We start from the raw sequence: 115,343 nt of genomic DNA on the forward strand, positions 1-115,343 counted from the left end.
CATGTATATAATCCTGACGCAAGTTTACGAATCATCCCTGCTCGAAGCATGAGCTGATGTGAAATAATTTCAGCATCGCTCGGGTTCTCTCTGAGTGTTGCAAACAAAAAGCGACTCGCGCGCATTTGAAGTTGTCCTAATACCAAAAATAAAATACAAACTTTACTTTACATCATTAAAAGTAAGGCGACCGTTAAACCATCAAAGTCTAATCGTGCAGTTTGGTAGAAAATGACGAAGAAGTAAATAACTTCTGGCTAGCGTTCTTCCAATTTTTTTAATCTATTAATGATCTTGTCGTATTGCTGTTCAGTTTGTTCATATTGAGTTTGTAAATCGTTCATTTTCTTTTGTGAGTCACGAATACGATTTGTGGTTTGCTCAATATTATTTTTCAATGATTTCGGTACAATTTTATTTCGATATAGGAGCTCAAACTCATCATGACGAAGGTCTCTTAAATATCCTTGTAAAGAATCATACTGTTTGCGTTGTAAAGCAATTTTATCTTGAATTCCCCGTAATAAATTATTTTTACGTTTAGTTGCAATATTACTATGCGTATAAATTTGTCGAACTTTTTCATTTAAAACATCTTGTTCGGCTTCTTGTTCCCGTTTTTGTCTAGATATTTCAGTATTTTGTAATGCAGGTACTTTTTGTATAAGTTCCATATTCCCATTGAGTACATCATATCCATTACGTATATGTTCTGGAGAAACAGATGTACTAATTAATGGTACCCCTTGACGATCATAATATCTGTACCAAGTTGTTGCAAAACTGGTTTGATTAAAAATAAAGAAAAAAAATGACACAAAGAAAGAAGACAAAATTGTTTTGCTTAAATGACGACGACTTTTTGGTGAAAAAACGTGTTTTAAGTACATTAGAGTCTCAAAAAAGTAATAAATAGAGTAATAAGTACGCTATTATCAACTGAATACTTTTTAATGCTCAAGTGTTATTTTGAAATTAGTTGAAATAGTTTGAGTTGTAAAAGAATATTAATTTATAAATGATATGGTTAGTGAGTTTGTATTAATTTATTTATTGAAAATTCCACTAAATGAATGTTTAATAGTAAGTAATAAGCTCGAAAAGTTGTTGACTAAATAAATTAACTGATTAGATGAGCATTTAACGCATCATTCTAATGCAAGGGGATAAAATGAGCAGTCTAAAGGTAATGGTCATTGACGATTCTAAAACTATTCGTCGCACAGCAGAAACGCTATTACAGCGCGAAGGGTTTGAAGTGATCACTGCTGTTGATGGTTTTGAAGCATTGTCAAAAATTACAGAGACCAGTCCAGATATCATCTTTATTGATATCATGATGCCACGTCTAGATGGCTATCAAACATGTGCTTTGATTAAAAATTCACAGCAGTATAAAGACACACCAATTATCATGCTATCAAGTAAAGATGGCTTGTTCGATCGTGCCAAAGGGCAAATTGTTGGGTCAGATGAGTACCTAACCAAACCGTTTAGTAAAGATGAGTTAGTAAATGCTATTCGCACTTATGTGAAGTAGCTGATTTTTTTTGTAATTTTGGGGGAACAAAATGAAAGCAAAGCGTATTTTAATTATTGACGATTCACCGACTGAAGTATTTCGTTTTAGAGAAATATTGACAAAACATGGCTTTGAAGTAATTGAAGCGAACAATGGTGCAGATGGTGTAACTGTGGCAGCAGCAGAAAAACCAGACCTTATCCTTATGGATGTAGTGATGCCAGGTGTTAATGGTTTCCAAGCAACGCGTCAAATTTCTCGCTCTGAACATACAAAAGATATTCCAGTCATTATTGTTAGTACGAAAGATCAAGAGACAGATCGCGTATGGGGTAAACGTCAGGGCGCCAAAGATTACCTAACTAAACCAGTAGATGAGCAAGCATTAATTGATGCAGTTCAGTTAAATCTTTTATAAAAGAATTTAGTTAGGTCCTATTATGGCGGCAAATGGCTTTCTTGAGTTACTACGCCTTGCGAGACAGGGCGACAAACATCAGCAAGCGATTGCTGATAGTGTAAATAGATGGTCTGGGATTGCTTTTGAATTACAAGAGCAATCTTTTGTTGTGCCTTTAGGTGAGGTGGCCGAGGTCATGTACTGTCCTAGTCTGACACCTGTCCCTAAAGGAGAGTCTTGGTTAAAAGGTTTATCAAATATACGTGGACAGCTATTAACTGTCGTTGATCTCACGGAATATTTATTGAATAAGCCGACAAAAAGAACGCGACAGCAAAAAATCTTATGTTTGCAACATCAGGATCACTATATTGGTCTGATGGTCGATGAAGTAACGGGGCTTCAGCATTTTAATAAACAAAGCTTTTTTTCGCGTAATTCTAAGCTAAATACAAGTGTAGAAAAATATTGTTCTGGGTATTTTGACTATGATCAAAAAACTTGGAATGTTTTCTTGTTTAGCAAATTAATTAAAGACTTTAGACAAATTACGACTGCACTAAACTAATTGTTTATAGATTATCTTGTTACATACTGTTGATTTTTAGGGGGAGAAGCCACATGGGCTTTAAAGATACGGGAAGTAGTAACGGCATTTTTAGGAAACTAGATGCTTATTTAAATGAAGTAGGTAGTGGTTTTGGTAAGAAAAAAGCGGTAAGACCATTAATCCTAGTCGCATTTTTTAGTATTATTTTTACATTCTTTATTTTGCTTGCTATTTTCTATAGTACTTCAAAGCATAATGAGGTAACTCAAAGTTTATCTAACTTAAAACTTTTATCACAGATTGCTTCTCGTCAAGTGGTCGATGCAACATCGACAACAGGTTCTGATGAGTCTTTTGCGAGATTAAGAGAGAGTAGAGATCTTTTTAAAGAAAACTTAAAGATTGTTGAGGGTTCTTTCGAAGTTAAAGGTGATGTTGGTAAAATTGATAAAGAGTGGGCTGAAATCTCCGAAAAAATTGATGTTGTAACAAGCAATAAAACAATTTTGAGCGATTTAAGAGCAACAACGATTAAGATGGACCAAATTATTCCTGGGATACAATCTCAGTATAACTTGATCGTTGATGAAATGGTGAAACGTCGTTTACCTACAGGTCAAATTGCAAATGCGAAAGACCAAGTTGTTCTAGCAGAACGTATGCTTAGATCGATGCATGATATTACAAGTGTAACGAAAGCTGAGAATACAGATGCAGCAAACGAGTTTAAAGATACCACAGAAACATTTGGTACTTATTTGAATGCACAGATTGAAGGTGACTTAGATCTAGGTGTTGAAAAAGTTGCAGATGCAGATCTTCGTAATAAACTTATTGATATGAAAAAGCAGTACGATGAAGTTGTAAAAACGGATGCTGCGATTGTATTTAATAACTCAAATAAAGTAACTGCAGTACAAAAAGCATCTGCATTTATTATTCAAGAATCAGATATCCTGTTAAAAAATCTTGATGAAATTTCAGTTTCTTCATTAGTAAGTGTATACATTCCACGAGTACTACTTTTACTTGGCTTTGTTTCATTCATGTATTCTCTTTATAAATTATTTGGTTTACGTGCCGAAGCCGATAAAGAGCGTATTCAAGAATTAAAAGAAGAGTATGACCGTAACCAAGAAGCAATTTTACGATTACTTGATGAAATTGCCGACTTGGCCGATGGTGACTTACGTAGTTATGCAACAGTATCTGAAGACTTTACGGGGGCAATTGCCGACTCGATTAACTTCGCAATTGACCAATTACGTGACTTGGTATCGCGTATTTATCAGACATCACAAGAAGTTTCTGTCTATACACAAAATACGCAACAAGTAACAAGCAGCTTGACACAAGCATCGCAACAACAATCAGATCAAATTTCTGGTGCATCTAAGGCAATTAACGCAATTGTATTGTCTATTGGTGAAGTATCAAACAACGCGAATGAGTCTACAGAAGTTGCGAAACGTTCGGTTGAAATTGCATCGAATGGTGCAGATGTCGTAAACCGCTCTATGCATGGTATGGATAATATTCGTGAACAGATTCAAGAAACATCTAAGCGTATTAAGCGTCTTGGTGAATCTTCACAAGAAATTGGTAACATCGTATCGTTAATTAATGATATTGCAGACCAAACAAACATCTTGGCATTAAATGCAGCAATTCAGGCATCTATGGCGGGTGAAGCAGGTCGAGGCTTCGCGGTTGTAGCCGATGAAGTACAGCGTCTAGCTGAACGTTCTGCATCTGCAACAAAACAGATTGATGGATTAGTACGTACGATTCAGGCCGATACAAACGAAGCCGTAATTTCAATGGAACAAACAACATCTGAGGTTGTACGTGGTGCAAACTTAGCGAAGGATGCCGGTCTCGCACTTGATGAGATTCAAACGGTATCTACCTCGCTTGCGCAGTTGATTGGTAACATTTCTAGCGCAGCACAGTTACAGTCAGCTTCAGCAAGTCAAATTGCAGATACGATGAATGTTGTACAAGAAATTACCGCTCAAACAACTTCTGCGACCTTCGATACAGCACAATCTGTTTCTGAGCTTGCAAACATGGCGGAGTCATTAAGAGAGTCTGTATCTGACTTTAAGCTACCAGAATAAATGTAGCCCTCTTATATTCTCTAATTATCTTAGATATTTTAGCCATTACGTTGACCTATAAGCCTATAGGTCAACTGTAATTACTCAGGCTAAACAGATAAAGTTTGAGCAAGCGATGAATGAATTAGTGCAAAAGCTAATAGCAGACGTTCCTTTGCCGGAAGATAGCTATTTAGATCAAGATGCAGAAATTATCGATATTTTTATCGAAGAAGCTGCAGAAATCATTGTAGAGCTTAAAGACCTGTTTGTAGTTTGGCAGGAAAATCTACATGATATTGAGTGTGTAAAGACAATACGCCGCCATTTCCATACATTGAAAGGTTCTGGACGAATGGTGGGTGCAAATCAAGCAGGTGAGCTTGCTTGGTGTGTTGAAGATCTATTAAATAGTATTCTTCATGATAACGATAAAATTACATCGGATATTCAACTGTATTGCTTAAAGGCATTCGAGTTTTATAGCTCGGAGGTCTATCCTTTTATTGAGCGTCATGAAGCATTAGATACAGATATTCGACCTTTCGTATATCTTGGTAAAGCATTGAAAGATCAGCAAGAAGTTGATCCATCACTAAAAGCAATGCTACTCCATGGCCAAGCTGTCGAGGAAGAAATTCCACAAGAAGAGCCAGAATCAACCCAAGTAGCTCCATCTATAAATGAAAAAGAGCTAGATCGTGTTGATGAGGCATTACCAGAAACCGAAGAAATTGATACGTCAGCACCTGTAATTAATGGGGTAGTTATTTCTCAGGAAACGCTGGCAATTTACTTTGATGAGGCTTATGAGCACTTAGATACGATTCGTCAGTATTTAGATGAAGCTCAACCTACATCTAAACAAACAGCTTCACTTGTTCGTAGCATACATACGCTAAAAGGCAGTTCAGGTATGGCTCATATAGAGCCGATTTGTGTTGCAAGTGCAAATGTTGAATTGTCACTAAATAGTGAACTACAAGAAAGAAATGAGCTACATTTAAGTTTAGATCTTTTACCACAGTTTGCAGACTTTTTATCTCACTATTTACAGGGTCTCAAAGAGGGTAATGCGTCTTTGAGAGACGAAGCGACAGAAAAATTCCAAAGTGTATGGGACAATTATTCGCAATACATTAAAGTGGTGGATACAGATAAACCACTTATTAATGAAATTGTCGAGCTAGGTGTTGATGACTTACTAGATATTAGCGAAGAGTTTCCTACACTTGTTTGGGACGCTGCTGAGGATTATTTAACAACATTAATTGACCAAAGTGAAAACTTGGTAGATTGGGCAAAAGAAAAACATTTATTTGATTTAGAAGATTATATTTCTAAATTAAGAGAAGGTTATATTCTTTTACTTACAATTGCATTTACAGATTATGATCTTCTGAAGAAGGCAGCACCACTTCTGAATGAATCACATGATAATCTAATTATTTATTTTGATTACATTGCTTCGGGGCAAATTAATCAGATATTACTAAGTCATAAAGATGATCTTAGTGAAGCTATTGGTCAAATCAGTCACTTATTCTCTGAATCTGAATATTTTGAAGAGAAGGAATTGAGTGACACAAATATTACCCAAAAAGCGAAACAGACATCAGAGAATTCGATTCAACAAATTATTCAAAAGTTGAGCTTGGATAAACAAACAGTTTCGAATTATACGTCTAATATCTTAGATGATGCCGAACTCATTGAAATTTTCCTCGATGAAGCTGAAGAGATTATGGGACAGATAGACATCGATTTATCTGCATTCCAAGATAACTTTAGCGACACTGATGCACTTAAAAATCTGATGAGATATTTACATACCCTTAAAGGGAGTGCAAATATGATTCAGGCTGAGAATTTTGGTTTAATTGCCCACCATTTAGAAACAATTTATGAGTCTTTGATTTATCAAAAAATAGATCCAAGTCAATCACTCATAGATATTGTTCGACTTATTCAAGATCAATTGGCAGACCGCATTGACACGATCCGTCATTCTGGTATTGACTATTCGAATGAACATACACTCAGTATATTGGATCATCTAAAAGGTGGTGTTTATCAGTATGATACGTCATTCGATCAGACGAATCCTACTAAAGTAGAGCCAGTCAATACTCAGCCATCTGTTACAGAAAGTGAAGTTTCGAATTTTGCGGCAATTACACCTGAATTTAGAGATCATGCCTCTGGCCAGTTAAACAATTTGGTTAAAGCATTTACAGCATGGACGGATGATCGTCGAAATCGTAGCTTACTACTTTCTGTTCAGCGTACAGCACACGTACTCTTTGATGATGCAAAAGCGATTGAAAAAGGGATTGTCTTTGAGTTTGCAAACCTACTGGTTGATGCATTTGAAAAATTTGCAGTTTATCAAGTCAGTACAGATGTTCATGATAGTCTAATCTTTAGTATCTTTAATAAAATACGTCGTATTTTAGATGGTGAAGATGCGAGTAAAGTCGATTTAGCTGAAACTAAGAAAGCATTACAGAAAATGCAACTTTCTGATGAAAGTATTGATGTAAATGCAATTGCTGGTGGCCCTCAGTATGTTACAGGAGATGGTGCTGAACCACCATCGATGATGGGTGAATGGGAAAATGATAGTGAGGCTTCTCAGACATCTGAGATGATTCGAATATCATCTAATCTCGTTGATAAAGTCTCTAACCTGACTGCAGAAAGTTCAATTAACCGATCTCGTGTAGAGATGGGAATGAACCAATTCAGCGCAACATTGTCTGAGATGGAGCTTGCAGTTAAGCGTCTATCTGACCAGTTGCGTCGAATGGAAGGTGAGCTTGAAACGCAAATCTTAGCAAAACATACCGTCGATGATGGGCAGTATGAAGACTTTGACCCATTAGAAATGGACCAATATTCGTCTTTAAACCAATTGTCTAAGTCACTTGCCGAGTCTGCATCGGATTTACTTGATTTTAAAGCGACACTTGCGGAGAAAATTCGCGACTCTGAATCTCTTTTATTAGAGCAAGCGCGTATTCAAACAGATATCTATGATCATTTGACTAGTGTAAGGCTTGTGAGCTTTTCATTAATTGAATCTCGATTACAAAGACTCGTAAGGCAAACCTCGGGTACTGTAAATCGTGCAGTAGATTTTGAAGTGAATAATTCACGTCTAGAAGTCGATAGAAGTATCTTAGATAAGCTTGTCGCACCTTTAGAACATATGATTCGTAATGCCATCGACCATGGTATTGAGGATTCGCGTGAAAGACTTAAAGCAGATAAACCTAAAGCAGGTAAACTGAAAATTTCTCTAAATCGTCAAGGTACAGATATTATTATTGATATCGAAGATGATGGTCGAGGAATTAATGTTGCGAAGGTTCGTCGTAAAGCAGAGTCAAAAGGGTTAATTTCGAGTAATGATCATCTGTCTGATGAAGATATCTTACAGTATATTTTCCACTCAGGATTCTCAACAGCAAGTGAAGTGACGCAATTATCTGGTCGTGGTGTAGGGCTTGATGTTGTAAGAAGTCATATCCGTGCACTTGGTGGAATTATTTCAGTGAACTCTGTACCAAATAAAGGGACAAAGTTTACAATTCAAATTCCAACAATTGTTGCAGTGACTGATGCCCTTATGATTAAGGCAGTGAATCAGCAGTTTGCATTACCGTTGTCTCAAATTGAGCGTATTGTACGCTTACAACCAACAGTTGTAGAAGAGTATTTTGCAAGCTCCTCAGAATATTGTGAAATTGAAGGTAAGCAATATCGCTTACGTTATATTTCAGAATTCTTGGGTTATGCAAAGCAACCTACTTTTAATACAAATGAATCTTTACCTGTTATTTTACTAAAAGGTTATAACAACCAAACAATTGCATTGCTTGTGGATCAGTTGGTTGGGTCGCGTGTAGAGATTGTGGTGAAACCACTTGATAATCAATTGAAAGATATTGAAGTACTCAGTGGAGCAACAATTCTTGGTGATGGTAAAGTGTGTCTCATCTTAGATGGACAAAACATTGCCCGAGTTGCGCAAAACAGTCAACGTAGTGTCAACTTGGCAAGTGAGCTTGATCATCAACGTCAAAAAGCAGATGTTAGACATCTAGTGATGATTGTCGATGACTCTGTGACAGTACGTAAAGTGACATCAAGACTCCTTGAACGTAATGGTTATGAGATTGTGACTGCAAAAGATGGTGTCGATGCCATTGAAAAGTTAGAAACAATACGTCCAGATGTTATGTTGTTGGATATTGAGATGCCTCGAATGGATGGTTTCGAAGTTGCGAACCAAGTACGTCACCATGAGATTCATCATCATCTTCCAATCATTATGATTACATCAAGAACAGGTGAAAAGCATCGCGAGCGTGCCTTAAGTCTTGGTGTAAATGATTATATGGGTAAACCATTCCAAGAAGATACTTTACTTGAGCAAATTGAAAATGCGTTAAAGGCATCTAAAGGTGAGCAAGATGGTGAATAAATCGATGGTGCAAACTGATTTAAATATTGCATCTGCACAAGGGTTAAGTGATCTGATTGCAGTTTCAACAGGTTTTGTTGATATTTTTAAGATTGAATGTCATCAACAACCACCAATGATACTGCCTCAGAACCTTATTTTATCTGTACAGAGTCACCGTACAGGTGTAAAAACGATTAATTGGCATGATCTAGAGCTTCCAGTGTATGCAATACATCAACCTGATTTAGATGAAGGTACTGCATTAATTGTAGAAGGTGAGATGCCAAGTCGTCGATTTGTGATTTTATGTAATGAAATGCCTGAACCACTACGGTTACGTATTTCGGAAGTTGTCGATATTGATGAGAATGTAGAAGCTAAGGCTGAAGTATTTCAGTATGTAAGCATTCGAAATGAGATGTGCCAAATTCCTAAATTAGACCCAATTTACGAAAGTATCATCAAATAAAAAAAGGGCTTAAAGCCCTTTTTTTATGCAAGTAAATTGACCAATATTTCCTCATAAATTTGAGCAAGAGGCTCTAAATCAGCTACATTCACGTGTTCATTCACCTGATGAATTGTTGCATTCAATACGCCAAGTTCAATCACTTGAGCGCCTGTAGGGGCAATAAATCGGCCATCAGATGTACCACCACTGGTAGAAAGTTGTGTGCATGAGCCAGTCGTTTTTTCAATGGCTTGCTGTGTAGCTTTAACAAGATCGCCAACAGGCGTAATAAATGGAAGTCCAGAAAGATTCCATGTAATATCATAATCTAAATCGTTTTTATCTAAAATAGCAGTCACACGTGCTTTTAATTCTTCAGCAGTGACTTCTGTAGAGAATCTAAAATTACATGTAATTTCTAATGTATCGGGAATAACATTCGTTGCACCTGTGCCCGCATGTATATTAGAAATTTGAAATGAAGTCGCAGGAAAGTATTCATTACCTTCATCCCAAACTGTCTTACATAATTCATCAATGGCTGCTGTTGCAAGATGAATCGGGTTTTTCGCGAGGTGTGGGTAAGCAACATGACCTTGTTTACCCTGAACAATAATTTTAGCGTTTAGCGAACCTCTACGACCATTTTTTACAATATCACCAAGTGTATTTGTACTTGACGGCTCACCAACAAGACACCATTTAATTTTTTCCTGACGATTTTCTAACGTTTCAATAACCTTCACTGTTCCATTTTTTGCAGGCCCCTCTTCATCAGATGTAATGAGGTACGCTATAGAACCTTTATGTTGAGGATGCTTTTCTATGAAACGCTCTGTCGCGACGACCATTGCAGCTAGGGCAGTCTTCATATCTGCACTACCTCGACCATAAAGTTTTCCATCACGAATTTCAGGTGCGAAAGGGGCAGAGTCCCATGCTTCTAGGCTACCTGTTGGAACGACATCTGTATGGCCGGCAAAACAGAAAACGGGTTCAGTAGTACCTTTACGTGCCCATAAGTTATCTACATCTTCAAACCGCATTGACTCAATATTGAAGCCAATCTTTGAAAGACGTGCTGCAATAATATCTTGGCATGTATGATCGTTTGGTGTAACAGAGGGTTGTTGTAAAAGTTCTAAGCTAAGATCGAGTGTTTCTGAAGACTGCATAAATAAATTTTAACATCATTGAAAGTTAACCCATTATCATAAAGCAGAATTTAAAATAATCAAAAATAAAAAAAGCCCCACTCAAAAGAGTAGGGCTTTATATTCTTACTAAATTATTTCATTTGAGACTGTGCTTTTGTTGCTGTACTTGATACTGCATGCCCAGCGCTAGATACATCTTGTCCAACCCCACGGAATGTATTACAGCCAGTTAAAGTAACAGCAGCAATTGCAATTGAAGCAAAAATAACTTTTTTCATGATTTTCTCCTAGGTATGTCATTTATTGTAGTTAATTTCTGACTTTAGAATAACCAAATTAAAATAAAAGAAGTATTAAATTTTATGGTTGGATTGTAATCAAATTGTTATTTTATTTTAATAAATATAAAGTGGTGATGCTGCGCGATACATATAAAATAATTCATCATTTACATGATGATATAACCCATTAATCCACCATTGAGCTATAGGTGACGTGGGCTTTAAGTTTGGGGTTATCCATTCCTGACGGCTTAATCGATAAAAATTTGGTAAAATAGTGTTTCCCCAGTAGCCAAGCCGTCTCTCAGGATTAATCCAGTGGGGTAAATTATTTTGCTCCTTTAGAGAAATATAAAGTTGTCCTTTAAACACAGCAATTTTTTGATCGATTGAATAACCAAGAGCATGATCAAATTGAAATTGCCTATAGGTTGCATGAGAAAGTTTTTTTTCTAATTTATCATCTCTATTTAACCCAAACCAGTCATTAAATTGCATATTTTTCTCGGCCAAATAGTATTTTAGAGCCACTTCCCAGTGTTCAATGCGGTCGTTTTTTTTATTTAAGACTACAAAGTCTAATTCACCTAGTGTTTTAGATCCTAAGATTTGTTGTACGCTATGCCCCAAAACTTTAAAGTGATGATAGTCTTCATCTAATAGCCAAAACCATAAGAACATTTCAAATCTTAAACCAAGTCGCGTGCTTTTAAGCTGAGATAAAAAATCAAGTAAAGGGGTTGGGTTTTGGTCAAGTTCATTTAAGCGTGTTTTATATTGATCATAATATTCATACCAATCTTCATTCGTGTGAAATGAAAAGGCATGATGAATTGTGAGATCGTTAGGTATCGCTTGTATAATATTTGGGCTTGCAATACAAAAGGCAAGTTGTCGAACTACAGGATGAGAGTATGACAACCAAGGTTCGAAAAAATATTGATGTTTCATCTTATAATTCGGCATAAAATAATTTGGGGTAGCTGTAAGCATGATTTAAAAAACTAAATTATGGAAGATATAAGGAATGAATCGTGTGATGAAAACACTATTTTGGCGAATATTGGTAATATTATTTATTGTGCTTGGTGGAATTGGTGCAATCTTACCTGGGATGCCTACGACGGTATTTCTCATTTTAGCTGCGTGGGCTGCATCTAAAGGATGGCCTCAAGTCGATGAATGGTTACTAAATCATCCCAAATATGGTGAGTCACTCAGAAATTGGCGTAAAAATGGTAGTGTTACACGTAAGGTAAAGTGGATTGCTTGTTTGATGATGTTAGGTAGTGGCATCTTAATGATATTCACATCGGCACCAATATGGGTAAAAATTTTTACCGACACAACAATGTTAATTGTCGCGATTTGGCTATGTCTCAGACCTGAACCAAAAGATATAAAGGATAATATGATTAAGCAGGAAAAATTTGACATTAAAGATGTAGATGTCTTGGTTGATATTGCAAAACAAACATTAGTTCTGCCAAAGCTCAAACTAAAATTCAAAATTTCTACAGCTTTAAATGGAGCAGGGGAACAAGAAAATTCAGGAAAAACACCCAGAGGCTGGCACACGATTGAGCAAAAAATAGGAAAGAATGCACCTCAAAATACGGTTTTTGTTGGTCGCCAACCGACAGGTGAAATTTATTCTTCAGTATATGCTGACCAATATCCTGAAAGAGACTGGATATTAACGCGAATTTTATGGCTTAAAGGGTTAGAGTTAGGCAAAAACTTAGGTGAAGGGGTAGATACATACCAACGTTATATTTATATACATGGTACACCAGACATAAATCCGATGGGAATTCCTTTATCTCATGGTTGTATCCGTATGCATAATGCAGATCTGATTCATTTATTTAATGCGATGGAAGAAGGTGCATTGGTTTATATTGCAGAAGATTGTGAAAAAATGAGCGAAATATGATGTTTTGACTTATTTTTTAATCATTTAATCGCAAAAAAATACAAAGAGTGATAAAAGCGTTTGACACACCGAATAGATTCTCTATAATGCACCTCACAAACGATAAACACGTTAGAGGGCGCTTAGCTCAGTTGGTAGAGCGTCTGCCTTACAAGCAGAATGTCGGCGGTTCGATCCCGTCAGCGCCCACCACTCTTACGTTGAAGTCTTAAGTGCAGCGGTAGTTCAGTTGGTTAGAATATCGGCCTGTCACGCCGAGGGTCGCGGGTTCGAGTCCCGTCCGCTGCGCCATTTAAGATTTTGTTTGTGCAAGTTATACCTGTAAGTGCAGCGGTAGTTCAGTTGGTTAGAATATCGGCCTGTCACGCCGAGGGTCGCGGGTTCGAGTCCCGTCCGCTGCGCCATTTACAGATAGAGCTTGGGCGCTTAGCTCAGTTGGTAGAGCGTCTGCCTTACAAGCAGAATGTCGGCGGTTCGATCCCGTCAGCGCCCACCATAACTTATAAAAGAATAAGTCCTTTTATAAAGATTATGCAGCGGTAGTTCAGTTGGTTAGAATATCGGCCTGTCACGCCGAGGGTCGCGGGTTCGAGTCCCGTCCGCTGCGCCATTTAAGACTTATACCCTTGTCTTTTTAGACGAAAAGGGCGCTTAGCTCAGTTGGTAGAGCGTCTGCCTTACAAGCAGAATGTCGGCGGTTCGATCCCGTCAGCGCCCACCATAACTTATAAAAGAATAAGTCCTTTTATAAAGATTATGCAGCGGTAGTTCAGTTGGTTAGAATATCGGCCTGTCACGCCGAGGGTCGCGGGTTCGAGTCCCGTCCGCTGCGCCATTTAAGACTTATATCCTTTAGTCTATTCAGACGAAAAGGGCGCTTAGCTCAGTTGGTAGAGCGTCTGCCTTACAAGCAGAATGTCGGCGGTTCGATCCCGTCAGCGCCCACCATATCCAAACTTTAAAATTTCCAAAAATATACTAATCCTTGTATTAATCTTATTTTGCTTTTTATAATATAAAAAAGCCGAGTATGTACTCGGCTATATTCGTTTTAATAGACATCTCGTTTATAGCGATCTGTCTCTCTTAATTCATCTACGAGTTCTTCGCCTAAAATATGAATAAGCATTTCATCTACTTCACGTGCCATCGTATTAATACTTCCACACACATAAATAATGGCACCTTCTGAGACCCATTTTTTAAGCTCTAAAGCCTGATGTTTGAGTTTATGTTGTACATAATATCCATTATCTGCATCTCTAGAGAATGCGAGATCTAAGTGTACTAAGTAATCCATACTCTGTAGATTTTCTAATTCAGCTTGATAGGTGAAGTCTTTGCCTTTTTGACGCTCACCAAAAATTAACCAATTATTTTTATAGTTAAGCTGTTTTCTTTGCTGTAATAAACTCATAAGACCAGCAATTCCAGTGCCATTCCCAATAAGTATAATTGGTCTATTATCTGCGATTAAATGGAAATTCTCATTTGTTCGAATACGTAGCGCAACCTTAGAGCCAATATCTGTATATTTACATAACCAACCAGAGCCTAAACCATATTCGAAAGGCTTTTCGGTAGATGAATGTAACCTTACAACCAATTGCAAATAACCTTGCTCAGGAATACTCGCAATTGAATATTCTCTAGTAGGTAACGTTGGTAGGTCTTCTAGTTGTTTATCAGTGGAGAAGTGTTTAAGATCTTTGTCTGCTAGAAGAGAGTAAAATTTCTCATTGTTTATATCTAAATTATTTTCAGAAAGAAATGCTTGAATGTGCACTCTGGTATTCATTGGTTGTGTTTCAGCAATATCACCAGCTTTCCAAGTCATGTCTGTTGGTATATCAAAATTAAGTAGATAAATTGGAGCACCTTGGCTTTCAGGATTACTATGCTTCTTACTGAGTAATGTACAGTTTTCAAAATGAATGTCTTCTTCAACTATATTTAGATCAAGCTGTGTGCTTTGAGCTAAAGAGGTATACCATAACTCGATCGCATTAGGATCTAAATTATCAACTTCTATAGGTTGAAAGAATGGTAGGGCATTTTGTTGTTTCAACCACTCATTAACCATATGTCCGAATTGACAATAGCTATCAACATATTCTTTAGAACCCAATGCAAGTACTGCATAATTTAGATGTGATAAGTCTAATTTTTGGGTCATTATTTTTTTAACAAAACCACTAGCAAGATCAGGAGCATCTCCTGTACCGTACGTACTTATAATGAATAATATACGTGAGTGGTTGCTAAGATCTGTGGCATCTATCTTATGAATTGCTTTGACCGTTACGAACTGTTGTTTTTCTTGTAAACTGGCAGACGTATGCCAAGCAATTTGTTCTGCAGTACCTGTTTGTGAAGCATACACGATGAGCCAAGCATCTTTATTGGTACTAGAGTTAGGCAATACGATATGGCTTTGTTTGGCCTGTGCTGTAAGTTTCTTTTGTTTACGCCTTTTTAGATATAGCAAAATGCCTGTCACAAAAAATAGGGGCATAGCAAGAGATGCAAGCATTGCAATAAATTGCCAAATTGGTCCAAAGAAACTTCCTCTATGTACAGGAAGCATGCTAGTCATTATTTTTTCATTGAGTTTTTTATCTTCGTATTTCTTCAATGCATCAATTTTATTTGTCGCATAGTCATAAGTTGCGGTATTACGTGCACGTTCATGTTGTGGTGAAGGGTCTACAAATGTCAGGTCGACCTGATTATTATTTTTTTTAGGAATAGTTAAGGTTAAACTAGAAAATCCGTTTGGATAGCTCTGACTAAATCCATTCCATGTTTTATATAGCGCTTGAGTGACGTCATCGTTAGAAATTTTATGTTGATGTTCTCCATCACGGCTACCTTTACCTTGCATCATTTGCATAGGCTGTGGGCGGTCGACACCCATAACTTTAAACATACCATCGCGCCACCAATCATAAGACCAATATAATCCTGTGACAGCAAAAAGAAGGTAGAACACAATAACCCATGTACCTACAACAGCATGTAGATCCCAAATAAAATTTCTACCTTTAAGTTTAGGTTTTATAAAGACCCATTGTTTTAAAGTATGTTTTTTGGGCCAACGTAGATAGATACCGCTTAGGACAAAGTAAATGAGCATGAGTGCACATGCACCTGTAATTTGCGTACCTACAGGGCCTAAAGTAAGATTTCGGTGCAGTCTGAGAATGAACTGAAAGACTTCTTTTCCTTGAACTTGAGGAAGTGTATCACCGGTGTAAGGGTTAATCATAAGATCTAGACCTTTACGCTCTCCCTCTTTTTTTATATTTACAATAGAGGAAGCATCTGGTGCTTGCATCATCGTAATACTATTAATTTGTAGCTCAGGATCTTTAGTGAGTAGTTTTTGATAAATTTGATCTGGTGTAAGCTTAGGGGAATCTGCAACTTGAACAACATAACTATCTTGGTTAAACCATTTTAAAATTTGTTGATCGTAAGAATAGAGCGCACCTGTAACACCAATAATGGACAAGATGAGACCTGCTGTAATCCCGAAGAACCAATGGAGTTGGAAGAGGGTCTTTTTTAGCATAAGTAAATACTGACAATAAAGAAGAGATAGCGTATAAATATTTGGCGATTATAACGAATTATTGAGTCTAAATGTTATTATTTTACATATGGCATTAATTATCATTTATTTTTTTAGATGAAAAAAAACTCCTTTTAAAAAAGGAGTTTTTTTAAATTTAAATATTTTTAGGCTGTCCAACAGATTCTTTTAAATGCTTACGAATTGTTGAAAAGGCAAAGTTTTTGCTATCCATACGTTTTGGTAAAATGTATGCACCTTGTTGATCTTTTAGCTTAAAGTTAATGAGTAAAAAATCTGGTGTATCGTACCATTCGTACATATCTTTCCAGCCAACAGATCCGACACCTTCTTGTAGTCCTACTTTCTGGCGCATTACAATGCCTGAGGGTTGTACACCTAGTCGTATGCCTTTAATGTCTTGAGTAGGGAACTCATTCATTTTTCTTTTTACATACCACTCTAATCCGTATTTTCGTATAAGTAGATAGATTGCCACACAGGCAAGAGCAACCCAGCAAAAAATAGTAGAATAATTTTTTATTAAAACAATACCTAAAATTGAAAGTAAAACGACAACGCCCATAATTGCCCAAGCTTTCATACCAATTTTATTTGTACTGCGCCAAATGGTGAGTTGGGCATTTCGTTGTTCTGCTTCAGACACTTCATAACTTACTGGTTGTAAAGTGTATGCATATAAATTTTTAGCTGTCATAGTGAATCTTTACAGATATTAAACTTTAAAAAGTGTACCATTTAATCAGGTTTAGGCGTGAGCATCTTTTAAAGAGATGCAAACGCACTAGAGTCGTCTTGTTCATAACTTAAACTTTGTTTAAGCGTTCTTAACTGTCCTAGAATACCAAACATTAACGACAATTGCTGTAAAATGACAATCGCAAGTTGATCATTCGCATCGTCTTGGGACAAGCGCTCTCGAATGTTTTGTAAAACATTACTTACTGTTAAGTCTGGCATTTCATCATGTAGTAGCACACCTGTAATATCACTGAGTGCTTGATCAAGCAATTTTAAAATGTCAGGATCTTCAATTTTTTCTCGGTGGGCACCGAGTGCTGCAATATAGCTTAATAAGGTATGGTTTAAGCAGAGTAAGTCAAAAGACTGTGTCTTTTTCGAAGCATTATAAAAAGGTTCAGTGGCTAATGTTGAAATAACAGATGCCAATTCTGCATCACTATTATGTGCTGCGCGACGTGTAAAACGATAGTCTAGACTATTACTTTTTCCATGATGGTATTGCTTTACAACCTCATTTAAATAGTCGCACTGTGCTTGGAATGCTTTTTTAATATTTCTAGGCAATCGTCTAAATTTCCAATCTGGAAAAATGAAAGTAACACCCAGCCAAGCAAAGAAACAACCAATCATTGTATCTAATAGCCTTGGTAAGGCTGCACTATAGCCAAAGCCACCATCTAAATTGAAATTGATTAATGCTAGAATTGTAATAAATGCAGTGGCTTGAGCATATTGTTTACTACGAAGCTCGAAGAATAAGATACCACTAATCACCAGTAATGTGAGCTGCCCTTCAGTTGAAGGAATAAAATATAAAATCCCAAAACCTACAATCACACCCATTAGCGTGCCAATAATGCGTAGTCTTAAACGTCGTTTCGTTGCATTAAAATTGGGTTGGCTAACAAATAATGCAGTGAGTAATATCCAAAAACCATAAGTAATATGCGTTGTTTGAATAAAAATATATGCAAAAAATAAGACGATACCAATGCGAATCGCATGTCTAAATAAAACAGACTCAGGTGTGAAATTCTGTTTAATGCGTAGCACGATATCTGAAAAACCTTTTAAATCATCATCTTTAAGAAGTAGACTCTCTTGCTGACTTGTTCCGATATTTATCGCTTGTTCAGTTTCGAGATTAATTAACTGACTATCTATAGACTTTAGGTTTTTATACAGGGAGTGTAAGGCATTAACCCACATTGGATCGTTGGGATAATCTTGTCTTAATTGCTTTAATGACAGGTTAAGGTTTTCAAAGGCCTGTTTAAATCGAATGTTATGTTCATACTTTGTGCGGTGTCGAATGCTGTCGCTGAGATCTTTGCAAGCTTTGCCCTGTAGAGATAAAATCCTCTGGAAGCGAAAAATAATATCGCTATGTTTAAAGTATTCCACTAAAACTTGATAGTCGATATGCGATGAATCTGCTCTTTCGTGAATATCTTGTGCAACAAAATAATATTGTAAGCTACGCCGTGTACTTTTTCTTCCTCGATCTCCTTTAAGGCGCGTGAGCAGTGAAATTTTCATTTCATTAAATAGCTGAATAAGCTTACTGTTTTCTAACGATAGATCGATCCAGCTTTGTTTATAACTTTCATCTGTCATGTCGACATCGAATAAGTTTGCTTTGGCAAATAGAAAATTGCCTAGAGAGGAGTAACTGAGTGCAAGTTTTTCTTGTACGGGTTGAATAGGAAAGATTAAGTAACTGATGGTCGATAAAATACCATACCAAATTGCGCCAATAACCAATAAAGAAGGTTGTATATACCAAGTGTCAAATAAGTGTACACCAAGCATACTATATACAGAGACAACAAGGCAGCCATAAGAAATCGTAGCGTAACGTCGACCTAGAGAGCCAAGTAAAACCCAGCATATGCAAGCAAATAGTAAGCTGATAGCGAAGATGATTGGGTAGGGAAAGAGAAGTTGAATCGCACTCGCCGCAATGAAAAAGCCTAAATAGGTATAAGCAAGATTCATAATTCGAACGGTAAAACGATCGTCAATATCACTGAGACCTGCTGCAACAACCCCTAAAGTGAGCGGAATAGTCGCAATCTGAAAATTTAAGAAGTATGGAATAAATGCTGTGCCCAAAAAGGCGATTGCCATTCGGAGGTTATAAAGTAAAGAGGCACGATATTTAATCTGACGAACACGCTTAAGCCCAATATTCAATGACCTGATTCCTCATAAAAACTTCTCATGAAATTTAAGTTTCTAATCCCATCTTATTATAACTGAAAAGATGATAGAGAGATGGGCTAAAAAATATGAATATTCATACCAAAATATCCCTTATTTTGCCTTAAAAAACATGAGAAGCTGTAGAAAAATCTTGGTCTTCGATGACTATTCTAAGAAAGTTGTAAAGTTTTCGACTGGTTCACGTGGCGTATGAAAGGTATTTACGGGTGCATTCTTATCTGCATATCCTAGCGCGATGGTACATACCAGTTCTTCATCATCAGGCGCGTTTAAACTATCTAAAACAATTTGATGAAAATGGTTCCATGCAGCTTGAGGACAAGTGTCTAGACCTCTTGCTTTGGCACTGAGCATAATATTTTGTAGCATCATGGCAATATCCATTTTTGCGCCAATACCCATTGCTTTGTTCACAGTTACAAATATACCTACAGGCGCATCGAACAATTTATAGTTACGCAATTGTTGTGCAGCCATTTTCTCTTTTTCGCCACGTTGAATATTAAGTAATCCGTATAGTCCCCAGCCATTTTCACGTCGTCTGTCGATATAAGGAGAAATCCATTTTTCAGGATAATAGGAAAAAGTTTCCGTATATTGCTCCTTTAATGAAGGATCTGCATTTACTTGAAGTTGTGCGTTACAAACTTTTTCAACAATCTCATCTCTTTTTTTTCCACTAACGACGTAGACTTTCCAAGGTTGTGTATTTGTGCCAGATGGAGCGCGTGAGGAGACTGCAAGAATACTTTCAATGATTGATTTGGAAACAGGTTGATCGGGTAAGAATGCTCTTACAGAGTGACGTGATCCAATAACTTCATCAACAATATATTGTATATTATCCATCCGTGTACCTTAGGTTAGTTTCATTGTTTTGTGATATATATAACACTTATAGAACAATAGCGTATTAATAAATCGCGATATATGAATTTCTTTACTAAAAATTGTTTCAATATTTGTCATTTATAGGTTTTTAAGAAAAGCTGTTTGATATTTGTATATTATTGTTCTAAATGTATGTTTTTAAGAATTAAATTTAAAAAATATCTTTTTGAAAACGACATTAAAATCCTGAGTAAATGTTCAAAAAAGACTAATCTAACCTATAAATGTTCTCTTCAATTTAAGAAAAAAATTTGGTTTAAAGGCTGGTATGCGTATAATTGCGTGTTTTTTACGTTTAAGGTGTTCTTAGATTTCGTAATAATTGTTATATATTTATATATATCAATAAGGTTTTTTGACCATTGATATTATAGGCAGAGAAACGAAATCTAAGAACAGGCTTTTAAGTTCTGGCGAAATGTTTGAAGGGTACTTTCTAAATAGTAAGTAGACCGACATCTATTGCATCGAGTACAGTTCTACGTTTGTTTTTTTGTTTATTGCATCCCAAATAGGTCATCGCATAAGACAAGAAATAGTACCAAATATCATCATTATAATTAATGTGCGAATAACTTGGTGCTTTTATAACGTTTGGATACTTTCGAGAGCCATATTTATATAAGGACGGATGTCTGAATGAATCAGGAATTAAATGATTTACTCATGGGTTGGATCAACCACCTTAATGATCCACTTTGGGACTTCTTAATTATTTTCCTACTGTCTGTGGGTGTTATTTATACAATCGCAACAGGTGGTGTACAAATCCGAATGTTCTTAGAAAGTATTCGGGTTATGAAAAGCAGTCGTAGTGAGAATGAAGATAATAAACGACATGGTTTAACTCCCTTTCAAGCTTTTGTAACAGGTTTAGCAAGCCGTGTAGGTGTAGGTAACATCGGTGGCGTAGCAATTGCAATTGCGATTGGGGGGCCGGGTGCAATTTTCTGGATGTGGGTTACTGCATTGGTAGGTATGAGTTCAGCATTCGTTGAGTCTACACTTGCACAATTATTTAAAATACGTGATCCAAAAAATCAACGTTTCCGTGGTGGACCAGCTTATTATATTACCAATGGTTTAAAAAGTAAGTCATTCGGTATTCTCTTTGCATTGGCTATGATTTTGGCATACGGATTTGTATTTAATTCTGTACAAGCCAATGCCATGATTGATGCATCTTCTCATGCATGGGGATGGAATAAGTATAATATTTCTATTCCAATGGGTAGCTTTAACTTCCCTGTATCTTGGGTTGGAATTGTACTCGTATTCCTTATTGGTATTGCTATTTTTGGTGGTATTAATCGTATTGCACGCTTTTCAGAGTTGTTTGTACCGTTAAAGGCAGGTCTATATTTAGGCGTTGCTTTTTATATTGCAATTATTAACTATGAACAATTACCACATTTATTTGGTTTAATTTTCACAAAAGCATTTCAGTTTGATGCTGCTGCTGGCGGTTTCTTTGGAAGCATGGTCTCAATGGCATTAATGCAGGGTGTAAAGCGTGGCTTGTTCTCCAATGAAGCAGGTATGGGTTCTGCACCTAATGCTGCTGCTGCATCTGATGTTCCGCATCCAGTAAACCAAGGTCTTGTTCAAATGTTGGGTGTATTTGTAGATACTTTTATTGTATGTACAAGTACAGCGATGATTATTTTGATTTCTGGTGCTTATACAGAAAAAGGCTTTGTTGGTGTTCAATTAACACAACGTGCTTTAGAGAGTCAGTTGGGGCCTTGGGGCGGTGACTTACTCGCGTTCTTATTATTCTTATTCTGTTATTCTGCAATCTTAGGTAACTATGCATATGCAGAAGGAAATATGCAGTTTATTAAAAATAACCGTAAGGTAATGTTTATCTTCCGTATATTAGTCTTATGCATGGTATATTTTGGTGCAATTACAAGTGTACCTCTTGTATGGGCAATGGCCGATTTATCTATGGGTATTATGGCAACATTGAACCTCGCAGCTATTTTACTTCTTATGCCTTTTGTTATGGTTCTTTTGAAAGATTACCGTAAACAACAAAAAGCAGGTATTAAGGACCCTATCTTTAAACTGGATGATCATCCTGAATTAAAGAAAAAAGTAAAAAGCGATATTTGGTAATAAAGAGCTCCCTGATGGGAGCTTTTTTTTGATGAATCATTAAGCAATCCTTTTATAAAATAGCGATAGTACTAGAAAACCAATTTGTTATTGATTATTATTCTCAATTGTAAATATTTTACATAAAGTTACTCAAAGCATTCTATTCATCTCTCGGATAGTTTTTTTAAGATCATTTTGTAAATGATTATCAATCAATAATAGAGTATTGCATGTGTGATTCGTCTGAAAACAAACTAAAACCTAAATACTTAAACTGTTGTGTTACAGCTATAATGATAAGTATTTCTTTATCAACATATGCACAAAGTACAGAGCAATCTTTATCTCTTCCTGTTATTACAGTATATGCAGCACAAGAACAAAAGGTTCCAGAATCAATTACAACCATTGATCATGATAACTTAATACGAATGGGTATCACTGATATGGCAAGTATAGTGAAGTATCAACCTTTAGTGAGTGCACCTAAAGCCGTGAATGGCTCTGGAAATGCATGGGATGGGGCGGGTACAAGTGGCTATAATATTCGTGGTGTAGAGGGTAATCGGGTTGGTTTAGATGTGGATGGCGTAGAGTTAGCAAGTGCAACGCCTGAGCCAGATAGTTTAAAAGGAAATAGTTTTAGTTCGGGTCGAGACTTTATTGATCCAGAGTTATTTAATCAGGTTGTTATTCGATCTGGAACCGTAGACTCAAAAAGTGAGGGGATTGGTGGACGAGTCGAATTTAAAACAAAAACTCCAGAAGATTATTTAAAGAAGGGGCAACATCTGGCAGGAGAGGTGAAAGGTGGATATAGCTCTGCTGATGATGCGTGGTTCAGTTCCATTACTACAGCCGTAGGAAGTGATCGATTTAAAGGGCTGGTAGTATATTCTCATAGAGATGGCCATGCAACTCAAAGCGAAGGTAAGCTCCGTCCAAATCCTGTAGATTGGTCTTCTGATGCAATTTTAGCGAAGTTGTTATGGAATATAAATGAGAGACATTCATTAGGTACAACGTTCGATTTTTATAAAAAGGATACACATAGGTATATTAGTACAGACTTACTTAGTAGTTTATACCCAAGGGGTGCATCACAAGAGGTTGATGGCCAACGTATTCGTTATAGTTTAGATGATCTATATACGCCAGAAAATTTGAGTCTATTCGATCAATTAAAATCTACAATCTATTATCAAGCAACTAAAAATAATAATAAAACTTATATGTTCTATGCTGGGAAAACAGGGCAAGGCTATCGAACAATTTTAAATGATTATACAGAAGATAATTTAGGGTTAAATTTAAATGCTCAAAAAGCTTTAAACATTCATCGGTTAGAGTACGGACTCACCTTAAATCAGATAAACAGTAATCGCCCATGGCAACAATATAATCCCGATGGTAGTGTGACCACCCAAAACCGCATGGTAAAGTCTACAACCAATAAATACGCTTTTTATATTTCCGATGCGATGACATGGAGTGTATTTGGTAAACCTTTCGGGGTTACGCCAGGATTAAGGTATCAATTTGAAGCATTTAAACCAGAAAATACGAGTGAAGTTTTAACCTCTACAGCGAAACAAATGCAAGTTTCGTCCAAAGATAATCATTATTTGGCACCGAGTATAGCCATTAGCTATCAGCTTTCACCCAACTATTATAGTTATTTAAAATACAATAGAGGAAATCGCATTCCTACAGCTGCAGAAATGTCAGGAAGCTTTGATCCCGGTCGTGGTTATTCAATTATAGGGAATAGCCAGTTAAAAAAAGAAGAAAGTGATGCATTTGAAGTAGGATTAAAAACGACACCTCTTGAAGGAATAAAACTAGATCTCACTGGGTTTTATACTCAGTATCATAATTTTATTGACTACAAACAGCTTAGTACTGCTATTTCTGGCGATACAATGATGACGTATCAACTTCAGAATATTGCTAGTGCAAATATTTGGGGTGGAGAAGTTTCTGCACATATCGATTTATCTAAATTTATTTCTTCTTCAGAAGGATTTAGTCTTTCACTTGTTGCAGGGACGACGAAAGGTTCAGCTAAAAATAGTAATGGTCAAAAAACGGGCATTAATTCTATTCAACCGAAGAAAGCTAGTCTGACGCTTGGATATGATGATCCAAAACAACAATATGGTTTAGGCTTTACAAGTACAGCAGTAGCTTCAAAAAGAGCTTCTCAGGATGCAAGTATCGTTAGCTCTGGTACGACTTATCCACGTGTTGCAGGTTATGTTGTACATGATCTATCAGCATATTGGAAACCTACATCTTTTATAACAGTAAATCTTTCTTTAAATAATATCTTCGATAAAAAGTATTGGGATTATGCAACGGTAGGTACTTTGACCAGTGCAAATTTAATTGATAGAGCAACACTACCAGGAAGAAATGTTGTTGCAAGTTTGGCATTTAAATTTTAATTAAATATATGAGCTCTATTATGAAGAAATATTTTTTTCTTACTCTATTGTGTGCAAGTTCAGTACAAGTATTTGCAGTACAGCCTTCCAATATAATTCCAGAAGTTTTTACAGCAGGTATTCAAGAGCCTTCAGAAGTAACGGCGAATCGCTGGGTAAAAATGTTTGCAGAAAATAATACAAATACTGTTTCTAAGAAACAATTTGTTCGTAAGTTTACAGACCAATATCTAAACTTATTCAAAGAAAACAAATCTATAAATAAGCAACAATTTATAGATTATGAATTGTTTAAGCTGGATGAAATGATGCAAAAATATCGTGAGATGTCTATAAAACAAGCTCATGTTCGCTTCCATGTTCTAGATCAGAATAAAGATGAAATACTAACGCTAAAAGAATTTCAGGAGATTGGTTTAAAAACTTTTGAGGGATTTGATAAAAATCATGATGGTATAGTGAATCAGAAAGACATAGCATTGGACGAAAATAAAAATAGACTCCATGGAGGTGCTAATTTTAAAACTCCAGTGTCTATGCCTATGGCTACAGACGTATCAGGTTTTATCCAACAATATGGAGAGGGTAAAGAATACGTTACATTGGCTATGTATTTATCTGAAAGAGAAGACCAGTATAGACATGTAAACCAAAAGCATGATTGGCAGGTTTCTGAAGATGAATATGTAAATGAATTTATACAGCGATATGATGAAAATGCTAACCACGCACGCGATCGTATGAAAAAATTCTACGAATTAAGATTTGAAGCTATTGCGAATGGTCACGCTAAGATACGTATTCAAGATATTGAGCATTTCTCTCAAACCCTATTTACCTATTGGGATAGTGAGAAAATGGGTGAAATACAAACAAAACCTTAAGCTTGTGCCATTTAATTTCTATCTTTGTTTGTTTGGTGAACATTTGGTGCAATAGGGTGTTGACGTAAAACGAATAAATATAGATAATGCACACACAAAATATGGCTATGTAGCTCAGTTGGTTAGAGCACAGCACTCATAATGCTGGGGTCACAGGTTCAAGTCCAGTCATAGCCACCATATACTAAAAAATATATATCCATATTCCTCCAGAGATATATATTTAAAAAATCCCCAATATAATATTGGGGATTTTTTTTATGTAATTTTTACTCGTATCTTAAAATAAGTGTAGTGACTTCATGGACATAGTATTCAATAGTATTAATTAAAATTTTATCGTTTTTTTTTGCATTTTCAAAAATAGAATACATTGCCGAGTCTAATATCGTTGAATCTTTAGAATTGATCCAAAGATTATGGATATACCTTTCTTGATTAATCATAATGACATCTTTTACTTGTTCTAAATATAAAGTATGAAAATCTATTTTAGACTTTAAAGTAAGTAGTAGTAACGTTGTCATTAGCATCCTGAACGAAAGAATGGTTGAGTGTATAGTAGCGTGTATAGCTAAGATATTCATTTTCTATATTATTAATTTTGTTAGTAAAAAAAAATATTTGTAAGCTATAGCGTACAAAGATAAAATGTTTGTGTGAAAATAAAACAATATTTAAAAAAGTAGAATTAAACTAACAGGAAAGTTTAGTTTTAAACTAAATAATGGAAGTACTTGCTAAGAAAATTTATCTATAGTGGTGCAGAAGTTACTTATTTATATTGATAAGACGAGGTGACATAGGGTAGTTACGAAGAAAAAAGCCTAACAGAGAGTTAGGCTTTTATGTGTACTAGATACCAGCTTTCCAACCGTTGACGATTGGATAACGTCTTTCTCGGCCAAATGCTTTTGAGCTAATACGTGGCCCAATGACACCTTGACGGCGTTTGTACTCATTGTTGTCTACAAGCTTGATGACTTTTTCAACAATAGTTTTATCAAAACCACGTGCAATAATGTCGGTTTGGCTTTGATCTTCTTCGATATAGGCATATAAAATACTGTCTAATACATCGTAACTTGGTAATGAATCTTGATCTTTTTGATCTGCGCGTAATTCTGCAGAAGGTGGACGAGTAATCACACGTTCAGGAATAACGGGTTTCTCTGATATACTGTTACGATATTTTGCAAGCTCAAAAACAATAGTTTTATAAACGTCTTTAAGTACTGCAAAACCACCAACCATGTCGCCATAGAGTGTGCAATAACCAACCGCAAGTTCAGATTTATTACCTGTAGACAAAACAAGATTACCAAATTTGTTTGATAGTCCCATGAGTAACGTACCACGTGCACGTGCTTGTAAATTTTCTTCGGTTGCATCTGCTTTTGCATTGCCAAAAAATGGGAAAAGTGTTTGCTGGTAGCTATTCACGATTTGATTAATTTCTGCAATTCCAAAAGCAACGCCTAGATTCTGTGCTTGAGCGGCAGCGTCTTCCACGCTTATTTTTGCAGTGTATGTATAAGGCATCATTACAGCTTGTACTTTATCTGCACCGATGGCATCTACAGCAATTGCCAATGTAAGTGCGGAATCAATACCACCCGAAAGGCCTAATATAACCCCGGGAAATCCTGAGCGCTGTACATAATCACGTGTTGCTAAAACTAAACCTTGATAAATCTCTGCCATTGTTTCAAGAGGTGCATGTTGTTCTGAACTCTCGAAAATTGCACTTTGTGCATTATAGACAGTGTAATACAGTTTTTCTTGATAGATTTCTGCTTGTAATGCAACATCTCCATTTTTATTAATCACAAATCCTGAGCCATCAAAGATGAGATCATCTTGTCCGCCCACTTGATTGTTATAAATAATATTGATGTTTAATTGTTTCGCAACTTCTTGTAGTGTTTTTACACGATGTTGTGGCTTGCCTACTTCATAAGGTGAAGCATTTAATACAAAAACACTATCTACATTCAATTTTGAGAGTTGCTGAACCGTATTTAAATTCCAAATATCTTCACAGATAAGTACACCAAAACGATGTTCACAGTATTCAAATACAAGGTGTTGATTTCCTGCATTAAAATAGCGCTGTTCGTCAAATACACCATAATTAGGTAAGTTTTGTTTATTATATACACCTAAAACTTGACCATCTTTCATCACAGCAGCAGAGTTAAATCTTTGACCATCTTCTGTTTGATGAGCAAAGCCAAAAACGACGATGATGTCTTTGATTTGACTTAATTTTTCAAATGCTTGTTGGGTTCTTTTTTTTAGGCTAGGACGTAGTAATAAGTCTTCTGCTGAATAACCAATCAGACTAAGCTCTGGAAAAATAATGAGGTCAGCATGCTCTTGTTTTGCTTTGCTTATTTGCTCAATCATTTTTTGGGTATTACTTTCAAGATTGCCGACATGTGGAGAAAACTGAGCAAGCGCAATTTTAAAATTTTTCATTTAAACAAAATCCTATTCCTATAGGGGTAACAATGGACTGATTTTTTGGATTTAATTATTCAGCTCATTGTCAGTTACACATTGATATAAGGGAATAATTCGGTAGATGCTACTATATACGAAACTACACGAATATTAAGCTTTAAAAATTAAAAAAATCTGTATTTCTTCAAAAAAAGTTACAGATAACCAATAAGTTTGCACAATTTTTATCTATAGGTGCTTCACCATGTTTACGTCTATTTGGCAAAGGCTAAATCAAATTTTTATTGTACAGCAACGCTCATTAACTTATGGTGAAAAACAATTAATCCAATCTGTTTTTAAGCACCATATTGTTTTAGAGAATGTAGAGATTATTGCACATAAAGCCATTATGAAAAACTATGCAATGAGTCCAAATGGTAAAGTTTATTTTAATCCTGTAAATTGGGTTGACGATTTTTCAACATTAGATATTTACAGGCAGTCTTGGTTTATTCATGAAATGGTTCATGTTTGGCAGTTACAGCAAGGAATAAATGTTGTACTGGGAGCAATGTTTAACAGGCGTTATCATTATCAATTGAAGTGTGATAAGACATTTTGTGAATATGGTATAGAACAACAAGCACAAATGGTGCAAGACTATTTCTTAAAAAAGAAACTTGCCTTGCCATGTACCGACTTAGAAACATGTATCCCATTTTGTGCTTAATGGCGTGAATGTTGATGTGCTATTACATCTGCTAGAACTTGTTTAGCATGGGTTTCTGTATTTACGCTTTGGTAGTGGTAAACAATATTTCCTTGAGGATCAATTAAAAAGGTTTCTCGTTTTGCAACTTTTGTAATACCTAGGTTACGTACAATACCCAATGCGGATGTCAATTTATTCTGATGATCTGCGAGAATAGGAAAGGGTAATCCAAGTTTGTTTGAGAATTTTTCATGTGATGCTAATGAGTCCAAGCTGACACCAAGAACAATTGCATTATTTTTTAAAAATTCTGGATAAAGCTCTTTAAACTGATTTGCTTCCTCTGTACATCCTGGTGAATTATCTTTAGGGTAAAAATATAACACCAGCCATTTACCCGTATATTGCTCGAGTGTATGCCATTTTCCGTATTGGTCTTGTAGTTGGAATCTTGGAGCAGATTTTCCAACCCACTCTTTTGTATCTTCTTTTGAGAAAAGTACGTTATTTGCATAACTTAGATTTATACTAAATACAATAATAATAAAAAGGTAAAAATACTTTAAAAAGGGTGGAGGTTTGAAAAACATTGGCATAGCCTTTTTTTAATAAATATAGAGGCTATTATGAGGTGTTTTTATACAAATTTTAAATATAAGGTTGTAAATTTTATTACAACCTTGAGGCTACTATTTCAAGTAATCTAAACCAATATCTAAATATCGGGCACTATGTGTGAGGTAGCCTAACGCCATAAAATCGACCCCTGTTTCTGCAACATCTTTAGCAGTTTGGGGCGTAATACCACCAGATGCTTCTGTTGCGGCTTTCCCCTTACACATTAAAACTGCTTTTTTAAGTCTATCAGGTGCCATATTATCTAATAATACTAAAGACACACCTTCTTTTAATACTAATTCAAGTTGTTCTAGTGTATCTACTTCAACTTCTACAGGGATGAGGTGTCCTGCATATGCTTTTGCTTTTTGAATTGTCGAAATAATATCCCCATCAGAAAGCGCAATATGATTATCTTTAATTAAAATTGCATCATCTAATCCCATACGATGATTGCGTCCCCCTCCTGTGCGTACAGCATATTTTTGGACGTCTCTTAAACCTGGAATTGTTTTACGTGTACAGGTGAGGCGAGTTGAAGTATGTGCAATAGAGCTTTGAATTTCGTGGGTAGTCGTTGCAATACCACTAAGGTGTGTAAGAAAGTTAAGCGCTGTACGTTCAGCACTTAATATTGCATGTGCATTACCTTCAATAGATGCAATTATTGTATTAGGGGTAAGGGGTGCTCCATCTTCGATGTGTGCAGTGAATCGAATATTAGAATCCATTGTTTTGAAAGTGAGTCTGGCTAAGTCTATGCCACATAAAACACCTGACTCGCGCGCTACAATGTGTAATTGAGCTTCTTTTTGAGCAGAAATTACTGCTGCAGAGGTTACATCGCCACGTCTTCCTAAATCTTCTGTTAAAGCTTTTTCTATCAGTGGTTGCAAAATAACGTCTGGCAATGCGTAATGCATAGTAAATCTCCAATATATGCTCATATAGAGTATATGTTGGAAATTTACAAGGATGCAATCTTTTTAATTATTTGCGATAGGAAGTTTATATCCAGAAAGTAAACTTTCTTGAAGTACATTCTTTTTAAATCGATAAAGCTGTGCAGGACGACCTCGTTCTACGATTGCTTCTTTACCTGTGGCTTCAATTAAGTTTTGATTGTGTATGAAGCGTCGAAAATTTTGTTTATGAAGTTCAACACCAGTGAAAGCTTCTAAACTTTTCTGTAACTGTAACAATGTAAATTCTGATGGCATTAAATCAAAAATAACAGGGCGATATTTCAGCTTTGCACGTAGCCTTGTCATGGCTGTAGCCAGTACACGACGATGATGATTCTGCATGGGTTGACCTGTAATTTCTTTACTTAACTGGTGGTTGAAATAAGGAGATTCAGCAATGAGTCCTGCTTCATACATCAGCTCATAGCGTAAAAGAACATGTTCTTCTTGCCACTCATGTTCATCTAATCCCCAGCATAAATTCAGTCGTTGTGTACGTTGTCTATGTATTTCAGTATTTGAAGATGAATCTATCCAATTTTGTATATTATTGATAATACAATCAATATTATTCGTATGATTTTTCCTCCTTGTATCTTCCCAAGGGAAATAATCATACCAGTCATGCCATTTTGCATCTAATGCGAGCTTTTCTTCATCGGCTTCTTTTACTAGCCCCAAGTAACTGACATATACGACTGGATAGCCAGTAATTTGTGAGCGTTTAACATCTACGAAAGTGTACAATTGTTCCATATAGCCAAGAGGTTGTCTTGTTTGCTGTTGCACCCATGTGCGAGCACCTGCTTGTAACGAGTGGTGAATAGGTGTGAGAGGTCCAAAGGGGAGTAAGTCACCTTCATGAATAGTTAGAACACGTGCTGAAAAATTTGTTACCGCAATTAGTACAGCAACAAGCTCGGTGGTTGTTTCTTGAACCATATATATTTTATGTTCTCTTATATCGCATTATTGGATTTCATTGGGTTTATTGTATTGGAAACACATGACTTCTTAAATACTTCTTAAAAAATTAGAAGAATCTCTAATAATTAAATAAATATATTTATATATTAGTAGTTTAGCTTAATTATACTCGAATTGAGTAAAAAAAGTTTGAATTTATATACTCATTATGAGCATAATTGGTGAAGAAGTAATTTGGATGAATGTAATGAAAAACGCTATTGAGCATTATCCCTATGAAAAGCCATCGTTGGATTTCATGCAAACGTATTTAACTGATGCAAAAGAACAACAAATACAAAATAGTTGTACATTGCAACATGCGTGGGCGAAAGTTCAACAACCGCTCGAACAAGAAAAACAAAGACTTTATATTGAAGAAATTAAACAACTTTTAAAAGAACGCAATGCGGTAATGGTTGCACATTATTACGTCGAACCTGAACTTCAAGATTTGGCCTTAGAAACAGGCGGAATGGTTGGAGATTCGTTAGAGATGGCAAAATTCTGTAAATCTCATCCTGCTGAAACATTACTTGTTGCAGGGGTTCGGTTTATGGGAGAAACCGCTAAAATTTTAAGTCCTCATAAAACCGTCCTCATGCCCGACTTAGACGCGACATGTTCGCTTGATTTAGGCTGTCCTATCAATGAGTTTTCAAAATTCTGTGATGATCACCCTGAGCGTACGGTTGTTGTATATGCAAATACAAGTGCAGAAGTAAAGGCACGTGCAGATTGGATAGTAACCTCTTCTATTGCAATTGAAATCGTAGAATATTTACATGCACAAGGGCAAAAAATTATTTGGGGACCTGATCGTCATTTGGGAAGTTATATCCAAGCACAAACAGGCGCAGATATGTTGTTATGGCAAGGTTCTTGTATTGTTCATAATGAGTTTAAGAGTATTGAGCTTGAACATTTAAAGCAAAAGCATTCAGATGCGCTGGTCTTAGTACATCCTGAATCACCTGCTGAAGTTGTAGCACATGCAGATGTCATTGGTTCGACCAGTAAGTTACTAAAAGCAGTAACGCAATATGACAATCAAACATTTATTGTTGCTACAGATTTGGGCATTTTGCACGAAATGCAGAAACAAGCCCCTCATAAACAGTTTATTGCAGCACCTACGGCAGGTAATGGTGCTACATGTAAATCATGTGCATTTTGTCCATGGATGGCGATGAATGGTTTAGAAGGTTGTTTGAATGCTCTGAAATATCAGCATAACTGTATAGAGCTAGATTCAGATTTAATTATAGAGGCTGAAAAACCAATTTTAAAAATGTTGGATTTTTCTGAAAAATATCAAAAATTTAACCAAGAAAATAAGCACGCTTTAAATCTAGGAGCGCAGTCTTTTACAGTATGGTTAACGGAGCAACAGCATGGTGCAAAGTTTTGAGTATGATGTCGTTATTGTTGGTGCAGGGTTAGCAGGTTTAACAGTCGCGTTGTCTTTGCCGCAAAATATGCGTGTAGCATTATTTTTAAAAGACGATATTCATGTTTGTTCAAGCTATATGGCACAAGGTGGGATTGCTGCCGTTCTTGCTGAAACGGATACGATAGAAAATCATGTAAAAAATACGCTTACAGCAGGTGCAGGGTTATGTCATGTTGAAAATACACAACAGATTTTAGCTCAAGCACCCGAGGCAATTACTTGGTTACAACAGCAAGGCGTTATATTTGACACTGAGCCATCTCATCGCACTAAACAGTTACATTTAACTCAAGAAGGTGGACATGATCATCGTCGCATTGTACATGTAGCAGACTATACAGGAAAATCGATTATTCAAGCATTAATTGAACGATTGAATGCTCAACAACATATTGACTGCTTATTTGGATACGATGTTGAATCTCTGCTGACGCATGGAAAGCATTGTCATGGTCTACGATGTAAATGTGAAGGTGAGCAACGTAATTTCATTGCAAAATATACCGTACTTGCAACTGGAGGAGTGGGACAGCTCTTTGAAAGAACGACAAATCCGGTAACAGCAACAGGAGATGGTCTAGCATTGGCTTGGAATGCTGGATGTCGTGTTGCAAATTTAGAATTTATTCAGTTTCATCCAACTGGACTCGCTTTAGAAAAAGCAGGTGGCTTTCTCATTTCTGAAGCGCTACGCGGAGAAGGTGGAGTCTTACGTAATATAGATGGTCATCGCTTTATGCCAGATTATGATGATCGTGCAGAGCTAGCACCAAGAGATATTGTTGCCCGTTCAATTTTTAAAGAAATGAGTCGTCAAAATCATCAGCCTGTATTTCTAGATATGACTCACTTAGATGCAAAGTTTGTTCAAACACATTTCCCTGCAATTTATGCAAAATGTAATTCTTTAGGATTAGATATTTGTCATGAAATGATTCCAGTGGCACCAACGGTTCATTATAGTTGCGGGGGAGTGTTAACTGATGCTTTTGGACATACTGATATTGAGCACTTATATGCAGTTGGCGAGGTTGCATGTACTGGATTGCATGGAGCGAACCGTTTAGCCAGTAACTCTTTGTTGGAGTGTGTAGTGGTTGGTCGTAATATTGCACAAGATATGGTCGAAAAAATTCAATGGCAATATCCGAAAATAGCACAGTCAAAAATACTAAATCGCTCATATACTGAAGAAAAAACGACACCTGAAAATATTGTATTTTCAAAACAGACATTGCAAGCATGGATGAGTCAATATTTTGGTATTGTGCGTGATCATGCAGGGTTACTTAAGCTACGCATACAACTCAATACTTGGAAGGCGCAATACCCTAATGAGAAATTGATTACCGTTGCTTTGCTGATGGTAGACGGTGCTTTAGAACGTTTAGAAAGCCGAGGTGCACACTTTAATGAGACCTATCCAGTAAGTTTGAATGAAGCCATGTATTCCGTGATTTAATACGAATATAAGTGTTTTATTTTCATCAAACTTTTGTCATTTTTTTGTCAAAAACATCACGTATTGTGTGTTCGACAAAATAGCGACTTTAAGAAAAGAACGTATGAAAACTAAAACACTTCTTTGTAGTATTATGGCATGTATGAGCTTCTCAACTTTTGCTCTTGCAGACACATCTTCCAGCTCTTTTTTACAACCAGATCAAGCACCAGATAGCTTAGCAATTATTCCACCGCCACCTTCATACAATAGTGTCGATTTTTTACGTGACAAAGCTGCTTATGACCAAGCACGAAGTATGATAGGCACTGAACGTTGGAAGCAAGCTGCTGATGATGCAGATTTATCCGATGCGAATATTGGTAAACCGTTTTCTGAAGCCTTTGGCGTAGAAATTTCACCAACCAATACGCCAATTACCTATGACATCTTAAAAAAATTACGTACCGACAGTGGTAGCTATGCAACAAAAGCAGCAAAAGAGCACTACATGCGTTTACGCCCGTTTGTATTCTTTGGTTCACATTCATGTACACCAAATGATGAAGCAGTATTAAGTAAAAATGGATCTTATCCATCGGGTCACACAACTATTGGTTGGTCTAGTGCGTTAATTTTGGCTGAAATTCGTCCTGACCGTCAGAATGAAATTTTAAAACGTGGCTATGAGTTTGGGCAAAGTCGTGTAATCTGTGGTGTACATTGGCAAAGTGATGTAGATGCCGGACGTATTACAGGATCGGCAGAGGTTGCGCGTTTACATGCAGATAAAAACTTTATGAAAACATTAGAAGAAGCAAAACGTGAAATCCAAAAGAAAGTAAAGTAACTAGCGTTTTTATAGAAGAGCCCTTAAAGAATCTATTCTTAGGGGCTTTTTTTTATTTTTGATCGGATTAAACTAGCGATGATCAGGTTTAAAGTGTAATCATTCTGAATGAAAACAGCATTAATCATTAGTGGTTGGGGAGTAACTAAGAATTTACTTAGTCCGTTGGCTAAGCAGTTGGAAACGATAGGATATCAGGCCAGTATAGTCGATATATTCGATCCATTCGACGTAAGTACAATTCAAAGCATTTATGATTTAGCATGTAAATCAGAGGTTTTGATTGGATGGTCGTTGGGAGGGCAACTGGCAACATGGCTTGCATTAGAAATATTGGAAAAAGAGAATATCTGTAAGCCTGTTATTTGTCTTGCTTCTAACCCAAGTTTTGTACGCCGTGAGAACTGGGAACATGCAATGCCAATGAATGATTTTGACTCATTTAGAAATGGCTATAATGCAAATGAGAAAGCCACATTAAAACAATTTTATTTGAATATTTGCCGTGGTGAAGAACAATTAAAACAACATTGGCAGTTTATATTAAAACATGTAGATTCACTATCCACTGATCATTTGAAAATGGGCTTGCAACTACTTGCATCTTTAAATTTAGTCCATAATTTAAAAGATTCTCCGCTTGATATCCATTATATATTTGGTCAGGAAGATACGTTAGTTCCCTACCAAGTTATAGCAGATATTGAAAAAATATCTACTGAATCTGTGATAACGACAATACTACCGAACGTGAGTCATGCATTTCCTATCTTTCATGTAAAAGAAACTTTGCATGCTATTCAAAAATTCTTATCTTCTCTAGCATAATTGTGAAAATTTGAAGTATCTAGCAATAGTTTTTCAAATTAAAAGAAATTAGTATGCCATGATCTTGTAAAAAAAAGGTGCTCGGATGACAGACCAATTTGATAAAACACATTTATGGCATCCATATACATCTATGCTTAACCCTTTACCCACTTTTAAGGTGAAATGTGCTTATGGCTCTACAATAGAGTTAGAAGATGGTCGCACCATGATTGATGGGATGTCTTCTTGGTGGTGTACCATTCATGGTTATAATCATCCAGCATTAAATCAAGCAGTTAAAGACCAATTAGATAAAATGTCGCATGTGATGTTTGGTGGTTTAACACATGAACCTGCGATCGAACTTGGTAAGTTATTACTGCAAATTACACCCCCCACGCTTGATAAAATTTTCTATGCAGATTCTGGCTCTGTATCTGTTGAAGTCGCACTTAAAATGGCTGTTCAATATTGGACAGCGCAAGGGAAGCACCAAAAAACCAATTTTGTCACCACTCGCTCAGGCTATCATGGCGATACATGGAATGCGATGTCGGTATGTGACCCTGTGACAGGGATGCATCAAGTCTTTGGTAGTTGTTTGCCGATTCGATATTTCGTACCTGCACCACAAAGTCCATATGGTGGGGCTTGGATTAAAGAAGATACTCAGGCATTGGCAGATACTTTGGCAACACATCATGAAAATATTGCCGCCATGATTATTGAGCCGATTGTACAAGGTGCTGGAGGTATGCGTTTTTACCACCCTGAATATTTGCGTCAAGCCAAAGCATTATGCGAAAAATATAATGTACTTATGATTTTTGATGAAATTGCTACAGGTTTTGGACGAACAGGAAAAATGTTTGCTTGGGAGCATGCCAGTATCGAGCCTGATATTATGTGTATTGGTAAAGGGCTGACAGGTGGGTATATGACATTTGCTGCAACACTTACAAATACACATGTTGCAGAGATTATCTCCTCAGGTGAGGCAGGTGTATTTATGCATGGGCCTACATTTATGGCAAACCCTTTGGCATGTGCGGTTGCGTTAAAGAGTACTCAACTCCTTGTAAATCAAGATTGGCAAAGTAATATTCAACGTATCGAATCTACTTTACTTCAGCATCTACAGCCGTTAAGTGATCTAGATACTGTTGAAAATGTACGTGTTTTGGGTGCAATTGGCGTTGTTGAAATGAAAAATGCAGTGAACATGGCTGTTTTACAAGATGAGTTTGTCCGCCGTGGTATCTGGGTTCGTCCATTTGGTCGCTTGGTGTATGTGATGCCACCTTACATTATTACGGATGATGAATTGGCATTTTTATTAACGCAACTTGGTGAAGTCATACAGAGTCGGATGAGTATCTAATGTCTATTTTAAAACATTACGAAGAAAAATTAGATATATTAAAATTATCAGGAAATTTTAGACAGTTTACTGCTAATCAGCAAAATGACCATTGGATTACTATTCAAAATAAGACCATGCTGAATCTGTCTTCAAATGATTATTTAGGGCTTGCTTCAAAGAAGCATTTGGCTGAACAGTTTCTAGATGAAAAATCTTACTATTTTAGTTCCTCCTCCTCACGATTACTTACAGGTAATTTTGAAGAATATACATTATGTGAAAAAACACTTTCTGATGCATTTTTAGGAAGATCTGCGCTATTGTTTAATAGTGGCTACCACATGAATATTGGCATTTTACCTGCACTTGCAGACAATCGAACGCTGATTTTGGCAGATAAGTTGGTTCATGCAAGTATTATTGATGGTATACGTTTAAGTCAAAGTAAATACCTCAGGTATAGACATAATGATCTCGAGCATTTATCACAACTGATTGCAAAACATCATGATGATTTAGAGATTGATCGGATTATTGTCGTCACTGAAAGTATTTTTAGTATGGATGGCGATGAAGCAGATTTAATACAGCTTGTAAAACTGAAAAAACAATTTCCAAAAGTAATGTTATATGTAGATGAAGCACATGCCATTGGTGTGCGTGGTCATTCAGGTTTAGGCTGTGCACAGCAGTATCAAGTCATTCCAGAAATAGATTTTTTGGTTGGAACTTTTGGTAAGGCAGTAGCGTCTGTGGGTGGATACTTAATTTGTGAACCAGTTATTCGTAATTATTTAATTAATACAATGCGACCACTTATTTTTAGCACAGCATTACCCCCAATTAATATTGCTTGGACAACTTTCATGTTTAAGCAAATACAAACATTGCAAAAAGAACGCCGTACACTTGCCGAATTAAGCAGCTATTTACAATCAGAGATCATTCAAAAAGGTTATAGTAGTCCATCTACAAGCCATTTGATCCCCATTATTATTGGTGAGAGTGAGGCGGCAGTTACTCAAGCTAAAGTTATGCAAGAACATGGTTTTTATATTATGCCTGTAAGACCGCCGACCGTGCCAAAAAATAGTGCGAGATTGAGAGTATCGTTAACTGCCTCAATACCACAATTTGAAATTGAGCGATTGGTAGACATATTGTGAGTATTTCTAAGCAGCAAGTACAGCAACGATTTTCACGTGCCAAAGACAGTTATACGCAACATGCGACAGCTCAGGATGAGATTTGTGCGCATTTGGCACATTTAATTCAAGCCCATGTCTCTAAAGAAATACCACAAATTTTTGAAGTGGGTTGCGGTTCGGGAATGCTGACACACAGATTGCTTCATAGTTTAAGTGTTGATCGTTATGTGGTAAATGATATTTATCCCGAGATACAAAGCTTCTTTCAAACATTTTCAAATATAGAGTTTTGTGTTGGTGATGCAGAAACAATTGAATTTCCAAAACAAAATCATCTTGTTGTATCTAGTTCAGCATTACAGTGGATGCATGATTTACCTAAAGTATTCCAAAAAATCTATGATGCTTTATTACCTCAAAGTTGGTTTATTTTTTCAATTTTTGGTCCAGATAATTTAAAAGAAATTAAAGCATTAACAGGGCAGGGTTTAGCGTATTTATCTGCGAATCATTTAAAACAACAGTTAAGAAATACTGGTTTTGATGTTTTGCATATGGAAGAAGCCAAAATAATGTTGGATTTTCCAAAGCCTTTATCTGTATTAAAGCATCTTAAGGCCACAGGCGTAACAGCCAATACCACTGGTTTTATTTGGACAAAAAACACTTTAAAACAATTCGATGCCGACTATACCGAGCAATTTAGCTATATTGGCTTAGATCATACAAAATATTATCCATTGACATATCATCCTATTTATATCGTTGCTCGGAGAGTCTAATGCACCATACAGTTTATTTTATTAGTGGTATAGATACCGAAGTTGGGAAAACATATGCAACAGGTTATTTGGCAAAAAAGTATTTAGAAAATGGCCAATGTGTTATTACACAAAAATTAATTCAAACAGGAAATAAAGAATACTCTGAAGATATTTTAAAACATCGAGAAATTATGGGACTTCCCCTTTTTGAAGAAGATCATCAAAAAATCACCATGCCTGAAATTTTTAGTTATCCTGCATCGCCACACTTGTCTGCGAAATTAGATGGTCGTTCGATTGATTTTAAAAAAATAGAAAATGCGACACATGAGTTGGTAAAAAAGTTTGATGTTGTACTTTTAGAAGGAGCAGGTGGTTTAATGGTTCCGCTTACAGATGAATTATTAACCATTGATTATATTAAGAAAAACGAATTTCCAGTCATATTGGTGACTTCTGGTCGTTTGGGCAGTATCAATCATACTTTACTAAGTTTAGAAGCACTACAGCAAAGAAATATAAAGCTACATGCTATTGCATACAACCTAAATGATGAATCTGAAGATCAGACCATTTCGATAGAAACACAACGCTATTTAAAACAATATGTTCAAAAAAACTTTCCAGCTGCATTATGGTTTGATATACCAAAAATTTAAATCATAAAAAAGCCTCATTTCTGAGGCTTTTTATATAAACTAACGTTGTGAATCACGTTTTTTGAAAGAAGGTTTTTTGGTTACATTGAATGGTTTCTTTGGGCGCTCTGATGAGCTTGCCGGTTTGCCATTTGTTGTAGGTGTTTCACCTTCATCTCTACGTTGTTGACGTAAATAGCCACCACGACGTGCAGCCATTGGTTTTTCTGTCATACGGTCGGCACGACGCTTTGCAAGGCCAAATAATCCAGTACCTTGACGTGGTTTCAACTCTACCAATTTTGTTAAAGTGTCGATATCGTGTTTATCGAGTTCCGTCCAACGCCCTGTACGTAGTTCTCTTGGTAAAATGACTGAGCCATAGCGAGTACGTAGTAAACGACTTACTTTTAATTCTTGAGATTCAAAGAGGCGACGTACTTCACGATTACGTCCTTCTTTTACAACTACTTGATACCAACGGTTGATTCCTTCACCACCTAAATCAGAGATAGACTCGAATTTTGCAGGCCCATCCTCAAGCTCTACACCTTTAATTAAGGTCTGGCGCATTTGTGGTGTTAAGTCACCCATAACACGCACAGCATATTCACGCTCAACCTCATTTGAAGGATGCATAAGTCGGTTTGCAAGTTCACCATCATTTGTAAACAACAGTAAACCAGTACTGTTAATGTCTAGACGACCCACCATAACCCAACGGTCATTTGCAATTTGAGGAAGATTATCAAATACAGTAGGTCTTTGTTCTGGATCATTGCGAGAGCAAATTTCACCTTCTGGCTTGTAGTATACGAGCACACGACGACGGATTTCTTCTTCAAGTTGAAATTGTACCTTACGGCCATCAATACGAAGTTCATCACCAAACTCGATACGCTCGCCAACTTGAGCGACCTTACCATTTACACTTACACGGCCAGCAGCAATAACTTCTTCCATGTAACGGCGAGACCCTAAACCAACACGGGCAAGAACTTTTTGTAACTTTTCACTCATAACAGTAAACCTTAGAATTAATCAAGCAACAGTCCACCTATTCACGACTTTGGGGCATTGGCATCCAGTGTCATGAAAGCTTCCTTGGTATCCTGTAGGGGAGGCAGTTGATCTAAAGCAGATAGACCAAAAGCATTTAAAAATTGTGGGGTGGTGACTAACAAAGCTGGTCTTCCTGGAAGTTCACGAAAACCAGATTCTTTAATCCAACCCAAATCAAATAAGTTTCTTAATATTTGACTATTATTTGTTACACCACGTATTTGTTCGATATCTGCACGTGTAACGGGTTGATGGTATGCAACCACAGCAATGGTTTCAAGAAGTGATGAAGACAGCTTTACAGGACGTTCAGGCCAGACCTGTGAAATAATACTACTATATTTTGCGCGAACCTGAAAACGAAATCCTTGTGCTGTTTCAATTAATTCTATGGAACGACCATGCTGCAAAAGTGCCAATTGTTTTAATAAATCTTTGAGTTGCGCTGAAGTGTATTTCTGCTGAAAAGCCTCTTTTAAGCGTGCGATTGATACAGGGGAATCACTTGCAAAGATGATTGCTTCTAATTGCATGAGTGCTTCATGACGTTGTTCATCTTCGCTGATGATATGAGTATGAAGGGTCATGCACGAACTCCCTGAATAGTAAGAGGGCTATCTTCTCCACTTGATACAATATTCAGTTTATTTTGGCGTGTTAATTCTAAGATCGCCATAAATGTAACTACCATGCCTATTTTACCTTGGCGTGGTTCAATGAGTGTATTAAATGTAAAAGATTTTCCTGTACTTAAACAATCTTCAATATAGGCAATACGCTCTTCAAGTTGAACGGGTTCCTTTTCAATTTGATGTGTGACAGGTTCAGGCCGATTAAAAATACACATGAGAGCATGTTTTAATAATTCTGCTTCATAACCTTCATAAGTATGCTCGGAACGCTGTACAGATACATAAGTAGAAAAAGTATCACGATCTAAAATATTCAATTGATTCAGTTGTTCAGCACTATTCTTAATGCGTAAATAGGTTTCTAGTTTTTGAATTAATTGCTGTTTAGGATCTTTTTCTATACTTAATGTTTTAGGTTTAGGTAATAAAAGACGGGATTTTAAGTCTGCTAATAAGGCAGCCATAACCATATAGTCTGCTGTCAATTCTATGTTCATTGACTTCATTGTATGCATGTACGATAAGTATTGTGTTGCAATTGGCGCGATATCAAGTTGCAATAAGTCAAAGCCATTTTTTTGAATGAGATAAATCAGAAAATCGAGCGGGCCTTCGAAATGGTCTAAAAGAATTTCAAAGGCTGAAGGTGGAATATATAGATCTTCAGGAATCGCTTCTTGCCATTCATCCATAACACGGATGTTTTTAGAAGTGTCCATTGAAGTAAAAATGGAAGAGTTCATTCAGTATTAGGCCACGCGAATTTTCAAAGGCATGATAGTATCTAACGAAAGCATCGTTAGATAGTTAGAATGCTATTCTAGCTGAATTCACTACGTTAATAAATTAAAAAAATGAAAAATATTAATTTGTTGGCATAGAAGCTATTTCGTTACATCAATTTCAATATGAGCTTTACTCAAATACACTTACATCTGCAAACCCATGACGAATAACACTTGGTTGGTCTCCAGAGAGGTCTACAATACTCGTTACATGAAGAGTACCAAATCCACTATCAATAAAAACATCTACTCTTTTTTCTAGTTGTACTTCAATTTCATATGGATCATCTAGAGGGTGTTCATGGTTTGGTAAAATTAGTGTACTGGTCAGTAGAGGTTCACCTAATTCTTTGAGTAGCATCTGACAAATGGTATTTTCAGGCACACGTAAACCAATTGTTTTCTTTTTTGGATGCATGAGTCTTCTAGGGACTTCACTAGTTGCAGGTAAAATAAATGTGATCGTCGATGGGGTATGCGACTTTAATAGACGGTAGGTTGCATTGTTTACCTTTGCAAAATTTGCTAAATGAGATAAATCACTACATAAAATGGTGTACTGATGCTTATCATCGTGTTGACGAATTTGAGCAATTCTTTCCATTGCGGATTTATTACCAATTTGGCAACCAATTGCATACGCAGTGTCAGTTGGATAGATAATTACTTCGCCGTTACGAATTCTTTCCACGGCTTGTTGAATGAGTCTTGGCTGTGGATTGTCGGGATGAACTCTTAAGTGAAGCATTGAGCGACTCCAAATTTTTTCTTGTATTGAATGGCGGTATTATGGCGTCTATATATAGACTTTACCAATAAATTTTTTATTGTCTTACAATATATATTTTTGATAAATAAATCACAATTAATAATTAATTTGTTAAATTTGTATTTAAATTGTCTAAAATATAGATGAATTTCATATTATGTATTAATATAATGTTTTTCAAAAGTTATCGTTGTGGAATTAAGTAAGACGTTTATTGCTATTGGTGGTTTGATTGTTGCGGGTTTAGTTTGGGGGAATAATCTTTATTTTCATTACTCTATGGAAAGTGGATATAGAGACTCATTAAAAGCGATCCCATCCACAAAAATAAATAAAACATTTCATGATAATCTGGTAGGACAGGTTGAGCGCAAAATGGGCTATCCAGAAATTTTTTTTAATATTGGTTTGGATCATTTAAACGATGACTTTTTTCCTAAAACATTGCATGATGAATTGGAAAAGATGTTATGCGATTTTACCCAATTACCTCTAGGTTTAAATATAGAAAATAAGCGTGTGATGAAGTCTCGATTAACTGTGATTGAGAAAGATAAAGTAACGGTTCATTTGAATGTTTATAACCAATATAAAGAGGTTCTATTTAAAGAAACTAAAGTGCTTAAAGGATGTTCAGAGTTTCAAGCACTGAAGAAAAAATATCAATAATAGCAATGGAGGTATCTGTATTTTATAGATACCTAAACTTTAATCTAGCTCACTACGTTGAAATTCGTTCAGTTGAATAAATTGTCCATCACGTGTGACGTGGCAAATATAATAAATAAAATATGCAGCATCTTTAGGTAGAGAAGCTTCTCCTGAAAAGAAAGCGTAAACTTGCTCAAAAACACGATCTTTAAAATCCTTACTGTCACCTGCATTGCCCGTGAGGTTATCAAGCGATACACGGAATTTTCGACCAAATGCTTTTGCAAATAACCATTCAATGGCTTGTGGTTTAATTTCGACTTGTTCGAACAATTTTTGCTGTTCTTGTGTTCGACCATCGGGTGCATACCAATAACCTAAATCTGGAAGTTTTCTTCTTTTTTGACCAGCAATACTCCAGTGACTAATTTCATGTAAGGCACTATTAAAAAACCCATGTGCAAATTGTATGCGTGCAGGGGTTTGATTTTGCGCTGGAAAATACTCAGGTTCATCTTCGCCTTTAATTAGTTTGACATTATGGTGGGAAAACCAATGATTAAAGTGTAAAATAAGCCAATCCACTTGTGATTCTTCACTCGTTAAGGTATGCCAAGGCGACAGCTTTATGTGCGGTACTGGTAGGCAAGAGTCCAAGGTGGTTAGGGTGTGGACAAGTAATGACGAATGAGTCTTAGGTTGCTCTAGCAACGATTGCATGACTTAATTTACCCGATAGTTCTGTCTTAAAGTGGGAAATTGTATCTTAAACTTTGACAGAGTTCAGATGAATTTGTAGAATTGCCGCCTTAATTATGTCAGCAAATACCTTTCCGGCACAAATTGAGCCGTTTAAATGGGCTGAACAGGGCTTTACATGGTCAGGAAATCTGCCCCTGTCTCGCTTTGCTCGAATTGCTCGTGAAGCCATTGGACCAGTTGATCATCAACAGGTTCAAATAAACTGTAAGCTATCAATGGACGCATATTTACGTCTAGTGTGGTTGGATGTACAGGTAGAGACCAAAGTGCCTCTAGAGTGCCAGCGTTGCTTAGGTACTGTGGAAGAACCTTTAGTTTCTGACGTGCATCTAGCGCTAGTGGAAGATGAGTCACTGATAGAGCGCTTGGATGAGGATGCTGATTTCGTCGTTCTAGGTGAAAATGAATCATCAACAAAGGGGTCATTTGACCAACCTGCTGTTGTTGATTTGCTTGCACTGATAGAAGACGAATTGTTATTGTTGTTGCCTTTGTCTCCTAAGCATATTGCTTGTGAGCATAAGCATCAACCTACCGAGCAGGACATTGTCGAAGAAAAACGGGATAATCCGTTTGATGTATTGGCAAGTTTGAAGGGTAAACTTAACTAAAAAGTATGTTATACTCAGAAGTTAAGACAACTATTTTGTTCTGATCCATTTTTTCGTTTTTTGTAAGGAGCCATCATGGCCGTTCAGCAAAACCGTAAAAGTCGCTCTCGCCGTGACATGCGCCGTTCACATGACGCTTTAACCGAGAATGCATTAACTGTAGACCAAGCTACTGGTGAGACTCACCGTCGTCACCACGTAACTAAAGACGGTTTCTACCGTGGTCGTCAATTATTCGCTAAAGCAAGTGCTGAATAATTGAAGATATTAGGCATTTGTCTAATAAAAAAGGGAGCGTTAGCTCCTTTTTTATTGCGTGAAATGTTGTATTTGGCAATTAAAAAGCATAAAAAATAATGATAGATTGCACGTCTTAACTTCAAAAGAAGATAAAAAAGGATTCTTATATGTCTGCTAAACGACTTGAGCAAGCTGCTCAAGCAGAAAGAACGGCATTTGTTTTTCCTGGGCAAGGGTCTCAAAAAGTGGGTATGCTTGCTGAAATTGCTGAGCAATTTAGTGAAGTACGTGAAACATTTGCTGAAGCGTCAGATGCTGTTGGTTTGGATTTGTGGAATATTACACAAACCGGTGAAGGATTGAACCAAACGCAAAATACGCAGCCTGTTTTACTTACAGCAAGTATTGCATTGTGGCGTGTTTGGCTTTCTCTTGGTGGAATTGCACCTAAGTTCCTTGCAGGACATTCATTAGGTGAATATAGTGCTCTAGTTGCAGGGAATGCGTTAACTTTGTCAGATGCTGTGAAATTAGTTCATCTGCGTGGACAGTTGATGCAAAATGCAGTGCCTCAAGGTCAAGGTGCGATGGCAGCTATTTTGGGTTTGGCAGATGAACAAGTATTAGAATTATGTCAGCAAGCCTCACAGACAGGTCACGGTAGTGTTGAAGCTGCAAATTATAATACCAAGGGGCAAGTGGTTATTGCTGGTACTGCAAGCTTGGTTGAACAAGTAATGGCAACTGTAAAAGCACAAAGTGGTAAAGCAATTGCGTTACCTGTGTCAGTACCATCACATTGCTCTTTAATGAAGCCTGCTGCCGAACAGTTTGCAGAAGCTTTGGAACAAACTGCCATTGAGTTACCACATATTCCTGTAATACAGAATGTGAATGCAGCTGCGGCTGAAAATGTTACTCAATTGCGTCAAGCTTTAACAGAGCAGCTCTACAGGTCTGTTCAGTGGACAAATACAATTCAGCTTTTACAGAATAATAACATCGATTTTATTGTAGAGTGTGGTCCTGGTAATGTGCTGAGCAATATGGCGAAGCGTTTACCAAATATTGAAAAAACATTTGCACTTGATACTCAGTCTCGTATGGAAGATGCCCTAAACGCAATTTTAGTGGCGGAAGGAAAAATTGCATGACTCAAGAACAACGTAAAATTGCTTTAGTAACTGGCGCAAGCCGTGGTATTGGTGCTGCAATTGCTGCACAACTTATAAAAGATGGTTTTTTTGTTGTTGGTACAGCAACATCGGAAGCTGGCGCTGAAAAACTTACTGCACAGTTTGCAGAAAGTGGTGTGGGTGCAGTATTAGACGTGCGTGATGCAAGTGCAATTGATGCGCTTATCACTCATATTGAAAAAGAATATGGTTCAGTACTGGTGCTCGTAAATAATGCGGGGATTACACGTGATAATCTTTTATTACGTATGAGTGAAGATGATTGGGATGACATTTTAAATATTCATTTAAAAGCTGTTTATCGCTTATCTAAACGTGTTTTAAAAGGTATGACACGTGCTCGCTTTGGCCGAATTATCAATATTAGTTCTGTGGTTGCACATTTTGCAAATCCGGGCCAAGCAAACTATTCTGCTGCAAAAGCAGGTATTGAGGCATTTAGCCGTAGTTTGGCTAAGGAAATGGGTAGCCGTCAAATTACTGTAAATAGTGTTGCACCTGGCTTCATTGCAACAGAAATGACAGATCAATTAAGCGAAGAAATTCGTAAAAAGATGACTGAACAAGTCGCTTTAGCGCGTCTAGGTGAACCTCAAGACATTGCTGATGCGGTCAGTTTTTTAGCTAGTGAAAAATCTAGTTACATTACAGGTACGGTTTTACATGTAAATGGTGGTTTATACATGGCTTAATGCTGTGCTAATAAACTTTCAATCTTTGTTTTATTCCATTAAACTAACGGCATTTAAAACGCCATAAGCAGTGAGGAGAATTTCCTGTGAGCGATATCGAACAACGTGTTAAAGAAGCAGTTGCAGAACAACTAGGTATGCGTGCTGAAGAAATCAAAAACGAAGCATCTTTCACAGATGACTTAGGTGCTGATTCTTTAGACTTAGTTGAACTTGTTATGTCTTTTGAAAATGATTTCGACATCACTATTCCTGATGAAGATTCAAATGAATTGACAACTGTTCAATCAGCAATTGATTACGTTACTAAAAAATTAGGATAATTCCTATTTTTTAAAAAAGCCACGAAATTCGTGGCTTTTTTTATTTATAGTTAATGGTAATTGTTGCAAGCCCTTGTATCTGACCGGGTTTAATCTGCTCTTGAGTCTGTATATAACGTGCTTTTAATTGCATTTCATAGGTCTGTGTATCATTTGATACGATAGATCCAATTGTATAGTTATAATTATTTCGAATAGCTTCGTTATTGTTGCTCCATAGAAGTTGTAAGTCGACACCTGAAGCAGGTGAGTTGTTTGACGTATTTTTTATTGCTTGAGTATTATATGCAGAGGCTGTGTAATTGAAGTTCACTCCAATCTGATTTTGTTCATTATAGGAGGTGATATTATATCCTCCATTGCATAATACATTAACTTGAAAGTTTTGTTCGCCTTGGATTGAGCCGACTCCGTTAAAGCCGGAGCGAATTGCATCGGCAAGCTTAATCGTCGTATTATTATTTGTAATTAAACAAGAAGAAGATGCAACGGTAATTCCATTAATTGGTAAATCTACTGTTAGTATTGGTTTGTTTCTATAAGTATCTGTATAGTAAACTGCATAACGGCCAGAGCTTAAACCTCCTGACTCAACATCATTTTCAGTTTTAATGATTTCAACTTTAATTAAGCGGGTTTTGTCCAGTGAGTAGTTATAACCAAACAACGGAAAATAATAAAAATATGCATCTATAGATGTACTAAAAGGAAAATTTGTTTGTACACCATCTTCTATTAAAGAAATTCTGATTCCGATGCCTCGTAAATTGGTGGAGTAGATATTATTACCTAAATTGCTTATAGGACGGCGTTGAGAGAGCTCCCCTTGATTTACAAATGAGTTCCTATAGAAGTTACAAGACAAGTAGCTTCCATTTGGAGAGATGGTGTAAGTTTGCTCTTTAAGTACTTGGCCAATAGCATCTGACGGTTTTACAACAATCCGACCCAAAGCAATGTTTTGGCTTACAGTTTGGACTGTGGCACGGCCAGTCCAACCGAATACTCCCCAAGTATACGGTGCACAGGCTGCATAAGCTTGATTTATAAAGCTGGCGAATAGTATAAAAATAAAATATTGGATATAACGAATTATTGACATGGCGACTCAACCATAAACATATTCAGATGACTATTTTCTAGCTGATGCTTTAATGTGTAATGTACATTACATTGATCTGTTTCTTTTTCACCCCATTTAATTTTAATAGTATCTTCGGGTAAAGGGGTGCGTATATAAATGAGACTACCTTGGGCAACCATTCCAACAATCTCACCTTTAGTGTTATAGGCTTGTGCAGCGAAAGGTAAGGGCTGACCATTTGGCATTTTACTGTGAATATAAACAGCATAGCCTTTTTGAGTAGAGAAAATAATTTTAGTAATAGAGCCTGCATATGGTGCAATTCTATAACTGGTTTCTTTCAGCTCTACATTATTTGATGTATTTTCAGGATTAATATAAATATCATTGAGTCGATAAGGATTTAGATAGGGGATAAGAGCATATCCTGACTTATTCACTAGTATGTTTGGGTTGCTATTAATTTTGGCGCCTGTTGCATCAGGGGCATATACAATTCCCATAGTCTGTCCTTGCTCAGGACTAAATAATATGCCATGTTGATGTACGACGACATTTCCACTTAACCCGAGCATTGCCTGTTTATAGCTATCAGATTGCGTATAACTTGAACTTATTGTTGTCAGATCACTTTTATAATTCCCAGTGACTGTATAACTTTTTTGGTTAAAAAGTTTTGCTAATGTCGCACTATAATTTAGCCGATCAGTGATGTTTCCATTCAAACCAAGTGTTTGACTGTCTTCAGAAAAGCTAGCATTGGTATTGACTGTATATCGATTAAATCGAATTGGGAATGCAAAAGTTAATAGGTATTCTGTATTGTGCCCAAGTTTTTGATTTGCATACTGTAATTGTTGGCTAGTCACTGAAAGGGCATAGTTTATACCTTTATAACTATTGTTATATCCAAACTGATATTCTTTATTGGACTGGCGGCTTCCTGAATAGTTTGTCCATAAGCCTGTTAAATAAAAACTCCCAAACTGCTGTGGCAATATTTGATTGATATTAATTTGAAACTGGTTTCTTTGGCTTCCAAGGGTATTTGGGTTTTGCTCTATAAAATATTGAGCATAATCTTTGAATGAAATGGCATCTTTTAGTGTGAAGTAATTGCCATGTAATTGTTGTGATGCCGACAGAGAGAGCTGTGTATTTGTTGGCTCCATAAGTCGATTATAAGTAATATTAAGTAATTCACCAGAAATAGATTTGTTTACTAGCTCATTTGAGTTGTGTGTTAGGTCGACAGAGAAAGCACCTAGCTTTGTAGATAAAGCAGTACCTAAATTTATTGCGTAGAATTTTTTGGAAACTTGTAGGCCACCCGAAGTTGTAAGGTAATTATTTACCCCATATTGTAAAAGACCCTGAGAAAATACCGGTTGGGTATTTAAAGATTTTTCTCTAACTTGACCAATGGTAAAAGAAAACTTCTTTCTTTTTGGTCTTAGCATTTGTACTGAGGCAGAATAAGGAACGGAAAATCTTTGGATATATCCATCAGATTCTAAAATTGAAACATCTAAAGTACCACCAAATCCGGTAGGGTAAAGGTCATTAATTTCAAATGCACCAGGGGAAACAATCGTTTGATAAATGAGTTGTCCACGTTGTCTTACTTCTACCTTTGCATTTGTTTTAGCAACACCATGAATTTGCGGTGCATATCCTAGCATACTGTTGGGAAGCATACGTTCATCGCTAGAGAGGTCTAGCCCTCTATAACCAATCGAATTGAATAAATTCCCTGAAGTAAAGCTATCGCCTATAGTGAATATACTTTGATATTTGGGTATAGCTCTTTGTAAATAAGTATTAATGGGAGTGTAAAGCGTATTCTTATCATTACTCCATTGCCATTGACCATTATGCCGCAGTTGCCATTCATCCAAATTTACGCCTGCAGACAAGCTAATAAAAGCATTAGTCTTTTGAGTTTGTTGAGTTAAATTATTTTTTATTTGGTATGCATTCGCATTGTATGAAAGAAAGCCAGCATTAATCCCATGATCCCATGTATTGGGGTCTACATAATCACGAGCTTTTGTTTGCATTGCAATCTGTGGAATAAAAATATCTAGACGTTGAATCGATGTGTCAAAGTCATAATATGCATTAGGAATCCATTCAGACAATGCAGCACATTGGTGAGATTTTTTATCGTTAATTAAATGTTCTAAGGCAGCATATTTAACATGGTAATTAAGGAGTGTATTTAAAGTAAAGCAAGTTGTTGCATTACTTTGTTTTATTGTAGAGGTAAAATCAAAATTCTGTTTTCCTACCCATTTATTATTTACATAAACATCTAGATTATATGTTCCAGGTAAAATAGGATTGGTATATTTAAATCGAGATATATCAATATTTTTCTTTGTATTCCCCATCAGAAAATTAGTATCAAAATCTGCTTCTTGTGGTAAGTTTTGACTATATACCGAGGTATTAAGTACAAATATTCCAAGTATAATAAAACTAATTTTCTGATTAAGCATAATAGGGAATAAAGATATTAAAACTTAACGTCTTGTTCTGTATGACTACCATAATCATTGATAGTGCTAAAACGAAGTTGTGAAAGTTGTTTAGGATTATCAACACTGTATTCAGAGTATGGTGAAATTAATACTCCTTGAGGTGCTAAATCTAGCTTTCTATTCTCTTTAGAGAAAATAGAGGTAATCGTAATATAAAAGGGGGTTGGGTTTTTGATCGAAATTTTATTGCCTTCATGTGACCAGCTCAATTTCTTTGGAGCATCATTGACATTGTCTTTAATGGATGAAGGACGGTAGATAAATTTAATACGAGATCGGATGGCGAGCTGTAAAAAATTACCTTTTTCTTCCGCCGTTTGTGATGCTGGCTTAGGTGGAATATCAAGAACATTTAACCAAAACAAAGATTCTTGCTGTTGATTCAGTTGATTGCTATTTGGTAAAGCGAGAATACGTAGGGTTTGACTTTTCTGCGGATCGATACGTGCGATTGGTGGGGTAATCACAAAAGGTAGCTGAATCTCATCAGGCGTACTGTTGGGATTGCCATTATCAAGCCAAGATTGAATAAGTGATGGTTGAGCACCTTCATTACTGATTTGTAAGGTTGTTTCCTTACTCTCAGAAGGGAATATAATTCGAGTACCATGCAGAATCACTTCTGCATGGTTGTTCATACTTACCATAGCAGTAAGTATGAAGATAGTTTGCGATAATAGATTTCTAATACGCATTATTATATTATTGATAAATAATAGTATATTGAACACTTGTAGATACATTACCTGATGTTACACCACCAGATTTTGTAAAGTATTCTGCATAGTAATTCAGGTCAGTTTGCCCACCTTGTTCAACGGAAACCCATTGAGAGTTAGTTTGAGCGCTTGTTTTGTCTGTTGCAGTAACAGGAATTACTTGGTTATTACTACCTAAAAGCTGTACTTGAACGTTTGTTGCAGGATTGTCTGTACTGGTGTTATTTAAACGACCAGTAAGATAGTCTACAGTTGGACCTGGTTCAAAATATGTTGCAATGTTACCAGCACTCTTACATTGACTTAAACTAATTTGGAAAGGTGTACGGCCCGCTGTACTGCCTGCTGTTTGAAGTGTTTGCTGAGAAATTGTTGGTAGTGTAACACTTACAGTCTCAGTCGAAATTTTACATGTATTGTCTAGGATCTTACCCGTAATATTAATAGTACCGTCGGCAGCATATGTTGTAACTGTTGTGAACAAGCCTAACGTGAGTGATAAAAGAACCGATTTCTTCATTTTAGTGACCTAATTGTCTTGGGGCTAATAAAACAGAACTGTGACACGAGTCACATTCTAGATGTGTTTAACAAAAACTACAAGATTTAATTAAAAATTATACAGGTTATTTCGTAAACATTACAGAAAATAACCTCGGTTAATTAATAATAGGTCACAGTAACTACATTATTTGAAGTACTTTCAGAAACTATTTTCTTACTGGTAACTTTTTCGCTTGCATTAATATTTGTCGTCGATAAGCATTCATTTTGATTTTCCTTTAATTTTATATTGCATGAATATTCGATAATATTTCCTGCGATATTGATTGTATTTGCTGGGAGTGGTGTGACAGTTATAATTTGGCATATTAAATATAATATTAAGTACTTCATTATTATTACTCTTTAAAGAGCTTATAGTTATTTGATAACAGATATATTGTTTTTCGTATATCATGATTAAGATCATTTATTTTACTATAGTGTAAAATATGTTTTTTATATTTATAGTTGGATGATTATATTGTTGCGGGGAATGGTGGGCATTAAAATAATCGTATATAATAATGCCCGAGTTATTTAGAGGTAGGCGACTTTTACAATCTCATACTCAACCTCTCCTTGAGGTGTTGTAATCTTAGCTTCATCACCCTCATGTTTACCTAAAAGACCACGAGCAATGGGTGAGTTCACAGAAATTTTATTAATTTTAAAATCTGCTTCATCATCACCAACAATTTTATATGTTTTTTGCTCTTCAGTATCTAGGTTCTCAATGGTTACGGTAACACCAAACACAACACGACCATTCTTTTCTAGCTCTGTCACGTCAATGACTTGAGATGCTCCAAGTTTTGCTTCGATATCCTGAATACGGCCTTCGCAGAAACCTTGTTGTTCGCGTGCTGCATGATACTCAGCATTTTCTTTTAAATCACCATGTTCACGTGCTTCAGCAATCGCTTGAATAATACGTGGGCGTTCAACAGTTTTCAGCTGTTGCAGCTCTTTTTCTAACGCAGTTTTGCCTTCAGGAGTCATAGGGTAACGTTGCATGTCGTCCCTCCAAAATAAAAATATATAGGTCTAAAAAATAAAAAGCCCCGCCACCGAGTAGGTGACGGGACCTTTCGGTAATGCGGATTAACTAGTAACGGTTAAATCTTGCAAACGATATACATCCATTGGTAATTTTACAGCAAACGCTTGGCAAACAGCCTCAGCACCGCTAATTGTTGTGGTGTAATACACTTTACCTTGTAATGCAGCACGACGGATAGCAGCAGAGTCAAATTGCGCTTGTTTACCTTCTGTTGTATTAACAATAAGGTGTATTTCGCCATTTTTCAAGCGGTCAACGATATGAGGACGACCTTCAGTCACTTTATTGACACGTTCACATTCAAAACCAGCGTCGGTGATTACTTTGTGTGTACCACCCGTTGCAACTAGCTTAAAGCCATAATCAGCAAACTGTTTTGCAATGGTTAAAACATCTTTTTTATCAGATTCACGAACAGATAAGAATGCATATTTTGTTTCATTTTCTGTAGGTAAACCTGGTAGGCGTTCATTTGAACCTAAAACAGCTTTATAGAATGCTTCACCAAATGTTTCGCCAACACCCATAACTTCACCTGTAGATTTCATCTCAGGCCCAAGCATAGGATCTACACCTTGGAATTTCGCAAATGGGAAAACAGCTTCTTTTACTGCAAAACGCTCAGGAATAATTTCTTTGGTAAAGTTTTGGTCAGCTAAAGAGCGTCCTGCCATACAGCGCGCAGCAACTTTAGCAAGCGAGTCACCAATACATTTAGAAACAAAAGGTACTGTTCTTGATGCACGCGGGTTAACTTCAAGCACGTAAACATCATTTCCTTTGACCGCAAACTGTACGTTCATTAAACCAATTACACCAAGCTCTTTTGCCATAGCGATGGTTTGACGACGCATCTCATCTTGAATTTCTTTAGATAAAGAATACGGTGGAATCGAACATGCAGAGTCACCTGAGTGAATACCTGCTTCTTCGATGTGTTGCATAATACCGCCAATGACTACATTTTTGCCATCAGAGACGCAATCAACATCAACCTCAATGGCTGAGTTTAAAAAGTGGTCAAGTAGTACAGGGGAGTCGTTAGATGCTTGAACAGCCTCACGAAGGTAGCGTTTGAGCTCATCTTCATTGTATACAATTTCCATTGCGCGGCCACCAAGTACATAAGATGGACGAACAACCAATGGATAGCCTACTTTTGATGCTTCAGAGATACCTTCTTCAGCAGATTTTACAATGCTGTTGTTCGGTTGGCGTAGTTGTAGACGCTGAATCATTTGTTGGAAACGTTCACGGTCTTCTGCACGGTCAATTGCATCAGGAGATGTACCAATAATTGGTGTGCCTGCTTCTTCAAGTGCACGTGCCAATTTTAGAGGAGTTTGTCCACCATATTGTACGATCACACCCTTAGGTTTTTCAGTACGAATGATCTCTAAAACATCTTCAAGTGTAATTGGTTCGAAGTATAAGCGATCTGACGTATCGTAGTCGGTTGAAACAGTTTCAGGGTTACAGTTAACCATGATTGTTTCATAACCATCTTCACGCATTGCAAGCGCAGCATGTACACAGCAGTAATCGAACTCAATACCTTGTCCAATACGGTTTGGCCCACCGCCAATCACCATTATTTTTTGGCGATCAGATGGATTTGCTTCGCACTCTTCGTCATAGGTTGAGTACATATACGCCGTACTTGACTCAAACTCTGCAGCACATGTATCTACACGCTTATAAACAGGGTAGATACCTAAATTCCAGCGTTGCTTACGGAATTGCTTTTGTGAAATACCCATTAAGTTTGCAATACGTAAGTCAGATAAACCTTTACGTTTGAATGAACGGATATTTTCAGCAGTTAAATCACCAAAACCAAGTGATTTAATGTGATCTTCAGTTTTAATAATATCTTCGATTTGAATAAGGAACCAACGATCAATTTTGGTTGCTTCAAAGATATCATCTAATGTGAAACCTTGACGGAATGCGTCTGCAACATACCAAATACGTTCAGGGCCTGGAACTTTAAGTTCAAGCATGATTTTTTCTTTGGCATTTGGTGTTGTCGCTTCAATTTTTTCGTCGAAACCGCATGCACCCACTTCAAGACCACGAAGCGCTTTTTGTAACGACTCTTGGAAGTTACGACCAATAGCCATGACTTCACCCACAGATTTCATTTGTGTGGTGAGTACAGGCTCTGCTTGTGGGAATTTCTCGAAGTTAAAGCGAGGAATTTTAGTTACAACATAGTCAATCGATGGTTCGAATGATGCTGGTGTAATGCCACCTGTAATATCATTTTTGAGTTCATCGAGTGTATAACCAACTGCAAGTTTTGCGGCAATTTTAGCAATAGGGAAGCCTGTTGCTTTTGATGCAAGTGCAGATGAACGTGATACACGTGGGTTCATTTCAATAACAACCATACGGCCGTCTTTTGGATTGATACCAAATTGAACGTTTGAACCACCTGTTTCAACACCAATTTCACGTAATACAGCAACTGATGCATTACGCATAAGTTGGTATTCTTTATCTGTAAGGGTCTGTGCAGGTGCAACAGTGATAGAGTCACCAGTGTGCACACCCATTGGATCGAAGTTTTCAATTGAGCAGACAATGATACAGTTATCATTTTTGTCACGCACAACTTCCATTTCATATTCTTTCCAACCGATAAGTGACTCATCGATAAGAAGTTGGTGTGTTGGAGAAAGTTCGAAACCGCGTTCACAGATTTCTAAGAATTCTTCTCGGTTATAGGCAATACCACCGCCAGAACCGCCCATTGTAAATGATGGACGAATAATGACGGGAAAACCGAAACGCGATTGAATTTCTAATGCTTCAGGCATAGATTCGGCAACAGCAGCGCGAGGGCACTCTAAGCCAATTTTTTTCATTGCCTGATCAAAAAGTTTACGATCTTCAGCTTTTTCAATGGCGTCTTTTGAAGCACCAATTAGCTCAACATCGTATTTTTTTAAAATACCGTGTTTATCTAAATCTAATGCACAGTTTAACGCAGTCTGACCACCCATCGTTGGTAAAACTGCATCAGGGCGCTCTTTTTCAATGATACGTTCTACAGTTTGCCAAGTAATTGGTTCGATGTATGTTGCATCTGCCATTGATGGATCTGTCATAATGGTTGCAGGGTTTGAGTTCACTAAGATAACTCGATAACCCTCTTCACGTAATGCTTTACATGCTTGCGCACCTGAGTAGTCAAACTCACATGCTTGACCAATGACAATAGGACCTGCACCAATAATTAAGATGCTTTTAATATCCGTACGTTTAGGCATTATTTCGCTCCTTAATTACTTTTTAGATGCTTCAATGAGTTCAATGAAGTGGTCAAACAATGGGGCACAGTCGTGTGGGCCAGGACTCGCTTCTGGATGGCCTTGGAAGCTAAATGCTGGTTTGTCTGTACGATGAATGCCTTGTAAAGTACCATCAAATAATGACTTATGCGTTGCCTTTAAATTTGCTGGTAATGTGTTTTCATCTACTGCGAAACCATGGTTCTGAGAAGTAATCATCACAGTTCCATTTTCAAGATTTTTCACAGGATGGTTTGCACCATGGTGACCGTGGTTCATTTTCACAGTTTGTGCACCAGATGCCAAAGCCAATAACTGATGACCCAAACAAATACCAAAAACAGGAATTTCAGTCGTTTCAATAATGGTTTTCACAGCTTTAATAGCATAGTCACATGCCGCTGGATCTCCAGGACCATTAGAAAGGAAAACACCATCTGGATTGAGTGCAAGCACTTGTTCTGCAGACGTTTGTGCAGGAACAACAGTCAGTTTGCACCCACGATCTGCCAACATGCGTAAGATATTTGTTTTTACACCATAATCATACGCAACAACATGAAACTTTGTTTCAGGTTGAGTAAAACCATTTTCTAATGTCCATGAACCTTCAGTCCATTCAAAACCTTTAGGATCACAGCATTCTTTTGCAAGGTCTAAGCCATTTAGACCACCAAAAGCACGTGCCTTTTCAATTGCTTCTTCAGCAGTAATATTTTCACCTGCAAGAATACAACCGTTTTGTGCACCTTTATCACGTAATATACGTGTCAATTTTCGAGTATCGATATCTGCAATAGCAACAATATTCTGTTGTTGTAAGTAATCTTCTAAAGATAGCTTTGCTCGGAAGTTGCTATGCAGTAATGGAAGATCTCGAATAATTAGACCATTTGCCCATACTTTGTGAATGCGGCCAGATTCAACATCTTCATCATTACAGCCTGTATTACCAATATGAGGATACGTAAGCGTTACAAGCTGTTGTGCATAGCTTGGATCAGTTAATATCTCTTGATAGCCAGTCATGGCTGTATTGAAAACGACTTCTCCAGTCGTAGATCCCGTTGCACCAATAGAAATACCAGTAAAAGTAGTTCCATCAGCAAGGGCTAAAATGGCGGGGGTGCTCAAGTCGAAGCTCCTGATTTTTAAGCTGTAAAAAAGCGAGGAAACCGGACTAAAATCGTCAAAATGACATATTTTAAAGTAGGCGACTCACTCGTAACTTAAAAACGTATTGTACGCATATCACTATAAAAAGTCTATGTAATTTATTCATGATACTTTATCTATTGTATAAAACATAAAATTTAAAAATATTTATAAAATGCTACATTTATAAAAATATATTAGTGATATGTTTAAACAAAATACATTGAATGGAAATATTTATAATGTCTATTGAAAATAATCATTCAAAATCAGAAGAGCGCAGTCATCTTGTTGCCTTTAAAGAAAAGTCTCAAAGTCTAAAAGAGGGGCTATTGAATCACTTGCACGAATTAAGAGAGGATTACACTCTCTCAGAAGATGATTTTATTGAGCTAAAAGAAATTGCAAAGATAGAGTTGAAAGAGTTAGAAGCTCAAATTGAAAGTATATCAAGAGAGATAAAAGAAGCATTGAATCATAAAGCATCCAAATAATTTGGATGCTTTATTGGGCTTAAAACTCGTGTAACCAGTCACGTTTATTATGAAAATCTGGTTCGGGACTACTATGCTGAATCGCATAATAAATCATCCCCTGAGTTGTTTTGAATATGGCATTTAAACCAATATAAATATCATTCAACTGAAGTTTATTTGTGTTTAAGAACTGTTGTAAATCGATAAGCGCATTTAGCCCGTAATGAGTTCGTTTTACCTCAATCACTTTAATATCTTCTGAAGTAACTGGAGGAATGCACTCAGGATAGCGATACTCTTCAAACTGATAAGATTGCCAAGACTCAGATGGAGATAAATTGATTTCTCTATAGAAGTCTTCATTTTTAACGCCAATAAACAGCTCAAAGCATGTGGCATTCCATAAGAAATCCTCTCTATTTGAGGTCTCTTTTTTTTCAGGCCAGTCAATGAGTTGCATAGGGTCTCTTACCCAGAAACCGATATTGAGTGTAGTGCCTTGTTCTTCAATCGCAGCGACTAAGTGAATCGCATCAAATCGTTTGAAGGGTTGTAATTCGTAACTTGCCATAAAAGCCTTAAGTTAAGCGAGGTGTGCGTAACGGACGAGATTAGACAACTTTTGGTTTTGTTGTGCAGATTTTTTGTAAAGAAGCACAATTTTACCAATTTTTTGAACAACAACAGATTGTGTTTTTTGTGCGAGTAGCTCAATAACTTCAGCACGTACTTCACGATCTTCACCAACTACTTTTACTTTAATTAGTTCGTGGTCGTTTAGAGCGCGAGTTGTTTCTTCAACGACATTTTCAGTTAAACCTTGTCCACCAATAATGACAACAGGAGAAAGTGAATGTCCAATTTGACGTAAGCGTTTGCTCTCTTGTGTAGATAAAGATGCCATGGGAAAACCTATATTGATGAAGCCTTACAGTATAACAAATGAAAGCTTAGAAAGTATAAGAAATGCAAAAACTTTCCTGTATTGAATAAAAATGATGCTTTTTGTGAAAAAAAGTATGCTAGATTGCATAGGTCAGATATATTGATATAAATCATTATTATTTAGCTATGTTATGTATTTTTATGCTTAGCTTTTCGCCATTGAGATAATATGGTGGCGGCTTTTATAAAAACGATTAACATGATTAAAAAAAACTTATTTATATATATGTAGTTCCATACTGCAAGAACCTTTTTTTTTGCGTACAATGTAATAATTGTTTTTTATGAATTTTGATGATTATGGCAACACGCATTACTAATCAGAAGCTATCTAAAAGCAGTCGTGCGTGGATGAGAGAGCATTTAGATGACCCTTTTGTAAAAAAGGCGCAAAAAGAAGGCTACCGTGCACGTGCAGCTTATAAGCTTTTGGAAATTCAAGAAAAATATAAAATTATTAAGCCAGGGATGACGGTTGTTGATCTGGGGGCTGCACCAGGTAGCTGGTCGCAAATCGCGGGAAAACTTGTTGGTTCTAATGGTTTAGTAATTGCATCTGATATTTTAGAAATGGATGCTTTGCCTGATGTTACTTTTTTACAAGGTGACTTCAGAGAAGAAGAAGTTTTTGAAAAATTGTTAAATATCTTAAATGGTCGACAAGTTGATGTTGTAATTTCAGATATGGCCCCCAATACATCAGGTAATAGGGCTGTAGATCAACCTCGTCAGATTTATTTGTGTGAACTTGCTCTAGATTTCTCACAAAAGGTTCTTGGCCCTAATGGACAGTTTGTTGTTAAAGTGTTCCAAGGGTCTGGATTTGACGAGTTTAGAAAACAGGTTGTTGATACATTTAATGTTTTAAAAACTGTGAAACCTGCGGCGTCTCGCGCAAGATCTAAAGAGGTTTTCCTCATTGGGCAACAGCGTAAAGCACGTTAGACTTGCCAATTTTATAAAAATTGTGCATGTTTACAGTTTAGGGTATTGAGTGCTGTCACTCACTTTCGTGAAAAGATCCTATCTGGAAAGATAGGTTCAAATTAGATTGATGATATGGGAATAAAGCTTTGAGCGATCTCTTCAAAAACGCAGTGTTATGGCTAGTGATACTCGGAGTGCTGATTTTAATCTTCAGCAACATCAGTGATCACAATAAACCATCGCAAATGAACTATTCAGAGTTTGTTGCTGCGGTAAATGCAGGCCAAATTAAGCAAGTCACCATTGATGGCGAGAAAATTACTGGCGAGAAAAAGAATGGTTCAGGTTTTGAAAGTATTCGCCCTGCGGTACAAGATCCTGAGCTTATGCCGAGTCTAATTAAAAACAGTGTTGTCGTTGAAGGAACAGCTCCTCAGCGTCAAGGCGTTTTGATGCAATTACTCATCGCAAGTTTCCCAGTGCTTTTAATCATATTACTATTCATGTTCTTTATGCGTAATATGGGCGGCGGTGCTGGTGGTAAAAGTGGCCCAATGAGTTTTGGTAAGTCGAAGGCAAAAATGCTTGCTGAAGACCAAATTAAAATTAACTTTAAAGACGTTGCAGGTTGTGATGAGGCAAAACAAGAAGTTGTAGAAATCGTTGACTTCTTAAAAGACCCATCTAAGTTTAAACGTCTTGGTGCGTCAATTCCTAAAGGGGTATTGATGGTTGGGCCTCCTGGTACAGGTAAGACCTTACTTGCTAAAGCGATTGCAGGCGAAGCAAAAGTACCTTTCTTTAGCATTTCTGGTTCTGATTTTGTCGAAATGTTCGTAGGTGTTGGTGCATCTCGTGTAAGAGATATGTTTGAACAAGCAAAAAGACATGCACCATGTATTATTTTCATCGATGAAATTGATGCAGTCGGTCGTCACCGTGGTTCTGGTACGGGCGGTGGACATGACGAGCGTGAGCAAACTTTAAACCAAATGCTTGTGGAAATGGATGGTTTTGAAGGCAATGAAGGTATTATCGTTATTGCTGCAACGAACCGTGCGGATGTCTTAGATAAAGCATTACTTCGTCCAGGTCGTTTTGACCGTCAAGTGATGGTTGGCTTACCAGATATTAATGGTCGCGAACAAATTCTAAATGTACATTTGAAAAAATTACCATCGGTAACAAGTGTAGATGTAAAAGTCCTTGCACGTGGTACACCTGGTTTTTCTGGCGCACAGCTTGCAAATCTTGTAAATGAAGCTGCTTTATTTGCAGCACGCCGTAATAAAAATACGGTAGATATGCATGATTTTGAAGATGCAAAAGATAAAATCTATATGGGGCCTGAGCGTAAATCTATGATTCTTCGTGAAGAAGAGCGTAGAGCAACGGCTTACCATGAAGCAGGACATGCGATCGTTGCAGAAGTTTTACCAGGTACCGATCCAGTGCATAAAGTAACAATTATGCCACGTGGTTGGGCACTTGGTGTAACTTGGCAGTTACCTGAGCAAGACCAAATTAGTCATTATAAAGATAAGATGCTGAATGAGTTATCTATCTTATTTGGTGGACGTATTGCTGAAGAAATTTTCATTAATCAGCAATCTACTGGAGCATCAAATGACTTTGAGCGTGCAACGAAAATGGCTCGCTCAATGGTTACTAAGTATGGTATGTCAGACAAAATGGGCGTCATGGTCTATGAAGACGATAACCAGCAGTCTTTCTTAGGTAGCATAGGTAGTCGTACAATTTCCGAAGCGACTCAGCAGCAAGTAGATGCTGAAGTGCGTCGTATTCTTGATGAGCAATATAAAGTTGCATGGGATATTCTTGAACAAAATAAAGATAAAGCTCATGTAATGGTTAAAGCACTGATGGATTGGGAAACAATTGATCGTGATCAAGTGTTAGATATTATGGAAGGTAAAGAACCTAGACCACCAAAGGTTTATGTTGCTGAGAATCCAGTATCTGATGAACCACCTAAAGATGGGCCATCGACACCACCACCATTACCTGCAATGAATTAAAGATAAGAGTCACTTCGGTGGCTCTTTTTTATGAGAAGTTGAGAGAATTATGCAGTTTGTATCTTTGCCAAAAAAACAGATCTTTTGTGGTAAGCGTATTTTAGATTTATCTGTTCCACACATCATGGGCATACTGAATGTAACACCTGACTCTTTTAGTGATGGAGGGCAGTTTACACAAACAGATCGTGCTATTAAGAAAGCCCTTCAAATGATGGCTCAAGGCGCGACAATTATTGACATTGGTGGTGAATCTACAAGACCAGGAGCATCTTCTGTTCAAATTGATGAAGAGCTAAATAGGGTTATTCCAGTGGTAAAAGCATTATCCTCTCATGAGGATGTAATTTTATCTATTGATACTAGTGAGCCTGAAGTCATTAAGCAGGCAGTAGAAGCAGGCGCACATATCTGGAATGATGTACGTGCCTTGACGCGGCCTTACGCATTACAAATGGCTGCAAAGCTTGATATTCCTGTTGTACTTATGCATATGCGAGGTGAGCCTACTACAATGAATCAGCTTGCACATTATGATGATGTCGTAAATGAGGTAATGGGTGAGCTTAAATCGAGAATTAAAGATGCAAAAGATATGGGAGTGCGTGATGAGAATATTATTATTGATCCGGGGTTTGGATTTGCCAAAGATTTAAACCACAATATGCTCTTATTAAATCAGCTATATCACTTACATGAATTGGGCTATCCAATTTTATCTGGGCTATCACGTAAAAGGTTTATAGGTGCAGTGACCGAGTGTGACAGTGCAGATAGGCGTACGATAGGGAGTGTTGTAGGGCATCTGTTTTCAATACAGCAAGGAGCAAGTATTGTGCGTGTGCATGATGTTGAGGAAACATCACAGGCAATTAAAATGTGGAATAGGCTCCAAGATGCCGCTGCATGTCGTAACCCTTGAACCCTAAAGTTCAAGGCGGACGCGACGCATACTTGCTGGGTTTCCCATTCAAGATGGGCATACACTCTAAATATGCAGAACGCAATCCTAAAGTGTTAGTATCGGCTCAGGGGAATCTGACCTGCTGGCGAACACCTCAGAGTGATTACTATTATAACGAATATCATCTGAGATGAATACCGTTTCACGTAGTGTTGTGTTAAGTTCCTTTTCAGTTGGTGACGATTTATGCGTTTATTGAAAAGGAGCTTGTTATTCTTTTTCTGTTTCTACAGATTGTAAAATAGTTTTAAGCAAATGTTCACATTGCTCGTATTGTTGTACCGATTTATTCAGTGACAGTACTTCTTGCATAAGCTCTAAAGCAACCATAATAACCAGTTTGTTATGTTCAATTCGAGGTGCTTTAGCACGAAATTCTTGGAAGCGTTGATTTAATAAATCGACAGCTTTTATTAAGGTGCCCTTTTCTTCCTCTGTAGTTGAAAGACGAAAGATTTGCTCGATAATGCGAAGTTCGACAACGATAGGTGTATTGGTCATTGGGCTTCCTCATTATGCTCAGATGGGTGAGCAAGCTTTTGAATTTCCTGTGTGTTTTTATCTTCATCAGTGCCAAGAATAGCAAGACGTGCAATAATAGCTTCTACTTTTAATTTTGCATGTTCATTTTTTTCAAGCAGTTGCACACGTTCTTCTTTAAGGTTGGCAATTTCTTGTTTTGCACTTGTTTGTTCATGGTGTAGCTTTTCTTTAAGAACGCGTAACTCATTTCGCTCTGCAAGAATCTCTTGAAAGCGACTTTTTAAATCGGTACAGCCCTTTTCTAAACGGCTATAGCGTTCAGCTAATGTTTTCGCATCTTGATTAAGTGCGTTATATTGATCCTGTAAATTATTTAAATTATTTGTTAGCGTATCAATTTTATCTTGTTTGCTACGCAGAGTTGTCGTTTGTTGAGTGGTGTGTTCATCATGATGTTTCTCCATCTCTTTTTTTTGCTGATGCAAAGAGGTATTTTCAGCCTCAAGATTTTTCAAACGCTCTTGAAAATTGGCAATATGCGTTTGAAGTCGCTTTAATTCTTCTAACATAACGTGGTCGCACAGTATTGCAAACAAAGGTAAGATATACGCAGTATAGACATTGGAAAAACGAATGCAAGATGATATTACTGGTTGGTCTGAATGGAACCGCCACTTTTCAAACATTGAAGAAATTTCAAGCCCAAGTGAGTTACATGGGTTGCTTACTGGTATCGTTTGTGTGACACAACCGCCTACCAGAGAAGAATGGGTACTTATCCTTTCGACTTTGAATGTGCCTGAATTAAACGATGAGAGTCTTGCTATTTTGACGGATGAAACCGAAGATGTGGCACATGCTCTTTCAGAGGATGAACTAGATTATTTGCCGATGCTGCCAGATGATCAACATTTATTGCGAGATCGCGTCCAAGCTTTGGCAGATTGGTGTGCGGGTGTTGTGCTAGGTTTTGGTTTAGCTTCTGGCCATATTCGTACAGATGAAAGAGAGTTGATTGGTCATCTTCAAGATGTTGCTGCGGTTCAGTTTGAAGATGAAGATGATGACGAAGAAGGTGAAGCAGGTTATCAAGAGTTATTTGAATTTGTACGTCTAATTCCTGTGAGTCTATCTATGGGACGTAAAAAAATTGCTGTAGTGGAAAGTTCTTTGCTTAAGCATGTTCATGAGCGTATTCAATCTGTGGGTGACTCACCAGAAGCGAATAATGTGGTAGAGATGTTTACCCCTCATCGTCCAAGTTAAAAAAAATACCTGTTAGATAATTTAAAAACTTAAAGGAGTAGGTATGTTGGAACTTACCCAAGCTGACTTTGAAGCACGACGTTTAAAATTGGCACATACTATAGGGCCAAATAGTATTGTAATCATTGGTACAAATCCGGTGTGTTATAGAAACAGCGATGTAGATTATAAATATCGTGCTGATAGTAGTTTTTATTATTTAACAGGTTTTCAAGAACCTGAAGCCATTGCAGTTATTGAAACTTCTGATACTTCAGGTGAGTATAAATATACGTTATTCTGTCGTGAACGTAATCTAGAAATGGAAATTTGGAACGGTTATCGTGCAGGGTTAGAAGGTGCAAAGACACTGTTTAATGCAGATGAGTCATATGTAATAGAGAGTTTCGAGGAAAAAATTGTAGATAAACTCTCTCATGCTGAAAAACTTTATTTTCGAGTAGGGCATGATTCTGATTTTGATGCGTATCTTGCAAATATTATTCAGAAAAATAATTTAACGTTAACTCCTCTACAGCTTGATTCAATTGTAGATGAGATGCGTTTAATTAAATCCGAAAAAGAAATTGCTTTAATGAGAAAAGCAGCAGAAATTAGTGCAATAGCGCACACCAAGGCAATGGAAAATGTGCGTATAGGAATGATGGAATATGAGTTAGAGGCTGAACTTCATTACATCTTTGGAAAAAATGGTTGTGTTCCAGCATATGGTAGTATTGTTGGTAGTGGTTCAAACGGATGTGTTTTACATTACGTTGAAAACAATAAAAAAATGGAAGATGGTCAATTGGTATTAATTGATGCGGGTTGCGAGTACGAATACTATGCATCAGATATTACTCGTACATTTCCTGTAAATGGAGTGTTTTCGAAGGAGCAACGCATTATTTATCAGTTGGTCTTAGATGCACAATTAGCTGCAATTGATGCAGTGCGTATCGGAAACTCTTACCGAAAGCCACACGATATTGTTGTAAGAATTTTGACTCAAGGTCTATTGGAATTGGGATTATTACAAGGCCACTTAGATGATTTAATTGCAGATGAGGAATATCGCCGTTTTTATATGCATGGTACAGGACATTGGTTAGGTCTAGATGTGCATGATGTTGGAGCCTATAAAACATCAGAAGGCTCAAGATGTTTTGAAAATGGTATGGTAATAACGATTGAACCAGGGGTTTATATTTCACCTACAGATAAAACAGTGCATGCTAAATGGCGTGGAATTGGTATTCGAATAGAAGATGACATTTTAGTGACTGCTCAGGGGCCACAAGTTTTAACGGAAAATGTGGTTAAAGAAATTGACGACATAGAATCGCTCATAAAATCTGCTGCTATTTAAATAGGAAATTATAATGCCACAAGTTGTAATCGTTGGTGGTGGAATGGTGGGGCTTAGTCTTTCACTTATGTTAGCTAAAGCCAATATTCGTGTAAAACTTCTTGAAGCAATTCAATACCCAGATTTGTCTGAATCAGAATTACATCACTATCATTCAAGTTTTGATGCACGCAATAGTGCATTGTCACGCCGTAGCGTAGAAATTTATAACAAACTTGGTTTGTGGGCACGTTTACAGGAGTATGCTACTCCGATTCGACAAGTACATATTACTGAAGAAGGTAGTTTTGGAAAGGCACGTCTATTGGCAGAGCAAGAGAATGTCGAAAACTTTGGACAAGTTATTGAAAATGCTTGGTTAGGTCGTGTACTTCTTTCAGAAGTAAAGAAAAATAATCTTATAGAGCTGATTGATGGCATAGAGGTTACTGCGCTTACACAAAATGAAAAGCAGGTAACTGTCCAAGCAAAAAGGAAACAAGAAAATATTCAAATCCAATCTCAGTTAGTTGTCGCAGCCGATGGTCGAGACTCTTTTTGTAGACAAGCACTAGGTGTGGATGCCAGTGTGCATGATTATGAGCAGGTTGCGATTGTAACGACTGTTCAAACGTCAAAACCTCATCACCATGTTGGATTTGAACGTTTTAGTGCGTTAGGGCCATTGGCGTTATTGCCTTTACCTGGTGAGAATCGTCGTTCAGTAGTATGGCCTGTAAAAAAGGGTACAGAGGAACAATGGTTGGGTAGTGAAAACGATCAAAAATTTTTAGATGCCTTACAACATACTTATGGTGGAAGAGCTGGAAAGTTTGAAAAAACAGGGAAAAGATTTTGTTATCCATTGTCACAAGTACTTTCACATAAACAAGCGATTGGTCGAGTTGTTCTAATGGGAAATGCTGCTCATACAATTCACCCTGTAGCAGGACAGGGATTTAATTTATGCTTACGTGACGCAGATGTGTTGGTACGTTTTTTATCTAATCATTTAAAAACATCTGAAGATATTGGTAACCAAGAACTACTTAAAGCTTATGAACAGGCTAGACTGATCGATCAGCAGCGTGTTATTAAATTTTGCGATACCGTCGTAAGAGGGTTTAGTCATCAAAATCCTGTATTGAAATTTGTAAGAAATACTGGATTAATTGCTTTTGATATTATACCTGGAATAAAACCCATCGTTGCAACTTATGCTATGGGACTAAAAGCATGATTAAACATAGTACGGTGATCGTCGGTGGTGGTTTGGTTGGCGGCTTAACTGCATTACTTCTTGCAAAAGAAAATATTGATGTTGCTGTCTTAGATGCAGCACCACTACTTGATGAGAATCAGGTTCTAGAAAAAATGAACTCTCGAGTACTCGCATTAAGCCAAGCAACCATTCATCTCTTAAAAATTGCGGGGGTATGGCCATATATTGCAAGGTATGAGCCTTATACTGCAATGCATGTGTGGAACAAAAATGGTTATGGTGAGGTAGATTTTGGTCAAGAAAGTTTAAAGCCACCTTCTGAAAATGAGTGGCTGGGTGTCATGGTTGAACCAAGCATCTTAAACTTAGCAATCCAAAAAACAATGTTAGCGAATGTAAAAAATTATCATACGCAAATACGAGTAAAACACTTAGCCCAAGAAATTGATGGTTGGCGTATTCAACTTTCAAATAATACATCTTTACATACAAAATTACTGATTGGAGCTGATGGTGCAAATTCTTTTGTACGCCAAGAAGCATTGATTGGAATGAAAGTTTTAGACTATAAACAATCAGCGATTGGCTGTGCAATTAAAACAAGAAAGCCTCATCATCATGTGGCACGTCAGATTTTTTTACCAACTGGGCCTCTAGCGTATTTGCCTTTGAAAAGTCCGACAGCAACAGAAAATGGTTACTGGCAGTCAATAGTATGGACTTTACCTACAGATGTATGTAACGAATATATGTCACTCGATAATCAATCTTTTATAGAAAAGTTATCACAAGAAAGTTTATATATGCTTGAAGGGGTTACAGAGGTAGAAAATCGTGCATCTTTTCCTCTTAAAGCTCGTTCGGCAGAAAAATATGTACAAGCTGGTCTTGCATTAATTGGTGATGCTGCGCATGTCATTCATCCATTGGCGGGTCAGGGAGTGAATATTGGTTGTTTAGATGCTGCAATGCTTGGCCATATTCTATTGGAAGATTTAGAGCGAAGTGGTGTTTGGGCAAATATTCAAACCTTACGGAAATATGAAAGTTTACGCCGTCACCAAAATGAAGCCATGATGCATGGTATGTCTATTATGGGGTGGCTACAAGCTTCTCAATCTTCATCATTAATTTGGGCAAGAAGTTTTGGACAAAGAGTGGTGATGAAGTTCCCAAAATTGAAAGGATTCTTTTTAGATCAGGCAAATGGGATGCATTTACTGCAACGCACTAGATATCACAATTAGATATGTATTATTTGTATTAAAAAAAGCAAAATATACAAATAATAGTCTTGCTATTTTTTAAAAGATTGCTAAATTTCGTAGTTGTCACTCGTCGAGTGATCTTCATGTAAATGAGATAGGGAATTTATCATGGTTGATGATACTAATTATGATGAATCAGAAGATTCTGTTGTGGATGATGATGAGGCTCGAGCTGCTGAAAATGGTGCAGTAAACGATGCGGAGTCTAGTAAAAATTTATCTGATATTGCAGAAGCAGAAAGTCTGACAGTAACAGCAAAACATAAAAAGCGTTCTGCATTAGAAGATGAGATTGCAGCATTCTTAGCAAAAGGTGGGAGAATTACAGAAGTTCCACCAGATGAGCATGCTGAATAGTGAGGAAAGGAAGAAAATTTATCCTTCTGCCATATTTACAGTGTATAATGTGGACAGGAGAATTATATTAAATAATGAAGCTTAGGATATATGTTTTAAAAACATAGGTTTGTGTTAACTGTGTATAAAGCCAAGAGGACTTTTTTAACTTTTTATATTATTGTTATTAAAAGTTTAATTTTTTAAGAAGCTCTTGTATTATATCTGTTCATTAGTTAAAAACTACTGGGGTACAAAATATCTCGGTAAAATTAAACAAAAACTTTAGGCTGAGCTTAAAAAAAACAATTGTTATCTCTGGAGGATATCCATGAAATTGAGTCGTATTGCTCTTGCTACAGTACTTGCAGCTTCTCCATTTGTTGTTGCAAATGCGGGCGTAACTGTAACTCCACTATTATTAGGCTACACTTTCCAAGACAGCACACATAATAATGGTACACAAAACTTAAATGATAGTGCACAACACTTAACAACTAGCCCTGAATTACAAAATGATATGGCTGTTGGTGCTGCATTAGGTATTGAGTTAACACCATGGTTAGGTTTTGAAGCTGAATACTTGCAAGTTAAAGGCGATGTACATGGTGTAGCTAACTCAAATAAACAAATTAGTGTTGATCAAGGCGCACAGTACAAACAACGCCAAATTAACGGTAATTTTTATGCAACTTCTGACCTAATTACTAAAAACTACGACAGCAAAATTAAGCCGTACGTACTATTAGGTGGTGGTTACTACAAGTATGATTTTGATGGTGTTGGTCGTCAACTTTATCAAAACCGTGAAGGCGGTTTAGTTAACGTTGGTACAGGTATCTTCTGGCGCTTAAATGATGCATTGTCTCTTCGTACAGAAGCTCGTGCAACATATAACGTAAATGCTGATTTCTGGAACTACACAGCACTTGCTGGTTTAAATGTTGTGATTGGCGGACACTTGAAGCCTGCTGCTCCTGTAGTTGACGTTCAACCAGTTGCGCCAGCACCTGCGCCTGCGCCAGCACCAGTTGTTGAACAGCCACAACCACAACCACAAGAGTTGACTGAAGATCTAAACATGGAACTTCGCGTATTCTTCGATACGAACAAGTCAAACATCAAACCGCAATACCGTCCAGAAATTGCTAAAGTTGCTGATGCGTTAAATCAGTATCCAAATGCAACTGCACGTATTGATGGTCATACAGACAACACAGGTCCACGTAAGTTAAACGAACGTTTATCTTTAGCACGTGCTAACTCTGTGAAAGCTGCTCTTGTAAACCAATACAACATTGATGCATCTCGTTTAACAACTCAAGGTTTTGCGTGGGATCAACCAATTGCTGACAACAGCACTAAAGAAGGTCGTGCAATGAACCGTCGTGTATTCGCTACGATTACTGGTAGCCGTACAGTACTTGCTCAACCAAAAGCACAACAACAATAATAATTCTTTATTATTGCTGATGAAAAATGGCTCTAGATGAGCCATTTTTTTATTTACATATTTTTACGTATTGTTGATCATTGTAAAATAAAAGAAGCAAATTTTTGTTATATTAGAATTACTAAAGCGAAAACATATAATTAATTAGGAGATAACAATGGGTCTATTTGACTTTGTAAAAGGTATTGGTAAAAAACTTGAGGGAAAAACAGAGCAAGAACAACAGCCTCAACAAACACAAGCTGCTGAACCGACAGCTCAGGAAGTAGCGAACCAACTTTTAAATCATATTCAAAGCTTGGGTCTCGGCATTACTGGTCTCTCTGTAACTTATAATAGCGATACAGATACGGCTGTAATTAAAGGACAAGCACATACACAAGCAGATAAAGAAAAAGTAGTACTGGCTGCTGGTAACGTAGAGCATGTTGCTCAAGTCGATGACCAAATGACTGTAGAAGAAACAGCGACAGATGCTTCACAACCAGAAAGTCAATTCTATACAGTACAATCTGGAGATACACTTTCTAAGATTTCGAAAGAAGTATATGGTGATGCAAACCAATACAATAAAATCTTTGAGGCAAACCAACCTTTACTTAAAGATGTAAACTCAATTTTCCCAGGACAAGTATTGCGTATTCCACAATAATTAAATGTTCTGAAATAAAAAAACCTGACGGTTCCGTCAGGTTTTTTTCTCCTAAAGTATTCATACTATTTAAATTCCGATATTTCTTAGTTGTTTCTTCATATCTTTCCGATCTCTACGATGCTGAGACTTTGGTTTTTCAGACTCATGCATTCCACCTTTATGTAGCAGAGGGGAGAGTGCAACATGGTTACGTGTCTTTATTTTAGATGTTTCTTTAAGTTTCATAGGTTTATCCTTTAATACACATGACTTGCTTTAATGTATGTACAACTTCAATTAAATCAGCTTGGTTTGCCATAACTTCATCAATATTTTTATAGGCTGATGGAATCTCATCTATAACTTCTTTATCTTTTCTGCATTCTATTCCCTCCGTTTGCTGAATTAAATCTTGCTGTGAAAATTGTCTTTTGGCTTTGCTACGACTCATTTTACGTCCTGCACCATGTGAGCAGGAGCAAAATGACTCATTATTTCCTTTCCCTTTTACAATGAAAGACTTCGCGCCCATAGAGCCAGGAATAATGCCATATTCTCCCAGTCCTGCACGTATTGCACCTTTACGTGTAACGAACACGTCCTCTCCAAAGTGATGCTCCTTTTGTACATAGTTGTGATGACAGTTAATTGCTTCTTTAGTCATCTGAAATTTAGGAAGTAGAGGACGAATAGCTTCTAGAATTAGGTTCATCATTTGACGACGATTTTCATAAGCATATTCTTGCGCCCATTCAACAGCTTCTACATAGTCATCGAAGCTGTTTGAACCCTCTGCGAAGTAAGAAAGATCCTTGTCGGGTACATGCCCAAATCGATGTTGTGCCTCTTTCTTTGCACGTTCAATAAAGTAGGTTCCAATAACATTACCTAAACCTCGACTTCCTGAATGAAGCATGATCCATACGTCTTGGTTTTCATCGATACATAACTCAATAAAATGATTGCCACCACCCAATGTTCCAAGCTGTTTCATCCATGTAATGTCAAAGTGGCGTAACATTCTTTTTAGAGCTGGATGTTTGAGTGTAATTTGGTTTAATCGTTTTTCGAGTGGATTTACTGTAGATGCTTTTGCACGAACCTGTTTGTGCATTGCAAAGCCAACAGGTACCTTACGTTCAATTGCATGACGTAATGTAGCTAAATTATCAGGCAGTTGATTTGACTTTAAATTTAATCGTAACGCATTCATACCACAGCCAATATCTACCCCTACAGTTGCAGGAATAATCGCATTTTTAGTGGGGACAACACTTCCTACGGTTGCTCCTTTTCCTACGTGTACGTCTGGCATTACCGCAATATGCGAATGTATAAATTGCAACTGAGACATTTTATCAAGTTGATCTAGGCTATCTTGATCTATATCAGTTGTGTAAATTTTAATAGGAACGCCAAATTTGGCATTTTCATTTAATGTAAGCTGTATGCTCATATCATATTTCTCGATGTATTTTTTGTTTTGTCCAAACAAAAAGACCTAGCGAATGCTAGGTCTTTAAAGCACTCGGACAAGTTGATATGACACTTGTCCGTGAGCTGACATCGTGCCAAGATTTAAAGTTTTAGTAATAATGGCATGATGTCCTCCTTTAATTGGGTGAAATAAGAAATTTTCCGCATTTTAACGTAGAAAATTAAAAAATCAATCTTTTTTTAGCGGTTTTACATCCATTTTGTCGTAAGGAATCAATTTAGTTTTATACTTTATTTTGTATGTTAACCAAATGATAAGAAAGACGGGAATGGTAATGTAAGTAGAAATAATACCTTTCCAATCAACATGATCGCCCATAAATGCTTGGTAGTTTTGGCCTAAAGTAATGAATAAGCAGAGTGCAAACGCAAATAACGGACCAAAAGGAAAAAGTTTTGCACGATAGGTGAGATCTTCAAGTTTATAACCTTGTGCAATATAACCTTTACGGAATCGATAATGTGATACTGCTATACCCAACCAAACAATAAAACCGCACATTCCTGACATGTTCAGTAGCCAAAAATAAACATCTTTTTCACTCACAAAATAGGTAAGTAAGCAAAAAGCAGCAATAATAGTGGTCGCATATAATGCATTCATGGGTACGCCACGGTGATCAAGCTTTGCAAATATTTTGGGTGCGCTTCCTTCTTTCGCCATATTCCAAAGCATACGTGTTGAAGAATACATACCTGAATTACCTGCAGAAAGTACTGCAGTAAGAATAACCGCATTCATCAAGCCTGCTGCAAAAGCAAGTCCTGCCTTTTCATAAAGGAGTGTAAATGGTGAAACAGAAACGTCGTTATTATTTGCTGCTTGTATAAGTAATGGATCATCGTAATGAATGAGTGTGCCAATAATGAAAATACAAAGGATATAAAACAACAAGATACGCCAAAAAATTTGCTTAATGGCTAATGGGATATTCTTCTCAGGTGATTCAGATTCTCCAGCGGCAACTCCGACCATTTCCGTACCTTGGAAGGAAAATCCTGCAATCATTGCAACTCCAATCATGGCCTGCAAGCCACCGACAAATGGAGCATCTTTATAGTGCCAGTTTGCAAATACTGCGTTTGGTTCGCTTGCCATAATCTTAAAGATCATAAAAATACCGAGACCAATAAATGCAACAATTGCAATGACTTTAATGAGAGAGAAAACAAATTCGCTTTCACCGAAGCCTTTTACAGACATTGCATTAATTGCAAAAATAATGCTGAGAAAAGCAAGACTCCACCAAAAACCAGGAATATCTGGGAACCAAAATTTCATAATAAATTGAACTGCAACCAGTTCAAATGCAACTGTAATTGCCCAGTTGTACCAATAGTTCCAACCTAATGCGAAACCAAAACTATTTTCTACATACTTATTGCCATAGGTAAAGAAAGCTCCTGTGGTTGGGTTATGTGTTGCAAGTTCACCAAGACTTGTCATGAGGAAATAAATCATGACACCAATTACTGCATAGGCAAGCAATGCACCACCTGGCCCAGCACTGGCAATGGTTGAGCCTGAAGCAAGGAATAGGCCTGTACCAATACAGCCACCAATTGCAATCATATTTAGATGACGTGCACCAAGCTTACGTTGTAAATTCGCAGGTTGATTTTGTTCGCTCATCTAAATTCCTTTGTTTTAAAATTTTGCATTGTTGGCATATAACACCTTAAAACCTTGTTGATCAGCTTTGACGGTACATGTACCGACATATTTTTCAATGAGTGTTGAATAGTTTAAAAAACGATTGGCAACGATCCAGAGCTCACCTTGTGTTTTTAAATGCTTTTTCGCTTGTCGGCAAAGTCCCTCACTTGCATCATAGTTAGTATGTATACCCTGATGAAAAGGGGGATTACTGACGATCGCATCTAAATCAGATGGTGCATCTTCAATACCAGTCACAGCATGTGTGTAGAACTGGTTGGGAGGGATGTTGTTACGTTCAAAAGTAATTTTGGTGGAGGCAAGTGCGAATGCATCGACATCGAGTGCATGTACAATATTATTTGGGCTTAGCTTTGCTAAATAGCAACTAATGACCCCTGCGCCACAGCCAAAGTCGGCAAGTGTACCTGATTTTACCTGCTCTAAATAGGGGAGAAGTACTGCTGTACCAACATCTAAATGATTTTGGCTAAATACACCTGGTAGGCTATAAATAGTCATATCAATATGATGATTAGCAATATGATACTGTTGAAGCCAGTCGGTCAGTGGTTTAATTGGTACTATTTTTTCAAGCGTTGTTTGCCAAAACTGACAATGCCTTGCACTATCTAATTTTTTTGTTTCTCCATACGCTTTTAATTGTTTTGCAGCACGTTCCACACCACCTTTTTTTTCACCAACTAAAAAGATTTGTGACTTTTTTGGCAAATGACTGGCGACTTGGTAGAGTATGTAGTTCAGTAATTCTTTAGACTTCGGCACATAAATAACGACTTGGTCGTATACCTGTTGTGGAAAGCTTACATCGAAATAACTGGTGTAACCATTTTTAATTTGAGCTTGATGGTCTGCATAATTCCACGTCCAAATTGAACTTTCGATTGATGTATCAAGCGTAGACAGTAATTGATCATTAGGTGCATGAATAAATAACACTTTACCTTTCAAATAATTTACTTGTCTTAAGATAACCTCACTTCTTGGATCCATAAACTTCTCATTACTTACAGGCAATTGCCCAGAAATACTGGGCATGAAACTTTACTCTTTGTTGTCTGGCAATACTACATTTAATATAAGAGCTGTAATACCGCCAGTTGCGACGCCAGAGCTAAATATATTGCGCAATAAATCAGGCATGTGTTTAAGAAAATCTGGCACTTGTGCGATGCCTAGACCAAGAGCAAGAGAGATTGCAATAATTAAAAGTGCGCGTCTATCTAATTTTATTCCTGCAAGAATGTTAATACCAGAGGCTGCAACTGCACCAAACATAACCATGACAGCGCCCCCTAATACTGCTTGAGGAACAGCTTGAATAATTCCTGCAATTTTAGGAAATAATCCCAATAAAACTAATAATCCTGCGATCCATAAACCAACGTAACGGCTTGCAACCCCTGTAAGCTGAATAACACCATTATTTTGTGCAAATACAGAGCTTGGAAAAGTATTAAATATACCTGCTAAGAAGGAATTTGCTCCATTGACCAAAACACCTCCTTTAATACGTTGCATCCAAATTGGGCCAGTGACAGGTTGATGGGAAACTTTACTTGTTGCAGTAATATCACCAATTGCTTCGAGTGAAGTAACTAAATAAATAAAAGCTAGTGGTATAAATAGTGACCAATCAAACGCAATGCCAAAATGAAGAGGTGTTGGAATTTGGAAAGCTGGTGCAGTATTGAATGCAGAAAAATCTAGATGTCCCATCATGCCTGCGAGAACATAGCCTATGACTAAAGCAAGTAGTATTGCTGAACTTTTAATCCAAACAATAGGAATACGATTTAAAATAATAATAATTGCTAGAACTGTGCAAGACATTGTTAGATTGTCTGCATTGGCAAAACTTCCATCAGCCATAGCACCATAACCACCTCCCATACTAATGAGTCCTTCTTTAATGAGGGTGAGCCCAATAAGTAAGACGACAATGCCTGTCACAAGTGGTGTAATCAGCTTTTTTACCCAAGGTAAAATGCGAGACACGCCCATTTCAATGAATGCGCCGGCAATAACGACACCGAAAATAGCAGCCATAACATGTTGATAAGGCGTACCATTTGCAATCATTAAGCTACCAATTGCCATAATTGGACCAATGAAATTGAAACTTGTACCTTGTACAATAAGTAGCCCTGCACCTAAAGGTCCAACGCGCTTGCATTGTAAAAAAGTAGCAATTCCAGAAATGATCAGAGACATTGAAAGAATCATAGTGGTTTCATGCGCGGGTACTTTTAATGCGCCACAAATGAGAATCCCTGGTGTTAAAATAGGAACTAAAATTGCTAATAAATGTTGCAATGCTGCGAAAAGTGCAGTCGAAGACTTTGGTCGATCTTCTAACTGAAGAATTAGCTCAGATGAATTATCTTTGCTCGAAGATAGTGGGTCTGACATAAAAGTATGGTATAAATAGAGATGTCACTATTCTAATCGACTTACATGTCTTTACAAAATAAAACATGTTACTGCATTTAAAAAAATGCACTTGTCAATTAGATGTCACTACTAAATAGTAGAGTTTTTTTGTATAATTTGCCCTCAAATTTTAGGCGTATCGAAATTCATGTCATTAGATATTAAAAATCTCCGCAATATCGCAATTATTGCGCACGTTGACCACGGTAAAACAACGTTAGTCGATAAACTTTTACAACAATCTGGCGCACTCGGCGAACGTGCTGGCGAGATTGAGCGTGTCATGGACTCGAATGCGCTAGAAAGTGAACGTGGTATTACCATTCTTGCAAAGAATACTGCGATTACTTGGTTAGATAAACGTACGGATACAACTTACCGCATTAATATTGTGGACACCCCAGGACACGCGGACTTCGGTGGAGAAGTTGAACGTGTAATGTCTATGGTTGACTGTGTATTACTTTTAGTTGATTCACAAGATGGCCCAATGCCACAAACACGCTTTGTAACTTCAAAAGCGTTTGCTCGTGGTCTAAAACCAATTGTTGTTTTAAACAAAGTTGACCGTCCAGGTGCACGTCCTGATTGGGTAATGGATCAAGTATTTGATTTATTTGATAACTTAGGCGCAACTGATGAACAGCTTGATTTCCCAGTTGTTTATGCTTCTGGTCTAAACGGTATTGCTGGTCGTGAAGTAGATAACTTAGCGCCAGACATGACACCATTGTTTGAGACAATCGTAGACATCGTTGAACCACCTAAAGTAGACGCAGATGGTCCATTCCAAATGCAAATTTCATCACTAGACTATAATAGTTTTGTGGGTGTTATTGGTATTGGTCGTATTCAACGTGGTTCTGTTAAGTTAAACACGCCAGTAACTGTAGTTGATAAAGAAGGTAAGACACGTAACGGTCGTATCTTAAAAATTATGGGTTATCACGGTCTTGATCGTGTAGATGTTGAATCTGCTGGTGCAGGTGACATTGTATGTATTACGGGTATCGATGCACTTAACATTTCTGACACAATTTGTGATCCGAAAAACGTTGAAGCATTACCGCCATTGTCTGTAGATGAGCCTACAGTATCGATGACGTTCCAAGTGAATAACTCTCCATTTGCTGGTCGTGAAGGTAAATTTGTAACGTCGCGTAATATTCGTGAGCGTCTAGATCGTGAGTTAATTCATAACGTTGCACTACGTGTAGAAGATACAGACAGTCCAGACCGTTTCAAAGTTTCTGGTCGTGGTGAGCTTCACTTATCTGTATTAATTGAAAACATGCGCCGTGAAGGTTTCGAGATGGGTGTATCTCGTCCTGAAGTAATCATGAAAGAGATTGATGGCGAACTTCAAGAACCATATGAAAACGTAACTTTTGATGTTGAAGAACAACATCAAGGTGCGATCATGGAGCAGATGGGTAACCGTAAAGGTGAAATGACTAATATGGAACTCGACGGTAAAGGTCGTATCCGTATTGAAGCAACTGTACCGTCTCGTGGTTTAATCGGTTTCCGTTCAGAGTTCTTAACCATTACTTCTGGTTCGGGAATTATGACATCAAGCTTCTCTCACTATGGTAAAGCGAAGCAAGGTGCTGTTGCACAACGTCAAAATGGTGTACTTATCTCTATGGTAAATGGTACATGTTTAGCGTTTGCTTTATTCACTTTACAAGACCGTGGTCGTCTTTTTGCAGAGCCACAGTTAGAAGTGTATGAAGGGATGATCGTGGGTATTAATGCGCGTTCTGACGATATGACAGTGAATCCAACGAAAGCAAAACAGTTAACAAACATGCGTGCATCTGGTACAGATGAAGCATTAACATTAACGCCTGCTATTCGTATGACATTAGAGCAAGCACTAGAATTCATTCAAGATGATGAACTTGTAGAAGTAACGCCTAAGTCTATTCGTGTACGTAAAAAATTCTTAACAGAGAATGAGCGTAAACGTAACCGCGCGAAGTAATTCGATAAGGTTTAAAAAGAGCTACTCTTAACGAGTGGCTCTTTTGTTTGAATAATATCTAATTGTTCATTTTAAGTGTCTATTGCTTTTCTTTATTTTAAAAAAAGATTAAATTAGACGGTAATAATAAGAGCTTATTTTATTTAAATTTTAACAATAGTGTAAGCTGAACGAACGAATAAAAATTGTGGAGACGCATCAATGAGTATAATGAAAGAATTCCGTGAATTTGCTGTTAAAGGTAATATGATTGACCTTGCAGTGGGTGTAATTATTGGTGGTGCTTTTGGTAAAATTGTCGACTCTTTGGTAAAAGATGTCATCATGCCAATTATTACTATGATTACTGGAGGTGGGGTCGATTTTACACAAAAATTTATTATTCTTGGAAAAAATCCAAATAATCTGCAAACGTTAGCTGAATTACAAAAAGCAGGGGTAAACGTATTAACGTATGGTAACTTCCTGACAATTTTAATTAATTTCTTGATCTTGGCTTGGGTTGTATTTTTAATGGTAAAACTCATTAACAAGATGCGCCGTAAAGAAGAAGCTGAGCCTGCTAAACCAGCACCAACACCAGAAGATATTCAATTGCTTCGTGAAATCCGTGATGAGTTAAAAGCACGTAAAGATGCGTAAGACCATCAAAAAATAAAAGGCCATTATGGCCTTTTATTTTTTTAGAAATCCATGCGAAATTTGACTTCAACCAAATGGTATCCAAACTTACTTTTTACAGGGCCTTGAATCACTTTCTCAGGGGCTGAAAAAACAAGTTTATCAATAACAGGAACAAGCTGTCCTTGTTTAACTTCACCTAACTCCCCACCACGTTTGGCAGAGTTGCATGTAGAGTGTTGTTTTGCAAGTTTTCCAAACTCACTGCCACGTGCAAGTTTTTCTTTAAGTTGCTGTGCAAGCTCGATGTTTTTGACGAGAATATGGCGAACAATTGCTGTTTTCATAATTACACCATTTTAATTTTTAAAGGCTGACATTGGGGGCAAAACACACTTGCACGTTGTCCAAGTTTGAGGTTCTCTAAGGTGGTTTCACAGTTAATGCACATTTCACCTGCTCGTCCATATGCAAGTAAAGTTTGTTGAAAGTAACCATTTTCCCCATTTGCATTGGTATAGTCGCGAAGTGTAGACCCACCTAGCTCAATGGCTTGTTTTAGAATTCTTTTAATTTCGATTACAAGTTTTTCAATTTGTATATGTGTTAGCGTATTTGCTGGCTGAGCCGGATGAATACCTAGATTAAACAAGCTTTCAGTGGCGTAGATATTACCGACACCCACAACGATGTGATTATCCATAAGAGAAACTTTAATGGCTGTTTTTTTTGTTTTTAATTTATCTGCAAGATATTCTGCATTAAAGCTTTCACTCAATGGCTCAGGCCCCAATTTTGAAATTAAATTTTTTTCAGTTTCTTCATTAGCCCATAAAATACAACCAAAACGACGCGGATCATGATAGCGTAACTCTATATCTTTGAAATGAAGAATGAAGTGATCATGTTTTCTGAGTGGTTCATCGGCATTACAAATTCTAAAGCTTCCAGACATACCCAAATGCCAAAGCATACTTTGTTGTTCGAATGAGGCAATAATGTATTTAGAACGACGCGATAATTTAACCAGTTTTTGCCCAACAAGGGTATTTACATCTTCAGGTATTTTCCAACGTAATTGAGGTTGTCTAACACTCACAGAAGTGACAGTTTTGCCAATAAGTGGTAGCAAACTGGTTTTGGTGGTTTCAACTTCAGGAAGTTCAGGCATAGTATAAAATCATGACATGAAAAATCTATTTTAACATGATCGTAAACGACATATTGTAAATCACTATAGTTTATAAAAAATGATAGTTTTGAATTCCATAGAAAATATGAATCATCGATTTTAATCGTTATATAAGTGTTACAATGTATTTGATTTATTTTAAAATATATTCACAAGAATCTTAAAGGATCAAGCATGCGTTCGCTTATAACTATGCCATGGAATACACCACTTTTATTTATTTCAGTATGTATTTGCCAAAATCTTTATGCAGACGATATCACCAATAGTGTAAAAGAATTACCCACGATTACTGCAGAAGCGACAAGAACGGGAACCAGTTATTTAAATACACCAGCTTCTATTTATAGAATAGATATGCCAAAACAAACTGATAATATTGGTGTAAATCTGACTGAGGTTGTACAGGGGATTCCAAGTCTTCAATTAAATAATCGTCAAAACTATGCACAAGATTTACAGTTATCAATGCGTGGGTTTGGTGCAAGAGCAACATTTGGTGTTCGAGGCATCCGCATTTATGTCGATGGCATTCCTGCAACGATGCCTGATGGTCAAGGACAGACATCAAATATTGATTTAAATAGCTTAGATCATGTAGAGGTACTAACGGGTCCATTTTCTTCTTTATACGGAAACTCATCAGGTGGTGTATTGCTTGCCGAGACAAAAGAAGGCCAAGGAAAAGATTCGATCACTTTAAGTTATGGTGGTGGTAGTCATAATAGTAATCATACAGGTCTAATTTTACAGGGTGGTGCAAAAACAGCTTCACAACCTGCTTATGTCATTAGCTCTTCATATTTCAATACAGATGGCTATCGTGATCATAGCGCAGCCGATAAAGTATTAAATAATGCTAAACTCACATGGAATCTAGATGATGGCAGTAAAATTAACTGGGTAACGAATTACGTTAAAATTCATGCGGCTGATCCGATGGGTTTAACGAAAGCACAATGGTTAAGCAATCCAAAACAGGTTCAGACTGGTGTCTTAACATATAATACCAGAAAAGATTTAGAGCAAACGCAAACAGGTCTTACATGGTCAAAGCCAATTGATGACCATAACAGTGTATACGCGATGGGGTATGTTGGAAACCGTCAAGTAACACAGTATCAGTCTATTCCAAATACAACGCAACGTGGAAGTATTAATCATGCTGGTGGTGTGATTGACTTTGATCGGACTTATTATGGCGCAGACTTTCGTTGGACAGGGAAAGAGCTCTTACCAAATACGACCATTAATGCAGGTTTGGCTTTAGATGCAATGGATGAAGATCGTAAAGGTTATGAAAACTTTACAAGATCTGCAAAAAATACCGCAGCCACAGATTATAACTTGGGCGAGAAAGGAAATATTCGCCGTAATGAAAATAATACACTTTGGAATGCAGACCCTTATATTCAAGCATCTTGGCAATTTTTACCTACTTGGCGTGTAGATACGGGATTGCGTTATAGCAATGTTCACTATAAGTCTAAAGACCATTATCTAAGTAATGGAGACAATAGCGGTAAGACAAATTATAACCATGCTTTACCTTCAATTGCACTCAGTTGGAAAATTACGCCAAATGTACTGGCATATACCAGTTATGCAAAAGGTTTTGAAACACCGACATTCACTGAAATGGCTTATAATGCTGATGGAAGTGCCGGTTTTAACTTTGCACTAAAACCTTCGACCAGTGATAACTATGAAATTGGCTTAAAAGCAGATAATCAATTTGGTATTTTTGCTTTGACAGGGTTTATGAGTAAAACGAAGAATGACATTGTCTCAGCAGGCAGTAGCAATGGGCGAGCAACCTTCAGGAATGCAGATAAAACACTACGCCAAGGTATAGAAGTATCTTGGAACAAAAAGTTATGGAAAGATTTAACTGCACAGGCAAGTTATAGTTATCTAGATGCAACTTTTGATGCTGATGTTGCTGCAAATACAGGTGTGAGCGCGATTCAAAAAGGAAATTACATACCAGGAGTTGCAAAGAGTCAGGGATTTGCAAGTTTAGGTTGGAAACCTGAAACTGGTTTTCATGCAGGAGTCGATGTTCGTTATATGGATAAAATCTACGTTAATGATCAGAATACTGACACTGCACCAAGTTATACAGTCACTGCTATCGATGTTGGTTATGCTTATAAATACAAGGATTGGTCTGTAAATACCTATGCACGTGTAGATAATTTATTTGATAAGAATTATATCGGTTCGGTCATTGTAAATGACTCTACAGTAGTGAATGGTAAATCTGCAAATCGTTATTTTGAACCTGCAGATGGTCGTAATTGGAGTGCTGGTTTAAGCATTAGTAAGCAGTTTTAAATAGAGCGTATAACATGATGAAGTCATTGCTGTTTAAACCATTTGTTCTAGACCAGCTTGAATTAGCAAATAAAATATGTATTGCACCTATGTGTCAGTATGCTGCAACTCTTGAAGGTGAGATACAATTTTGGCATGAGCAGCAATGGGCAAGTTATGCTCTTTCTGGTGCAGGGTTATGCATTATTGAAGCGACTGCAATTAATCCTGAAGGACGTATTAGTGATGCAGACCTTGGTTTATGGAATGATAGCCAAGCTCTAAAAATGCAAACGGTACTGAGTAAAATAGGTACAATTTCTCCGATGCCATTTGCTATACAGTTATCACATGCTGGCCGTAAGGCATCTGTAGAAGCTCCTTGGAAAAATCAAGATTCTACAAATGCTGATGGGGGCTGGCAGACTGTTGCACCAAGTAGTATTCCATTTCTGATTAATGGTAAAACACCAAGTGCATTGGGGTCAGAAGAAATTATTAAAATTAAAAGAGACTTTGTTGAAGCAGCCCGACGTGCTATTCAAGTTGGTTTTCAGCTTATAGAAATTCATGCAGCACATGGTTATCTGTTACATCAATTTTTATCGCCACTTTCAAATATACGAGAAGATGAATATGGTGGTTCATTAGAAAATAGATGCCGTCTTGTTCTCGAAATTATTCAGGAAATTAAACAAGTTTTACCGAAAGGTTTTCCACTTGGTATTCGCATTTCAGCAACCGATTGGATGAAAAATGAGGGCTGGGATTTAGAGTCGAGTATTTATTTGTCAGCACATTTAGAACGATTAGGTATAGCTTATATTCATGTTTCAAGTGGTGGTTTGCATAGAGATCAAATGATTGATGTGAAGCCAAATTATCAGGTTACATTTGCTCAGGAGATTAAGGCAAAGGTAAAAGTCCCTATTATTGCGGTAGGATTGATTACAGAACCTACACAAGCTGAAGATATTTTACAAAAAGATCAAGCAGATGCTATTGCAATCGCAAGAGCGATACAATATAACCCTCGTTGGCCTTGGTATGCAGCAGAAGCTTTAGGCGAGGAAGTTACTGTTGCTCCTCAATATTTACGTTGTGAACCATATGGTTATCGCGGAAGGTTATTTAAACCTTTCTAGTGCAAAAAGTAATCTATATACATAGAGAAAGAATGTGTTCCTCACAGTAATTTTACCTATATTATTCTTAGTGTTAATTGGGTATTTGAGTGTTAATTGGGGATTACTCACCCCCGAACAAATTAAAAGTCTTGGCACTTTTGTCATGAAGGTTGCACTTCCTGCATTTCTCTTACATGCATTGCTTGGCCAGACATTTGAAGAGGTTTGGAAGCCTAAATACTTTCTTATTTATGGCTTTGCTTCACTTGTTATATTTTTTGCTTCTTATTATATTTTAAAGCGATTTTTCCATCAGCGTTTAACATCGGCAGTCATTTTTTCATTTGGTGCTGCCATGTCAAATACTGGATTAATTGGTACTGCAATTGTCCCAATGGTTGTCGGCAAAGATGCGGTTGCATATTTGGCGCATACTATTTTATTTGAAAGTCTTATTTTGACAACGCTTGTTTTATTTCTGACGGATTCTCATGCCTACGAAAAAACAGCATTTCCTTTATTCTTTAGAAAAGTCGTATATAACGCTTTGCATAGTCCTTTGGTCTTGTCTATTTTAATCGCATTTAGTTGTTTATTCTTAGACATATCTTTACCTAAGGTACTAGATGAAACGCTTGAGGTATTAGGGCAGGCGGCAGCACCTATCGCACTATTCATGATTGGTGGTGGCCTCGCAGGTGTGAAAGTCAAACGTTTAGATGGGTTGGCATTATGTCCTGTCATTTTTAAAGTCATACTTATGCCAGCACTCATATTTTTGCTCTTTTATAGTTTTAGTGAAGATAAGGAAATGATGCGTATAGCAACCCTCATCGCTGTACTACCTATGCCTACATTGTTTCAAGTCTTAGGGCATATTTATGGAATTGAAAAGCGCGCACTAAATGCTTCTATTATTAGCACTGTACTTGGGCTAGTCATTGCCAGTACACTTATTTTAGTGTGGTGGTCTTAAGCACGATTAGATTGCGGTGACTTTCTAAGTTGCCAAAAGATCCAACTTGCACATACGGTGAGTGCGCCTAAACATAAAAAAGTATAATGGAAAGATTGAAGCATATGCTGCTTGCCATCGAGATGAATAAAATTATTCAGTACGGCACCTGCAATTGCTACACCCATACTCATCGACAATTGTTGTACTACGGAGAGTAAACCATTTCCACTACTTGCATCTTCTTGTGCAAGGTCTTTAATTGTGACGGTATTCATTGCTGTAAATTGGATAGAGTTAAAGATACCAAAAATAAAGAAATGAATGAGTTGCCACCAGATTGGCGTATTTGGTGTAATTAACGCAAAACTTGCAATACCTAGCCCTACACATAGTGTATTAACGACCAGAACTCTGCGATAACCAAAACGATAAATAAGACGTGTAATAAAGCGTTTAATGAGCATAGAACCCACAGCAAGTGGGATCATCATCAAGCCTGCCATTGTTGGATTGAACCCTAATGCGACCTGTAACATCAGTGGCATCATAAATGGAATAGCACCATTTCCTAATCTGGCAAATAGATTACCTAAAATACCGATGCTAAATGTATGTACCTTAAAAATGCTCGGATGAAAGAGTGGTGCATGGTGGCGTAAAGCATGTAGCCAATAAGAAGCACCTGCAGATAAACCGATCACAATTAGAATAATCATACTTGCTTGAGAACGTGTTTGGTCGACCATGCTTTCAAGGACAAGAGATAGGCTGACCATACTTGTCGCAACAAAAATAAAACCAATATAGTCGAAGTTTTCTAAATGAGACTGGCGCATATTGGGTAGTATTTTGAGCGTGAAAAAAGCACCAACAATACCAATAGGCACATTAATTAAGAAAATCCAATGCCAACTCATCCATTCTACAATTAGTCCTCCAAGGCTAGGGCCAATGAGTGGACCAATGAGGCCAGGAATACTTACAAAACTAAGAGCTGCTAAAAGTTGAGGACGTGGCATGACTTTTAAAACTGTTAATCTGCCGACGGGTTGTAACAGTGCCCCTCCGATGCCTTGAAATACTCTTGATATAACTAAAAGAGTAAGATTTTGAGACAGTGCACAGCCAACTGATGCTAAGCTAAATAAGATAATAGCAAAAAAATAAGTTCGTTTTATACCATACCGATCAGTTACCCATCCGCTAATTGGAATAGTGACAGCCATTGCCAGTACATAAGCTACAATCACCGATTGCATGTTGAGTGGGTTTTCATTCAAGCTTTGTGCAATATTAGGTAAAGCAGTATTAATAATCGTACTATCTAACTGCTGCATAAAAAACCCCATTGCAACAAGCCAAAGAATAGGACGATATTCTTTACTTATTGGTTCGGGGACATCTTTGGTCTGGGTTCCTTGACTCATTATGATTCTCTTATTTTATTTATTCTAAATTTTGATGTGAGCGTTTGTACTATACAAACGCTGTTTGGTAATGCATTTATTTTGTTCGAGCAACATCTTCATTTAGAGGAGAAGGAAGTTCAACAACTTCTAAGAAAGAAGTTTCTTCCAAAGTTGTTGGTTTTGCAATAACGAGTGCGATATATTCATTATTTTTAGTCTGAATCATATTTACAATTTGAATATTACCTTCAATTTTATGACCAGATGCTGGAATAGGTTGATTGCTTTTAACGAGATGTAACCATTGTTTTGGCTGAGCTTTAAACCAAAGTCTTGCAATAATTTCCTGACCTAAATAGCAACCTTTATCGTAATGTACGCCATTTCTTTGATGTAAACGTAATTCTTGAGGTTGGAACAGATGTTCGGTTGCTTGGCTAATCCAAGCATAGCCATGCTCGATTGCTTGAATTTGCCATGCAATCACATCTGTAGGAGAAGACTGAAAAGTTGTCTCTTCATTTTTGAAAGATGGATAAACTTCAGCAACTTCGGATAACGTTGCTTTGGCAAAAGCGGCATATTTTTTGATATGACTAGAAAAAGCTTCTTTTTGGTCGTCTACAACAACAATATCAAAATGATCTGTATTGTGTTTTGTTAACCAAAGACCAAAGTGTACACGGCCTTTTAAGTCACAAATAGCAGTATATTTTATCTCGTTTTCTTCGAGTCGTTCGACATGTAAAGTCACTTGACCTTGTAAGAACTTAGATGCATCTGTGCCTATAAATGTATATTGAATGAATTTGAGGGGTTCCATCGTTATTCTCAAAGCTAGTTTAGGTATGAAGTTATTTTGTCGGATTTTATAAAAAAAATCAGCTTCTGATTGCAAGATGGTATAGATAATCGAAATAAGTATTTTCAATCTGGTGCATAAAATATAAGAAAAAAATCAAAATGATTACAAAACAATCACTTTAAAAACATTTAATGAGGCTTTATAGTGAATAGAAGGTATCAGTAAACATGACGGCTGATATAAAAAATTAAATAAATATGATGAGGTTATTATGTCTGGTTGGTATGAACTTTCAAAAGCAAAAGATGGCCAGTTTCATTTTGTATTAAAAGCGGGAAACGGTGAAATTATTCTAACAAGTGAGTTATATAAAGCCAAAGCATCTGCATTCAATGGAATTGAGTCTGTTCAAAAAAACTCTCCAGAAGACGGTAAATATGAGCGCTTAGAAGCGAAAAATGGAAAACTCTACTTTAATTTAAAAGCAGTCAATCATCAGGTCATCGGAACAAGTCAAATGTACAGTAGTACTCAAACACGAGATCATGGTATTGAATCTGTAAAAACAAATGGGGCATCTGAAAAAGTTAAAGATTTAACAGAAGCCTAAATTTGATACTTTAGAAGACATACTTTAAGTATGTCTTTTAATGATTTCTTCAATATCAATAATATGGTCATATTTTTGAATTAAGTGTCTTGAGTGTGTAATGATAATAAGGCTATGAACATGTTCTTGAATATAGTTCATAACTTTAATAGCAGTGTCTTCATCTAAAGCTGATGTCGGTTCATCTAGAATAAGTAAAGTGGGCTTTTTTAAAAGTGCTCGAATGATATTAAGTCTTTGCTTTTCACCTCCTGAAAAACTCTTTAATATTTCAGTCATATCATCATTAAGGGTAAACTTATTTGTATTTAATATTTCAATTAAATCAAATTTTTGAAGGTAAGTGAGAAGCTCATCATCTGAATATTGATACGGTGAATTATAGATAAGATTTTCCTTTAATGTACCGCTGAACAATGAATTGCTCTGTGATACAAATGCAACCTCATTAAAAATTTTTGTCGAGTAACTTTTGGTAATATCTAGATCTTTATAATATAGATGACCGCTCTCTAACTTGTACAGCCCAAGCATATAGTTAACAATCGTGGATTTTCCAATGCCTGTTTTACCAACAATAAGATATGTCTTATTTTCTAATATTTTAAGGTTAAAGTTCTTTATGAGTTTATCACCAAGATAAATACTACTATTTTTGAACTGGAAAAAATAATTTTTATAATGATAGCTTTCCATGGTGGTCTTTTCTTTCTCTAAACTGAAATACTTATAAACCTTATTTAGAGATACGAAATGACCATTAATCAGTGTTATATGTTGTGAAATCATTAGAAAGGGGGTGGTCAGCATAATAATGTATGAACTAATCATAACGAAATCACCCGATGTAATTTCTTTTAATGACAAGTAGTGAATACTTATTTCTAAAAAAGATAGTAGAAAAATAAAAATAAAAAAAGTTTGTAAAATCATAAGAGTACCAATTTTAACATGACTTTTTGTATTTTCTTTTACATAAGATTGAAGATTTTTATTAAATTTTTCTCCTTCAAAATTATAAGAGTGATTAATTTTTATATCGTAAGCATGGTTAATTTTTTGAATAAAATAACTGTGTAATTTGCTATGTGAATTATAAAATGGTTCATAATATTTGCCACTTTTTTTATTAATTTTATTTGATAAGATAAATATAATAATCACACCAATTGTAAAAATAATTGAAAAGTTTAAGTTAATGTTTTTATATAAAATAAATGACATAAAAATCAGCTGAATCAACATTGGCAAAAGTACAAAGAAAATTGTAATGTTAAGTGTTGCAAAAGCATCACTGGCTCTTGAAACATCGGTATGAAAAACGCCAATATCTAGTTTATCTTGTTCTTTTTTAGATATTTTCAAAAAACTGTTTAAGCTAGAGGATAAGATTGAAGACTCAAACCTTGAATAAACAATTGCACTAAATAAATTTTTAATCTGTTCAAAGAAATTATTGATAAACCATGTAAATGAGTATGCAAAAACAAGAAAGAATAAATTATTTACAGAGAATAAATTTTGAAATTTATTAATTGAATTCTGATTGCTTATCGAGTCGACAATCGTTTTCATTAAGTAAGGGAGTAGGGCAGATAATAATGATACGAATAGGATTAAAATAAGTGTGAGGATAAGGTGGGTTTTTGCGTTTTTATAATATATTTTAGAGATCGCCCAAAAGATCTTATAAGTTTCAATTTTACTCAAAATTGTATTTCCAATCGCATACTCCTAGGATAGTAGTGTAATGAAATGATATAAAGATAATATAATAGATATTAGATATCTTGGCTTAGACTTATCTAATATCTATTTGAATATCTATTTGAATATCTATTTGAATATCTATTTGAATATCTATTGTACTATTTTTAATATAATTGCTCAATAATCTCATCGATTTGTTTTAATCGTTTGACATTATTCCAAACTTGTTTTGCTTCGGGGTAGGCCTTACTCATCATACCAAGCCATTGCTTATATCTACCTACCATACCTAACTCAGTTTTACTTTGACCATTTAAAAAACGAATTTGTAATTCAACTAAATCTTTCCACTGCATGAGAGCTTCGTTTGAACCTTTACGAATACATTGAGTTAAATCTGGTGTAGTTACAGCACCGCGGCCTATCATTAAATCTTGACAACCTGACTGTTCGATACATGCTTTCGCATGTTGGTTATTCCAAATTTCGCCATTTGCAATAACGTTTATTTTAAGTGCTTCTTGAATTGGATAAATTTTTTCCCAATAGGCAGGCGGAGTGTATCCATCTGCTTTTGTACGTGCATGAACGGTTAACCAATTTGCTCCTGCATCCTCAATTGCATGTGCATTCTCTAACGTATGGTTTTCATCTAAATAGCCAAGACGCATCTTTGCAGAAACAGGTATATGAGATGGTACCGCCTGACGGACTGCTTTAACCAGTTTGTGAATGACATCAGGCTCATCTAATAAAATAGCCCCACCTTTGTGTTTATTTACTGTTTTTGCAGGGCAACCAAAGTTTAAATCGATAGCAGGTGCGCCTAAGGCAACGGCACGCTTTGCATTTTCTGCAAGCATGAAAGCATCATTACCTAAAAATTGAACATGTACGGGTGTTCCCGCCGCTGTACAGCCATTTGATTTTAATTCAGGACAATAATTATAGTAAACGTGATCGGGTAGAATACTATTTGTGACACGAATAAACTCGGTAACACACCAGTCAAAACTCCCAACATGTGTTAATACATCACGCATGATTGGATCTGTAAGCCCCTCCATCGGCGCTAGAATGAGTTTCACTGTCCACAACCTCGATCATTAAAGAAAAAAGTGTTTATACGCAATTAATATAGGACTGTCTATACTTAAAATAATGAATGAATTAGCGGCCTAAAATAATTTCTAAAATAAATTTACTACCAATGAAGCCAATCGCTAATAGTACAAAGCCTGTAAGAGTGAAGCGAATTGCTTTTTGACCGCGCCAACCAAATTTGAAGTGACCAACCAGTAAGAAACCGTAGACGAACCAAGAAATAATGCTAAATACAGTTTTATGCGCAAGATGTTGTTGAATAAAACTATCTACCATAAAAAAGCCAAACAATAATGCGGCTGTGAGCATGACAAATCCAGTCATGAGCATATCAAAGAGTAATGATTCCATGACCTGAAATGGAGGTAATAAGTTTACCCAAAGTCTTTTTTGTTTTTTCTTAAGTTCTTGGTCTTGGAACCACATCATAATGGCTTGAATTGTCGCCATGAGTAATACTGCATAGGCAGACAAAGACAAAATGATATGTATATCTAATCCAATAGAGTGGGCACTGGCATATTGATTGGGTTGGCTAAATGCAAATCCAGAAATGAGACCAATCGCAGCAACAGGAATACCTAAAAGATTTAAAGCAGAAACAGGGCGATATGTGCTATATAAAACACTTAATACAAGCATGAGTCCTGAAGTAAAGGACAGGAGGTTGAAAACATCATAATTGACCCCATTTGCTGTAAGCATATCATTATGCAAAACATAACCATGCAACAGTAGTCCAATGGAAATTGTAATACTCATAAACCAATTATTTGGTTTGTGCTTTGCCATTAAATGCATAAAGGCGTACCAAAACCCTGTGGTATAAGCGACTAAGGCGAGGATTGTGTACACCAATGGAAGACTGATCATGTCAAACCTTTGTTACAATAATGAATATTCATGCTAGAAGATATAAATTGAGAGAGAACTCAAGTATCCTATAGCAATTAATGCATAAATTTTCTATTTGAGAAAGATTTTTTTGCAACTGGCCATTTTAAGCGGAATTTGCAATGTTTGATACCTTAACAGAACGACTCACGCAGAGTCTAAAAAATGTTACCGGTTCAGGACAACTGACCGAAGATAATATTAAAGATACATTACGTGAAGTACGTATGGCACTTTTAGAAGCCGACGTTGCCTTGCCTGTAACACGCGAATTTATTGCGAAAGTTAAGGAGCAAGCACTTGGACAGGAAGTTTTAACTCAACTTTCACCAGGTCAGGCATTCGTTAAAATTGTACACGATGAACTCACAAAAATGATGGGTGAAGCAAATCAAAGTCTTGATCTTGCTGCAAAACCGCCTGTTGTCGTTCTTCTTGCGGGTTTACAAGGTGCTGGTAAAACTACAACAGCTGCAAAATTATCGCGTTACTTAAAAGAACGCCAGAAGAAAAAAGTAATGACGGTTTCTGCCGACGTATACCGTCCTGCTGCAATTAAACAGCTTGAAACCGTATCGAATGAGGTTGGTGCAGAATTCATTCCTTCTGATGCAGCAGAAAAACCAATTGATATTGTAAATCGTGCGATTGAACAGGCTAAAATTAAGTTTGCCGATGTTCTGATTGTCGATACAGCTGGTCGTTTGCATGTTGATGAAAACATGATGGACGAAATTAAGGCTTTACATGCAGCAGTAAAACCAACAGAAACCCTCTTTGTTGTAGATGCAATGACAGGGCAAGATGCTGCAAATACAGCGAAAGCATTTAATGATGCGCTACCTTTAACAGGGGTTATCTTAACAAAAACAGATGGTGATGCACGTGGTGGTGCTGCGCTTTCTGTGCGTGCAATTACAGGGAAGCCAATTAAGTTTCTAGGTATGGGCGAAAAGTTAGATGCCCTTGAACCTTTCCATCCTGAACGTATTGCACAACGTATTTTAGGAATGGGGGACGTTCTTTCTCTTGTTGAAGAAGTTGAACGTAAAATTGATAAAGAAAAAGCCGAAAAAATGGCGAAAAAACTGCAAAAAGGAGGCAACTTCAACTTTGAAGATATGCTGATGCAGTTTGAGCAAATGAATAAAATGGGCGGTATGATGGGCTTTTTAGATAAATTGCCCGGAATGAGTAATGCAGGTTTGCAGCAAGCTATTGAACAAGCAAAACCTGAGAAACAAGTTAAAAAGATGGAATCAATTATTCAGTCGATGACGCTAAAAGAGCGCCGTAACCCTGAGTTAATGAATCCTAGTCGTAAAAAACGTATTGCAGCTGGCTGTGGTATGGATGTTGCTGAAGTGAATAAACTGATTAAGCAACATGCGCAAATGGCAAAAATGATGAAGAAATTTGCAAATCCAAGTGGTCTAGGCAAGATGATGCGTTCACTTGGTAGCATGCAAAAACAATTTGGTGGCGGTGGTGGTGGGCCACTATTTGGTAATAATAATTCTAAAAAATAGTAAAAAAGGCGCATAGCGCCTTTTTTATTCGCTATACTTGGCCTCTTTGGATAAAATTAATTCATTCAACCGTTGGTTGAGTATGGGGTTATGTGTGACGGGTATATTACTTTCAGTAATGCTAGCGTATCCTTTAACAATTCTTTTGATGGGAATTTTACTGTGCCTGATCTACTTTCTTGTGGCAAAAGCACGCTATCTCATCTATCTAAGTATTGCTTTTGGGGGAATGAGTTTAGGGATTGGTCTCCAAATAGCTCATACACCAGATAATGTGTCCCTCAATGTTACCTTAAGTGGAATTTGTTTTTTAGTATTCAGCTATTTTGTCACACAAGGTATTGTCACACTTGAAGGCCGAAAGCTGAATCAATCACTTTGTTTTAGTATTCTTATCGTTTCTTTTATTATTCGCTGTACTAGTTCTCTCATGCCAAGCACAGATCTTGCAGACTTTATGAGAGTATTTAGCGTCTATACGGTATTATTGGTTTTTTTGGTTCTTGCACTTTGGCATGTACGGCATTTAGTCTTTGGAGATATCTTAGAGAAAATTTGGGTATTTGTACTGGTTTTATGGTTCATGTCTTTGGCATGGCGCTTAGCTTACCTGTCGTATTCTCCTGAAATGCTCAGAATCTTATTTTTAGAAAATAAAAACCCATTTTACGAACACTTCTATAGATTACAGCATATTTTTTATCTACTTATACTCTCGTTTAGTGTATTGACCTTATTACTCGCGATTAAACGTTTAATTCGTGATGTTAATCGTAAGAGTTTCTTTGATATTCTGACAGGTGCTTATAATCGTCTAGGCTTACAGCATTTTATTGAGTTTGATTTACCAAAACTGAGTAAATTCAGTTTGATCATGCTAGATATCGATTTTTTTAAAGAGGTAAATAGCCAATATGGTCATCCTATTGGGGATGCAGTTATAAAAAGAATTGTAGTTTTAATTCAAGAAAGTATGGTAGTGAATGAAGAGAAAGTAATTCGTCTAGGTGGAGAGGAGTTCATGGTTATTCTTCCAGAGCTAGACAAAGACAGATTAAGAAAAAAAGCTGAAAAATTAAGATATGATATCGAGAATTATGACTTTTCTGAAATTGCAGTAGGGTTAAAAATTACTGTAAGTATGGGAATAGGTGAGTATGACACTACCCAAGATTTTCAAGATATTTATACTGAAATTGACCAGAAACTTTCATATGCGAAAACAAATGGACGCAATCAAGTTGTGAGTTGTTTATCGTCTTAACTTAATAGTCGATGTAGGTTTGTAGTCCTTTTAAAAGTAAATCTGGTACAACCTGAGGGTTATACGTCGAAAGATGATTTGCAAATAAAGGGGCATCTCCACCTGTTAATACCAATTGTTTGGTTTGATCTTGTTGCATAATTTTTTCAATACTACTTACAAGCCCCAGTAAAATACCATGATGTACGCAATCTACAGTATTATGACCAGGTGCTAAAATGCTAAATGCTGAATCTGGAATTTTAATACCTTTTGTATTTTGTATAAGTGCATCTCGTTGTAAATAAAGATTAGGCAGAATATATCCTCCTAAATGTTGCATTCCTTCCACTAAGTCGATGGTGAGGGCGGTGCCACAGCCAACAATGCAATAATTTTTATTTGGCTCTGCAATCGCAAGCATTTGTAACCAACGATCAATCCCAAGTTGACTAACATCTTCATAACCACAAATAAATTTTTTATATTGCTGGTGCACTTGAACAAAATGCATAGGACATTTTAAATGTTGTAATGTTCTTTCAATGTGTTGGTTATTGCGTTGATCTAGAACTGAAGATATTCCGATACAATTTAAATTTTGTCTTTTGAAGTATTGAATTAATCCAAGTAATACATCAGCAGGAGACTGCAAATGTAACTCAGCAAAATGGTCAAGCGTTTCTCCATTCTCTGTAATCCAATACTTTAAACGTGTATTGCCAATATCGAGCCACAGACATCTCATAATGTATCTTCCATAATACGTAAACGACCTTGATAAAAATGATGTATTTTACCATTTTCTTCAATACAAACAGCACCATCTGATTGTATGCCTTTGAAAATACCTATATTTACACCTTGTATATGTTCAAAAGAGACTTGTTTGTTTTTAAACATAGCAACATGGTTAAAGCGCTCTGAAAGATTCTGACTACCATAATTGAACCATTGCACCGCATTTTGTACAGCAATATATATTTGACTGATCATTTCAGTTCTAGAAATATCGAGATGGCAAAGCTGTGTCAATGACGTGGTCTTCTGGTCTAAGTTTTTAATTGAGTTGTGGGGAAACAAATTAATACCAATACCCACGACAGCTTGATGTGTAGAAATGGGCTCAACCAAAATTCCACCCCATTTACCCGCTGTGCTATATAAATCATTTGGCCATTTTATATAAAGGTCTAAATGACAAAGACAGGGCATGTGTAATAAATTTAGAGCCACTTCTAATGCTAATCGTCCATCTAAAGGCGTATTGGTCTGCGCAAGTGTACTAAAATAAATGTTACCTTGAGGAGATTGCCATTCACGTTGATGTTGGCCTCTACCTTGTGTTTGTGTTTCACTACATACAAGTGCAGTTGAAATACCTTCTTGAGCCAGATGTCTTACATCATCATTGGTAGATTCAGTAGATTGTTTTAATAATACAACCTCAGGTATATGATTTGATAAAGATAATAATCTTTTTAATATTTGAGTTTCAGAATCCATTTTAATACATCATAGGGAATATGTATGGAGTTAATCATATATTTAATGATTGGTGCAATTGCAGGTTTTGCTGCAGGGCTATTTGGTGTTGGTGGCGGTTTAATTATTGTACCCATCTTATATGTGGTTTTCTCGCAGCAAGGCTATGATCCAAATTTAATTATGCATATGGCATTAGGAACATCTTTAGCCACGATTGTCGTTACGTCTATCAGCTCTGTAATGGCTCATCATAAAAAGGGGGCAGTACTTTGGCAGGTGGTCAAACATCTTGCACCAGGGTTGGTTATAGGTTCCTTTGTTGGTGCAGGCATTGCAGATGTACTATCTGGTAAAATTTTACAAATTATTATTGGTATCTTTGCAATTGTTATTGCCTTCAGAATGTTTACAGGTGCTACAGCACAAGTAGATACGTCAAAACAACTTCCATCATCTGCTAAACAAGTTGCAGCAGGCGGTGTAATTGGAATTGCATCTGCTATTTTTGGTATAGGTGGTGGCTCTTTAACTGTTCCATACCTTAATCGGCATGGTGTAATCATGCAAAAAGCTGTTGCAACGTCTGCTGCATGTGGTTTACCCATTGCAATTGCAGGTGCGATTGGTTTTATGTTTTTTGGTCATCAACAGCATCAGCAGATTAATCATGCGATTGGCTATGTGCACATTTATGCTTTTATTGGTATTAGTGTTATGAGTTTTTTAACTGCAAAGCTAGGCGCAAAAGTTGCCCATGCACTTTCTACAGTTATGCTGAAAAAATGTTTTAGCTTCTTATTACTTTTTGTAGGTATTTACTTTCTATACCGTGCTTTTGGCAGTTAAAAATAAAGGCCAACAAACTTGTTGGCCTTTGTCTTTATAGACGCTTGCGTTTTGCAGCAATAATCTGAGACTGACGCATACGAAAGCCTTCTTTTTGCTTGTCTGTAGTTTTTTCAATGCAATAAACACACGATACGCCGTGCTCATAAGTTGGCTCAGCAACTTCTTCAGGTGTAAGTGGCCAACCACATGCATGACACTTAATATTTACACCTTCTTCCATACCGTGTTTCACGGCTGTACGGCCGTCGAATACAAAACATTCACCTTCCCACAAACTTTCTTCAGCAGGTGTTTCTTCTAAATATTTAAGTACACCGCCTTTCAGGTGGTAGACTTCATTAAACCCTTCTTGTAGAAGCAAAGAGGTCGATTTTTCACAACGGATACCACCTGTGCAGAACATAGCAATTTTTTTATCTTTATGTTGCTCAAGCTCTTTCTTTACATATTCAGGAAATTCGCGGAAAGTTTCAGTTTTAGGGTCAATCGCACCTTTGAATGTTCCTGCTTTATATTCGTAGTCGTTACGTGTATCGATAAGGATAACATCGTCACGAGCAATTAAGTCATTCCACTCTTTTGGGTCTAAATAGTGACCGACTAAATCACGAGGTTTTACCTCAACACCTAATGTAACAATTTCTTTTTTAAGTTTAATTTTCATTTTACGAAATGGCTTATCAGTGCTATGGGACTCTTTATATTCCATAGCGTTAAAACCTTCATCTTGTAAAAATTGATGAATGGTATCAATTGCATCTCTGCTACCAGCTACAGTACCATTGATTCCTTCGTTTGCAACAATTAGAGTTCCACATAGGTTAACTGTTTTTACCAGATCTAAAAGACGTTGTTGCAAATCTGCAGGATTTGCCACTTCTTTAAATTGATATAATGCTGCAACAACCCAACCTGCGGTCGCTTGCTGTTCTACAGGTGCAAGCTGTTCTACAGTAGCGTTCATGGATAACTCCAATTGTATTAAGATATAGAAAATTAAGGCGCATATTTTAGCGTGAAACACATCGATATGCGAGAAATCCATACATAAATTATGGATTATTATTTATTTTGGAGAAACTAACTTGAGTAATGAACATCATACACCTGCTTTAACACCCTGTGCAGGACGTTGTTCAACCGTTTTTGGTGACCATGTTTGTCGTGGATGCCGCCGTTTTAATCATGAAGTGATTAAATGGAATAACTATACTGCAACGCAGCAACTTGCTGTATGGAAACGCTTAGATGAACAATTAGATAAAGTTCTTATCCCACTATTGCCTCATATGAACTTAGAACAAGTAGATTTATTTTTGGAACGAAAGGGGATCCGATTGTTACCAGAAGCTACATTAGGACGTAAGTTATATCATGCACTAAAACTTTGTGAAAAAAATAAGAAGTTTTCTGAAGAAAGTGGTTTAGGTATTTCTGCACGACAGGTTAAGCCACTTTGGGATAATTTTGAAAATAGAATATTAACTTTGGCAAAGGCAAGCTATGAGTTAGCTTGGATTAGAGCAAATAGTATTGGTAAAAATTTAATAAAAATGCTTGAAGAAGAGTAGAGTAAAGTATTATTTACACCTTTACTCTACTTAATTCAAATTAACATTGATGTGTTATACGGTATTGAACAAGCTCTTCAATTGTAATTAGAGTAAGTTGATGTTTTTCAGCATAATCGAATACTTCTTGACCTGCTGCCATAGTTCCGTCTGGGTTGGTCAGTTCACATAATACACCAGCAGATTGATAGCCTGCGAGGCGTGCTAGATCAATGGTCGCTTCGGTATGTCCACGACGTGTGAGTACACCATTTTCTTGGGCTCTTAGTGGAAAAACATGCCCAGGTCTATTTAAATCTTCGGCAATAGCCCCTTGCTTTGTCGCAGCTTTAATGGTAGTTACGCGATCTTGTGCAGATACACCTGTAGTTACTCCATGTTTGGCCTCAATTGTAATGGTAAATGCTGTATGAAACTGGCTTGAGTTATTTTGGACCATAGGCGGAAGTTCAAGATGGTCAGCAAGCGCACTCGTAATACACATACATACAATCCCTGATCCATCATGAATCATTTGTGCCATACAAGGAACGGTTAAAGTATCTGCTGCAATAATTAAATCTGCTTCGTTTTCACGGTCGAAGTCATCCATAACAAGAACAGGTTTGCCTTGCTGAATATCTTTTAGTGCTTGTTGAATACGCGAGTTTGCTGTAGGAAGCGATTTAAAAGATTGAGATGGGTCGATTAACGTAGACATTTGAAATGCTCCATAAGAAGTAGGAAAACATTTCAGGACTGAGAAATAAGCTCGTTACAATATTGTCAATACAATGAGATTGAGAACGTCATCTTCTTTCATCCGGACTATAACCGTCGGCTTTGGAGTTTCACCAAATCTGCCTAATATTTTAGATATTAGGCTCGCGGGCTGGTCTATTATTAGAGTTTACCGCCGGTGGGGAATTACACCCCGCCCTGAAGAGATATGGTCTGATTATAGACACTCAATCTAGAAAATTTCAATCAATTATAGAGGTATCTTATGCTTTATTGTTGTAAAGCATATTGTATTGATAGATATGGGAAGACTTATAGAACTTGTACAGGAATACAGTTTGCAGTGTGATTTACTGTATTATCTGGATTTGCATATACCAATTTAGGTTTATGTGATTCCGCTTCTTGTTCATTGAAACTACCAAAAGTTGCAATAATGATAATATCGCCTACATCTGCCTGATGTGCTGCACCACCATTTACAGAAATAATTCCTGATTGATCTTCACCACGAATAGCATATGTTGTAAAACGCTTTCCATTCGTTACATTCCATACATGTATTTCTTCGTATTCTTGAATACCTGCAAGATCCATAAGTGTACCGTCTATTGCACAGGATCCTTCATAGTGAAGTTCTGCATGTGTGACGATTGCACGGTGAATCTTACATTTTAATAGACGTGATAACATGGAATTTCCCTTGAAAAACTGTTATTTCAAAAATATAGAAGATTAAGGTTTGTATGCGTTAATTTGATTCATTGCTTGGGAGATTTCTCCATCGACAAGCAAGTCAATTTTACTGAGTGCGTGATGAATCGCATCATCCATAAGGTTTTGTTCACTACTTGGTGCTTTACCCAGTACATGACCTGAAACACGTTCCTTTGAACCAGGATGACCAATACCTATACGTAAACGATGAAAGTTAGCACCAATATGCGGAACAATATCTCTCAAACCATTATGACCACCATGACCACCGCCTGATTTTAGACGGATGATACCTGGGTTCATATCGAGTTCATCGTGTGCAATGAGGATAGATTCGGGAGGAATCTGATAGAACTTTGAGAAAGGTACAACACTTTGACCAGATTTGTTCATAAATGTTGTTGGTAGGAGAAGACGAACATCTTGTCCATGAATTTGTCCACGTCCTGTAATGCCAAAATACTTTGCTTCATTTTTGAGATGAATATTGTATTGTTCGGCAAGACGCTCTACAAACCAAAAGCCAGCATTATGTCTGGTTTGGGCATACTGCGAACCAGGATTACCCAAACCGACAATGAGCGAAATTTTATTCACGAAAAAACGCTCTTATATCTATTACGCGCGAACGAAATCAGCGTGCATAGGTGTATTTTTAGCAGGGTGACGCTGTAAAGCTTGGATTTTAACGCTTTCAGTTTTCTCACCAATTTTAACTTCTAAAGTTTCAGTGAAGAAACCATCTTCTAATAGAAGACGAGTTAATTCGCGAAGTTCTAAAGTAATTGTTACAGGTTCAGCTTCACCACCGTAGATGATAGCAGGAACGAGTGCTTCACGACGAAGGCGGCGGCTCGCACCTTTCCCTTGTAAGTCTTCAGCACGTGTTTGAGCGTTTAATACTAATTTAGCCATGAGATAATCCTCATTGAAATGAATAAAAACTAGATTTGCGACCAATCTAGTGATAGAAAAACCCTAACGTAAGGTTAGGGTTTTTAAGAAGTCAGTTATTATAAATAACTGTCAAACATTGCGCTAATAGATTCTTCGTTATTAATACGACGAATTGTTTCAGCAACCATGCTTGTTACAGAAACTTGGCGAATTTTTCCAAGTTCTTGTGCTTCTGGAGATAATGGAATTGTATCTGTGACGACTAACTCATCAATGACTGAGTTGCGCAGATTTTCAATTGCTTTACCTGAAAGAACTGGGTGAGTTGCGTATGCAACAACACGACGCGCACCAAATTGTTTAAGTGCATCAGCCGCTTTACAGAGCGTTCCTGCGGTGTCAACCATGTCATCAACAATGACACAATCACGACCTTTAACATCACCAATCAGATGCATCACTTGTGATACATTGGCTTTTTGACGACGTTTGTCGATAATTGCAAGATCGATATCACCAAGTTGTTTCGCAACAGCACGAGCACGAACTACACCACCAACATCTGGAGAAACAACCATAAGATTGTCATGTTGCTGTTGACGTAAGTCAGCAAGTAGGGCAGGCGTACCGTAGATGTTGTCTACTGGAATATCGAAGAAACCTTGGATTTGGTCAGCATGCAGGTCAATCATTACTACACGATCAATTCCAACGGTTGTTAGCATATCTGCAACAACTTTTGCTGTAATTGGGACACGTGCAGAACGAGGACGTCTGTCTTGGCGTGCATAACCAAAATATGGAATAACAGCTGTAATACGTCCAGCGCTAGCACGACGTAGGGCATCCGCCATTACCAAGATTTCCATAAGGTTATCGTTGGTTGGTGCACATGTAGGCTGTACGATAAAGACATCTTTACCACGAACATTTTCAGTGATTTCAATAGCGATTTCACCATCTGAAAAGCGAGTAACAGAAGCAGAGCCTAAAGGCACATGTAAATGGCTTACAACTTTTTGAGCGAATTGTGGATGGGCGTTTCCACTAAAAACGACAAGATTGGGCATGAAGCACCCTTGGCGGTTGGCATGTTTAGAAGAATATGGCAGGGGTAGCTGGATTCGAACCAACGGATGGCGAGATCAAAACCCGCTGCCTTACCACTTGGCGATACCCCTAATGTGTGCAAAACTTTAAAGTTTTTATTCAATTTTGTCAAGAAAAAATGACATTGTTTAAAAACGTGCACGATGTTTTTTTGTATCAAATTGGCAGGGGTAGCTGGATTCGAACCAACGGATGGCGAGATCAAAACCCGCTGCCTTACCACTTGGCGATACCCCTAGCATGATTTTTGTATTGGCAGGGGTAGCTGGATTCGAACCAACGGATGGCGAGATCAAAACCCGCTGCCTTACCACTTGGCGATACCCCTAATATACAAAAATCTCAGGTGAAAATAATGGCAGGGGTAGCTGGATTCGAACCAACGGATGGCGAGATCAAAACCCGCTGCCTTACCACTTGGCGATACCCCTACAATTTAACTTAAATATGAATAAGTGGAGATTCTTCTAAGCTATTTACCAAGTAAGCGTTACATGGTGAATGTTTTAAAATATGCTCTACATTCATACTTTCAGTTGTTTCAACAAAAACACAAGCACCTGTTCCTGTAAGCTTTGCATTTCCAAACTGATTTAGATACTGCATTGCTTCATCAACTTGAGGGTAAAGTTTTTTCGCTAGAGGCTCAAAACAATTTCCAAAACTTGATGGCTGTTGTTGATAGGCGCAAAATTTAGAGGGCTTTGCGTTTCTTGTCAATGTTTTTTGTGAAAAAAGCTGTTGGGTGCTGATAAAACAGTCAGGCTTAAGAATTATGTAACATTTTTTAGGCAAATTAATGGGTGTAATTTGTTCACCTATGCCTTCTGCCCATGCATTTTTTCCATGAATAAAGATAGGAACATCTGCACCTAATGTTAAGGCTAATCGACATAATTCTATTTTTTTCAGTTTGCATTGCCAAAGTTCATTCAGCAGAATAAGCGTTGATGCTGCGTTTGAAGATCCGCCACCAAGTCCTGCACCCATAGGAATATTTTTTTCAATCTGAATATGAAATCCAGTATTCAATTTTGCATACGGTTTGAGCAACTGAGCTGCTTTATAAATAAGATTATCTTGTTTCTCAACTTCAGACATGCCTTCTATAGTAATTTCATCTGAATCAGTTTGAGTGAAAGATAACCAATCATATAAATCAATGAGTTGAAAGATAGTCTGTAACTCATGATAACCATCACTCCGACGACCTGTAATATGTAGAAATAGATTAATTTTTGCAGGAGATGGAATATTAATCATGTTGACCTTAAGCCCTATTTTGAATAACCATAGTAATTCGATTTTCTTCCTGATTCGATAAACTTTGTTTTAGAATCAACTTGTTCGGAAGCTTTTGTGACTCATCATTATAGATTAAAGTGACATTCCAACCATCTTCAATAATTTCAGAAATTCGATGCTGTGCATCTTGAGTAGTTTTAGCTTCTACTGTTGCAGGTTTTGCTTGTACCCATTGTATAAGATGGGTAATTGGAGTTTGCCAACCTGTTGCTTTTTCAAGAAGCTCTTCTGGAGACGTTGCGGAAATTGTACCTGTTTTTGCACTCGTTAGAGTAACTTGACCTGGTGAACCTTCAATGTGTGTTTTCCCGATGCCTAGTGCACCAGTTAAGTCTATGGTGAAGTGATTGCCTTGCTGAGACCATGTATAGAAAGCACTTCCTGACTGTTGAGACGTTCTAACACCAATCTTACCATCAATTTGAAAAGTATCTTTTTGTAATATATTTTCAGGGGATTTCTGTAGTGTTTTTTGGGGTTGAATATATGTCTGGCACCCACTCATCAAAAGAACTGTGGTCATAATACAAGACAGGCTTAATTTATTGGTTAGATGCATGATACGAATCACTCATGGGTTATTGCTGTGGAAGCATTAAGGTTTGTAACTGTTGAATATCTTTATTTTCTGGGAAATCGATAAGTAACTCTTGTAAAAGAGTATTAAACCGTTTGCCTTCGTTGTTTAGGTACAGTGCACGCGCTAAGCGAATAGCAGTATTTGGACTATTATTAAAGAGATAAGCTTTTTCTAAGACAGGAATGGCTGTTTTAAAATCATTTTGTAAAAATGCGATATATCCATAGGTATCTAAAATAGCTGCTTGGTCAGGGGCATTATTAATCGCTTTTTCTGCATATTCTCTAGCATCTGATAATCGTCTGTTTTGAAGTGCAAGTGTGTATGCATATGCATTTAAGTAGGTCGGACTATCTGGATCTATTTCGAGTAAACGATCAAGATCTTTTTCAAGTAGCGTTTTATCTTCATAAGGATTGAGTAATAAAACTTGTGCATAAATGAGATCTGGATCATCAGGCAAGTTTTGTATTGCCTCATTAAGTAATTCTATTGCTGCAGGTTTGTTCTGCATTTTTTTTAAGATATCTGCTTGTAATTGGTATAAAAAACTTGCGTATTGCGGATAATTTACTCGTTCTTGAGTCAAAAACCTTAAAGCATCACTTAACCGATTTATTTTATCAAAAATACTAATTAAGTTACGTCTAGAAACGGTATATAAGCTGCCATCGACTAGTCTATAATAGGCCATGGCTGTTTCATAATGTTGTTTTCGTTCAGCATTAATTGCGAGGTAGTAATTTGCTTCATTTTGATATTGCTGGGAGTTTTTTAATTGAAGTAAAAAATTTTCAGCCAGACTATATCTTTTGAGGTCGATGCTTGTTAACCCAGCTATGAACTTAGCTTCATCTGATGATGGCCATATGCGTGCAATTGCTTGTAATTTTTTAAGTGCGAGTTCTGCTTGTCCTACACGGATAAGATATTTTGCTTCCGCCAGTCTGACTTCGTAGTTGTAACGATGAGACTGAATAGATTTTGCATACCAAGCTTCGGTTGCTTTTTCATTGCCTGAAGTCTCTAAGAGGCTTGCTTTGAGTAGAATGAAGCTGGTTACGTTTGGTCTCTTTTTAAGTGCTTTTTGTACATCCTTAAGGGCTTGTGGTAGGTCATTATTTTGGGCTTCTAAGCTAGAAATTAAAACCAGAATAGATGGGTTTTCTCGTGCTCGACTATTTCTGAGTGTGTGTAACAGAACCTCTCGATCGTGAGGGTTATCTGGAGAAATCCCTGTTAATATTTCTGCAAGATCGGCATCAGAATCAATGCTTAAAATTTTATCAAGCGTGGTTGCTGTTAATTCATATTTATGTGCTTTGAGCGAGATATGTGTTAAATAAAATAGAGCAGGTACATCAGTAGGGTCTTGTTGTACCCAATGCATTGCAATTGCAAGCGCTGCATTGAAATTATTTGCTTCTAGTGCTACATCTAAAGCACGTTGTTTAGCAATTGTAGATTCGCTATGTAGTGCCAGTTGTTTGTAGTTATGTACTGCAATTTCTGGTTGGTCATAGCTAAGTGCAAATTCAGCGGTCAGACTTTGTTTAAGTGGGAGAGTTTTATAATGTTGAATCGTATTTTGCGCAAAGCTTGTTGTAGACATGCCTAAGGCAATGCTACCTAACAGTAAGATTGTGTTAGAATATTGCCGAATCATTAGGTCTGAGTTCTGGCGAATGGTTTGCTGCAAAGTTTCTTTATCCAAATATTTAGCTTATTATGACACTCATGATGCACAATAACACATGCAAAATTTTAGTTAAATGATGATATGACGACATGACGTTTTTTGCCCTTGGTGTCAACCATCATACCGCCTCTGTAGACTTACGCGAGCGTATTGCTTTTAATGCAGAACGCTTAAACAGCTTATTGTCTGAACAAAATAAACAAGAAGATTTAAATGATCTTGTTGTGGTTTCAACGTGTAACCGCACTGAGATTTATGCACATGCTGAAAATGTAGACATTTTATTAAGTTGGTTGGCTAAAACCAATGGTATTGATGTAAATCAATTGTTTAATCATGTATATCGCTATGAAAACATTCAGGCAGTTTCCCATTTAATGCGTGTTGCAAGCGGACTTGACTCTTTAATGTTGGGTGAACCTCAAATTTTAGGGCAAGTAAAAAGTGCACTTTCTCTTGCTAAGGAAGCGGGAACTGTGTCTTCTCATTTAAATGGCATTTTTGAATATGCTTTTTACGCAGCTAAACGAGTGCGCTCTGAAACTGCAGTGGGAAGCCATGCTGTTTCAATGGGGTATGCAGTTGCACAGTTGGCACATCAAGTGTTTAGCCATCCTGAAAAACTGGTTGTGCTTATGGTTGCAGCAGGTGAGATGAATAGTCTAGTGGCAAAACATATGGCAGATATGGGTGTTGCAAAGATTATTATTTGTAATCGTGGTGTTGAGCGCGCAGAGAAATTGAAATCTGAAATCTCTACATTTGTAGATGTAGAGATTATTCCTTTTTCAGAATTAGCAGATCATTTATATCGTGCAGATGTTATTTCAAGCTGTACAGGAAGTTTGCATCAGGTGATTGATTATAAGGAAGTGAAATCTGCATTAAAAAAACGTAGATACCAACAAATGCTTATGGTCGACTTGGCTGTGCCTAGAGATATTGATCCCAAGGTAGAGAATTTAGATGGTGTTTATTTATATGGTGTAGATGACTTACAGACTGTCATTGATGAAAACCTTGCCCAACGCCGTCAAGCTGCGGTAGAAGCGGAAGTGATGGTAAATCAACTGGCTACTCAGTTGGTTTCTCAACAGAAAGTGAAGCGTGCTGGTGGTGTTATTTCAGCATATCGAGATGCAGGACATCATGCTCAGCAACAAGAGCTTGCGTTGGCGTTGCATCAGCTTCAATCTGGTGGCGATGCAGAACAGATTTTAAAAGACTTTTCACATCGTTTAACACAAAAATTATTGCATCCAACCTCTTTATTATTAAGAGAAGCTGTCAAAGAAAATGATCCCGAATATTTCGATTGGATGAAAGAAAATCTACAGCAGGTATTGGCAAATAATAGACTACCGAAGAAACCTCACTAAGGTAGTCTATTATCTTTTAGGGGCAAATTATTACATGTTTAAAGTCAACATTATAATGTGAACGCAAGAGTCATTTTTTAATATTCCCTCAATTATTTGATTTTATAATAATTATTTTTAATCGTGGACTCTCTTGATATTTTTCATATTGGCATAAAAAATCATCTGATTATAATAAAACAAACGAATTATAAAATCTTAAAAACCTTAAAATTGGCAGATTTTATATCGTCTAAACGCTAATTTAAGATTTCTATTTCTCAATAGAAAAGGTATTAAGGAGCCAAAAATGAAACATATTAATATGAATGAGTTATTCGCTAAAGCATCTGAGTTACCAATGATTCGTCATGGTCGTATGTATCAGCACGATGTATTTGTTAAGTTAAATGAAAAAGCACATCATGCTATGCATCAAATTCCTGAAAAAATTAAGCTAAGCATACCTTCTATTTCAATTGGAGTTTTTGATGGTGAATTTGAAGAACATCATACTTTACTTGAACAGATGAAAAAAATTAACGTGCAAAAAGTTATGCGTAATAAGTATCGTCAGTTTTTTCACTGAGTTAAAATATTATCATTAAAATGGGCAAGATAGTCTTGCCCTAAATAGTCTAAGATTGTAAGAGCTGTAAGCTAATTTGCTTAGTAAGCTCATTTAATTGTTTCCTTAAGTGTTGAGATTCTTTTAAGGACTGCGGTTTTTTCATTTTTTTCCGCAAATAAATACCTTGTAGCGTAAGTACATATTCTTTAGCAAGATTGAAAGCCTTCTCTGGTGAATCAATGAGGCTGAAGATATTCGTTCGTTCTAATAAATCTAAAATTACATAATGATATTGAGTCATTGCGCCTAACACATAATATAAAGAGGCGTCTTGGTCTTCAGGGAGTTTTGGAAAAAGCTTATCTAAAATATTTAAAACATCTGCAAGTAATTCTTCTTCAGGAATATGCTCTTGTAATATTGTAAACTGTTGATATAAGAATGGATGGCTAATCAGTAGAGCGATTGCATAGTCTTCAACACGTGTTTGAATATTAAAAGATAGGGCTGCGTCGTTATTCACTTTAGGTGTAAATCTTCTGCCTAACCCGAGCTTTTCGCGAAAAGATTGTGTGAGTAGGTAACGATATGACCCTTTTTGTGGGAGCAAGTTGGTAAGGTTTCTTAGTTCACCCATGACCTGACTTTTACCTTCAGGAGTAGAGATGTCATAACTTTGGCTAAGCAAAACATAAAGAAAATCTGAAAGTAAGGGAGAGGCCTCCCAAAGTGCTTTAAATTTTTCAACTCCTTCACGTCGAATCAGAGAGTCTGGATCGTGTTCAGGTGGGAGGATAAAAAACTTTAACTCTCTACCATCGTTTAAAAGAGGTAAAGCAATCTCTAAAGTTCGACGTGCAGCTTTTTGGCCTGCACTATCGCCGTCAAATGCAATGGTAATACGGTGGTTTCTTCTAAATAATAGATTAAGATGGTCTGTGTTACTTGCAGTTCCTAGTGTTGCCACAGCACCATGAATGTTAGCTTGACTTAAAGCAATAACATCCATATATCCTTCTACCATTAACCAATCATTTGCTTTATTTTTACTACCCTCATACAGTCCATAGAGTAATTGGTTTTTATGAAAAACCTCAGAATCTGGTGAGTTAATATATTTAGGTTTAATGTCATTATTTAAGGCACGTCCCCCAAAACCAACCACACGACCTTTATGATCTCGTATTGGAAAAATAACGCGATCACGAAGTAAATCAAAATCTCTTCCTGTGTCACTGGTACGGATTAAACCGATTTGTTTAATACCGTCAATATCTCTTGGAAAAGCTTGTTCAAGATGCTGCCAGCCCTCTGGAGCATAACCGAGACGCCAGTTTTGAATGGTTTGTGTTGTTAAACCACGCTGTTGAAAGTATTGCTGAGCATGTGGGTGTTGTGTTAATTGTTGTTCATAATATTGCGCAATATTTTCGAGTAAGTCATACAAGTTACCCTCTGGTTCTTCAAAAGGTATAAATATTTCAGAAGAGTCAGGTTCAACGAACTCAAAGGGGTCAGGATCTGCTTGAAAATGAGATGTTTCACTGGAATTATTTTTTGGATCTAAGCTTCTCGGTGTAGAGGGTTCTTGCGGAACAGCTTTCTTTTTATAGGTTGGTTTTTTTGCATCAAATTGGTCTTTAGGTAGTTCAATACTAGCAAGACTTGCCAATTCTTTAACGACATCTGGGAAAGTTCTGTTTTCATATTCCATGAGAAAACGTATGGCATTTCCATTGGCTTGGCAACCAAAGCAATGATAATACTGTTTATCCCGATAAACGTGGAAAGATGGACTTTTTTCTTGATGAAAGGGGCAACATCCAGAATAGGTTCTTCCTGTTTTTTTTAGTTTTACGCGCTGTCCAATTAAATCAATTAAATCGATACGATCTAATATTTGATCAATAGTGTGCTGTGGAATCGCCATAGAATGGATACATGCTTATACGAATGTAGAAATGAGAGTTTAGCAAATTTTCTGTTGTCAAAAAATAAAAGGCAAGCGTTTGCTTACCTTTTATAAGGATTGTTCTTAATATTAATTTACAGTAGGAGATTTATCAATCAATCCAAAAGATAAGCGATTTAGCCAACTGCGTTTTGGCATTTCGTTATCTGCTGTTTTTGGTGCTTGGACTTCCGTTTTAGCAGGTGTAACTGGAGTAACTGCTTCATGATGATCTGGACGGTCAAGTAAACCAAAGCTTAGACGATTAGTTAAACTACGTGTTGTACCCTCTGTAGGTTGCTTTTGACTGCCTTTAACGGCATTTTCTTCACCACGACCAAAAATACCTAGGGTTGCACGGTTCAAGAAACTGCCTTCATGGCGAGCTGCTTTTAAGTTAACAGTTCCATTGGCTTTAATGAGGTTCGGGTAGTTTAACTTCAATACATTAATATATTGGTTTGCAGTTTTTTGATCGCCGAGTGCATTATAACTATAAGCAACAGTTGCAAGTGCTTCCGGAATTTGTGGCGTTTCAGGATAGTGTTCTAAAATCCATTGACTACGATCGATGGCTGCTACCCATGCTTGACGTTTTACGTTAAAGCGAGCAGTTTCCATTTCATGTTCTGCTAATTCTTGACCAATAAATTTCATGCGTTCTGCGGCATCTACTGCATATTGGCTAGAAGGATAACGACGAATGAAATCTACAAAGTTTTGATAAGCCAGTTTCAGGTAACTTACATCACGGTGTGCTTGTTTAAGTGACGTATAACGAATAATACCATCGTAATTTTGCTCCATGTTAGCAACACCACGAGCGTAATATGCGTATGCTAAGTCTGCTTCAGGTGCATCTGTATTCGAACGAATAAAACGTTCAGATGCTGAAACCACACCTGGATAATCTTTTTGCTGGAATTTTACGTAGATGAGATCAAGTTGAGCTTGTTCAATACGCGCGCCAGTTGGGAAGTATGTATCAATCGCTTGAAAATTCTTTGCTGCCTCGTTGTATTGACCTTTGTCTAGGGCAGTTTGTCCAGCGCTGTAATAGGTTTCTTCACTAACTTTAGGGCCTAAATCGGCAAGTTCTTTTTTTGATGGATTACTGCTACAGCCCACAAATGTACAAGCTATGCCTAAAGAAAGTGCAAGCATCGTAACTTTATAACGTGGTAGCGACATAAAAATTCCTCAGTTAATACGGGCAATGAGCTACAATGGCACTATTAAACCATTAATTGTTCTAATGAGCCAAATGACTTCGATAAATTCTTCTCATTCTAATTGCACTGAAACAGATTTCAACTTACTTGAAGAGACTGATGATGCAGATAATCATAATTCCTCTACAACTGCAACACATTTATCGTTGCAATTTCAGTTGGATGAACAGTATTTAGGTCTACGTATAGACCAAGCTGCTGCAACGGTATGGCCCGATTTTTCCCGTGAAAAGTTAAAACAATGGATGAAAGATGGCTATTTACTGGTAGATGGAAACAAAATAAAACCTAAATATCGCTGTGAAGGACACGAACGCCTGACCTTAGAGGTTGAACTTGAGCCACAAACACGTAGTACACCAGAAGATATTCCTTTAGATGTTATTTACGAAGATGATGATATCTTGGTGATTAATAAACCTGTTGGAATGGTTGTCCATCCTGGCGCAGGAAATCCGTCGGGTACGTTGGTGAATGCGCTTTTACATTATGCACCTAAAACAGCAGAGCTTGCTCGTGCAGGTTTAGTACATCGTATTGATAAAGATACATCTGGTTTGTTGGTTGTTGCAAAAACTTTAGAAGCACAATTTTCCCTATCTAGACAATTGGCTCGAAAATCGGTGTATCGTGTATATGACCTAATTGTCTACGGCAATATGATTGCTGGCGGTACAGTGGATGAGCCGATTAAGCGTCATCCAGTCGATCGTATAAAAATGACGGTACTCCCAGGTGGTAGAGACGCAGTCACACACTATAATGTAAAAGAAAGATTCCAAAATTTTACTCGTGTACAAGCACAATTAGAAACAGGGCGAACTCACCAAATTCGAGTACATTTTAGTTATATCGGTTATGGTTTAGTTGGTGATCCTGTCTATATGAGCCGTGTGCGTGTACCTGCAGGTGCATCTGAGCGTCTGGCTGAGACATTAAGAGGATTTCGTCGTCAAGCGTTACATGCTGCCAAGTTGGGTCTAATTCACCCAAGAACGCAAGAAGAAATGTTATTTGAAGCACCTTGGCCAGAAGATTTTAATACTTTGGTTACAGTTCTTCGCGAGGAAAATAAAGCATATTAAATGTGTATGATGGTTAAAGAACTATCAAATTATTTGGTACTTCTTTAACCGCGTTTAAATATATACGGAGTAATTCAATTGATTGAATTTGTTCAAGGACTTCCCGAAGGTATATATGTAGGGCAAACGCAACGCACTTATTTGCAAAGTTTAACTGCTTGTGTGTCAGAATTGGAAGGGTTTAACCTTGCACTGCATGTGGGTGATGAAAATGTACGTGTTCACACCCATCGTATGGCTTTAATGTCTTTATTAAGCCAATATAATGTTCATAAAATGACATGGTTAGAACAAACCCATAGCACACTCTGTCATGTAGTAAATGAAAGCAGTAGTAATTTATTACCTTTAGTTGGGGATGGTTTGGTTACTCAGCAACAAAATCATGCATTGATGATTATGACTGCAGATTGTTTACCTATTGTTTTTGGTAATAACGAAGAAATCGCAAATGTACATGCGGGTTGGCGTGGTCTTGTAGAAGGTATTGTCGAAAATACTATTAATCAAATGAACAACCCTCCAACGTGGGCATGGCTTGGGGCATGTATTAGTCAAAACTGTTTTGAAGTGGGATTAGAAGTAAAAGACGTATTTTGTCAAAAATATAATGTCGAATTTGCATTTAAAACAAAAGAGAATCCCGATAAAACGTATGCAGATCTCTATGCGATTGCAAAATATATCTTACAGTCTTATGGCGTAAAACATATTTTAGGTGGTGAGGCATGTACATTTACTGAATCTGATAAGTATTTCTCTTATCGTCGACAAGCAAAAACAGGAAGAATGGCCACGTTTGCTTTTATGAATAAGTGATTCATTCGTGTTAAGATCATATCGTCTTATAAATTAAATTTAAACGATATGCCGACATCTACAAAAACTTTATCCATCGTCTATCATAGTCCATATGGGCATACTGCAAGAGTTGCGAGTTATATTGCAAAAGGTGCAGAAAAGATGGGTGTGAAAGTTTTTTTGATGTCCATCGAAGATGTTCAATGGGATGTACTTGATCAGTCACATGGCATTATTTTTGGTTCGCCTACATACATGGGTAGTGTTTCAGGACCTTTTAAAGTATTTATGGACAGTACTTCTAAACGATGGATGTCAAGAGCATGGCAGGGTAAAATGGCAGCAGGATTTACTAATTCGGGCGGTTTAAGTGGCGATAAGCTTTCCGTTTTACAACAGGTTAATCTATTTGCTATGCAACATGGAATGCTATGGACAGGCCTACCTTTACTTTCTAAGGGCCATTCAACTTCAGATTTGAATCGTTTAGCAAGTCATTTAGGGTTAATGACCCAGTCCGATAATGCACCTGTAGATATTACACCACCTGAAGGAGACCTAAAAACAGCACTTTGGTTTGGTGAGTACATTGCATTAACTTTGCAAAGAATAAAAGACTAGCTATGGTTTGACTAAATAAAAATAAAGCCCCAGATGAGGGCTTTATTTTTACTTATGAAACAGTCTTGCTTTATCGCGCTTCCAGTCTCGGTCTTTTTCACTGGCACGTTTGTCGTGCAATTGCTTTCCTTTGACCAATGCAATTTCAAGTTTAACCAGATGACCTTTCCAATAGCTTGCTAAAGGTACACATGAGTAGCCTTTCTGATTTACCGCACCCATGAGTACTTCAAGTTCGCGACGAGAGAGCAAAAGCTTTCTGGTGCGTGTTGCTTCTGGAACAACATGTGAAGACGCGGAAAGAAGCGGTTGGATTTGAGCACCAAAGAGGAAAGCTTCACCATTTTTGAAAATGACATAGCTTTCTACAAGACTCATGCGTCCTGCACGTAAGGATTTTACTTCCCAACCTTGTAAAGAAAGGCCTGCTTCAAATTTTTCTTCAATAAAATAATCATGGCGGGCACGTTTGTTCTGAGCAATTGTACCGCCATTATTTTTTTTAACTACTTTTACGTTCGCCATAATCTATATATTCCAAATCTGCATCTATTGTGCCGTAAACTTCAGGCGAGGTGAAGTGTTTATTGCTACTGTGGTTATGGTGTCCATTCTCTAAAAATCAAGTTTTTGATAGAATAGTATTTCATATGACAAAATTTGAGTACAGTTTGGATGTCTAAGCGTCGTATTATTTATCCGGGAACATTTGATCCAATTACAAAAGGTCATATAGATTTGGTTGTAAGAGCATCGAAGATGTTTGATGAGGTCGTAATTGCAATCGCTGTAGGGCACCATAAAAAGCCATTATTTTCTTTAGAGGAGCGTGTAGCACTTGCTAAAGCGTCTTTTCCTCATTTAGATAATATCCAATTCATTGGTTTCGATGGATTACTGGTTAACTTTTTTAATGAGCAAAAGGCAACGGCAGTTTTACGTGGTTTAAGAGCCATTTCAGATTTTGAATATGAATTTCAACTTGCAAATATGAATCGAACCTTAGATCAAAGATTTGAAACAGTTTTTTTGACGCCGTCTGAACAATATTCTTTTATTTCTTCTACGATGGTTCGGGAAATTGCACGTTTAGATGGAGATGTATCTAAATTTGTACCTGAACATGTTGTTCATGCATTCAAGCGTAAATATGGATAGAAGGTAACTTAAAGTGTCATTATATATTACAGATGAATGTATTAATTGTGATGTCTGCGAGCCAGTGTGTCCCAATGAGGCAATTTATCTGGGTGATGTAATTTATGAAATAGATCCTGCCTTGTGCACAGAGTGTGTAGGACATTATGACCAGCCACAATGTCAGTTGTTCTGTCCTGTAGACTGTATTCCTAAAGATCCTGAGCATGAAGAAAGTGAAGAGACTTTACTTGCAAAATATCATCGTTTAATTGATCAAAAAAATACGAGCAATTCTGAATAAGATTTGGTACTATGTGCGCCGAAGTGAGCTGGACGGTCGCTGCTATTAAGGTCTTCGTGACTAAAATAGGGGAGGAAAGTCCGGGCTTCATAGGGCAAGGTGCCAGGTAACGCCTGGGTGGCGTAAGCCAACGGAAAGTGCAGCAGAGAGTAGACCGCCATATTTATATGGTAAGGGTGAAAGGGTGCGGTAAGAGCGCACCGCATGTCTGGTAACAGTACATGGCATGGTAAACCCCACCTGAAGCAAGACCAAATAGGAATCCACATAGGTATGGCCCATACTGGATTCGGGTAGGTCGCTTGAGCGTATGAGTGATTATACGCCTAGAGGAATGATCGTTCTCGACAGAACCCGGCTTATAGGCTCACTTCACAGATTTTTAAAAAAGTATTGACTATTTATAGTTTAAAACATAGAATTCGCGAACAGTTTCGGCTATGTAGCTCAGTTGGTTAGAGCACAGCACTCATAATGCTGGGGTCACAGGTTCAAGTCCAGTCATAGCCACCATTTTATAGACCATACACCTTTGTATGGTCTTTTTTTATGCAAGATTATACAGAGACAATGCACTTAAACTGTGTATTTAAATCTATGTCAGCATCTGTAAATAAAATAGAAATTTCCTCGGATTTTGCATAGTTAATTCGACTAACTGTGCCTACTTTTGTGTGGTCTGCTAAGATAAATGTATTTTTACTATGCTTAATCATTGCTCTTGCAATTTCAGCTTCATCTGAAGAAAAACTGGTAGCACCATGTTTAGGGTCGATGCCAACAGGAGATAAAATAGCAATATCGGCATAGTAGCGCTGAATTTCTGAAATCACTT

The 115,343-nt window shown here is 37.0% G+C and carries 108 protein-coding genes, 14 tRNA genes, 2 other RNA genes, 3 pseudogenes and 1 riboswitch (2 of these 128 only partly in view); of the genes and pseudogenes, 65 read left to right on the plus strand and 62 right to left on the minus strand.

Going from position 1 to position 115,343, the window contains the following annotated elements:
* Positions 1-125 carry the beginning of a proline--tRNA ligase gene (locus tag OZX61_RS02690; RefSeq protein WP_277095242.1) on the minus strand. Its footprint begins 1,594 nt before the window's first position, so the window shows 125 of its 1,719 coding nt (coding positions 1-125); it begins with the start codon at positions 123-125; its stop codon lies beyond the left edge, outside the window.
* A 132-nt stretch (positions 126-257) separates the two neighbouring features.
* Positions 258-890 (minus strand): hypothetical protein, encoded by a 633-nt coding sequence (locus tag OZX61_RS02695; RefSeq protein ID WP_277095243.1) that lies wholly within the window; start codon positions 888-890, stop codon positions 258-260.
* Between the two features lie 281 nt (positions 891-1,171).
* Here OZX61_RS02695 and pilG point away from each other — a divergent pair, with 281 nt between their 5' ends.
* The 6 genes from pilG to OZX61_RS02725 all read left to right on the plus strand — a co-directional run bounded on the left by pilG (position 1,172) and on the right by OZX61_RS02725 (position 9,511).
* A complete protein-coding gene (gene pilG, locus OZX61_RS02700; protein ID WP_195770696.1) occupies positions 1,172-1,540 on the plus strand; it encodes a twitching motility response regulator PilG in 369 nt (122 codons plus the stop codon).
* A 31-nt stretch (positions 1,541-1,571) separates the two neighbouring features.
* Positions 1,572-1,940: a response regulator gene (locus OZX61_RS02705; protein WP_277095244.1), complete on the plus strand. Its 369-nt coding sequence runs from the start codon at positions 1,572-1,574 to the stop codon at positions 1,938-1,940.
* A 22-nt stretch (positions 1,941-1,962) separates the two neighbouring features.
* The gene (locus tag OZX61_RS02710; RefSeq protein WP_277095245.1) at positions 1,963-2,490 is read left to right on the plus strand and encodes a chemotaxis protein CheW; all 528 of its coding nucleotides are present in this window, start codon (positions 1,963-1,965) and stop codon (positions 2,488-2,490) included.
* 53 nt (positions 2,491-2,543) lie between these two features.
* On the plus strand, positions 2,544-4,592 hold the full coding sequence (locus OZX61_RS02715) for a methyl-accepting chemotaxis protein (RefSeq protein WP_277095246.1): 2,049 nt from the start codon (positions 2,544-2,546) through the stop codon (positions 4,590-4,592).
* Positions 4,593-4,707: 115 nt separating this feature from the next.
* Complete coding sequence (locus tag OZX61_RS02720) at positions 4,708-9,060, plus strand: Hpt domain-containing protein (protein WP_277095247.1); 4,353 nt, start codon at positions 4,708-4,710, stop codon at positions 9,058-9,060.
* A gap of 4 nt (positions 9,061-9,064) precedes the next feature.
* Positions 9,065-9,511, plus strand: coding sequence for a hypothetical protein (locus tag OZX61_RS02725; RefSeq protein WP_195770710.1), 447 nt, complete (start codon positions 9,065-9,067; stop codon positions 9,509-9,511).
* A 23-nt stretch (positions 9,512-9,534) separates the two neighbouring features.
* Here OZX61_RS02725 and dapE read toward each other — a convergent pair whose 3' ends face one another.
* The 3 genes from dapE to OZX61_RS02740 all read right to left on the minus strand — a co-directional run bounded on the left by dapE (position 9,535) and on the right by OZX61_RS02740 (position 11,897).
* Positions 9,535-10,668 carry a succinyl-diaminopimelate desuccinylase gene (gene dapE, locus OZX61_RS02730; protein ID WP_196337996.1) on the minus strand — a complete coding sequence of 378 codons (1,134 nt, stop codon included), beginning with the start codon at positions 10,666-10,668 and terminating at the stop codon, positions 9,535-9,537.
* Positions 10,669-10,781: 113 nt separating this feature from the next.
* A complete protein-coding gene (locus OZX61_RS02735; protein WP_195770690.1) occupies positions 10,782-10,928 on the minus strand; it encodes an entericidin A/B family lipoprotein in 147 nt (48 codons plus the stop codon).
* Positions 10,929-11,045: 117 nt separating this feature from the next.
* Positions 11,046-11,897, minus strand: a complete 852-nt coding sequence (locus tag OZX61_RS02740) for a DUF1853 family protein (protein ID WP_277095616.1) — start codon at positions 11,895-11,897, stop codon at positions 11,046-11,048.
* A 73-nt stretch (positions 11,898-11,970) separates the two neighbouring features.
* On the opposite strand from OZX61_RS02740, the pseudogene OZX61_RS02745 reads away from it, so the two are divergent.
* From OZX61_RS02745 to OZX61_RS02790, 10 genes and pseudogenes are all read left to right on the plus strand, one after another.
* A pseudogene (locus OZX61_RS02745) lies at positions 11,971-12,339 on the plus strand (YbaN family protein); the annotation flags it as partial.
* A 3-nt stretch (positions 12,340-12,342) separates the two neighbouring features.
* The gene (locus OZX61_RS02750; protein ID WP_277095617.1) at positions 12,343-12,867 is read left to right on the plus strand and encodes a L,D-transpeptidase; all 525 of its coding nucleotides are present in this window, start codon (positions 12,343-12,345) and stop codon (positions 12,865-12,867) included.
* A gap of 116 nt (positions 12,868-12,983) precedes the next feature.
* Positions 12,984-13,059 (plus strand) — tRNA-Val (locus tag OZX61_RS02755).
* A gap of 22 nt (positions 13,060-13,081) precedes the next feature.
* Positions 13,082-13,158: transfer RNA gene (locus tag OZX61_RS02760), tRNA-Asp, on the plus strand.
* 36 nt (positions 13,159-13,194) lie between these two features.
* A tRNA-Asp gene (locus tag OZX61_RS02765) sits at positions 13,195-13,271 on the plus strand.
* A gap of 16 nt (positions 13,272-13,287) precedes the next feature.
* Positions 13,288-13,363 (plus strand) — tRNA-Val (locus tag OZX61_RS02770).
* Between the two features lie 37 nt (positions 13,364-13,400).
* Positions 13,401-13,477, plus strand: a tRNA-Asp gene (locus OZX61_RS02775).
* A 35-nt stretch (positions 13,478-13,512) separates the two neighbouring features.
* Positions 13,513-13,588: transfer RNA gene (locus OZX61_RS02780), tRNA-Val, on the plus strand.
* A 37-nt stretch (positions 13,589-13,625) separates the two neighbouring features.
* Positions 13,626-13,702, plus strand: a tRNA-Asp gene (locus OZX61_RS02785).
* Between the two features lie 37 nt (positions 13,703-13,739).
* Positions 13,740-13,815, plus strand: a tRNA-Val gene (locus OZX61_RS02790).
* A gap of 103 nt (positions 13,816-13,918) precedes the next feature.
* On the opposite strand, the gene OZX61_RS02795 is transcribed toward OZX61_RS02790, so the two are convergent.
* The 4 genes from OZX61_RS02795 to OZX61_RS02810 form a co-directional block, all read right to left on the minus strand.
* Positions 13,919-16,441, minus strand: a complete 2,523-nt coding sequence (locus OZX61_RS02795; protein ID WP_277095248.1) for a PepSY domain-containing protein — start codon at positions 16,439-16,441, stop codon at positions 13,919-13,921.
* 157 nt (positions 16,442-16,598) lie between these two features.
* Positions 16,599-17,159, minus strand: coding sequence for a YcxB family protein (locus OZX61_RS02800; RefSeq protein WP_195770688.1), 561 nt, complete (start codon positions 17,157-17,159; stop codon positions 16,599-16,601).
* A gap of 68 nt (positions 17,160-17,227) precedes the next feature.
* Positions 17,228-19,402 carry a YccS family putative transporter gene (gene yccS, locus OZX61_RS02805; RefSeq protein WP_277095249.1) on the minus strand — a complete coding sequence of 725 codons (2,175 nt, stop codon included), beginning with the start codon at positions 19,400-19,402 and terminating at the stop codon, positions 17,228-17,230.
* A gap of 174 nt (positions 19,403-19,576) precedes the next feature.
* Complete coding sequence (locus OZX61_RS02810; protein WP_195770686.1) at positions 19,577-20,281, minus strand: nitroreductase; 705 nt, start codon at positions 20,279-20,281, stop codon at positions 19,577-19,579.
* A 681-nt stretch (positions 20,282-20,962) separates the two neighbouring features.
* On the opposite strand from OZX61_RS02810, the gene OZX61_RS02815 reads away from it, so the two are divergent.
* The 4 genes from OZX61_RS02815 (at position 20,963) to OZX61_RS02830 (ending at position 25,937) form a co-directional block, all read left to right on the plus strand.
* The gene (locus OZX61_RS02815) at positions 20,963-22,444 is read left to right on the plus strand and encodes a sodium:alanine symporter family protein (protein ID WP_195770685.1); all 1,482 of its coding nucleotides are present in this window, start codon (positions 20,963-20,965) and stop codon (positions 22,442-22,444) included.
* A 212-nt stretch (positions 22,445-22,656) separates the two neighbouring features.
* Positions 22,657-24,873, plus strand: coding sequence for a TonB-dependent hemoglobin/transferrin/lactoferrin family receptor (locus OZX61_RS02820; protein WP_277095250.1), 2,217 nt, complete (start codon positions 22,657-22,659; stop codon positions 24,871-24,873).
* Between the two features lie 20 nt (positions 24,874-24,893).
* On the plus strand, positions 24,894-25,757 hold the full coding sequence (locus tag OZX61_RS02825) for a hypothetical protein (protein ID WP_277095251.1): 864 nt from the start codon (positions 24,894-24,896) through the stop codon (positions 25,755-25,757).
* Positions 25,758-25,860: 103 nt separating this feature from the next.
* Positions 25,861-25,937, plus strand: a tRNA-Met gene (locus OZX61_RS02830).
* Between the two features lie 89 nt (positions 25,938-26,026).
* Here OZX61_RS02830 and OZX61_RS02835 read toward each other — a convergent pair.
* Both OZX61_RS02835 and OZX61_RS02840 read right to left on the minus strand, forming a co-directional pair.
* Entirely contained in the window at positions 26,027-26,284 is a 258-nt protein-coding gene (locus tag OZX61_RS02835) for a hypothetical protein (RefSeq protein ID WP_195770682.1), read from the minus strand.
* Positions 26,285-26,612: 328 nt separating this feature from the next.
* Positions 26,613-28,238 (minus strand): NAD+ synthase, encoded by a 1,626-nt coding sequence (locus OZX61_RS02840; protein ID WP_277095252.1) that lies wholly within the window; start codon positions 28,236-28,238, stop codon positions 26,613-26,615.
* A 229-nt stretch (positions 28,239-28,467) separates the two neighbouring features.
* Between OZX61_RS02840 and OZX61_RS02845 the strand changes: the two genes are divergently transcribed.
* Positions 28,468-28,935: a type IV secretion protein Rhs gene (locus OZX61_RS02845; RefSeq protein WP_195770679.1), complete on the plus strand. Its 468-nt coding sequence runs from the start codon at positions 28,468-28,470 to the stop codon at positions 28,933-28,935.
* On the opposite strand, the gene OZX61_RS02850 is transcribed toward OZX61_RS02845, so the two are convergent.
* The 3 genes from OZX61_RS02850 to OZX61_RS02860 form a co-directional block, all read right to left on the minus strand.
* Positions 28,932-29,507, minus strand: coding sequence for a peroxiredoxin (locus tag OZX61_RS02850; protein WP_277095253.1), 576 nt, complete (start codon positions 29,505-29,507; stop codon positions 28,932-28,934). The two genes, OZX61_RS02845 and OZX61_RS02850, sit on opposite strands and share 4 nt — an antisense overlap.
* Positions 29,508-29,606: 99 nt before the next feature.
* Positions 29,607-30,458: a carboxylating nicotinate-nucleotide diphosphorylase gene (gene nadC, locus OZX61_RS02855; protein ID WP_277095254.1), complete on the minus strand. Its 852-nt coding sequence runs from the start codon at positions 30,456-30,458 to the stop codon at positions 29,607-29,609.
* A gap of 63 nt (positions 30,459-30,521) precedes the next feature.
* Positions 30,522-31,442, minus strand: a complete 921-nt coding sequence (locus OZX61_RS02860; protein WP_277095255.1) for a hypothetical protein — start codon at positions 31,440-31,442, stop codon at positions 30,522-30,524.
* A 283-nt stretch (positions 31,443-31,725) separates the two neighbouring features.
* Here OZX61_RS02860 and nadA point away from each other — a divergent pair, with 283 nt between their 5' ends.
* The 8 genes from nadA (at position 31,726) to bioD (ending at position 39,954) form a co-directional block, all read left to right on the plus strand.
* Entirely contained in the window at positions 31,726-32,877 is a 1,152-nt protein-coding gene (nadA, locus tag OZX61_RS02865) for a quinolinate synthase NadA (protein ID WP_277095618.1), read from the plus strand.
* The gene (gene nadB / locus OZX61_RS02870; RefSeq protein WP_277095256.1) at positions 32,861-34,381 is read left to right on the plus strand and encodes an L-aspartate oxidase; all 1,521 of its coding nucleotides are present in this window, start codon (positions 32,861-32,863) and stop codon (positions 34,379-34,381) included. The genes nadA and nadB overlap by 17 nt, the downstream gene beginning before the upstream one ends.
* Before the next feature lie 103 nt (positions 34,382-34,484).
* Positions 34,485-35,210: a phosphatase PAP2 family protein gene (locus OZX61_RS02875; protein ID WP_277095257.1), complete on the plus strand. Its 726-nt coding sequence runs from the start codon at positions 34,485-34,487 to the stop codon at positions 35,208-35,210.
* Between the two features lie 108 nt (positions 35,211-35,318).
* Entirely contained in the window at positions 35,319-36,038 is a 720-nt protein-coding gene (locus OZX61_RS02880; protein WP_277095258.1) for a hydrolase, read from the plus strand.
* Between the two features lie 85 nt (positions 36,039-36,123).
* Complete coding sequence (gene bioA, locus OZX61_RS02885; protein ID WP_277095259.1) at positions 36,124-37,401, plus strand: adenosylmethionine--8-amino-7-oxononanoate transaminase; 1,278 nt, start codon at positions 36,124-36,126, stop codon at positions 37,399-37,401.
* On the plus strand, positions 37,401-38,549 hold the full coding sequence (locus OZX61_RS02890; RefSeq protein WP_277095260.1) for an 8-amino-7-oxononanoate synthase: 1,149 nt from the start codon (positions 37,401-37,403) through the stop codon (positions 38,547-38,549). The genes bioA and OZX61_RS02890 overlap by 1 nt, the downstream gene beginning before the upstream one ends.
* On the plus strand, positions 38,546-39,313 hold the full coding sequence (gene bioC / locus OZX61_RS02895; RefSeq protein WP_277095261.1) for a malonyl-ACP O-methyltransferase BioC: 768 nt from the start codon (positions 38,546-38,548) through the stop codon (positions 39,311-39,313). The genes OZX61_RS02890 and bioC overlap by 4 nt, the downstream gene beginning before the upstream one ends.
* Positions 39,313-39,954, plus strand: a complete 642-nt coding sequence (bioD, locus tag OZX61_RS02900) for a dethiobiotin synthase (protein WP_277095262.1) — start codon at positions 39,313-39,315, stop codon at positions 39,952-39,954. The genes bioC and bioD overlap by 1 nt, the downstream gene beginning before the upstream one ends.
* Before the next feature lie 150 nt (positions 39,955-40,104).
* Here the strand turns inward: bioD and rluB are convergent.
* From rluB to OZX61_RS02920, 4 genes and pseudogenes are all read right to left on the minus strand, one after another.
* A pseudogene (gene rluB, locus OZX61_RS02905) lies at positions 40,105-40,953 on the minus strand (23S rRNA pseudouridine(2605) synthase RluB); the annotation flags it as partial.
* Positions 40,954-40,994: 41 nt separating this feature from the next.
* On the minus strand, positions 40,995-41,582 hold the full coding sequence (scpB, locus tag OZX61_RS02910) for an SMC-Scp complex subunit ScpB (protein WP_277095263.1): 588 nt from the start codon (positions 41,580-41,582) through the stop codon (positions 40,995-40,997).
* Positions 41,579-42,370, minus strand: a complete 792-nt coding sequence (locus OZX61_RS02915) for a segregation/condensation protein A (protein WP_277095264.1) — start codon at positions 42,368-42,370, stop codon at positions 41,579-41,581. The genes scpB and OZX61_RS02915 overlap by 4 nt, the downstream gene beginning before the upstream one ends.
* Before the next feature lie 172 nt (positions 42,371-42,542).
* On the minus strand, positions 42,543-43,160 hold the full coding sequence (locus OZX61_RS02920; protein ID WP_277095265.1) for an L-threonylcarbamoyladenylate synthase: 618 nt from the start codon (positions 43,158-43,160) through the stop codon (positions 42,543-42,545).
* A gap of 213 nt (positions 43,161-43,373) precedes the next feature.
* Here OZX61_RS02920 and OZX61_RS02925 point away from each other — a divergent pair, with 213 nt between their 5' ends.
* Positions 43,374-43,850 carry a hypothetical protein gene (locus tag OZX61_RS02925; protein WP_277095266.1) on the plus strand — a complete coding sequence of 159 codons (477 nt, stop codon included), beginning with the start codon at positions 43,374-43,376 and terminating at the stop codon, positions 43,848-43,850.
* Positions 43,851-43,889: 39 nt separating this feature from the next.
* Here the strand turns inward: OZX61_RS02925 and OZX61_RS02930 are convergent, their stop codons facing one another.
* The gene (locus OZX61_RS02930) at positions 43,890-44,552 is read right to left on the minus strand and encodes an elongation factor P hydroxylase (protein ID WP_277095267.1); all 663 of its coding nucleotides are present in this window, start codon (positions 44,550-44,552) and stop codon (positions 43,890-43,892) included.
* A gap of 95 nt (positions 44,553-44,647) precedes the next feature.
* On the opposite strand from OZX61_RS02930, the gene OZX61_RS02935 reads away from it, so the two are divergent.
* The 5 genes from OZX61_RS02935 to acpP all read left to right on the plus strand — a co-directional run bounded on the left by OZX61_RS02935 (position 44,648) and on the right by acpP (position 47,656).
* Positions 44,648-45,205, plus strand: a complete 558-nt coding sequence (locus OZX61_RS02935) for a YceD family protein (RefSeq protein ID WP_195770663.1) — start codon at positions 44,648-44,650, stop codon at positions 45,203-45,205.
* A 75-nt stretch (positions 45,206-45,280) separates the two neighbouring features.
* Positions 45,281-45,463 (plus strand): 50S ribosomal protein L32, encoded by a 183-nt coding sequence (gene rpmF, locus OZX61_RS02940; RefSeq protein WP_023273709.1) that lies wholly within the window; start codon positions 45,281-45,283, stop codon positions 45,461-45,463.
* 149 nt (positions 45,464-45,612) lie between these two features.
* A complete protein-coding gene (fabD, locus tag OZX61_RS02945; RefSeq protein WP_277095268.1) occupies positions 45,613-46,599 on the plus strand; it encodes an ACP S-malonyltransferase in 987 nt (328 codons plus the stop codon).
* On the plus strand, positions 46,596-47,333 hold the full coding sequence (gene fabG, locus OZX61_RS02950; RefSeq protein ID WP_195770661.1) for a 3-oxoacyl-ACP reductase FabG: 738 nt from the start codon (positions 46,596-46,598) through the stop codon (positions 47,331-47,333). Before fabD ends, fabG begins: the two co-directional genes overlap by 4 nt.
* A gap of 86 nt (positions 47,334-47,419) precedes the next feature.
* Positions 47,420-47,656, plus strand: coding sequence for an acyl carrier protein (acpP, locus tag OZX61_RS02955; protein ID WP_195770660.1), 237 nt, complete (start codon positions 47,420-47,422; stop codon positions 47,654-47,656).
* A gap of 40 nt (positions 47,657-47,696) precedes the next feature.
* Here the strand turns inward: acpP and OZX61_RS02960 are convergent, their stop codons facing one another.
* From OZX61_RS02960 to carA, 7 genes are all read right to left on the minus strand, one after another.
* Complete coding sequence (locus OZX61_RS02960; protein ID WP_277095269.1) at positions 47,697-48,758, minus strand: fimbrial protein; 1,062 nt, start codon at positions 48,756-48,758, stop codon at positions 47,697-47,699.
* A complete protein-coding gene (locus tag OZX61_RS02965) occupies positions 48,749-51,241 on the minus strand; it encodes a fimbria/pilus outer membrane usher protein (RefSeq protein WP_277095270.1) in 2,493 nt (830 codons plus the stop codon). The genes OZX61_RS02960 and OZX61_RS02965 overlap by 10 nt, the downstream gene beginning before the upstream one ends.
* 17 nt (positions 51,242-51,258) lie before the next feature.
* A complete protein-coding gene (locus OZX61_RS02970; RefSeq protein WP_277095271.1) occupies positions 51,259-51,978 on the minus strand; it encodes a fimbria/pilus periplasmic chaperone in 720 nt (239 codons plus the stop codon).
* A 7-nt stretch (positions 51,979-51,985) separates the two neighbouring features.
* Positions 51,986-52,522 (minus strand): fimbrial protein, encoded by a 537-nt coding sequence (locus tag OZX61_RS02975; protein WP_277095272.1) that lies wholly within the window; start codon positions 52,520-52,522, stop codon positions 51,986-51,988.
* 563 nt (positions 52,523-53,085) lie between these two features.
* Entirely contained in the window at positions 53,086-53,562 is a 477-nt protein-coding gene (gene greA, locus OZX61_RS02980) for a transcription elongation factor GreA (protein ID WP_195770655.1), read from the minus strand.
* Positions 53,563-53,649: 87 nt separating this feature from the next.
* Positions 53,650-56,883, minus strand: a complete 3,234-nt coding sequence (carB, locus tag OZX61_RS02985) for a carbamoyl-phosphate synthase large subunit (RefSeq protein WP_195770654.1) — start codon at positions 56,881-56,883, stop codon at positions 53,650-53,652.
* A 15-nt stretch (positions 56,884-56,898) separates the two neighbouring features.
* The gene (gene carA, locus OZX61_RS02990; RefSeq protein ID WP_195770653.1) at positions 56,899-58,038 is read right to left on the minus strand and encodes a glutamine-hydrolyzing carbamoyl-phosphate synthase small subunit; all 1,140 of its coding nucleotides are present in this window, start codon (positions 58,036-58,038) and stop codon (positions 56,899-56,901) included.
* A gap of 263 nt (positions 58,039-58,301) precedes the next feature.
* Here carA and OZX61_RS02995 point away from each other — a divergent pair, with 263 nt between their 5' ends.
* Positions 58,302-58,553 (plus strand): hypothetical protein, encoded by a 252-nt coding sequence (locus OZX61_RS02995; RefSeq protein WP_277095273.1) that lies wholly within the window; start codon positions 58,302-58,304, stop codon positions 58,551-58,553.
* A 19-nt stretch (positions 58,554-58,572) separates the two neighbouring features.
* Here the strand turns inward: OZX61_RS02995 and OZX61_RS03000 are convergent, their stop codons facing one another.
* On the minus strand, positions 58,573-59,106 hold the full coding sequence (locus OZX61_RS03000) for a DOMON-like domain-containing protein (RefSeq protein ID WP_277095274.1): 534 nt from the start codon (positions 59,104-59,106) through the stop codon (positions 58,573-58,575).
* A gap of 12 nt (positions 59,107-59,118) precedes the next feature.
* The gene (gene yhbY / locus OZX61_RS03005; protein ID WP_277095275.1) at positions 59,119-59,439 is read right to left on the minus strand and encodes a ribosome assembly RNA-binding protein YhbY; all 321 of its coding nucleotides are present in this window, start codon (positions 59,437-59,439) and stop codon (positions 59,119-59,121) included.
* A 341-nt stretch (positions 59,440-59,780) separates the two neighbouring features.
* On the opposite strand from yhbY, the gene rlmE reads away from it, so the two are divergent.
* The 3 genes and pseudogenes from rlmE to folP all read left to right on the plus strand — a co-directional run.
* On the plus strand, positions 59,781-60,425 hold the full coding sequence (gene rlmE, locus OZX61_RS03010; RefSeq protein ID WP_195770649.1) for a 23S rRNA (uridine(2552)-2'-O)-methyltransferase RlmE: 645 nt from the start codon (positions 59,781-59,783) through the stop codon (positions 60,423-60,425).
* 128 nt (positions 60,426-60,553) lie between these two features.
* Entirely contained in the window at positions 60,554-62,446 is a 1,893-nt protein-coding gene (gene ftsH, locus OZX61_RS03015; RefSeq protein WP_195770648.1) for an ATP-dependent zinc metalloprotease FtsH, read from the plus strand.
* Positions 62,447-62,495: 49 nt separating this feature from the next.
* Positions 62,496-63,338 (plus strand): annotated as a pseudogene (gene folP / locus OZX61_RS03020) (dihydropteroate synthase); the annotation flags it as partial.
* Here folP and ssrS read toward each other — a convergent pair.
* From ssrS to OZX61_RS03035, 3 genes are all read right to left on the minus strand, one after another.
* Positions 63,331-63,514, minus strand: a non-coding RNA gene (ssrS, locus tag OZX61_RS03025) — 6S RNA. The pseudogene folP and the gene ssrS sit on opposite strands and share 8 nt — an antisense overlap.
* A 106-nt stretch (positions 63,515-63,620) precedes the next feature.
* Positions 63,621-63,911, minus strand: a complete 291-nt coding sequence (locus OZX61_RS03030; RefSeq protein ID WP_195770647.1) for a cell division protein ZapA — start codon at positions 63,909-63,911, stop codon at positions 63,621-63,623.
* On the minus strand, positions 63,908-64,462 hold the full coding sequence (locus tag OZX61_RS03035) for a hypothetical protein (RefSeq protein ID WP_195770646.1): 555 nt from the start codon (positions 64,460-64,462) through the stop codon (positions 63,908-63,910). The genes OZX61_RS03030 and OZX61_RS03035 overlap by 4 nt, the downstream gene beginning before the upstream one ends.
* Before the next feature lie 64 nt (positions 64,463-64,526).
* On the opposite strand from OZX61_RS03035, the gene OZX61_RS03040 reads away from it, so the two are divergent.
* The 7 genes from OZX61_RS03040 (at position 64,527) to lysM (ending at position 71,417) form a co-directional block, all read left to right on the plus strand.
* Complete coding sequence (locus OZX61_RS03040; RefSeq protein ID WP_195770645.1) at positions 64,527-65,159, plus strand: UPF0149 family protein; 633 nt, start codon at positions 64,527-64,529, stop codon at positions 65,157-65,159.
* Positions 65,160-65,205: 46 nt separating this feature from the next.
* Positions 65,206-66,507 carry an aminopeptidase P N-terminal domain-containing protein gene (locus OZX61_RS03045; RefSeq protein WP_277095619.1) on the plus strand — a complete coding sequence of 434 codons (1,302 nt, stop codon included), beginning with the start codon at positions 65,206-65,208 and terminating at the stop codon, positions 66,505-66,507.
* 10 nt (positions 66,508-66,517) lie between these two features.
* Positions 66,518-67,726, plus strand: a complete 1,209-nt coding sequence (ubiH, locus tag OZX61_RS03050) for a 2-octaprenyl-6-methoxyphenyl hydroxylase (protein WP_277095620.1) — start codon at positions 66,518-66,520, stop codon at positions 67,724-67,726.
* Positions 67,723-68,955 carry an FAD-dependent monooxygenase gene (locus OZX61_RS03055; protein WP_277095277.1) on the plus strand — a complete coding sequence of 411 codons (1,233 nt, stop codon included), beginning with the start codon at positions 67,723-67,725 and terminating at the stop codon, positions 68,953-68,955. The genes ubiH and OZX61_RS03055 overlap by 4 nt, the downstream gene beginning before the upstream one ends.
* A gap of 129 nt (positions 68,956-69,084) precedes the next feature.
* The gene (locus OZX61_RS03060) at positions 69,085-69,333 is read left to right on the plus strand and encodes a hypothetical protein (protein ID WP_195770643.1); all 249 of its coding nucleotides are present in this window, start codon (positions 69,085-69,087) and stop codon (positions 69,331-69,333) included.
* A 310-nt stretch (positions 69,334-69,643) separates the two neighbouring features.
* A complete protein-coding gene (gene omp38, locus OZX61_RS03065) occupies positions 69,644-70,765 on the plus strand; it encodes an outer membrane protein Omp38 (RefSeq protein WP_277095278.1) in 1,122 nt (373 codons plus the stop codon).
* A 157-nt stretch (positions 70,766-70,922) separates the two neighbouring features.
* The gene (gene lysM / locus OZX61_RS03070) at positions 70,923-71,417 is read left to right on the plus strand and encodes a peptidoglycan-binding protein LysM (protein ID WP_195770641.1); all 495 of its coding nucleotides are present in this window, start codon (positions 70,923-70,925) and stop codon (positions 71,415-71,417) included.
* A gap of 69 nt (positions 71,418-71,486) precedes the next feature.
* Here the strand turns inward: lysM and OZX61_RS03075 are convergent, their stop codons facing one another.
* From OZX61_RS03075 to OZX61_RS03095, 5 genes are all read right to left on the minus strand, one after another.
* Positions 71,487-71,645 carry a hypothetical protein gene (locus OZX61_RS03075; RefSeq protein WP_277095279.1) on the minus strand — a complete coding sequence of 53 codons (159 nt, stop codon included), beginning with the start codon at positions 71,643-71,645 and terminating at the stop codon, positions 71,487-71,489.
* A gap of 4 nt (positions 71,646-71,649) precedes the next feature.
* Entirely contained in the window at positions 71,650-72,855 is a 1,206-nt protein-coding gene (locus tag OZX61_RS03080; protein WP_277095280.1) for an RtcB family protein, read from the minus strand.
* 210 nt (positions 72,856-73,065) lie between these two features.
* Positions 73,066-74,529, minus strand: a complete 1,464-nt coding sequence (locus OZX61_RS03085; protein ID WP_195770638.1) for an amino acid permease — start codon at positions 74,527-74,529, stop codon at positions 73,066-73,068.
* 15 nt (positions 74,530-74,544) lie between these two features.
* Positions 74,545-75,567: a class I SAM-dependent methyltransferase gene (locus tag OZX61_RS03090; RefSeq protein ID WP_277095621.1), complete on the minus strand. Its 1,023-nt coding sequence runs from the start codon at positions 75,565-75,567 to the stop codon at positions 74,545-74,547.
* A gap of 51 nt (positions 75,568-75,618) precedes the next feature.
* Positions 75,619-76,986: a nucleobase:cation symporter-2 family protein gene (locus OZX61_RS03095; protein WP_195770637.1), complete on the minus strand. Its 1,368-nt coding sequence runs from the start codon at positions 76,984-76,986 to the stop codon at positions 75,619-75,621.
* 169 nt (positions 76,987-77,155) lie between these two features.
* Here OZX61_RS03095 and typA point away from each other — a divergent pair, with 169 nt between their 5' ends.
* Together typA and mscL are read left to right on the plus strand one after the other, a co-directional pair.
* The gene (gene typA / locus OZX61_RS03100) at positions 77,156-78,994 is read left to right on the plus strand and encodes a translational GTPase TypA (RefSeq protein ID WP_195770636.1); all 1,839 of its coding nucleotides are present in this window, start codon (positions 77,156-77,158) and stop codon (positions 78,992-78,994) included.
* 201 nt (positions 78,995-79,195) lie between these two features.
* Positions 79,196-79,636 carry a large conductance mechanosensitive channel protein MscL gene (gene mscL, locus OZX61_RS03105; protein ID WP_195770635.1) on the plus strand — a complete coding sequence of 147 codons (441 nt, stop codon included), beginning with the start codon at positions 79,196-79,198 and terminating at the stop codon, positions 79,634-79,636.
* A 41-nt stretch (positions 79,637-79,677) separates the two neighbouring features.
* Here mscL and OZX61_RS03110 read toward each other — a convergent pair whose 3' ends face one another.
* Together OZX61_RS03110 and mutM are read right to left on the minus strand one after the other, a co-directional pair.
* Entirely contained in the window at positions 79,678-79,962 is a 285-nt protein-coding gene (locus OZX61_RS03110; protein WP_277095281.1) for a peptidylprolyl isomerase, read from the minus strand.
* A gap of 2 nt (positions 79,963-79,964) precedes the next feature.
* A complete protein-coding gene (gene mutM, locus OZX61_RS03115; RefSeq protein WP_195770633.1) occupies positions 79,965-80,786 on the minus strand; it encodes a bifunctional DNA-formamidopyrimidine glycosylase/DNA-(apurinic or apyrimidinic site) lyase in 822 nt (273 codons plus the stop codon).
* Between the two features lie 195 nt (positions 80,787-80,981).
* Between mutM and OZX61_RS03120 the strand changes: the two genes are divergently transcribed.
* From OZX61_RS03120 to OZX61_RS03130, 3 genes are all read left to right on the plus strand, one after another.
* Complete coding sequence (locus tag OZX61_RS03120; protein WP_277095282.1) at positions 80,982-83,144, plus strand: TonB-dependent receptor; 2,163 nt, start codon at positions 80,982-80,984, stop codon at positions 83,142-83,144.
* Between the two features lie 14 nt (positions 83,145-83,158).
* Entirely contained in the window at positions 83,159-84,268 is a 1,110-nt protein-coding gene (locus OZX61_RS03125) for an NADH:flavin oxidoreductase/NADH oxidase (protein WP_277095283.1), read from the plus strand.
* A 70-nt stretch (positions 84,269-84,338) separates the two neighbouring features.
* A complete protein-coding gene (locus tag OZX61_RS03130) occupies positions 84,339-85,226 on the plus strand; it encodes an AEC family transporter (protein ID WP_277095622.1) in 888 nt (295 codons plus the stop codon).
* On the opposite strand, the gene mdtD is transcribed toward OZX61_RS03130, so the two are convergent.
* Together mdtD and OZX61_RS03140 are read right to left on the minus strand one after the other, a co-directional pair.
* Positions 85,223-86,635: a multidrug transporter subunit MdtD gene (gene mdtD, locus OZX61_RS03135; protein WP_277095284.1), complete on the minus strand. Its 1,413-nt coding sequence runs from the start codon at positions 86,633-86,635 to the stop codon at positions 85,223-85,225. The two genes, OZX61_RS03130 and mdtD, sit on opposite strands and share 4 nt — an antisense overlap.
* 76 nt (positions 86,636-86,711) lie before the next feature.
* Positions 86,712-87,440, minus strand: a complete 729-nt coding sequence (locus OZX61_RS03140) for a folate-binding Fe/S cluster repair protein (RefSeq protein ID WP_277095285.1) — start codon at positions 87,438-87,440, stop codon at positions 86,712-86,714.
* Between the two features lie 253 nt (positions 87,441-87,693).
* Between OZX61_RS03140 and OZX61_RS03145 the strand changes: the two genes are divergently transcribed.
* The gene (locus OZX61_RS03145; RefSeq protein ID WP_277095286.1) at positions 87,694-88,032 is read left to right on the plus strand and encodes a YegP family protein; all 339 of its coding nucleotides are present in this window, start codon (positions 87,694-87,696) and stop codon (positions 88,030-88,032) included.
* A gap of 24 nt (positions 88,033-88,056) precedes the next feature.
* Here OZX61_RS03145 and OZX61_RS03150 read toward each other — a convergent pair whose 3' ends face one another.
* The 3 genes from OZX61_RS03150 to ccsA all read right to left on the minus strand — a co-directional run bounded on the left by OZX61_RS03150 (position 88,057) and on the right by ccsA (position 91,719).
* Positions 88,057-89,742 carry an ABC transporter ATP-binding protein gene (locus tag OZX61_RS03150; RefSeq protein WP_277095287.1) on the minus strand — a complete coding sequence of 562 codons (1,686 nt, stop codon included), beginning with the start codon at positions 89,740-89,742 and terminating at the stop codon, positions 88,057-88,059.
* 164 nt (positions 89,743-89,906) lie between these two features.
* Positions 89,907-90,830 (minus strand): tRNA-dihydrouridine synthase, encoded by a 924-nt coding sequence (locus tag OZX61_RS03155; RefSeq protein ID WP_277095288.1) that lies wholly within the window; start codon positions 90,828-90,830, stop codon positions 89,907-89,909.
* 82 nt (positions 90,831-90,912) lie between these two features.
* A complete protein-coding gene (gene ccsA / locus OZX61_RS03160; protein ID WP_195770626.1) occupies positions 90,913-91,719 on the minus strand; it encodes a cytochrome c biogenesis protein CcsA in 807 nt (268 codons plus the stop codon).
* Positions 91,720-91,862: 143 nt separating this feature from the next.
* On the opposite strand from ccsA, the gene ffh reads away from it, so the two are divergent.
* Both ffh and OZX61_RS03170 read left to right on the plus strand, forming a co-directional pair.
* Positions 91,863-93,269, plus strand: coding sequence for a signal recognition particle protein (gene ffh / locus OZX61_RS03165; protein WP_195770625.1), 1,407 nt, complete (start codon positions 91,863-91,865; stop codon positions 93,267-93,269).
* A 94-nt stretch (positions 93,270-93,363) separates the two neighbouring features.
* Positions 93,364-94,533 carry a GGDEF domain-containing protein gene (locus OZX61_RS03170; protein WP_277095289.1) on the plus strand — a complete coding sequence of 390 codons (1,170 nt, stop codon included), beginning with the start codon at positions 93,364-93,366 and terminating at the stop codon, positions 94,531-94,533.
* A 1-nt stretch (position 94,534) separates the two neighbouring features.
* On the opposite strand, the gene OZX61_RS03175 is transcribed toward OZX61_RS03170, so the two are convergent.
* The gene (locus OZX61_RS03175; protein WP_277095290.1) at positions 94,535-95,260 is read right to left on the minus strand and encodes a type III pantothenate kinase; all 726 of its coding nucleotides are present in this window, start codon (positions 95,258-95,260) and stop codon (positions 94,535-94,537) included.
* A complete protein-coding gene (locus OZX61_RS03180; protein WP_277095291.1) occupies positions 95,257-96,018 on the minus strand; it encodes a biotin--[acetyl-CoA-carboxylase] ligase in 762 nt (253 codons plus the stop codon). Before OZX61_RS03180 ends, OZX61_RS03175 begins: the two co-directional genes overlap by 4 nt.
* Before the next feature lie 24 nt (positions 96,019-96,042).
* Here OZX61_RS03180 and OZX61_RS03185 point away from each other — a divergent pair, with 24 nt between their 5' ends.
* On the plus strand, positions 96,043-96,846 hold the full coding sequence (locus OZX61_RS03185) for a sulfite exporter TauE/SafE family protein (protein WP_277095292.1): 804 nt from the start codon (positions 96,043-96,045) through the stop codon (positions 96,844-96,846).
* Between the two features lie 34 nt (positions 96,847-96,880).
* Here the strand turns inward: OZX61_RS03185 and OZX61_RS03190 are convergent, their stop codons facing one another.
* Entirely contained in the window at positions 96,881-97,813 is a 933-nt protein-coding gene (locus tag OZX61_RS03190; RefSeq protein WP_277095293.1) for a rhodanese-related sulfurtransferase, read from the minus strand.
* A 121-nt stretch (positions 97,814-97,934) separates the two neighbouring features.
* Between OZX61_RS03190 and OZX61_RS03195 the strand changes: the two genes are divergently transcribed.
* Positions 97,935-98,420, plus strand: a complete 486-nt coding sequence (locus OZX61_RS03195) for a DUF1289 domain-containing protein (RefSeq protein ID WP_195770619.1) — start codon at positions 97,935-97,937, stop codon at positions 98,418-98,420.
* A gap of 40 nt (positions 98,421-98,460) precedes the next feature.
* On the opposite strand, the gene ribB is transcribed toward OZX61_RS03195, so the two are convergent.
* The 12 genes from ribB to OZX61_RS03255 all read right to left on the minus strand — a co-directional run bounded on the left by ribB (position 98,461) and on the right by OZX61_RS03255 (position 105,415).
* A complete protein-coding gene (ribB, locus tag OZX61_RS03200; RefSeq protein ID WP_277095294.1) occupies positions 98,461-99,120 on the minus strand; it encodes a 3,4-dihydroxy-2-butanone-4-phosphate synthase in 660 nt (219 codons plus the stop codon).
* 86 nt (positions 99,121-99,206) lie between these two features.
* Positions 99,207-99,350, minus strand: a riboswitch (FMN riboswitch).
* A 102-nt stretch (positions 99,351-99,452) separates the two neighbouring features.
* Positions 99,453-99,833, minus strand: coding sequence for an aspartate 1-decarboxylase (gene panD / locus OZX61_RS03205; RefSeq protein WP_277095295.1), 381 nt, complete (start codon positions 99,831-99,833; stop codon positions 99,453-99,455).
* A 42-nt stretch (positions 99,834-99,875) separates the two neighbouring features.
* Complete coding sequence (gene pth / locus OZX61_RS03210) at positions 99,876-100,454, minus strand: aminoacyl-tRNA hydrolase (protein ID WP_195770616.1); 579 nt, start codon at positions 100,452-100,454, stop codon at positions 99,876-99,878.
* Positions 100,455-100,475: 21 nt separating this feature from the next.
* Positions 100,476-100,772: a 50S ribosomal protein L25 gene (gene rplY / locus OZX61_RS03215; protein WP_195770615.1), complete on the minus strand. Its 297-nt coding sequence runs from the start codon at positions 100,770-100,772 to the stop codon at positions 100,476-100,478.
* 98 nt (positions 100,773-100,870) lie between these two features.
* A complete protein-coding gene (locus OZX61_RS03220) occupies positions 100,871-101,824 on the minus strand; it encodes a ribose-phosphate pyrophosphokinase (protein ID WP_195770614.1) in 954 nt (317 codons plus the stop codon).
* Positions 101,825-101,860: 36 nt separating this feature from the next.
* A tRNA-Gln gene (locus OZX61_RS03225) sits at positions 101,861-101,935 on the minus strand.
* A gap of 91 nt (positions 101,936-102,026) precedes the next feature.
* Positions 102,027-102,101 (minus strand) — tRNA-Gln (locus OZX61_RS03230).
* Between the two features lie 16 nt (positions 102,102-102,117).
* A tRNA-Gln gene (locus tag OZX61_RS03235) sits at positions 102,118-102,192 on the minus strand.
* Between the two features lie 28 nt (positions 102,193-102,220).
* A tRNA-Gln gene (locus OZX61_RS03240) sits at positions 102,221-102,295 on the minus strand.
* Positions 102,296-102,305: 10 nt separating this feature from the next.
* A complete protein-coding gene (gene ispE, locus OZX61_RS03245) occupies positions 102,306-103,127 on the minus strand; it encodes a 4-(cytidine 5'-diphospho)-2-C-methyl-D-erythritol kinase (RefSeq protein ID WP_277095296.1) in 822 nt (273 codons plus the stop codon).
* A 7-nt stretch (positions 103,128-103,134) separates the two neighbouring features.
* The gene (gene lolB / locus OZX61_RS03250) at positions 103,135-103,728 is read right to left on the minus strand and encodes a lipoprotein insertase outer membrane protein LolB (RefSeq protein WP_277095297.1); all 594 of its coding nucleotides are present in this window, start codon (positions 103,726-103,728) and stop codon (positions 103,135-103,137) included.
* Positions 103,729-103,747: 19 nt separating this feature from the next.
* Positions 103,748-105,415, minus strand: coding sequence for a tetratricopeptide repeat protein (locus OZX61_RS03255; RefSeq protein ID WP_228284761.1), 1,668 nt, complete (start codon positions 105,413-105,415; stop codon positions 103,748-103,750).
* Between the two features lie 122 nt (positions 105,416-105,537).
* Here OZX61_RS03255 and hemA point away from each other — a divergent pair, with 122 nt between their 5' ends.
* Positions 105,538-106,827 (plus strand): glutamyl-tRNA reductase, encoded by a 1,290-nt coding sequence (gene hemA / locus OZX61_RS03260; RefSeq protein WP_195770611.1) that lies wholly within the window; start codon positions 105,538-105,540, stop codon positions 106,825-106,827.
* A 289-nt stretch (positions 106,828-107,116) separates the two neighbouring features.
* Positions 107,117-107,395 (plus strand): hypothetical protein, encoded by a 279-nt coding sequence (locus tag OZX61_RS03265; RefSeq protein WP_195770610.1) that lies wholly within the window; start codon positions 107,117-107,119, stop codon positions 107,393-107,395.
* Between the two features lie 49 nt (positions 107,396-107,444).
* On the opposite strand, the gene OZX61_RS03270 is transcribed toward OZX61_RS03265, so the two are convergent.
* Together OZX61_RS03270 and OZX61_RS03275 are read right to left on the minus strand one after the other, a co-directional pair.
* Entirely contained in the window at positions 107,445-109,307 is a 1,863-nt protein-coding gene (locus OZX61_RS03270; protein ID WP_277095298.1) for a CHC2 zinc finger domain-containing protein, read from the minus strand.
* Positions 109,308-109,418: 111 nt separating this feature from the next.
* Positions 109,419-110,519: an outer membrane protein assembly factor BamD gene (locus OZX61_RS03275; protein ID WP_277095299.1), complete on the minus strand. Its 1,101-nt coding sequence runs from the start codon at positions 110,517-110,519 to the stop codon at positions 109,419-109,421.
* A 73-nt stretch (positions 110,520-110,592) separates the two neighbouring features.
* On the opposite strand from OZX61_RS03275, the gene rluD reads away from it, so the two are divergent.
* From rluD to OZX61_RS03290, 3 genes are all read left to right on the plus strand, one after another.
* Positions 110,593-111,645, plus strand: coding sequence for a 23S rRNA pseudouridine(1911/1915/1917) synthase RluD (gene rluD / locus OZX61_RS03280; RefSeq protein ID WP_277095300.1), 1,053 nt, complete (start codon positions 110,593-110,595; stop codon positions 111,643-111,645).
* A gap of 81 nt (positions 111,646-111,726) precedes the next feature.
* Positions 111,727-112,464, plus strand: coding sequence for a peptidoglycan editing factor PgeF (pgeF, locus tag OZX61_RS03285; RefSeq protein WP_277095623.1), 738 nt, complete (start codon positions 111,727-111,729; stop codon positions 112,462-112,464).
* 48 nt (positions 112,465-112,512) lie between these two features.
* Positions 112,513-113,067 (plus strand): flavodoxin family protein, encoded by a 555-nt coding sequence (locus OZX61_RS03290; protein ID WP_277095301.1) that lies wholly within the window; start codon positions 112,513-112,515, stop codon positions 113,065-113,067.
* A 48-nt stretch (positions 113,068-113,115) separates the two neighbouring features.
* Here the strand turns inward: OZX61_RS03290 and smpB are convergent, their stop codons facing one another.
* Positions 113,116-113,592 carry an SsrA-binding protein SmpB gene (gene smpB / locus OZX61_RS03295; RefSeq protein WP_195770605.1) on the minus strand — a complete coding sequence of 159 codons (477 nt, stop codon included), beginning with the start codon at positions 113,590-113,592 and terminating at the stop codon, positions 113,116-113,118.
* Positions 113,593-113,742: 150 nt separating this feature from the next.
* Between smpB and coaD the strand changes: the two genes are divergently transcribed.
* From coaD to OZX61_RS03315, 4 genes are all read left to right on the plus strand, one after another.
* Positions 113,743-114,225: a pantetheine-phosphate adenylyltransferase gene (coaD, locus tag OZX61_RS03300; RefSeq protein ID WP_195770604.1), complete on the plus strand. Its 483-nt coding sequence runs from the start codon at positions 113,743-113,745 to the stop codon at positions 114,223-114,225.
* A gap of 13 nt (positions 114,226-114,238) precedes the next feature.
* A complete protein-coding gene (locus OZX61_RS03305) occupies positions 114,239-114,508 on the plus strand; it encodes a YfhL family 4Fe-4S dicluster ferredoxin (protein WP_195770603.1) in 270 nt (89 codons plus the stop codon).
* Positions 114,509-114,528: 20 nt separating this feature from the next.
* Positions 114,529-114,886, plus strand: an RNA gene (rnpB, locus tag OZX61_RS03310) — RNase P RNA component class A.
* A gap of 58 nt (positions 114,887-114,944) precedes the next feature.
* Positions 114,945-115,021: transfer RNA gene (locus tag OZX61_RS03315), tRNA-Met, on the plus strand.
* Between the two features lie 44 nt (positions 115,022-115,065).
* Here the strand turns inward: OZX61_RS03315 and OZX61_RS03320 are convergent.
* Positions 115,066-115,343 carry the 3' end of a DeoR/GlpR family DNA-binding transcription regulator gene (locus OZX61_RS03320; RefSeq protein ID WP_277095302.1) on the minus strand. Its footprint extends 481 nt past the window's final position, so the window shows 278 of its 759 coding nt (coding positions 482-759); the start codon falls outside the window, past its right edge; it ends in the stop codon at positions 115,066-115,068.

The sequence above is a fragment of the Acinetobacter sp. ESL0695 genome, from assembly GCF_029392135.1.
Classification (GTDB): Bacteria; Pseudomonadota; Gammaproteobacteria; order Pseudomonadales; family Moraxellaceae; genus Acinetobacter; species Acinetobacter pollinis.

Bases quoted from the DNA above. Each gene is read 5' to 3' on its own strand.
- OZX61_RS02695 (WP_277095243.1), bottom strand. From the start codon at position 890: ATGTACTTAAAACACGTTTTTTCACCAAAAAGTCGTCGTCATTTAAGC.
- pilG (WP_195770696.1), top strand. From the start codon at position 1,172: ATGAGCAGTCTAAAGGTAATGGTCATTGACGATTCTAAAACTATTCGT.
- OZX61_RS02705 (WP_277095244.1), top strand. From the start codon at position 1,572: ATGAAAGCAAAGCGTATTTTAATTATTGACGATTCACCGACTGAAGTA.
- OZX61_RS02710 (WP_277095245.1), top strand. From the start codon at position 1,963: ATGGCGGCAAATGGCTTTCTTGAGTTACTACGCCTTGCGAGACAGGGC.
- OZX61_RS02715 (WP_277095246.1), top strand. From the start codon at position 2,544: ATGGGCTTTAAAGATACGGGAAGTAGTAACGGCATTTTTAGGAAACTA.
- OZX61_RS02720 (WP_277095247.1), top strand. From the start codon at position 4,708: ATGAATGAATTAGTGCAAAAGCTAATAGCAGACGTTCCTTTGCCGGAA.
- OZX61_RS02725 (WP_195770710.1), top strand. From the start codon at position 9,065: ATGGTGCAAACTGATTTAAATATTGCATCTGCACAAGGGTTAAGTGAT.
- dapE (WP_196337996.1), bottom strand. From the start codon at position 10,668: ATGCAGTCTTCAGAAACACTCGATCTTAGCTTAGAACTTTTACAACAA.
- OZX61_RS02735 (WP_195770690.1), bottom strand. From the start codon at position 10,928: ATGAAAAAAGTTATTTTTGCTTCAATTGCAATTGCTGCTGTTACTTTA.
- OZX61_RS02740 (WP_277095616.1), bottom strand. From the start codon at position 11,897: ATGCCGAATTATAAGATGAAACATCAATATTTTTTCGAACCTTGGTTG.
- OZX61_RS02750 (WP_277095617.1), top strand. From the start codon at position 12,343: ATGATTAAGCAGGAAAAATTTGACATTAAAGATGTAGATGTCTTGGTT.
- OZX61_RS02795 (WP_277095248.1), bottom strand. From the start codon at position 16,441: ATGCTAAAAAAGACCCTCTTCCAACTCCATTGGTTCTTCGGGATTACA.
- OZX61_RS02800 (WP_195770688.1), bottom strand. From the start codon at position 17,159: ATGACAGCTAAAAATTTATATGCATACACTTTACAACCAGTAAGTTAT.
- OZX61_RS02810 (WP_195770686.1), bottom strand. From the start codon at position 20,281: ATGGATAATATACAATATATTGTTGATGAAGTTATTGGATCACGTCAC.
- OZX61_RS02815 (WP_195770685.1), top strand. From the start codon at position 20,963: ATGAATCAGGAATTAAATGATTTACTCATGGGTTGGATCAACCACCTT.
- OZX61_RS02820 (WP_277095250.1), top strand. From the start codon at position 22,657: ATGTGTGATTCGTCTGAAAACAAACTAAAACCTAAATACTTAAACTGT.
- OZX61_RS02825 (WP_277095251.1), top strand. From the start codon at position 24,894: ATGAAGAAATATTTTTTTCTTACTCTATTGTGTGCAAGTTCAGTACAA.
- OZX61_RS02835 (WP_195770682.1), bottom strand. From the start codon at position 26,284: ATGACAACGTTACTACTACTTACTTTAAAGTCTAAAATAGATTTTCAT.
- OZX61_RS02840 (WP_277095252.1), bottom strand. From the start codon at position 28,238: ATGAAAAATTTTAAAATTGCGCTTGCTCAGTTTTCTCCACATGTCGGC.
- OZX61_RS02845 (WP_195770679.1), top strand. From the start codon at position 28,468: ATGTTTACGTCTATTTGGCAAAGGCTAAATCAAATTTTTATTGTACAG.
- OZX61_RS02850 (WP_277095253.1), bottom strand. From the start codon at position 29,507: ATGTTTTTCAAACCTCCACCCTTTTTAAAGTATTTTTACCTTTTTATT.
- nadC (WP_277095254.1), bottom strand. From the start codon at position 30,458: ATGCATTACGCATTGCCAGACGTTATTTTGCAACCACTGATAGAAAAA.
- OZX61_RS02860 (WP_277095255.1), bottom strand. From the start codon at position 31,442: ATGGTTCAAGAAACAACCACCGAGCTTGTTGCTGTACTAATTGCGGTA.
- nadA (WP_277095618.1), top strand. From the start codon at position 31,726: ATGCAAACGTATTTAACTGATGCAAAAGAACAACAAATACAAAATAGT.
- nadB (WP_277095256.1), top strand. From the start codon at position 32,861: ATGGTGCAAAGTTTTGAGTATGATGTCGTTATTGTTGGTGCAGGGTTA.
- OZX61_RS02875 (WP_277095257.1), top strand. From the start codon at position 34,485: ATGAAAACTAAAACACTTCTTTGTAGTATTATGGCATGTATGAGCTTC.
- OZX61_RS02880 (WP_277095258.1), top strand. From the start codon at position 35,319: ATGAAAACAGCATTAATCATTAGTGGTTGGGGAGTAACTAAGAATTTA.
- bioA (WP_277095259.1), top strand. From the start codon at position 36,124: ATGACAGACCAATTTGATAAAACACATTTATGGCATCCATATACATCT.
- OZX61_RS02890 (WP_277095260.1), top strand. From the start codon at position 37,401: ATGTCTATTTTAAAACATTACGAAGAAAAATTAGATATATTAAAATTA.
- bioD (WP_277095262.1), top strand. From the start codon at position 39,313: ATGCACCATACAGTTTATTTTATTAGTGGTATAGATACCGAAGTTGGG.
- scpB (WP_277095263.1), bottom strand. From the start codon at position 41,582: ATGACCCTTCATACTCATATCATCAGCGAAGATGAACAACGTCATGAA.
- OZX61_RS02915 (WP_277095264.1), bottom strand. From the start codon at position 42,370: ATGAACTCTTCCATTTTTACTTCAATGGACACTTCTAAAAACATCCGT.
- OZX61_RS02920 (WP_277095265.1), bottom strand. From the start codon at position 43,160: ATGCTTCACTTAAGAGTTCATCCCGACAATCCACAGCCAAGACTCATT.
- OZX61_RS02930 (WP_277095267.1), bottom strand. From the start codon at position 44,552: ATGCAATCGTTGCTAGAGCAACCTAAGACTCATTCGTCATTACTTGTC.
- OZX61_RS02935 (WP_195770663.1), top strand. From the start codon at position 44,648: ATGTCAGCAAATACCTTTCCGGCACAAATTGAGCCGTTTAAATGGGCT.
- rpmF (WP_023273709.1), top strand. From the start codon at position 45,281: ATGGCCGTTCAGCAAAACCGTAAAAGTCGCTCTCGCCGTGACATGCGC.
- fabD (WP_277095268.1), top strand. From the start codon at position 45,613: ATGTCTGCTAAACGACTTGAGCAAGCTGCTCAAGCAGAAAGAACGGCA.
- fabG (WP_195770661.1), top strand. From the start codon at position 46,596: ATGACTCAAGAACAACGTAAAATTGCTTTAGTAACTGGCGCAAGCCGT.
- OZX61_RS02960 (WP_277095269.1), bottom strand. From the start codon at position 48,758: ATGTCAATAATTCGTTATATCCAATATTTTATTTTTATACTATTCGCC.
- OZX61_RS02965 (WP_277095270.1), bottom strand. From the start codon at position 51,241: ATGCTTAATCAGAAAATTAGTTTTATTATACTTGGAATATTTGTACTT.
- OZX61_RS02970 (WP_277095271.1), bottom strand. From the start codon at position 51,978: ATGCGTATTAGAAATCTATTATCGCAAACTATCTTCATACTTACTGCT.
- OZX61_RS02975 (WP_277095272.1), bottom strand. From the start codon at position 52,522: ATGAAGAAATCGGTTCTTTTATCACTCACGTTAGGCTTGTTCACAACA.
- greA (WP_195770655.1), bottom strand. From the start codon at position 53,562: ATGCAACGTTACCCTATGACTCCTGAAGGCAAAACTGCGTTAGAAAAA.
- carB (WP_195770654.1), bottom strand. From the start codon at position 56,883: ATGCCTAAACGTACGGATATTAAAAGCATCTTAATTATTGGTGCAGGT.
- OZX61_RS02995 (WP_277095273.1), top strand. From the start codon at position 58,302: ATGTCTATTGAAAATAATCATTCAAAATCAGAAGAGCGCAGTCATCTT.
- OZX61_RS03000 (WP_277095274.1), bottom strand. From the start codon at position 59,106: ATGGCAAGTTACGAATTACAACCCTTCAAACGATTTGATGCGATTCAC.
- yhbY (WP_277095275.1), bottom strand. From the start codon at position 59,439: ATGGCATCTTTATCTACACAAGAGAGCAAACGCTTACGTCAAATTGGA.
- rlmE (WP_195770649.1), top strand. From the start codon at position 59,781: ATGGCAACACGCATTACTAATCAGAAGCTATCTAAAAGCAGTCGTGCG.
- OZX61_RS03030 (WP_195770647.1), bottom strand. From the start codon at position 63,911: ATGACCAATACACCTATCGTTGTCGAACTTCGCATTATCGAGCAAATC.
- OZX61_RS03035 (WP_195770646.1), bottom strand. From the start codon at position 64,462: ATGTTAGAAGAATTAAAGCGACTTCAAACGCATATTGCCAATTTTCAA.
- OZX61_RS03040 (WP_195770645.1), top strand. From the start codon at position 64,527: ATGCAAGATGATATTACTGGTTGGTCTGAATGGAACCGCCACTTTTCA.
- OZX61_RS03055 (WP_277095277.1), top strand. From the start codon at position 67,723: ATGATTAAACATAGTACGGTGATCGTCGGTGGTGGTTTGGTTGGCGGC.
- OZX61_RS03060 (WP_195770643.1), top strand. From the start codon at position 69,085: ATGGTTGATGATACTAATTATGATGAATCAGAAGATTCTGTTGTGGAT.
- omp38 (WP_277095278.1), top strand. From the start codon at position 69,644: ATGAAATTGAGTCGTATTGCTCTTGCTACAGTACTTGCAGCTTCTCCA.
- lysM (WP_195770641.1), top strand. From the start codon at position 70,923: ATGGGTCTATTTGACTTTGTAAAAGGTATTGGTAAAAAACTTGAGGGA.
- OZX61_RS03075 (WP_277095279.1), bottom strand. From the start codon at position 71,645: ATGAAACTTAAAGAAACATCTAAAATAAAGACACGTAACCATGTTGCA.
- OZX61_RS03080 (WP_277095280.1), bottom strand. From the start codon at position 72,855: ATGAGCATACAGCTTACATTAAATGAAAATGCCAAATTTGGCGTTCCT.
- OZX61_RS03085 (WP_195770638.1), bottom strand. From the start codon at position 74,529: ATGAGCGAACAAAATCAACCTGCGAATTTACAACGTAAGCTTGGTGCA.
- OZX61_RS03090 (WP_277095621.1), bottom strand. From the start codon at position 75,567: ATGGATCCAAGAAGTGAGGTTATCTTAAGACAAGTAAATTATTTGAAA.
- OZX61_RS03095 (WP_195770637.1), bottom strand. From the start codon at position 76,986: ATGTCAGACCCACTATCTTCGAGCAAAGATAATTCATCTGAGCTAATT.
- typA (WP_195770636.1), top strand. From the start codon at position 77,156: ATGTCATTAGATATTAAAAATCTCCGCAATATCGCAATTATTGCGCAC.
- mscL (WP_195770635.1), top strand. From the start codon at position 79,196: ATGAGTATAATGAAAGAATTCCGTGAATTTGCTGTTAAAGGTAATATG.
- OZX61_RS03110 (WP_277095281.1), bottom strand. From the start codon at position 79,962: ATGAAAACAGCAATTGTTCGCCATATTCTCGTCAAAAACATCGAGCTT.
- mutM (WP_195770633.1), bottom strand. From the start codon at position 80,786: ATGCCTGAACTTCCTGAAGTTGAAACCACCAAAACCAGTTTGCTACCA.
- OZX61_RS03120 (WP_277095282.1), top strand. From the start codon at position 80,982: ATGCGTTCGCTTATAACTATGCCATGGAATACACCACTTTTATTTATT.
- OZX61_RS03125 (WP_277095283.1), top strand. From the start codon at position 83,159: ATGATGAAGTCATTGCTGTTTAAACCATTTGTTCTAGACCAGCTTGAA.
- mdtD (WP_277095284.1), bottom strand. From the start codon at position 86,635: ATGAGTCAAGGAACCCAGACCAAAGATGTCCCCGAACCAATAAGTAAA.
- OZX61_RS03140 (WP_277095285.1), bottom strand. From the start codon at position 87,440: ATGGAACCCCTCAAATTCATTCAATATACATTTATAGGCACAGATGCA.
- OZX61_RS03145 (WP_277095286.1), top strand. From the start codon at position 87,694: ATGTCTGGTTGGTATGAACTTTCAAAAGCAAAAGATGGCCAGTTTCAT.
- ccsA (WP_195770626.1), bottom strand. From the start codon at position 91,719: ATGATCAGTCTTCCATTGGTGTACACAATCCTCGCCTTAGTCGCTTAT.
- ffh (WP_195770625.1), top strand. From the start codon at position 91,863: ATGTTTGATACCTTAACAGAACGACTCACGCAGAGTCTAAAAAATGTT.
- OZX61_RS03175 (WP_277095290.1), bottom strand. From the start codon at position 95,260: ATGAGATGTCTGTGGCTCGATATTGGCAATACACGTTTAAAGTATTGG.
- OZX61_RS03180 (WP_277095291.1), bottom strand. From the start codon at position 96,018: ATGGATTCTGAAACTCAAATATTAAAAAGATTATTATCTTTATCAAAT.
- OZX61_RS03185 (WP_277095292.1), top strand. From the start codon at position 96,043: ATGGAGTTAATCATATATTTAATGATTGGTGCAATTGCAGGTTTTGCT.
- OZX61_RS03190 (WP_277095293.1), bottom strand. From the start codon at position 97,813: ATGAACGCTACTGTAGAACAGCTTGCACCTGTAGAACAGCAAGCGACC.
- ribB (WP_277095294.1), bottom strand. From the start codon at position 99,120: ATGTCTACGTTAATCGACCCATCTCAATCTTTTAAATCGCTTCCTACA.
- panD (WP_277095295.1), bottom strand. From the start codon at position 99,833: ATGTTATCACGTCTATTAAAATGTAAGATTCACCGTGCAATCGTCACA.
- rplY (WP_195770615.1), bottom strand. From the start codon at position 100,772: ATGGCTAAATTAGTATTAAACGCTCAAACACGTGCTGAAGACTTACAA.
- OZX61_RS03220 (WP_195770614.1), bottom strand. From the start codon at position 101,824: ATGCCCAATCTTGTCGTTTTTAGTGGAAACGCCCATCCACAATTCGCT.
- ispE (WP_277095296.1), bottom strand. From the start codon at position 103,127: ATGATTAATATTCCATCTCCTGCAAAAATTAATCTATTTCTACATATT.
- lolB (WP_277095297.1), bottom strand. From the start codon at position 103,728: ATGCATCTAACCAATAAATTAAGCCTGTCTTGTATTATGACCACAGTT.
- OZX61_RS03255 (WP_228284761.1), bottom strand. From the start codon at position 105,415: ATGATTCGGCAATATTCTAACACAATCTTACTGTTAGGTAGCATTGCC.
- hemA (WP_195770611.1), top strand. From the start codon at position 105,538: ATGACGTTTTTTGCCCTTGGTGTCAACCATCATACCGCCTCTGTAGAC.
- OZX61_RS03265 (WP_195770610.1), top strand. From the start codon at position 107,117: ATGAAACATATTAATATGAATGAGTTATTCGCTAAAGCATCTGAGTTA.
- OZX61_RS03270 (WP_277095298.1), bottom strand. From the start codon at position 109,307: ATGGCGATTCCACAGCACACTATTGATCAAATATTAGATCGTATCGAT.
- OZX61_RS03275 (WP_277095299.1), bottom strand. From the start codon at position 110,519: ATGTCGCTACCACGTTATAAAGTTACGATGCTTGCACTTTCTTTAGGC.
- rluD (WP_277095300.1), top strand. From the start codon at position 110,593: ATGACTTCGATAAATTCTTCTCATTCTAATTGCACTGAAACAGATTTC.
- OZX61_RS03290 (WP_277095301.1), top strand. From the start codon at position 112,513: ATGCCGACATCTACAAAAACTTTATCCATCGTCTATCATAGTCCATAT.
- smpB (WP_195770605.1), bottom strand. From the start codon at position 113,592: ATGGCGAACGTAAAAGTAGTTAAAAAAAATAATGGCGGTACAATTGCT.
- coaD (WP_195770604.1), top strand. From the start codon at position 113,743: ATGTCTAAGCGTCGTATTATTTATCCGGGAACATTTGATCCAATTACA.